Below are 115,343 nucleotides of genomic sequence, written 5' to 3'. Positions count from 1 at the left end.
TCTGGTTATTGGTATCGTCATGGCTGAGGTTTTGCGCGATCTGGGGGCGGATAAAGTCCGTGTAAAATGGCCCAACGACCTCTATTTACTCGACCGTAAACTGGCAGGGATCCTGGTTGAACTGACCGGTAAGACAGGTGATGCCGCGCAAATTGTTATCGGTGCAGGTATTAATATGTCCATGCGCCGGGTTGAGGAAAATGTGGTTAATCAAGGCTGGATTAACCTGCAGGAAGCGGGCATTAACATTGACCGCAATACCCTTGCTGCCCGACTGATACGTGAGTTGCGCGCTGCGTTGGTGCTCTTTGAGCACGAAGGATTAGCACCGTATCTGTCTCGCTGGAAGAAACTGGATAACTTTATCGACCGCCCGGTAAAACTTATTATTGGTGATAAAGAAATATTTGGTATCTCTCGTGGAATAGACACGCAAGGTGCATTATTGCTTGAACAAAATGGCGAGATCAAACCCTGGATGGGTGGAGAAATATCGCTGAGAAGTGCTGAATAATAAAAAGGGGAGCTGAGGCTCCCCTTTTTTATTTATTTACGTAGCCTGACTTGCTCAACGGCATGATTGGCGCTTTTAGTCATAATCAAGCTGGCTCTTTCACGTGTTGGTAAAATGTTTTGCTTTAAATTCAGCCAGTTAATTTCTTTCCATAGCGATGTGGCAGTATTGATAGCCTCATCTTCTGATAATTTTGCATAGTTATGGAAATAAGAGTCCGGGTTGGTAAACGCCCCTTCACGGAATTTCAGAAAGCGGTTGATATACCACGTCTGGAGTAATTCTTCTGGCGCATCAACATAAATAGAAAAGTCGACAAAGTCAGAAACAAATACATGATGTGGATCGTGAGGATAGTCCATCCCGCTTTGTAATACATTTAACCCTTCGAGTATTAATATGTCGGGCTGGGCAACGGTTTTGTCGCCATCAGGGATCACATCATAGATGAGATGGGAATAGACCGGCGCCGTGACGTTAGGTACGCCTGATTTCAGATCGGAAACGAATTTAACCAAGCGATGCATATCATAGGACTGGGGGAAGCCTTTCTTCTTCATTAGTCCACGATCTTTCAATACCTGGTTAGGGTGGAGAAAGCCATCGGTAGTAATCAATTCAACCTTACGATGCTCTGGCCAGCGACTGAGTAAGGCCTGCAAAACACGCGCTGTCGTACTTTTACCGACGGCAACGCTGCCAGCAATACTAATAATATAAGGAATACGCTCGCCATTCGTGCCTAAAAATTGCTCCAGCACTGCCTGACGTCGCAGGTTTGAACTGATGTAAAAGTTTAGCAAACGCGAGAGAGGCAAATAAATCTCGGCAACTTCTTCCAGCGATAAGTCTTCGTTAATGCCTTTAAGACGAGCAATCTCTTCCTCGGTCAGAGTCATCGGCACGGAATCACGAAGCGCAGCCCACTGGTTGCGATCAAACTGTAGGTAAGGCGACGTTAACGCTTGCTCTTTTATACTCATACGCATGGTCTGGCTGTCATTGCTATATCAGGTCTGCGGTAAAAAACGAAATCATCCCCGGTACGCAATGGCACGCACATTTCAGTTAATTTGGACAATGGGCAGGAGGGTAACACCAGATGGAGGGGAATAATAAGAAAAAATCATCCTCTGAAATGCAATGTGACGGGTATTCCAGATGTATAAAGATGTGCTTTCTCTCTATCAACGCGCGCATGCCGGAGCAAAATTCCTCCCTGAGGTGGCACCTGGCGTTGGAAATTTGTCCAATCCAAAGAAGAAATAGATTATTTATCGGTCGCATAGTGCAAAATGTGAGCGATAGAACATTTTATGCAATTTTTTAGTTGCATGAGTGCGCATGTCTCCATAAAATGCGCGCTACTTGATGCCGACTTAGCTCAGTAGGTAGAGCAACTGACTTGTAATCAGTAGGTCACCAGTTCGATTCCGGTAGTCGGCACCATCAAGTCCGGTGGGGTTCCCGAGCGGCCAAAGGGAGCAGACTGTAAATCTGCCGTCACAGACTTCGAAGGTTCGAATCCTTCCCCCACCACCACTTTCTGGCAGCGTTATCGCCGCCTGAGTTGATTAAAAAATTAATCAGCTCGAACAGAAAAGAGAGAAATCTCTTTTTTGTTACAGAAAGAACTGGGTAGCCGAGTTTCAGGATGCGGGCATCGTATAATGGCTATTACCTCAGCCTTCCAAGCTGATGATGCGGGTTCGATTCCCGCTGCCCGCTCCAGACGTGCTGATATGGCTCAGTTGGTAGAGCGCACCCTTGGTAAGGGTGAGGTCCCCAGTTCGACTCTGGGTATCAGCACCACTTCACTTCTCCTTCCCGTTTCTCTCTGTTTACTTTTAAAAGCATTCAACAGCTCAGGTATATTGCCTGGTTGATGTGGTGATATCACCGATTTATCCGTGTCTTAGAGGGACAATCGATGTCTAAAGAAAAATTTGAACGTACTAAACCGCACGTTAACGTCGGTACTATCGGCCACGTTGACCATGGTAAAACAACGCTGACCGCTGCAATCACTACCGTTCTGGCTAAAACCTACGGCGGTGCTGCTCGCGCATTCGATCAGATCGATAACGCGCCGGAAGAAAAAGCACGTGGTATCACCATCAACACTTCTCACGTTGAATATGACACCCCGACTCGCCACTACGCACACGTAGACTGCCCGGGCCACGCCGACTATGTTAAAAACATGATCACCGGTGCTGCGCAGATGGACGGCGCGATCCTGGTTGTTGCTGCGACTGACGGCCCGATGCCGCAGACTCGTGAGCACATCCTGCTGGGTCGTCAGGTAGGCGTTCCGTACATCATCGTGTTCCTGAACAAATGCGACATGGTTGATGACGAAGAGCTGCTGGAACTGGTAGAAATGGAAGTTCGTGAACTTCTGTCTCAGTACGATTTCCCGGGCGACGACACTCCGATCGTTCGTGGTTCTGCTCTGAAAGCGCTGGAAGGCGAAGCAGAGTGGGAAGCGAAAATCATCGAACTGGCTGGCTTCCTGGATTCTTACATCCCAGAACCAGAGCGTGCGATTGACAAGCCGTTCCTGCTGCCTATCGAAGACGTATTCTCCATCTCCGGTCGTGGTACCGTTGTTACCGGTCGTGTAGAGCGCGGTATCATCAAGGTTGGTGAAGAAGTTGAAATCGTTGGTATCAAAGAGACTGCTAAGTCTACCTGTACTGGCGTTGAAATGTTCCGCAAACTGCTGGACGAAGGCCGTGCTGGTGAGAACGTTGGTGTTCTGCTGCGTGGTATCAAACGTGAAGAAATCGAACGTGGTCAGGTACTGGCTAAGCCGGGCTCTATCAAGCCGCACACCAAGTTTGAATCTGAAGTGTACATTCTGTCCAAAGACGAAGGCGGCCGTCATACTCCGTTCTTCAAAGGCTACCGTCCGCAGTTCTACTTCCGTACTACTGACGTGACTGGTACCATCGAACTGCCGGAAGGCGTAGAGATGGTAATGCCGGGCGACAACATCAAAATGGTTGTTACCCTGATCCACCCGATCGCGATGGACGACGGTCTGCGTTTCGCAATCCGTGAAGGCGGCCGTACTGTTGGTGCGGGCGTTGTTGCCAAAGTAATGAGCTAATTGCCGAATAACATTTGACGCAATGCGCAATAAAAGGGCATCATTTGATGCCCTTTTTGCACGCTTTCACACCAGAACCTGGCTCATCAGTGATTTTTTTTGTCATAATCATTGCTGAGACAGGCTCTGAAGAGGGCGTTTAGTCCGAAACGCACCAGAGCATTTCGGTTTGGATCGCCTCGCTTACGCGGGGTGAAAATGTTTGTAGAATACTTCTGACAGGTTGGTTTATGAGTGCGAATACCGAAGCTCAAGGAAGCGGGCGCGGCCTGGAAGCGATGAAGTGGGTTGTTGTCGCTGTATTGCTGCTTGTAGCTATCGTTGGCAACTACCTCTATCGTGACATGATGCTGCCGCTGCGTGCGCTGGCCGTAGTGATTCTGATTGCCGCAGCGGGTGGTGTCGCGCTGTTGACAACAAAAGGTAAAGCGACCGTTGCTTTTGCCCGTGAAGCGAGAACCGAAGTCCGTAAGGTCATTTGGCCAACTCGCCAGGAAACATTGCACACCACATTAATTGTGGCTGCGGTTACCGCAGTAATGTCACTGATCCTGTGGGGACTGGATGGTATTCTGGTTCGCCTGGTATCCTTTATCACTGGCCTGAGGTTCTAAGATGTCTGAAGCCCCTAAAAAGCGCTGGTACGTCGTTCAGGCGTTTTCCGGTTTTGAAGGCCGCGTAGCCACGTCGCTGCGCGAATATATCAAGTTACAAAATATGGAAGAGCTGTTTGGCGAAGTCATGGTGCCGACCGAAGAAGTGGTCGAAATCCGTGGTGGCCAGCGTCGCAAGAGCGAACGTAAATTCTTCCCGGGCTATGTACTGGTCCAGATGGTGATGAATGACGCAAGCTGGCACCTGGTGCGTAGCGTGCCGCGTGTGATGGGCTTTATCGGCGGTACATCTGACCGTCCGGCGCCGATCAGCGACAAAGAAGTTGATGCGATCATGAACCGTCTGCAGCAGGTTGGTGATAAACCGCGTCCGAAAACGATGTTTGAGCCAGGTGAAATGGTTCGCGTTAGTGACGGTCCGTTTGCTGACTTTAACGGCGTGGTTGAAGAAGTGGACTACGAGAAGTCCCGCCTGAAAGTCTCTGTTTCTATCTTTGGTCGTGCGACCCCGGTAGAACTGGACTTTGCCCAGGTAGAAAAAGCCTAAACAGCGATCAAAAAAGCGGCGATTTAATCGTTGCACAAGGCGCGAGATTGGAATACAATTTCGCGCCTTTTGTTTTTATGGACCCTGTCCGTAAAACGAATTTAATCACGGGGAGCCTCCTTGAGGCGCTATAACCCAACTAGAGGAATTTAGAATGGCTAAGAAAGTCCAGGCCTACGTCAAGCTGCAAGTTGCAGCTGGTATGGCTAACCCGAGTCCGCCGGTAGGTCCAGCACTGGGTCAACAAGGCGTGAACATCATGGAATTCTGCAAAGCGTTCAACGCAAAAACTGATTCCATGGAAAAAGGTCTGCCGATCCCGGTTGTTATCACCGTTTACGCTGACCGTTCTTTCACTTTCGTTACCAAAACGCCTCCGGCAGCAGTTCTGCTGAAGAAAGCGGCTGGTATCAAGTCTGGTTCCGGTAAGCCGAACAAAGACAAAGTGGGTAAAATTTCCCGCGCTCAGCTGCAGGAAATCGCGCAGACCAAAGCTGCCGACATGACTGGTTCCGACATTGAAGCGATGACTCGCTCCATTGAAGGTACTGCACGTTCCATGGGCCTGGTAGTGGAGGACTAAGAAATGGCTAAACTGACCAAGCGTATGCGCGTGATCCGTGACAAAGTTGATGCAACTAAACAGTACGACATCAACGAAGCTATTGCTCTGCTGAAAGAGCTGGCCACTGCTAAATTCGTAGAAAGCGTAGACGTTGCCGTTAACCTCGGCATCGATGCTCGTAAATCTGACCAGAACGTACGTGGTGCAACTGTACTGCCGCACGGTACTGGCCGTTCCGTTCGCGTAGCCGTATTTGCCCAGGGCGCAAACGCTGAAGCTGCTAAAGCTGCAGGCGCTGAGCTGGTAGGTATGGAAGATCTGGCTGACCAGATCAAGAAAGGCGAAATGAACTTTGACGTTGTTATTGCTTCCCCGGATGCAATGCGCGTTGTTGGCCAGCTGGGTCAGGTTCTGGGCCCGCGTGGCCTGATGCCAAACCCGAAAGTTGGTACTGTAACCCCTAACGTTGCTGAAGCGGTTAAGAACGCTAAAGCAGGTCAGGTTCGTTACCGTAACGACAAAAACGGCATCATTCACACTACCATCGGTAAAGTGGATTTTGACGCTGACAAACTGAAAGAAAACCTGGAATCTCTGCTGGTTGCGCTGAAAAAAGCGAAACCGACTCAGGCTAAAGGCGTGTACATCAAGAAAGTTAGCATCTCCACCACCATGGGTGCTGGTGTTGCCGTTGATCAGTCCGGTCTGACTGCGACTGTGGCGAACTAATATTCGCCTTTACGTGGGCGGTGATTTTGTCTACAATCTTACCCCCACGTTTCTGTTGAAATAAACAGAACTCTATGCGAGTCATTTGAATTGTAGCAAGGCAGCAATTGAGTGAATCGCCGGGAGTGTAGTTAACTACATGACCGGTGTGAACGAGAGCAGCTAACACAGCTACGGTTCAAAGGGCGAAGTCATAGACAAGATTTGTTCGTTGGAGCCTGGCCTATCCAGGCCTCCGTCGAAGACCGCAGGTGTTTCGTAAGAAACTTAATGCCCTGCGTAGACGGTGACAGAACGCTAAGATTATTTCTGATACTCTGGCTTGTTTCTGCTCACCGTATTTAGACGCTCTCTCCGTTGGTGAGAGTGAAGTGAGTTCCGGAACATGAGTTCCGGCAAACATCCAGGAGCAAAGCTAATGGCTTTAAATCTTCAAGACAAACAAGCGATTGTTGCTGAAGTCAGCGAAGTAGCCAAAGGCGCGCTGTCTGCAGTAGTTGCGGATTCCCGTGGCGTAACTGTAGATAAAATGACTGAACTGCGTAAAGCAGGTCGTGAAGCTGGCGTATACATGCGTGTTGTTCGTAACACCCTGCTGCGCCGCGTCGTTGAAGGTACTCAGTTCGAGTGCCTGAAAGACACGTTTGTTGGTCCGACCCTGATTGCATACTCTATGGAACACCCGGGCGCTGCTGCTCGTCTGTTCAAAGAGTTCGCGAAAGCGAATGCAAAATTTGAGGTCAAAGCCGCAGCCTTTGAAGGTGAATTGATCCCGGCATCGCAAATCGATCGCCTGGCAACTCTGCCGACCTACGAAGAAGCAATTGCACGCCTGATGGCAACCATGAAAGAAGCTTCGGCTGGCAAACTGGTTCGTACTCTGGCTGCTGTACGCGATGCGAAAGAAGCTGCTTAATCGCAGTTATCTTTCTCAAGCATCTGCTTACGTATAAACTTATTCTGATTTTCAGGAACAATTTAAATGTCTATCACTAAAGATCAAATCATTGAAGCAGTATCCGCTATGTCCGTAATGGACGTTGTAGAACTGATCTCTGCAATGGAAGAAAAATTCGGTGTTTCCGCTGCTGCTGCTGTAGCTGTAGCTGCTGGCCCGGCTGAAGCTGCTGAAGAAAAAACTGAATTCGACGTAATTCTGAAAGCTGCTGGCGCTAACAAAGTTGCTGTTATCAAAGCAGTACGTGGCGCAACTGGCCTGGGTCTGAAAGAAGCTAAAGACCTGGTAGAATCTGCTCCGGCTGCCCTGAAAGAAGGCATCAGCAAAGACGACGCAGAAGCACTGAAAAAATCTCTGGAAGAAGCTGGCGCTGAAGTTGAAGTTAAATAAGCCAACTTTTCTGGTTGCAGCCTAAGAAATTAGGCTGATGGCTGGTGACTTTTTAGTCACCAGCCTTTTTGCGCTGTAAGGCGCCAGTAGCATTTCACACTGTTTGACTACTGCTGTGCCTTTCAATGCTTGTTTCTATCGACGTCTTAATATACTGCGACAGAGCATCCGTTCTGTGTAAATCGCAATGAAATGGTTTAAGCGTGATAGCAACAGGCATTGCGGAAAGTATTCGATTTTCCGGTCAACAAAATAGTGTTGCACAAACTGTCCCTTCGTCGGACAGATGGGTCGACTTGTCAGCGAGCTGAGGAACCCTAATGGTTTACTCCTATACCGAGAAAAAACGTATTCGTAAGGATTTTGGTAAACGTCCACAAGTGTTGGACATACCTTATCTCCTTTCTATCCAGCTTGACTCGTTTCAGAAGTTCATCGAGCAAGATCCTGAAGGGCAGTATGGTCTGGAAGCAGCTTTCCGTTCCGTTTTCCCGATTCAGAGCTACAGCGGTAATTCCGAGCTGCAATACGTCAGCTACCGCCTTGGCGAACCGGTGTTTGACGTTCAGGAATGTCAGATCCGTGGCGTGACCTATTCCGCACCGCTGCGCGTAAAACTGCGTCTGGTGATCTACGAGCGCGAAGCGCCGGAAGGCACCGTAAAAGACATTAAAGAACAAGAAGTCTACATGGGCGAAATTCCGCTCATGACTGACAACGGTACCTTTGTAATCAATGGTACTGAGCGTGTTATCGTTTCTCAGCTGCACCGTAGTCCTGGCGTCTTCTTTGACTCCGACAAAGGTAAAACCCACTCTTCGGGTAAAGTGCTGTATAACGCGCGCATCATCCCTTACCGTGGTTCCTGGCTGGACTTCGAATTCGATCCGAAGGACAACCTGTTCGTACGTATTGACCGTCGCCGTAAACTGCCTGCGACCATTATTCTGCGTGCACTGAACTACACCACTGAGCAGATCCTTGACCTGTTCTTTGAAAAAGTTGTTTTCGAAATTCGCGACAACAAGCTGCAGATGGAACTGGTGCCGGAACGCCTGCGTGGTGAAACCGCCTCCTTTGACATTGAAGCTAACGGCAAAGTCTACGTCGAAAAAGGCCGTCGTATCACTGCGCGCCACATTCGCCAACTGGAAAAAGACGATATCAAACATATCGAAGTTCCAGTTGAATACATTGCTGGTAAAGTTGCGGCTAAAGACTACGTTGACGAATCTACTGGCGAGTTGATCTGCGCAGCTAACATGGAGCTGAGCCTGGATCTGCTGGCTAAGCTGAGCCAGTCTGGTCACAAGCGTATCGAAACGCTGTTCACTAACGATCTGGACCACGGTCCGTACATTTCTGAAACTGTACGCGTCGACCCAACCAACGATCGTCTGAGCGCACTGGTAGAAATCTACCGCATGATGCGTCCTGGTGAGCCGCCGACTCGTGAAGCTGCTGAAAGCCTGTTCGAGAACCTGTTCTTCTCCGAAGACCGCTATGACCTGTCTGCGGTCGGTCGTATGAAGTTCAACCGTTCTCTGCTGCGCGACGAAATCGAAGGTTCCGGTATCCTGAGCAAAGACGACATCATCGAAGTGATGAAGAAGCTCATCGATATCCGTAACGGTAAAGGCGAAGTCGATGATATCGACCACCTCGGCAACCGTCGTATCCGTTCCGTAGGCGAAATGGCGGAAAACCAGTTCCGCGTTGGCCTGGTACGTGTTGAGCGTGCGGTGAAAGAGCGTCTGTCTCTGGGCGATCTGGATACCCTGATGCCTCAGGATATGATCAACGCCAAGCCGATTTCTGCAGCAGTGAAAGAGTTCTTTGGTTCCAGCCAGCTGTCTCAGTTTATGGACCAGAACAACCCGCTGTCTGAGATTACGCACAAACGTCGTATCTCTGCACTCGGCCCAGGCGGTCTGACCCGTGAACGCGCAGGCTTCGAAGTTCGAGACGTACACCCGACTCACTACGGTCGCGTATGTCCAATCGAAACGCCTGAAGGTCCGAACATCGGTCTGATCAACTCCCTGTCCGTGTATGCACAGACTAACGAATACGGCTTCCTCGAGACTCCGTACCGTAAAGTGACCGACGGTGTTGTAACTGACGAAATTCATTACCTGTCTGCTATCGAAGAAGGCAACTACGTTATCGCTCAGGCGAACTCCAACCTGGATGACGAAGGCCACTTTGTAGAAGATCTGGTTACCTGCCGTAGCAAAGGCGAATCCAGCTTGTTCAGCCGTGATCAGGTTGACTACATGGACGTATCCACCCAGCAAGTGGTATCCGTCGGTGCGTCCCTGATCCCGTTCCTGGAACACGATGACGCCAACCGTGCATTGATGGGTGCGAACATGCAACGTCAGGCGGTTCCGACTCTGCGCGCTGATAAGCCGCTGGTTGGTACCGGTATGGAACGTGCTGTTGCCGTTGACTCCGGTGTTACTGCAGTTGCTAAACGTGGCGGTACTGTTCAGTACGTGGATGCTTCCCGTATCGTTATCAAAGTTAACGAAGACGAGATGTACCCGGGCGAAGCAGGTATCGACATTTATAACCTGACCAAATACACCCGTTCTAACCAGAACACCTGTATCAACCAGATGCCTTGCGTATCTCTGGGCGAGCCGGTTGAACGTGGTGATGTGCTGGCTGACGGTCCGTCCACCGACCTCGGTGAACTGGCGCTGGGCCAGAACATGCGCGTGGCATTCATGCCATGGAATGGTTACAACTTCGAAGACTCCATCCTCGTATCCGAGCGTGTTGTTCAGGAAGACCGTTTCACTACCATCCACATTCAGGAACTGGCATGTGTGTCCCGTGACACCAAGCTGGGGCCAGAAGAGATCACCGCTGACATCCCGAACGTGGGTGAAGCTGCGCTCTCCAAACTGGATGAATCCGGTATCGTTTATATCGGTGCGGAAGTGACCGGTGGCGACATTCTGGTTGGTAAGGTAACGCCGAAAGGTGAAACCCAACTGACGCCAGAAGAGAAGCTGCTGCGTGCGATCTTCGGTGAGAAAGCGTCTGACGTTAAAGACTCTTCTCTGCGCGTGCCAAACGGTGTTTCCGGTACGATTATCGACGTTCAGGTCTTTACTCGCGATGGCGTAGAAAAAGACAAACGTGCGCTGGAAATCGAAGAGATGCAGCTGAAGCAGGCGAAAAAAGACCTGTCTGAAGAACTGCAGATCCTCGAAGCTGGCCTGTTCAGCCGTATCTACGCTGTGCTGGTTTCCGGTGGTGTTGAAGCTGAGAAGCTCGACAAACTGCCGCGCGACCGCTGGTTAGAACTCGGCCTGACCGACGAAGAAAAACAGAATCAGCTGGAACAACTGGCTGAGCAGTACGACGAACTGAAACACGAATTCGAGAAAAAACTCGAAGCGAAACGCCGTAAAATCACTCAGGGCGACGATCTGGCACCGGGCGTGCTGAAGATTGTTAAGGTTTATCTGGCGGTTAAACGTCGGATCCAGCCTGGTGATAAGATGGCAGGTCGTCACGGTAACAAGGGTGTAATCTCTAAGATCAACCCGATCGAAGATATGCCACACGATGCTAACGGTACGCCGGTAGATATCGTACTGAACCCGCTGGGCGTACCATCGCGTATGAACATCGGTCAGATCCTTGAAACCCACCTGGGTATGGCTGCAAAAGGTATCGGCGATAAGATCAACGCCATGCTGAAACAGCAGCAGGAAGTCGCGAAACTGCGCGAATTCATCCAGCGTGCTTACGATCTGGGTTCAGATGTTCGTCAGAAAGTTGACCTGAATACCTTCAGTGATGAAGAAGTTCTGCGTCTGGCTGAAAACCTGAAAAAAGGTATGCCGATCGCAACGCCGGTATTCGACGGTGCGAAAGAGTCTGAAATCAAGGAACTGTTACAGCTGGGTGGCCTGCCGACTTCCGGTCAGATCACACTGTTCGACGGTCGTACCGGTGAGCAGTTCGAGCGCCAGGTTACCGTTGGCTACATGTACATGCTGAAACTGAACCACCTGGTTGATGACAAGATGCATGCGCGTTCTACCGGTTCTTACAGCCTGGTTACTCAGCAGCCGCTGGGTGGTAAGGCGCAGTTCGGTGGTCAGCGCTTCGGGGAGATGGAAGTGTGGGCGCTGGAAGCATATGGCGCAGCATACACCCTGCAGGAAATGCTCACCGTTAAGTCTGATGACGTGAACGGTCGTACTAAGATGTATAAAAACATCGTGGACGGCAACCATCAGATGGAACCAGGCATGCCGGAATCCTTCAACGTACTGTTGAAAGAGATTCGTTCGCTGGGTATCAACATCGAGCTGGAAGACGAGTAACTCTCGATCAAACAGGTCACTGGTGCTGGCGTAACAGCCAGCGCCAGATTGTGCTAACTCCGACGGGAGCAAATCCGTGAAAGATTTATTAAAGTTTCTGAAAGCGCAGACTAAAACCGAAGAGTTTGATGCGATCAAAATTGCTCTGGCCTCGCCAGACATGATCCGTTCATGGTCTTTCGGTGAAGTTAAGAAGCCGGAAACCATCAACTACCGTACGTTCAAACCTGAACGTGATGGCCTTTTCTGCGCCCGTATCTTTGGGCCGGTAAAAGACTACGAGTGCCTGTGCGGTAAGTACAAGCGCCTGAAACACCGTGGTGTGATCTGTGAGAAGTGCGGCGTTGAAGTGACCCAGACCAAAGTACGCCGTGAGCGTATGGGCCACATCGAGCTGGCGTCTCCGACTGCTCACATCTGGTTCCTGAAATCTCTGCCGTCCCGTATCGGTTTGCTGCTTGATATGCCGCTGCGTGATATCGAACGCGTACTGTACTTCGAATCTTATGTGGTTATCGAAGGCGGTATGACTAATCTGGAACGTCAACAGATCCTGACTGAAGAGCAGTATCTGGACGCGCTGGAAGAGTTCGGTGACGAATTCGACGCGAAGATGGGTGCGGAAGCAATCCAGGCCCTGCTGAAGAGCATGGATCTGGAGCAAGAGTGTGAAACTCTGCGCGAAGAGCTGAACGAAACCAACTCCGAAACCAAGCGTAAGAAGCTGACCAAGCGTATCAAACTGCTGGAAGCCTTCGTACAGTCTGGCAACAAGCCAGAGTGGATGATCCTGACCGTTCTGCCGGTTCTGCCGCCAGATCTGCGTCCGCTGGTTCCGCTGGATGGTGGTCGTTTCGCAACGTCGGATCTGAACGATCTGTATCGTCGCGTTATCAACCGTAACAACCGTCTTAAGCGTCTGCTGGATCTGGCTGCGCCGGACATCATCGTACGCAACGAAAAACGTATGCTGCAGGAAGCGGTTGACGCCCTGCTGGATAACGGTCGTCGCGGTCGTGCGATCACCGGTTCTAACAAACGTCCTCTGAAATCTTTGGCCGACATGATCAAAGGTAAGCAGGGTCGTTTCCGTCAGAACCTGCTCGGTAAGCGTGTTGACTACTCCGGTCGTTCTGTAATCACCGTAGGTCCATACCTGCGTCTGCATCAGTGCGGCCTGCCGAAGAAAATGGCACTGGAACTGTTCAAACCGTTCATCTACGGCAAGCTGGAACTGCGTGGCCTGGCCACCACCATCAAAGCCGCTAAGAAAATGGTTGAGCGTGAAGAAGCTGTCGTTTGGGATATCCTGGACGAAGTTATCCGCGAACACCCGGTACTGCTGAACCGTGCACCAACACTGCACCGTCTGGGTATCCAGGCATTTGAACCGGTACTGATCGAAGGTAAAGCTATCCAGCTTCACCCGCTGGTTTGTGCGGCATATAACGCCGACTTCGATGGTGACCAGATGGCTGTTCACGTACCGCTGACGCTGGAAGCCCAGCTCGAAGCGCGTGCGCTGATGATGTCTACCAACAACATCCTGTCTCCGGCGAACGGCGAACCTATCATCGTTCCGTCTCAGGACGTTGTATTGGGTCTGTACTACATGACCCGTGACTGTGTTAACGCCAAAGGCGAAGGCATGGTGCTGACTGGCCCGAAAGAAGCTGAGCGTATCTATCGCGCAGGTCTGGCCTCTCTGCATGCGCGCGTTAAAGTGCGTATCACTGAATACGAAAAAGATGAAAACGGCGAATTCGTTGCGCACACCAGTCTGAAAGACACGACCGTTGGTCGCGCCATTCTGTGGATGATCGTACCGAAAGGTCTGCCTTTCTCCATCGTTAACCAGGCGCTGGGCAAGAAAGCTATCTCCAAAATGCTGAACACCTGTTACCGCATTCTGGGCCTGAAGCCGACCGTTATCTTCGCTGACCAGACAATGTACACCGGCTTTGCTTATGCAGCGCGTTCAGGTGCATCTGTTGGTATTGATGACATGGTCATCCCAGAGAAGAAACACGAGATCATCTCTGAAGCGGAAGCTGAAGTTGCTGAGATCCAGGAGCAGTTCCAGTCTGGTCTGGTAACCGCGGGCGAACGCTATAACAAAGTTATCGATATCTGGGCTGCGGCGAACGATCGTGTATCCAAAGCGATGATGGATAACCTGCAAACCGAAACCGTTATTAACCGTGACGGCGTAGAAGAGCAGCAGGTTTCCTTCAACAGCATCTACATGATGGCCGACTCCGGTGCGCGTGGTTCTGCAGCACAGATTCGTCAGCTGGCCGGTATGCGTGGTCTGATGGCGAAGCCAGATGGCTCCATCATCGAAACGCCAATCACCGCGAACTTCCGTGAAGGTCTGAACGTACTCCAGTACTTCATCTCTACTCACGGTGCGCGTAAAGGTCTGGCGGATACCGCACTGAAAACAGCGAACTCCGGTTATCTGACTCGTCGTCTGGTCGACGTTGCGCAGGACCTGGTTGTTACTGAAGACGATTGCGGCACTCTGGAAGGCATCACCATGACCCCGGTTATCGAGGGTGGTGATGTTAAAGAGCCGCTGCGCGATCGCGTTCTGGGTCGTGTAACTGCTGAAGACGTTCTGAAGCCGGGTACGGCGGATATTCTGGTTCCACGCAACACGCTGCTGCACGAACAGTGGTGTGACCTGCTGGAAGAGAACTCCGTTGACTCCGTCAAAGTCCGTTCTGTTGTATCTTGTGACACCGACTTTGGTGTATGTGCGCACTGCTACGGTCGTGACCTGGCGCGTGGCCACATCATCAACAAAGGTGAAGCAATCGGCGTTATCGCGGCACAGTCCATCGGTGAACCGGGTACACAGCTGACGATGCGTACGTTCCACATCGGTGGTGCGGCATCTCGTGCGGCAGCTGAATCCAGCATTCAGGTGAAAAACAAAGGTAGCATCCGTCTGAGCAATGCGAAGTCGGTTGTGAACTCCAGCGGTAAACTGGTTATCACCTCACGTAACACCGAACTGAAACTGATCGACGAATTCGGCCGTACCAAAGAAAGCTATAAAGTGCCTTACGGCTCCGTTATGGCGAAAGGTGATGGCGAACAGGTTGCTGGCGGCGAAACCGTAGCAAACTGGGATCCGCACACCATGCCGGTTATCACCGAAGTGAGTGGTTTCGTCCGCTTCACTGACATGATCGACGGCCAGACCATTACTCGTCAGACCGACGAGCTGACCGGTCTGTCTTCCCTGGTGGTTCTGGATTCTGCAGAGCGTACTGCGGGTGGTAAAGACCTGCGTCCGGCACTGAAAATTGTTGATGCTCAGGGCAACGACGTTCTGATCCCAGGCACCGATATGCCTGCTCAGTACTTCCTGCCGGGTAAAGCGATTGTTCAGTTGGAAGATGGCGTACAGATCAGTTCTGGTGACACCCTGGCGCGTGTTCCGCAGGAATCCGGCGGTACCAAGGATATCACCGGTGGTCTGCCGCGCGTTGCTGACCTGTTCGAAGCACGTCGTCCGAAAGAGCCGGCAATCCTGGCTGAAATCAGCGGCATCATTTCCTTCGGTAAAGAAACCAAAGGTAAACGTCGTCTGGTTATCACCCCGGTAGACGGTAGCGAACCGTACGAAGAGATGATTCCGAAATGGCGTCAGCTCAACGTGTTCGAAGGTGAACGTGTAGAACGTGGTGACGTTGTTTCCGACGGTCCGGAAGCGCCGCACGACATCCTGCGTCTGCGTGGTGTGCATGCTGTAACTCGTTACATCGTTAACGAAGTTCAGGACGTATACCGTCTGCAGGGTGTTAAGATTAACGATAAACACATCGAAGTTATCGTTCGTCAGATGCTGCGTAAAGCCACCATCGAAAGCGCTGGTAGCTCCGACTTCCTGGAAGGCGAGCAGGTTGAATACTCCCGCGTCAAGATCGCTAACCGCGAGCTGGAAGCGAACGGCAAAGTGGGTGCAACCTTCTCCCGCGATCTGCTGGGTATCACCAAAGCGTCTCTGGCAACCGAGTCCTTCATCTCTGCAGCATCGTTCCAGGAAACCACGCGTGTCCTGACCGAAGCCGCTGTTGCAGGTAAACGTGATGAACTGCGCGGTCTGAAAGAGAACGTAATCGTGGGTCGTCTGATCCCGGCAGGTACCGGTTACGCGTACCACCAGGATCGTATGCGCCGTCGCGCAGCGGGCGAACTGCCAGCTGCACCGCAGGTGACTGCTGAAGATGCGTCTGCCAGCCTGGCAGAACTGCTGAACGCAGGCCTGGGCGGTTCTGACAACGATTAATCGTTGCCGACCATAATAAAAAACCCGCTTCGGCGGGTTTTTTTATGTCCAGGTTTATTTCTGATGGCGCTTATCAGGTCTACGAGGCTACGAAGCCATCCGGCAGTGTCATTAATTTACCGGCGGTAACCGCCGATAAAGCTCAATCATATCTCCCGCCAAATCCTGAATCACCATCGCGTTCATCAGGTGATCCTGCGAATGGACGGTGATGAGATTAACCGGTAGCTTGCCGGTTCCTTCGTCAATTCCGATCAGCTGGGTCTGGATTTTATGCGCTTGTTTAACGTACTCGCGTGATTCCGTCATCGCTTGTTCTGCACCGGAGAAATCACCTTTACGCGCCAGTTGCAATGCCGTCAGGGCCTGGCTGCGTGCAGCGCCAGCGTTTACCAATAACTCCATGATGATCGTTTCTAACTCTTCCATACCATCACTCCAGTAGTTTCAGCGCCTTGTCCAGTACCGCATCGCCTTTCATCATGCCGTAATCCATCATGTCTATAACGGCGACCTTTTTGCCTAGTGGGTCGGCGATCGCCTGTAGCTTGGCCTGTTCATACTTAACTTGTGGACCGAGCAAAACGATATCCGCTGTAGCGATATTCTCTTCAAACTCGGCCACCGGGACGGCTTTGATAGTGACGTCGACGCCTTTTTTCTGGGCGGCATCTTTCATCCTTTGCACCAGCATGCTGGTGGACATTCCGGCGGCACAGCATAAAACGATGTTTTTCATAAGCAGTCTCGATCAACATGTGTGAGTTGATAATTATCGCGAGCCAGCTATAGCAACAACTGCTTTGCAACGATTGTGTGCAAAGCATCACAAAGAAATCCGCTTTTTCTGAAACCGGTTACAAAAAGAGGCCAAACCCTGCGATCTGGACCGGGACTAGCGGCTTTTTGACTCGCTTATCACATGCTGGAATATATAATTACTGTCAATAAAGACATGTTATAAAAAACAGTATTGACAGCGTTTTTTAAACCCGTATGTTAATACTTAACAGCGGAGAAATTGTAGTTTGCTGTTAACGTAGTAAGTGTTAGTAGAGCTTGATTGGGGTTTGCGATAAAGGCCACGAAGTATTTTTTGTATGGGATAGTCGATGCTGAAAACGCTATTTTTTCACCTCGACAATGCTTTCAGGCCACGTAGTTGATATATCTAATCGCAAAAAATCAGTAAAACGCGACGATGTAACGCCATGATTTAATAGTAATTGTTCGTGATTTCTGCTTTTTGGTTATCACGAGGGAAATAAGGCAACGCATCAAAGAGTATATGTTGCGAGGGGAAGTGTACTTGTTTAGGTCACCAGCCTTGAGTTCTATTATCAAGCGGGTGGAATGTGTTTAACGGTAAATAGAGGAAAGCTTTAGTTAGTATCAAAATCCAATATTATCTGTAGTAAACGTGTACATTTTAAAGTAGTACCATCAGCAGTATTAAATCGTTAAGTTTATTAATGTTAAATTTGAAGTGTGTAGTAACGTAAAGCCCTGACTGCAATAGTCGGGGCTTTTGTTCATTGTAGATCAAGCTGTTATCCAGGATGCTTAGCCGCGTTGGTTCAACATTGCATCACTCAGTGGGTATTAAAAAAATTAATGCTTGCTTAATGATTAGAAGTAGGTCTACTATAGCTGCATCGGTTTGGAACACAGACCTTATGCAAGCAGTTTTAGTAAAGCAGTTCTCAGTTCAAGCGTTATCCTCAGATACTCTTCTTCATGAGCCTCCTCCTAAGTGCCCCATAAGTTTATTTCTGCAAAACAGGCCATCTTCGCTGCATAAGCGGCTCAAAAACATGAAAGGAAGTATCTATGTCTAACAAAATGACTGGTTTAGTAAAATGGTTTAACTCTGATAAAGGCTTCGGCTTTATCACTCCTCAGGACGGTAGCAAGGATGTGTTTGTGCATTTTTCCGCTATCCAGAGTAACGATTTTAAAACGTTAGACGAAGGTCAAAAGGTGGAGTTCTCCGTGGAGAATGGCGCTAAAGGCCCGTCTGCTGTTAACGTTGTCGCGCTGTAAACGCCGATAATTTCACGAAGGCTTACGATAGCGATGAAGGCCAGAGCCCGAGCAGTTAAGCACCAGTGAAGAAAAAACCCGCGAAAGCGGGTTTTTTTGTTTATGCGATAGCGTTGGGCTTAGGGCATCTGTGCCGCGCGTCCCAGATAGCTGTCCCAGTCTTTCCACACGGGCTGTAATCCCTGCGCCATCAGTGCTTCAGCAACGGCTTCCGGGCGACGATCGTCGTGCGGGGAGAACTGTTCCAGTTCGGGGGGGTTATCGGCATAACCACCGGGCTGGGTTTTTGAGAAGGCGCTGACGTTGTTGATTGCCAACGGGATCACATGGTCACGAAACCATGGCGATTCGCGGGTGGAGAGCGACAGCTCAATTTCTGGTGCCAGTAAACGAAACGCGCAAATGGTCTGGACCAACTGTCGCTCATCCATGATCGATGCAGGCTCAACGCCTCCGGTGCATGGGCGCAGGCGAGGGAAGGAGATAGAGTAGCGGCTCTGCCAGTAATGCTGCTGCATCCACAGCAGATGTTCAGCTACCATATAGCAGTCAACCCGCCAGCTGTCGGACAAACCAATCAACGCGCCAAGACCGATTTTGTCGATCCCTGCGCGGCCCAGCCGGTCCGGCGTTTCCAGTCGCCAGAAGAAATCCTGCTTTTTCCCCTTCAGATGGTGGCGGGCGTAAATCGCCTCATGATAGCTCTCCTGATACACCATCACGCCATCCAGCCCCAGCGTCTTCAGCTCCGCATATTCAGCCTCTGACAGCGGCTGTACTTCCATCTGTAAAGAGGCAAACTGTCGGCGAATGACAGGCAAATGGCGACGAAAGTAATCCATCCCCACTTTGGCCTGATGTTCACCGGTGACCAGTAGCAGATGCTCAAAGCCCAGCTCACGGATAGCCGCACACTCACGTTGTATCTCATCTTCGTCCAGCGTTTTGCGTTTGATACGGTTGCTCATCGAAAAACCGCAGTAGGTGCAGTCGTTGGCACAAAGGTTGGAGAGATACAACGGCACGTAAAAGCTCACCGTGTTGCCAAAACGCTGGCGGGTGAGCTTCTGCGCCCGCTGTGCCAGCGGCTCCAGATAGTCGGCGGCGGCAGGCGAGAGCAGCGCCATCAAATCATCGCGGCTAAGCTGCGAAGCGTTGAGGGCGCGTTCCACGTCAGCGGCGGTTTTCCCGTTGATACGCAGGCGGATGTCGTCCCACTCCAGCTGTCGCCAGCGGTCGGTGAAGGTATTCATGCCAGTGCCTCCAGAAATCCCGTCAACGGGCTGGTGGCCTGCGCGAGCGAGCTTTTGCTGCCGGGGACGGCCTGGCGCGCCAGAAGGCCCGCTTCAACCGCCAGACGGAAAGCGGTGGCCATCATCACCGGATCGTCCGCCACGGCAATCGCCGTGTTGACCAACACCGCGTCAGCGCCCATTTCCAGCGCCTGCGTCGCATGGCTGGGCACGCCGATCCCGGCGTCGACCACCACTGGCACAGTGGCCTGTTGGATAATAATCTCCAGCATCGCTTTGGTTTCCAGCCCCTGGTTAGAGCCGATAGGTGCGCCGAGCGGCATCACCGCCGCGCAGCCCACGTCTTCCAGCCGCTTGCACAGTACCGGGTCCGCACCGCAGTAGGGCAGCACCACAAAGCCCTGTTTCACCAGTGCTTCGGCAGCTTTTAGTGTTTCAATCGGATCCGGCAATAGCCAGCGGGCATCTGGGTGGATTTCTAATTTCAGCCAGTTTGTGCCCAACGCTTCACGCGCCAGTTGGGCGGCGAAAATCGCCTCTTCAGCGGTTTTCGCTCCGGAGGTGTTAGGCAGCAGCGTCACGCCCGCGTCGATAAGCGGGGCCAGAATGGCATCGTTATGCTGGCGCAAATCCACGCGCTTCATGGCCAGCGTGACCAGCTGGCTGCCGGAGGCGCGAATCGCCTCGACCATCAGCTGCGATGAGGCAAATTTTCCGGTACCGGTGAACAGATGTGAATCAAACGTTTTGTCGGCAATACGTAACATATCAACCCCCTGCAATAACCTGAAAAAGCAGGATCTGGTCGCCTTCCTGCACGATTTGCTGCTGCCACTGCTCGCGCGGCAGGATCTGCTGATTGAGCGCCAGCGCCGCGCCCGGTTTAAGCTGATTAAGCTCGGTGAGCAGCCCGCTGACGGTTTGTCCCTCGGCGCACTGCATCGGCTCATCATTGAACTGAATCTGCATGTTGCCCTCCACATACCGGGCAGCCATTGGCCCGACGCAGCGCAAGGCTGCGCCACTGGCTGGTTTTACCGTCAAACAGGCGTAACTCGCCGCTGGGCGTCGCAATGCCGCTAAGCAGTTTGATGGCTTCCAGCGCCTGCAAGGTGCCCATCACGCCGACAACCGGGCCGACGATACCGGCGGTACGGCAGTTGCGTTCAGGCTCTACATCATCCGGCCACAGGCAGCGGTAACAACCTTGCTCCCACGGTGGCGTGAGCACCATCAACTGGCCGCCGAAACCGACGGCGCTGGCGGTGATGAGCGGGGTGTTGAGCGACACGCAGGCGGCGTTAATTTCCTGACGCGTGGCCATGTTGTCGGTACAGTCGAGCACCACGTCGGCCCGCGCTACCGCATGCCGGAGCGCATCGCCTTTCAGTCGCTGCTGGAGCGATACCAGTTCGATATCCGGGTTGAGCCGCGTCAGGCGCTGCTGGGCAATCTGCGATTTTGAACGCGCGATATCATCAGTGGTAAACAGGATCTGGCGCTGCAGATTGCTCAAATGAATGTCGTCATCGTCTACCAGCGTCAGTTTGCCGATACCTGCTCCCGCCAGATACAGCGCGGCAGGCGAGCCTAATCCGCCCAGACCGACAATCAGCACATGGCTGTCGAGCAGTTTTTGTTGGCCCTCAATCGCGATATCGCCGAGCAGGATCTGCCGGCTGTAACGCATAAAGTCGCGGTCATTCATCGCCGACTCCCGCTATGTCGAGCAGCTGCGCTGTGGCTGCCTGCCAGTCGGCCGCCTGGGTAATGGCGCTGACCACGGCAATGCTGCCGACGCCGGTTGCCAGCACCGCGGGCGCACGTTCCAGGTTGATGCCGCCAATGGCGACGGTCGGGTAATCGGCCAGTCGTTCAATATGACTTGCCAGCTGCGTCAGCCCCTGCGGGGCGGAAGGCATCTGCTTGGTTTGCGTGGGGAAGACGTGGCCGAGTGCGATATAAGAAGGCTTAGCCGCCAGCGCGACGTCGATCTCCATATCATCGTGAGTGGAGACACCCAGGCGCAGCCCCGCCGCCTGAATCGCCTTCAGATCGGTGGTTTCAAGATCTTCCTGGCCCAGATGCACGCCGTAAGCGTTGTGCTTAATCGCCAGCCGCCAGTAGTCGTTGATAAACAGGCGGGCGTTATAGCGACGCCCCAATTCAATGGCGGTCATGACGTCGGCTTCGACCTCTTCATCACGCTTATCTTTAATGCGCAGTTGGATCGTGCGTACGCCCGCCTGCAGCAGGCGTTCAATCCATTGCACGCTGTCCACCACCGGATAAAGCCCGAGGCGGAACGGCACGGTCGGGAAATCAGGCTGGTACATTATGCCTCCTCTTTTTTGAGGTAGATTTCACCGCCTTTGGCGCGGAAGTTCTCCGACATATCTGCCATTCCCACTTCAATAGTCTGCGCGGCGGCGTAGTTGCGTACTTCCTGGCTGATTTTCATCGAGCAGAACTTCGGCCCGCACATGGAGCAGAAATGGGCGACCTTGCCGGACTCCTGCGGCAGGGTTTCATCGTGATAGGCGCGGGCAGTGAACGGGTCGAGCGCGAGGTTAAACTGGTCTTCCCAGCGGAATTCGAAGCGCGCTTTCGACATCGCGTTGTCGCGGATCTGCGCACCCGGGTGCCCCTTCGCCAGGTCGGCGGCGTGAGCGGCAATCTTGTAGGTAATCAGCCCTTGCTTCACGTCTTCTTTGTTCGGCAGGCCGAGGTGCTCTTTTGGCGTCACGTAGCACAGCATCGCGCAGCCAAACCAGCCGATCATTGCCGCGCCAATGCCGGAGGTGAAGTGGTCATAGCCCGGCGCGATATCTGTTGTCAACGGCCCTAAGGTGTAGAACGGCGCTTCGTGGCAGCTTTCCAGCTCTTCGGTCATGTTGCGTTGGATCATATGCATCGGCACATGTCCTGGGCCTTCAATCATCACCTGCACGTCGTATTCCCAGGCGATTTTGGTCAGCTCGCCCAGCGTATGCAGTTCGGAGAACTGCGCTTCGTCGTTGGCATCCTGAATCGAACCCGGGCGCAGGCCATCACCGAGAGAGAGCGAGACGTCGTAGGCGGCGCAGATTTCACAAATTTCGCGGAAATGTTCAAACAGGAAGTTTTCTTTGTGATGAGAAAGGCACCATTTCGCCATGATCGAACCGCCGCGCGAGACAATTCCGGTCAGGCGTTTAGCGGTCATCGGCACGTAGCGCAGCAGTACGCCGGCATGGATGGTGAAGTAGTCCACGCCCTGTTCGGCCTGTTCCAGCAACGTATCGCGGAACGCTTCCCAGGTGAGATCTTCGGCGATCCCATTGACCTTCTCCAGCGCCTGGTAGATCGGTACGGTGCCGATCGGCACCGGGCTGTTACGCAGGATCCACTCGCGGGTTTCGTGAATATAGCGACCGGTGGAGAGGTCCATCACCGTATCTGCGCCCCAGCGGGTCGACCACACCAGTTTTTCGACCTCTTCTTCGATAGAGGAAGTGACCGCCGAGTTACCGATGTTGGCATTCACCTTCACCAGGAAGTTGCGGCCGATGATCATCGGCTCGGATTCCGGGTGGTTGATGTTGGCTGGAATAATCGCCCGGCCCGCAGCGACTTCATCACGCACGAATTCCGGGGTGATATTTTCCGGCAGACGAGCGCCAAAGTTCATCCCCGGATGCTGGTGGCGCAGTACTTCACTACGAATACGCTCGCGGCCCATGTTTTCACGGATGGCGATAAACTCCATCTCCGGCGTGACGATCCCCTGACGGGCGTAGTGCAACTGGGTCACGCGCTTTCCGGCTTTGGCGCGCTTTGGCGTCAGCAGGCCGCTGAAACGCAGCTCGTCCAGGCCATCGTCGGCCAGGCGCTCTTTGGTGTAAGCGGAGCTGCGGTCGTCTAATTCTTCGCTGTCGTTACGCGCCGCAATCCACGGCTGGCGCAGTTTCGCCAGGCCCTGCTGGACGTTAATCGCCACGTCAGGATCTCCATACGGCCCGGAGGTGTCGTACACCGGCACGGCTTCGTTGTCTTCAAATTGCGGGTTGTCTTTGCTGCCGCCAATCAGCGTCGGGCTAAGCTGGATTTCGCGCATCGGAATGCGGATATCCGGCTGCGAACCGGTAATATAAATGCGTTTTGAGTTAGGGAAGGCGGTCCCTTCCAGGGTATCGATAAAGTGTTGGGCTTGCGCGCGCTGTTCGCGGCGTGATGGTTTAGTAGTGGCAGACATAGCTCATTCCAAAAAAGTAAGGACGTGGCTTGTCAGACGACGGATGAAGCAAGAGAGGCGATCGCCCAGGGGCGATACGGTTGTAGATTGACTCTTGTTCCCTTCGCAGGTCTTAACCTGATCAGGTTCCGCGGATCCCGAATTAACGGTCTCAGCCTTTTCCACTCATGCTGTTGTGGAAAATAAGCACTCCGACAAGAAGTAACCTCTATCTTAGAGGTAATGAATGTAAACTACGCGTTAATGCGACAAATCTCAAGCAGGACGTTTGAGAGTGCCACTCTCGTGCATCGCATCAAATACCAGCATGATCAGCTTATCTTCGAGCACGAACCGGGCTTCCAGCGCCTCGCCGAGATCCGATAAAACCTTTTGAAACTCAAGGAAGTTATCATGATCAATCGCAGTTTCCAGGCTGGAGTCATAGTAGTCCATGATCAGCTGCGTATTGGCTTCCAGCAGCGGCCAAATTTTTGTGGCTTTTAAAAGCTGCCCGTTCCCTTCCAATTTATGGAGAATACGTTCATAAATACTGAAGTGTCCGGTGGAGAGGTAATCGACCAGGCTCTGACAAAAATCATCCAGCGCCTTTTCATTGAGTCGCATGTACGATTCTTTGCCAGGCTTAATGCCAACCAGATTGTAGTAAGCCACGAGCAGGTGCTTACGTACATGTAGCCAGCGATCAACCAGTTTATTACTTCCTCCGACGTGCTCCGTCAGGCTTTCCAGCTGGTTTAGCATGATTGACTCCGCAAGATGGTGTTTAGGAACTGCTCACCCGTAAATGTAAAAATAATGTAAACAACATGCCTGTGAAGCAAAGGTTGCGCAAGAGATATGGATCGTATAATTGAAAAATTAGATAGCGGCTGGTGGATTGTCAGTCATGAGCAAAAGTTATGGTTACCTCATGGCGAGCTACCTTATGGCGACGCAGCCCGTTTTGATCTGATTGGTCAGCGCGCGCTGCCAATAGGCGAGTGGGAAGGGGAAACTGTCTGGCTGGTGCAGCAGCAGCGTCGACACGATATGGGGTCGGTGCGCCAGGTCATTGACCAGGACGTTGGCCTGTTTCAACTGGCCGGACGAGGCGTACAGCTGGCGGAGTTTTACCGCTCGCATAAATTCTGCGGTTACTGCGGCCATCCCATGCACCCGAGTAAAACGGAGTGGGCGATGCTCTGTAGTCACTGCCGCGAACGTTATTACCCGCAAATTGCTCCCTGCATAATCGTCGCTATTCGCCGAGATGATTCCATCCTGCTCGCCCAACATGTTCGCCATCGCAACGGCGTGCATACCGTGCTGGCAGGTTTTGTCGAAGTGGGCGAAACCCTCGAGCAGGCGGTGGCGCGTGAAGTAATGGAGGAGAGCGGCATTAAGGTGAAAAACCTGCGCTATGTCACTTCTCAGCCGTGGCCGTTCCCACAGTCTTTGATGACCGCATTTATGGCGGAGTATGATAGCGGCGAAATCGTCATCGACCCGAAAGAGCTGCTGGAAGCGAACTGGTATCGCTATGACGATTTACCGCTCTTGCCCCCGCCGGGTACTGTCGCGCGTCGATTGATTGAAGATACTGTGGCAATGTGTCGGGCTGAGTACGAGTAAAGAGCGAGTGGTGATACACTGATGGACTGACGCAATAAGGAACTGCAAAAATGACCGAACTGAAGAACGATCGTTATCTGCGTGCGCTGCTGCGCCAGCCCGTTGATGTCACTCCGGTATGGATGATGCGCCAGGCAGGCCGTTATCTACCGGAATACAAAGCTACCCGTGCCGAAGCGGGCGATTTTATGGCGCTGTGCAAAAATGCCGAGCTGGCCTGCGAAGTTACGCTGCAGCCGCTGCGTCGCTATAAACTTGATGCCGCGATCCTCTTCTCCGATATCCTGACGATCCCGGATGCGATGGGACTCGGGCTGTATTTTGAAGCAGGAGAAGGTCCACGCTTCACCTCCCCGATTACCAGCAAGGCTGACGTCGACAAACTGCCGATCCCGGACCCGGAAGATGGGCTTGGATACGTGATGAACGCGGTGCGCACTATCCGCCGTGAACTGAAAGGCGAAGTGCCGCTGATCGGCTTCTCCGGTAGCCCGTGGACGCTGACGACCTACATGGTTGAAGGCGGCAGCAGCAAAGCCTTCACCGTGATTAAAAAGATGATGTATGCCGACTCTAAAGCGCTGCATCTGCTGCTTGATAAGCTGGCGAAGAGCGTCACGCTGTATCTGAACGCGCAGATTAAAGCTGGCGCGCAGTCGGTGATGATTTTCGATACCTGGGGTGGCGTGCTGACCGGTCGCGACTATCAGCAGTTCTCCCTGTACTACATGCACAAAATCGTCGATGGCCTGCTACGCGAGAACGAAGGTCGTCGCGTACCTGTGACCCTGTTTACCAAAGGCGGTGGTCAGTGGCTGGAAGCGATGGCGGAAACCGGTTGTGATGCGTTAGGTCTCGACTGGACCACTGACATTGCCGATGCGCGTCGTCGTGTAGGTCATAAAGTGGCGCTACAGGGCAATATGGATCCGTCCATGCTGTATGCACCGCCAGCCCGCATCGAAGAAGAGGTGGCGACAATTCTGGCCGGATTCGGTCAGGGCGAAGGGCATGTCTTTAACCTGGGTCACGGCATTCATCAGGACGTCCCGCCAGAACATGCGGGTGTCTTTGTGGAGGCGGTACATCGGTTGTCCGAACAGTACCACCGCTAAGGAGTCATTATGGATCTCGCGTCATTACGCGCGCAGCAGCTTGAACTGGCCTCTTCATTGATCCGCGAGGATCGTCTGAAGAACGATCCGCCGGATCTGATCGGCGGGGCGGACGTTGGGTTTGAGCAGGGTGGCGAAGTGACGCGAGCCGCGATGGTCTTACTGAAGTATCCCACGCTTGAACTGGTTGAATACAAGGTGGCGCGTATCGCCACTACCATGCCTTACATTCCCGGTTTTCTCTCCTTTCGTGAAACCCCCGCGCTGATGGCCGCCTGGCAACTGCTCTCGCACAAGCCAGATCTGCTGTTCGTTGACGGGCACGGCATTTCGCACCCGCGCCGTCTGGGCGTGGCCAGCCATTTTGGCCTGCTGGTGGACGTCCCAACGATCGGTGTGGCGAAAAAACGGCTGTGTGGCAAGTTTGAACCGCTCGCTGCTGAACCCGGTGCGCTAGTGCCATTGCTGGATAAAGGCGAACAGCTGGCATGGGTCTGGCGCAGCAAAGCGCGCTGTAACCCGTTGTTTATCTCTACGGGCCACCGCGTGAGTATGGACAGCGCACTGGCGTGGGTACAACGCTGTATGAACGGCTATCGTCTGCCGGAACCAACGCGCTGGGCAGATGCGGTGGCATCCGAACGCCCGGCTTTTACGCGGCTTGCAGCAAAAGCGCCCCATATCGGGTAAACTGCGGCTAATTTCCGTATTTGAGAACTCATCATGTTACAAAATCCGATTCACCTGCGTCTGGAGAAGCTGGAAAGCTGGCAGCACGTCACATTTATGGCCTGTCTGTGCGAACGCATGTACCCGAATTACGCCATGTTCTGCAAGCAAACTGAATTTGGCGATGGACAGATTTACCGCCGAATTCTGGATCTGATTTGGGAAGCGCTGACGGTTAAAGACGCGAAAATCAATTTCGACAGCCAGTTGGAAAAGTTTGAAGAGGCCATTCCTTCTGCAGACGATTACGATCTGTACGGCGTTTATCCGGCGATTGATGCCTGTGTGGCATTAAGCGAACTGATGCATTCACGTCTTAGCGGTGAAACGCTGGAGCATGCAATTGAAGTTAGTAAAGCTTCGATTACGACGGTAGCGATGCTGGAAATGACCCAGGCTGGTCGCGAAATGACCGATGAGGAGCTCAAAGAGAACCCTGCCGTTGAGCAAGAATGGGATATTCAGTGGGAAATTTTCCGACTTTTAGCCGACTGTGAAGAACGCGATATTGAGCTGATAAAAGGGCTGCGTGCAGACCTGCGCGAGGCTGGCGAGAGCAATATTGGTATAAATTTTCAGCAATGACACCACAAAACGTGATTTAACGCCTGATTTGTCGTGCCTGAAGGCTTCCCATCCGCCCCCGGTCTGGTCTACATTTGGGGGGCGAAAAAAAGTGGCTATCGGTGCGTGTATGCAGGAGAGTGCTTTTCTGGCATTTCCGTCGCACTCGATGCTTAGCAAGCGATAAACACATTGTAAGGATAACTTATGAACAAGACTCAACTGATTGATGTAATTGCAGACAAAGCAGAACTGTCTAAAACACAGGCTAAAGCTGCTCTGGAATCCACTCTGGCTGCTATTACTGAGTCTCTGAAAGAAGGCGATGCTGTACAACTGGTTGGTTTCGGTACCTTCAAAGTGAACCACCGTGCTGAGCGCACTGGCCGCAACCCGCAGACCGGTAAAGAAATCAAAATTGCCGCAGCTAACGTACCGGCATTTGTTTCTGGTAAAGCACTGAAAGACGCGGTTAAGTAATTCGCGTGGCAGTGAACAGTTTTAACGAAGGGGCGGTTTCGCCCCTTTTGTCCATCTGGCGTCATACGCTTTGGCTTTCAGGTGTTCTGTTACTGTCTGCCTGCGGTAGCCATTCTGAGCTTCCTCCGTTCACGGCCAGCGGCTATGTTGGCGATCAGGGGGCGGTACGCATTTGGCGTAAAGACTCCGGTGACGATGTTCACTTGCTCTCGGTATTTAGTCCGTGGCGAAAAGGCGAAACCACTACCAGTGAATACCGCTGGCAGGGTGATTCGCTCTCTCTCATAGAACTCAACGTTTTCAGTAAACCGGCTGAACATGTCCGTATACGCTTTGATGACCGGGGCGATCTGAGCTTCATGCAGCGTGAAGTCGACGGGCAAAAGCAGCAGCTTTCCAGCGATCAAATCGCGCTTTACCGCTATCGCGCCGATCAAATTCGCCAGACCAGCGATGCGCTGCGTCAGGGACGGGTGATATTGCGTCAGGGACGTTGGCATGCGGATAACACGGTCACAACCTGTGAAGGTGAAACGCTGAAGCCAGACCTGGAGTCGTGGGCGATAAACCATATCGAGCGCCGCCAGAAACATTCATCCGTAGAGGTGAGTGTGGCATGGCTGGAAGCGCCCGAAGGGTCGCAGCTACTGCTAGTCGCCAATGAAGATTTTTGTCACTGGCAGCCTACAGCCAAAACTTTCTGAAAACCTGAAGACAGGTAGTCAGCAGGCCTGATCCGTATGGCGTCATCAGGCATTAAGTCTTTTACCAGTGACCCATTCCCATATGGCCGCCGCCGCGATGGTTACCGCCACCGCCGCATCCGCCGTAGCCCATTCCCGCGCCACGTGGCACGCCAGCCTGCGCCATTGCGACATCGCGTTTAACACGCTGCTCGTCCAGAGACTGGTTCAACGCTTCCATCTCTTTTGCAACGGCATTAATTTTTGCCGTGTCCGGCGAGCTGGCCGTTAATAGTGCATTGTACTCATAACGTTTGGATGTCAGCTGTTGGCGCAACGCGCTGGTCTGGGAGTAGTAATCATCATAGATTTTCTGTGCGGCAGCCTGCTGCTCAGCGGTCATTGGGGTACTGCCCCGTTGCTGCATTCCATCACCATATCCCCAGTGATTCTGCGCCAGTACCGGGGTGGAGCCCAGTGCGATAAGAGAAAGTGCAATCAGTGCCAGTTTGTTGTTCCGTTTCATCGTTCGTTCTCCTGTTGGTTAGCTTACATTCTCTTTTGCATCTTCCGTGCCAAAGCGGCAATCCCAGTCCTGCGGGCGTTGTACCCGCCGTCTTTGCAGGGAAACGAGTAAAAATGACTCGCCAGAACGCGCCTGCGAGTCATTTTTACCCGGTACTTTCAGCTGTTTGTGTCTGAGGGCAGGGTTATCAGGGGGAAAAAATGGCATGATTTCTGCTGTATACCTGCAACGATGAAAGGAACAAGTGGGGTGAAGGGAGAGCGTATGCGTCTTTATAAGGATACGGTGGCAAAGTGGTTGAGCCGACTCTTGCTGGCGGCAATCCTGATTTTGGTCGGTTGGTTTTCGATTATGACTATTCGGGACTATGGGCGGGAAAGTGGCGCCGCGCGGCAAACGCTACTGGAAAAAGGCAGCGTGCTCATTCGCGCTCTGGAGTCTGGTACGCGTGTAGGCATGGGGATGCGCATGCATCATGCCCAGCAGCAGACGCTCCTGGAGGAAATGGCCGTACAACCAGGCGTGCTATGGTTTGCCGTCGTCGATGAGCATGGTGTCATTATTACTCACAGCAATTCCGCGATGGTCGGGAAAACGCTCTATTCACCGGATGTCCTGCGACAGCTTAGTCCCGGGGAGCAAGAAAGCTGGCGGAATATTGAAATTCCAGCGAGGGATGGTGAAAAAACGCCGGCCCTGGAAATTTATCGCCAGTTTCAGCCGATGTATGGTCCAGGACGCCACGGCATGGCGCGCTGTGCCAGCAATGACGGGCAGCTTATCACCCCAGCGCAAACCATATTTATCGCCTTTGATGCCAGCGATCTCACCGCGACTCAGGCAAGAGAGTGGCGTAACACACTGATAGTCCTCTGTGCGCTGGCGGCTGTGTTGCTGGCCACCGTACTGACGTTCTTCTGGTATCAGCGCTATCAGCGCTCGTACAAAGAACTTCAGGATGCGATGAAGCGTAAAGAAAAACTGTTAGCGCTCGGGCATCTTGCGGCTGGAGTGGCGCATGAAATTCGTAATCCGCTTTCATCGATCAAAGGTCTGGCGAAGTATTTTGCCGAGCGAACCCCGGCAGGAGGCGAGTCGCATGAGCTGGCACAGGTGATGGCGAAAGAGGCGGATCGTTTAAATCGGGTGGTGAGCGAGCTGCTGGAGCTGGTGAAGCCTGCACATCTGACGCTGCAACAGGTGGATCTCAATGAGGTTATCACCCACTCATTACACCTGGTGAGTCAGGATGCGGCAAGCAGGGAAATCCAGCTCCGCTTTTCGGCCAATTCTACGCTGCCCGCTATCCAGGCCGATCCTGACCGACTGACTCAGGTTTTGTTGAATCTGTATCTGAACGCCATTCATGCGATTGGTCGTCAGGGCACGATCACGGTTGAAGCGAATGAAAGCAGCGGCGATCGCGTTAAAATTATGGTTACCGATAGCGGGAAGGGAATTGCAGCGGAACAGCTGGAGGCCATTTTTACGCCTTACTTTACAACCAAAGCTGACGGAACCGGCCTCGGGCTGGCGGTAGTGCAGAACATTATCGAACAGCATGGTGGCACCATTCAGGTGGCAAGCGTTGAGGGCAAAGGTGCGACCTTTACTCTTTGGCTGCCGACCAAAGCGAAACAACAGGATTAACAAGGATGACGCGCGGAAAAATCAATATTCTGGTAGTAGATGACGATATCAGCCACTGCACCATTTTACAGGCGCTGCTGCGCGGCTGGGGTTATGAGGTCGCGCTGGCCTATAGCGGGCGAGCTGCGCTGGAACAGGTGCGCGAACGCGTATTTGATTTAGTGCTGTGTGATGTACGCATGGCGGAGATGGACGGCATCGCAACGCTGAAAGAGATTAAAGCGCTGAATCCGGCAATTCCGGTCTTGATCATGACGGCGTTCTCCAGCGTAGAGACCGCCGTTGAGGCGCTTAAAACCGGGGCGCTGGACTACTTAATCAAGCCGCTGGATTTTGACCGTCTGCAGGAGACGCTGGAAAAGGCGCTGGCGCATACGCGGGAAATGGGCGCTGAACTGCCATCGGCGTCGGCTGCGCAGTTTGGCATGATTGGCAGCAGTCCGGCGATGCAGAAGTTGCTCAATGAAATCGCGATGGTTGCGCCCTCAGATGCGACAGTGCTCATTCACGGAGACTCCGGCACGGGGAAAGAGTTGGTGGCCCGGGCGCTGCATGCCAGCAGCGCCCGTCGCGATAAGCCCCTGGTGACGCTCAACTGCGCGGCGCTTAATGAATCGCTGCTGGAGTCCGAGCTGTTTGGTCACGAGAAAGGGGCGTTTACCGGGGCGGATAAACGCCGGGAAGGGCGCTTTGTGGAAGCCGATGGTGGCACGTTATTTCTTGATGAAATTGGCGATATCTCACCGCTGATGCAGGTGCGTTTGCTGCGGGCTATCCAGGAGCGAGAAGTGCAGCGAGTTGGTAGCAATCAGACCATTGCGGTTGATGTCCGGCTGATAGCCGCTACGCATCGCGATCTAGCAGAGGAAGTCAGCGCCGGGCGCTTTCGTCAGGATCTCTACTATCGTCTGAACGTCGTCACCATTGAAATGCCAGCGCTGTGCCAGCGCCGGGAAGATATTCCGCTGTTAGCCGAACATTTTCTCCAGCGTTTTGCCGCGCGTAACCGTAAAGCGGTGAAAGGCTTTACTCCGCAGGCGATGGATCTGCTGATCCACTACGACTGGCCGGGCAATATTCGTGAGCTGGAAAATGCGATTGAGCGCTCGGTGGTGCTGCTGACGGGGGAATATATTTCCGAACGTGAACTGCCGATGGCGATTGCCGCGACGCCGATAAAAACGGAATTCAGTGGCGAGATCCAACCGCTGGTGGATGTCGAAAAGGAGGTGATTCTGGCGGCGCTTGAAAAAACGGGCGGCAATAAAACGGAAGCCGCCCGTCAGTTAGGCATTACGCGTAAAACGCTGCTGGCGAAAATTTCGCGTTAGCGTTGCTCGCGTTCAATGGCACGCCAGCCGATGTCGTTACGGCTGAAGCTGCCATCCCAGCGGATGTCGGTCATCAGGGCGTAAGCGCGTTTCTGCGCTTCAGCCACGGTGTTGCCCAGCGCGGTGGCGCACAGCACGCGACCACCGTTGGTCAGCACGCGATCGTCTGCAGACAGTTTGGTGCCCGCGTGGAACACTTTACCGTCAGCGACGTCTTCCAGCGGCAGACCGTGGATCTCATCGCCGGTATTGTAATTACCCGGATAACCTCCGGCGGCAATGACCACACCCAGCGAGGCGCGTTCGTCCCACTCGGAGGTTTTCTTATCCAACTTGCCGTCACAGGCGGCGAGGCACAGCTCCACCAGATCGGACTTCATGCGCAGCATGATCGGCTGGGTTTCCGGATCGCCGAAGCGGCAGTTGAACTCGATAACCTTTGGGTTGCCCTGCTTGTCGATCATCAGACCCGCGTACAGGAAACCGGTATAGGTGTTACCTTCCGCCGCCATGCCTTTTACGGTTGGCCAGATGATGCGTTCCATGGTGCGCTGGTGGACTTCGTCAGTCACTACCGGAGCAGGGGAGTAGGCACCCATCCCGCCGGTGTTCGGGCCGGTGTCGCCATTGCCCACGCGCTTGTGGTCCTGGCTGGTGGCCATCGGCAGCACGTGCTCACCGTCGACCATGACAATAAAGCTCGCTTCTTCACCGTCGAGGAACTCTTCAATCACGATGCGGTGGCCCGCGTCGCCAAACGCGTTGCCGGCCAGCATGTCATGAACCGCGGCTTCGGCTTCCTCCAGCGTCATCGCCACGATAACGCCTTTCCCGGCAGCCAGGCCATCGGCTTTGATAACGATCGGCGCGCCTTTCTCGCGCAGGTAAGCCAGCGCAGGTTCGATTTCGGTGAAGTTCTGGTACTCCGCCGTTGGGATCTGGTGGCGCGCGAGGAAATCTTTGGTGAAGGCTTTGGAGCCTTCCAGCTGCGCGGCGCCTTCGGTTGGCCCGAAGATTTTCATACCGGCGGCGCGGAAGGCATCAACCACGCCAATCACCAGCGGCGCTTCCGGGCCAACGATGGTCAGATCGATCTTCTCGTTCTGGGCAAAGGCCAGCAGCGCCGGGATATCGGTTACGCCGATGGCCACGTTTTGCAGCGTGGGTTCCAGCGCGGTGCCCGCATTGCCCGGGGCGACAAATACCGTTTCGACTTTTGGCGACTGCGCCGCTTTCCACGCCAGGGCGTGCTCGCGCCCGCCGTTGCCAATCACTAATACTTTCATCGTCTGCTCCGTAGATTAATGGCGGAAGTGGCGCATGTCGGTAAATACCATCGCAATGCCGTGTTCATTGGCGGCGGCAATCACTTCGTCATCGCGAATAGAACCACCCGGCTGGATCACGCAGGTCACACCGGCGGCAGCAGCGGCATCAATCCCGTCGCGGAACGGGAAGAAAGCGTCAGAAGCCATTGCAGAACCTTTCACTTCCAGGCCTTCGTCGGCCGCTTTGATCCCGGCGATTTTCGCGGAGTACACGCGGCTCATCTGGCCTGCGCCTATGCCAATAGTCATGTTCTCTTTGGCATAAACAATGGCGTTGGATTTCACGAACTTCGCCACTTTCCAGCAGAACAGCGCATCGCGCAGCTCTTGCTCGGTTGGCTGACGTTTGGACACCACGCGCAGCTCACCTTCGGTCACCATACCCAGGTCACGGTCCTGAACCAGCAGACCGCCGTTAACGCGCTTGAAGTCCAGGCCCGGAACGCGCTGCGCCCATTGGCCGCAGACCAGCACCCGGACGTTCTGCTTGGCAGCGGTAATTTTCAGTGCTTCTTCGGTGGCGGATGGGGCGATGATCACTTCCACGAACTGGCGGGAGATGATCGCCTGCGCGGTTTCAGCATCCAGCTCGCGGTTAAAGGCGATGATGCCGCCGAACGCGGAGGTCGGGTCGGTTTTATAGGCGCGGTCGTAAGCGTCAAGAATAGAGGTACTTACTGCTACACCACACGGGTTCGCGTGTTTGACGATCACACAGGCTGGCTCGTTGAATTCTTTTACGCACTCCAGCGCCGCATCGGTATCGGCGATGTTGTTATAGGAAAGTGCTTTGCCCTGTACCTGCTGCGCGGTGGCAACGGAGGCTTCTTTAACATTCTCTTCTATATAGAAGGCAGCCTGCTGGTGGCTGTTCTCGCCATAGCGCATATCCTGCTTCTTAATGAAGTTCAGGTTCAGCGTACGTGGGAAGCGACCGGCGGCTTCTTTGCTTTCACCGTGGTAGGCCGGAACCATGCTGCCGAAGTAGTTGGCGATCATGCTGTCGTAAGCGGCAGTGTGTTCGAAGGCTTTAATCGCGAGATCGAAACGGGTGTCGAGGGTCAGAGAACCGTCGTTGGCATCCATCTCTTTAATAATGGCGTCGTAGTCGCTGCTCTTCACAACGATAGCTACATCTTTATGGTTCTTGGCAGCGGAGCGCACCATGGTCGGGCCGCCAATATCAATGTTCTCTACCGCATCTTCCAGAGAACAGCCTTCGCGGGCGACGGTCTGGGCGAATGGATACAGGTTAACAACCACCATATCGATAGGAGCAATGTGGTGTTGTTCCATAATGGCATCATCCTGGCCGCGACGACCGAGGATGCCGCCGTGGACCTTCGGATGCAGGGTCTTCACGCGTCCATCCATCATTTCCGGGAAGCCGGTGTAATCGGAAACTTCGGTCACTGGCAGACCTTTCTCCGCTAACAGGCGCGCAGTGCCACCTGTAGACAGCAGCTCCACACCACGTGCGGAAAGTGCCTGAGCGAATTCGATGATACCGGCCTTGTCAGAAACACTGAGCAGAGCGCGGCGGACTGGACGACGTTGTTGCATGGTAAATCCCCTGGATTTGACTATTACAGAGAGCGTTAGGTGAATTCTTGGCTAAAAACTCAGCTAACGCCCCTTACGGGGCATCCTTGTTGTGCGGGGACATTGTAACGAAAACGTTTGCGCAGCGCTCGCGAATTTTTAATTTTCGATTTTGACCTCTTCTTTTTCTGTTGAAAGAGGCTGATATAACGAGAGGATCGTAGAAACGATCGTGTGGTTTGTGGATAACTCTGTGCGTAAATAGGTATAAGGCGGGGTTTTGCTGTGGAATGCAGCAGTCAGTCATTTTTCTGCAATTTAAGAGTTGCGGGCCACAGGAAACTCCCTATAATGCGCCTCCATCGACACGGCGGATGTGAATCACTTCACACAAACAGCCGGTTCGGTTGAAGAGAAAAACCTGAAAATGAGGGTTGACTCTGAAAGAGGAAAGCGTAATATACGCCACCTCGCGACAGAGCGCTAAAGCGCGTCGCAACTGCTCTTTAACAATTTATCAGACAATCTGTGTGGGCACTCGAAGATACGGATTCTTAACGTCGCAAGACGAAAAATGAATACCAAGTCTCTGAGTGAACATACGTAATTCATTACGAAGTTTAATTCACGAGCATCAAACTTAAATTGAAGAGTTTGATCATGGCTCAGATTGAACGCTGGCGGCAGGCCTAACACATGCAAGTCGAACGGTAGCACAGAGGAGCTTGCTCCTTGGGTGACGAGTGGCGGACGGGTGAGTAATGTCTGGGAAACTGCCCGATGGAGGGGGATAACTACTGGAAACGGTAGCTAATACCGCATAACGTCGCAAGACCAAAGAGGGGGACCTTCGGGCCTCTTGCCATCGGATGTGCCCAGATGGGATTAGCTAGTAGGTGGGGTAACGGCTCACCTAGGCGACGATCCCTAGCTGGTCTGAGAGGATGACCAGCCACACTGGAACTGAGACACGGTCCAGACTCCTACGGGAGGCAGCAGTGGGGAATATTGCACAATGGGCGCAAGCCTGATGCAGCCATGCCGCGTGTATGAAGAAGGCCTTCGGGTTGTAAAGTACTTTCAGCGAGGAGGAAGGCGTTGTGGTTAATAACCGCAACGATTGACGTTACTCGCAGAAGAAGCACCGGCTAACTCCGTGCCAGCAGCCGCGGTAATACGGAGGGTGCAAGCGTTAATCGGAATTACTGGGCGTAAAGCGCACGCAGGCGGTCTGTCAAGTCGGATGTGAAATCCCCGGGCTCAACCTGGGAACTGCATCCGAAACTGGCAGGCTAGAGTCTTGTAGAGGGGGGTAGAATTCCAGGTGTAGCGGTGAAATGCGTAGAGATCTGGAGGAATACCGGTGGCGAAGGCGGCCCCCTGGACAAAGACTGACGCTCAGGTGCGAAAGCGTGGGGAGCAAACAGGATTAGATACCCTGGTAGTCCACGCCGTAAACGATGTCGACTTGGAGGTTGTGCCCTTGAGGCGTGGCTTCCGGAGCTAACGCGTTAAGTCGACCGCCTGGGGAGTACGGCCGCAAGGTTAAAACTCAAATGAATTGACGGGGGCCCGCACAAGCGGTGGAGCATGTGGTTTAATTCGATGCAACGCGAAGAACCTTACCTACTCTTGACATCCAGAGAACTTAGCAGAGATGCTTTGGTGCCTTCGGGAACTCTGAGACAGGTGCTGCATGGCTGTCGTCAGCTCGTGTTGTGAAATGTTGGGTTAAGTCCCGCAACGAGCGCAACCCTTATCCTTTGTTGCCAGCGATTCGGTCGGGAACTCAAAGGAGACTGCCAGTGATAAACTGGAGGAAGGTGGGGATGACGTCAAGTCATCATGGCCCTTACGAGTAGGGCTACACACGTGCTACAATGGCATATACAAAGAGAAGCGACCTCGCGAGAGCAAGCGGACCTCATAAAGTATGTCGTAGTCCGGATTGGAGTCTGCAACTCGACTCCATGAAGTCGGAATCGCTAGTAATCGTGGATCAGAATGCCACGGTGAATACGTTCCCGGGCCTTGTACACACCGCCCGTCACACCATGGGAGTGGGTTGCAAAAGAAGTAGGTAGCTTAACCTTCGGGAGGGCGCTTACCACTTTGTGATTCATGACTGGGGTGAAGTCGTAACAAGGTAACCGTAGGGGAACCTGCGGTTGGATCACCTCCTTACCTTAAAGAAACGTTCTTTGTAGTGCTCACACAGATTGTCTGATGAATGATGAACTTCTGAATGTACTTTCGAGTGCATTAAGAAGTTTTGCTCTTTAAAAATCTGGATCAAGCTGAAAATTGAAACGACACACTGTTTCATTTCTCCGTAATAAGAAATGAAAAGCGGTGTGTTCGAGTCTCTCAAATTTTTGCAAGTCGATGATGAATCGAAAGAAACATCTTCGGGTTGTGAGGTTAAGCGACTAAGCGTACACGGTGGATGCCCTGGCAGTCAGAGGCGATGAAGGACGTGCTAATCTGCGATAAGCGTCGGTAAGGTGATATGAACCGTTATAACCGGCGATTTCCGAATGGGGAAACCCAGTGTGTTTCGACACACTATCATTGCGTGAATACATAGCGTAATGAAGCGAACCGGGGGAACTGAAACATCTAAGTACCCCGAGGAAAAGAAATCAACCGAGATTCCCCCAGTAGCGGCGAGCGAACGGGGAGCAGCCCAGAGTCTGAATCAGCTTGTGTGTTAGTGGAACGGTCTGGAAAGTCCGACGGTACAGGGTGATAGTCCCGTACACCAAAATGCACAGGTTGTGAACTCGAAGAGTAGGGCGGGACACGTGGTATCCTGTCTGAATATGGGGGGACCATCCTCCAAGGCTAAATACTCCTGACTGACCGATAGTGAACCAGTACCGTGAGGGAAAGGCGAAAAGAACCCCGGCGAGGGGAGTGAAAAAGAACCTGAAACCGTGTACGTACAAGCAGTGGGAGCCTCTTTATGGGGTGACTGCGTACCTTTTGTATAATGGGTCAGCGACTTATATTCTGTAGCAAGGTTAACCGTATAGGGGAGCCGAAGGGAAACCGAGTCTTAACTGGGCGTTAAGTTGCAGGGTATAGACCCGAAACCCGGTGATCTAGCCATGGGCAGGTTGAAGGTTGGGTAACACTAACTGGAGGACCGAACCGACTAATGTTGAAAAATTAGCGGATGACTTGTGGCTGGGGGTGAAAGGCCAATCAAACCGGGAGATAGCTGGTTCTCCCCGAAAGCTATTTAGGTAGCGCCTCGTGAATTCATCTTCGGGGGTAGAGCACTGTTTCGGCTAGGGGGTCATCCCGACTTACCAACCCGATGCAAACTGCGAATACCGAAGAATGTTATCACGGGAGACACACGGCGGGTGCTAACGTCCGTCGTGAAGAGGGAAACAACCCAGACCGCCAGCTAAGGTCCCAAAGTCATGGTTAAGTGGGAAACGATGTGGGAAGGCACAGACAGCCAGGATGTTGGCTTAGAAGCAGCCATCATTTAAAGAAAGCGTAATAGCTCACTGGTCGAGTCGGCCTGCGCGGAAGATGTAACGGGGCTAAACCATGCACCGAAGCTGCGGCAGCGACACTATGTGTTGTTGGGTAGGGGAGCGTTCTGTAAGCCGTTGAAGGTGTGCTGTGAGGCATGCTGGAGGTATCAGAAGTGCGAATGCTGACATAAGTAACGATAATGCGGGTGAAAAACCCGCACGCCGGAAGACCAAGGGTTCCTGTCCAACGTTAATCGGGGCAGGGTGAGTCGACCCCTAAGGCGAGGCCGAAAGGCGTAGTCGATGGGAAACAGGTTAATATTCCTGTACTTGGTGTTACTGCGAAGGGGGGACGGAGAAGGCTATGTTAGCCGGGCGACGGTTGTCCCGGTTTAAGCATGTAGGCGGAGGTTCCAGGTAAATCCGGTACCTTTTTAACGCTGAGGTGTGATGACGAGGCACTACGGTGCTGAAGTAACAAATGCCCTGCTTCCAGGAAAAGCCTCTAAGCATCAGGTAACACGAAATCGTACCCCAAACCGACACAGGTGGTCAGGTAGAGAATACCAAGGCGCTTGAGAGAACTCGGGTGAAGGAACTAGGCAAAATGGTGCCGTAACTTCGGGAGAAGGCACGCTGATATGTAGGTGAAGCGGTTTACCCGTGGAGCTGAAATCAGTCGAAGATACCAGCTGGCTGCAACTGTTTATTAAAAACACAGCACTGTGCAAACACGAAAGTGGACGTATACGGTGTGACGCCTGCCCGGTGCCGGAAGGTTAATTGATGGGGTTATCCGTAAGGAGAAGCTCTTGATCGAAGCCCCGGTAAACGGCGGCCGTAACTATAACGGTCCTAAGGTAGCGAAATTCCTTGTCGGGTAAGTTCCGACCTGCACGAATGGCGTAATGATGGCCAGGCTGTCTCCACCCGAGACTCAGTGAAATTGAACTCGCTGTGAAGATGCAGTGTACCCGCGGCAAGACGGAAAGACCCCGTGAACCTTTACTATAGCTTGACACTGAACACTGGTCCTTGATGTGTAGGATAGGTGGGAGGCTTTGAAGTGTGGACGCCAGTCTGCATGGAGCCATCCTTGAAATACCACCCTTTAATGGCTGGTGTTCTAACGTGGACCCGTGATCCGGGTTGCGGACAGTGTCTGGTGGGTAGTTTGACTGGGGCGGTCTCCTCCTAAAGAGTAACGGAGGAGCACGAAGGTTAGCTAATCCTGGTCGGACATCAGGAGGTTAGTGCAAAGGCATAAGCTAGCTTGACTGCGAGAGTGACGGCTCGAGCAGGTGCGAAAGCAGGTCTTAGTGATCCGGTGGTTCTGAATGGAAGGGCCATCGCTCAACGGATAAAAGGTACTCCGGGGATAACAGGCTGATACCGCCCAAGAGTTCATATCGACGGCGGTGTTTGGCACCTCGATGTCGGCTCATCACATCCTGGGGCTGAAGTAGGTCCCAAGGGTATGGCTGTTCGCCATTTAAAGTGGTACGCGAGCTGGGTTTAGAACGTCGTGAGACAGTTCGGTCCCTATCTGCCGTGGGCGCTGGAGAATTGAGGGGGGCTGCTCCTAGTACGAGAGGACCGGAGTGGACGCATCACTGGTGTTCGGGTTGTCATGCCAATGGCATTGCCCGGTAGCTAAATGCGGAAGAGATAAGTGCTGAAAGCATCTAAGCACGAAACTTGCCCCGAGATGAGTTCTCCCTGAGACTATAAGTCTCCTGAAGGAACGTTAAAGACGATGACGTTGATAGGTCGGGTGTGTAAGTGTAGCGATACATTGAGCTAACCGATACTAATGAACCGTGAGGCTTAACCTTACAACGCCGAAGATGTTTTGGCGAAGAGACGAGATTCAGCTTGATACAGATTACATTAACCGGCGAAAAGCGGGTTAATAACAGAATTTGCCTGGCGGCTGTAGCGCGGTGGTCCCACCTGACCCCATGCCGAACTCAGAAGTGAAACGCCGTAGCGCCGATGGTAGTGTGGGGTCTCCCCATGCGAGAGTAGGGAACTGCCAGGCATCAAATAAAGTGAAGAAGCCCATCCTGACGGATGGGCTTTTTTGCGTGTGTGCGGGGTAAAAAAACGCCGGATGCGGTGTGCGCCAGCAGTTATCCGGATACGGCTACCCGTGTACGAGGTTGAGTAACGGGTACGCTCGTCCGAGATCGTCCACTTCCGTCCGTCCCGTCACAGTAAATCCCATCTTCTTATAGAATCCAACTGCCTGCTCATTCTGTTCATTAACGTTGGTCGTTAGCGTTGAAACCATTGATAAAGCATGTTCAATCAGCAGTTTACCAACGCCACTACCACGCACATCCGGATCGACAAACAACGCATCCATATGCTGATCGGTCAAAAGCATAAAGGCGACAGGCTCATCTTGTTCTGTCACTGCAACCCATAGCGGAGCTTCTGGTAAAAATGAACTTACCAGCTCTTCCAGCTCAATCCGATAATCCGCAGAGAGGAAATGGTGCGTCGCATCGACAGAACGACACCAGATAGATATGAGCTTATCGCCTTCGTCCTTACGCGAACGACGAATGGTAAAGGGCATGGCATTCTCCTTTTATCTTTACTGCACTATTCTACAGCAAGGGCCGTGAAACTTTCTCAACTTGAGGATGCAGGCTCGACATTCGCATGATTCCTGGGTATCTTCAGCTATCTGGATGTCTAAACGTTTAAACGTATGTAGTGAGGTTATCAGGTTATGCCAATTCGCGTGCAGGACGAGCTACCCGCCGTCAATTTCTTGCGTGAGGAAAACGTCTTTGTGATGACGACATCCCGCGCTTCCGGTCAGGAAATTCGACCACTGAAGGTGCTCATCCTCAACCTGATGCCCAAGAAGATTGAAACGGAAAACCAGTTCCTGCGCTTACTGTCTAACTCACCGCTACAGGTAGATGTTCAGCTATTGCGCATCGATGCTCGCGAGTCACGTAACACCCCTACGGAGCATCTGAATAACTTTTACTGTAATTTCGAGGATATCTGCGATCAGAACTTTGACGGACTGATCGTGACCGGCGCGCCGTTGGGTCTGGTCGAATTTAATGACGTGGCTTACTGGCCGCAGATTCAACAAGTGCTTGAATGGGCGAAAGATCACGTTACCTCAACGCTATTTGTTTGTTGGGCGGTGCAGGCCGCGCTGAATATCCTGTACGGAATTCCTAAGCAAACCCGTACGGACAAACTCTCAGGCGTCTATGAGCACCATATTCTGCATCCTCATGCGCTGCTGACGCGTGGATTCGATGATGCGTTCCTGGCTCCGCATTCGCGCTATGCCGATTTTCCTGCTGCGCTTATTCGCGACTACACCGATCTCGAGATTTTTGCTGAAACCGAAGAGGGAGATGCCTACCTGTTTGCCAGCAAAGATAAACGAATTGCCTTTGTGACGGGCCATCCGGAATATGATGCCCATACGCTCGGCAGTGAGTATTTTCGTGACGTCGAAGCGGGCCTAACGCCGGAAGTGCCCTATAACTACTTCCCGAAAGATGACCCGCAAAACAAACCGCGGGCAACCTGGCGTAGCCACGGTAATCTGTTGTTTACCAACTGGCTCAACTATTACGTCTACCAGATCACGCCATATGATCTGCGTCACATGAATCCAACGCTGGATTAATCTTCTGTAGCAGACGATCCTTAAGCGTTTCAGCATATTGAATCAGGCACCTTCGGGTGCCTTTTTTATTTCCGAAACGCACCTCACCGTGTAATTAAATTTTATTTATATTGTTATCAATAGGTTAATTGATAATTAAATTAAAAATGGAAATTGTTTTTGATTTTGAAATTTAAATGAGTAGTCTTAGTTGTGCTGAACGAAAAGCGCACAACGATCCTTCGTTCGCATTGGGGATGTGTTTGGATCAATGACGAGGAACTACGCAATGAATCAACAGGCAACGACAACCGATGAACTGGTCTTCACCAGGCCGCGTGGCGAACAGGAGCAACAAATTCTGACCGCTGAAGCAGTAGAGTTTCTGACTGAACTGGTGACAAGATTTACGCCAAAACGCAATAAACTTCTGGCTGCACGTATCCAGCAGCAGCAGGATATTGATGACGGTAAGTTGCCTGATTTTATTTCGGAAACGGCTTCCATTCGAGAAGGTGACTGGAAAATTCGCGGAATTCCTGATGATTTACTGGATCGCCGCGTAGAGATAACTGGGCCTGTTGAGCGCAAGATGGTTATCAACGCGCTGAACGCGAACGTCAAAGTCTTTATGGCTGATTTTGAAGATTCGCTGGCTCCTGAGTGGAACAAAGTTATCGACGGGCAGATAAACCTGCGCGATGCGGTCAATGGCACCATTAGCTATACCAATGAAGCGGGTAAAATTTACCAGCTCAAACCTAATCCGGCTCTGTTGGTATGCCGCGTTCGTGGTCTGCATCTGCCGGAAAAACACGTCACCTGGCGTGGCGAATCCATCCCGGGCAGCCTGTTCGATTTTGCCCTCTATTTCTTCCACAATTACAAAACGTTGCTGGCAAAAGGCAGCGGCCCTTACTTCTACCTGCCAAAAACGCAGGCCTGGCAAGAAGCAGCATGGTGGAGCGAAGTGTTCAGCTATGCAGAAGATCGCTTTAATCTGCCGCGCGGCACCATCAAAGCGACTCTGCTGATTGAAACGCTGCCGGCCGTCTTCCAGATGGACGAAATTCTGCACGCCCTGCGTGACCATATTGTCGGTCTGAACTGCGGTCGCTGGGACTACATATTCAGCTATATCAAAACGCTGAAGAACCATCCGGATCGCGTGCTGCCGGACCGTCAGGTGGTGACGATGGATAAGCCATTCCTCAGCGCCTATTCGCGTCTGCTGATTAAAACCTGTCATAAACGTGGCGCATTCGCGATGGGCGGCATGGCAGCTTTCATTCCCAGCAAAGATGCGGAACGTAACAACCAGGTTCTGACCAAGGTAAAAGCGGACAAAGCGCTGGAAGCCAATAACGGTCATGACGGCACATGGATTGCTCATCCGGGGCTGGCAGATACCGCTATGGCGGTGTTCAACGACGTACTCGGTGAAAACAAAAATCAGCTGTTCGTGACCCGTGAAGAAGATGCGCCGATTACTGCAGAACAACTGCTGGCGCCTTGTGAAGGTGAGCGTACTGAAGAAGGCATGCGCGCCAACATTCGTGTTGCGGTGCAGTACATCGAAGCGTGGATCTCCGGTAACGGCTGCGTACCGATTTACGGTCTGATGGAAGATGCGGCCACTGCCGAAATCTCCCGTACCTCCATCTGGCAATGGATCCACCACCAGAAGACGCTCAGCAACGGCAAGCCGGTTACCAAACCGCTGTTCCGTCAGATGCTGGCCGAAGAGATGCTAGTGATTCAGGACGAGCTGGGCGAACACCGCTACAGCAGCGGGCGTTTTGACGATGCCGCGCGCCTGATGGAGCAAATCACTACCTCTGATGAATTGATCGATTTCTTGACCCTGCCAGGCTACCGCCTGCTGGCGTAATCCACCACATAACAATATGGAGCATCTGCACATGAAAACCCGTACTCAACAAATCGAAGAATTACAGAAAGAATGGACTCAACCGCGCTGGGAAGGCATCACCCGTCCATATAGCGCGGAGGAAGTGGTGAAATTACGTGGCTCGGTCAACCCGGAATGCACGCTGGCTCAGCTTGGCGCGGCGAAAATGTGGCGTCTGCTGCACGGCGAATCGAAGAAAGGTTATATCAACAGCCTCGGCGCGCTGACTGGCGGTCAGGCGCTGCAGCAGGCGAAAGCCGGTATTGAAGCGGTCTACCTTTCAGGCTGGCAGGTGGCGGCAGATGCCAACCTGGCCTCCAGCATGTACCCGGACCAATCGCTGTATCCGGCGAACTCCGTCCCGGCAGTGGTGGATCGGATCAACAACACATTCCGTCGCGCCGATCAGATCCAATGGTCAACCGGTATTGAGCCGAACGATCCGCGCTATGTGGATTACTTCCTGCCGATCGTCGCCGATGCAGAAGCGGGTTTTGGCGGCGTCCTGAACGCGTTTGAACTGATGAAATCGATGATTGAGGCTGGTGCAGCGGCCGTTCACTTCGAAGATCAGCTCGCATCGGTAAAAAAATGTGGTCATATGGGCGGCAAAGTTCTGGTGCCGACTCAGGAAGCTATCCAGAAACTGGTGGCCGCCCGTCTGGCAGCCGACGTCATGGGTGTTCCGACGCTGGTTATTGCGCGTACTGATGCTGACGCAGCCGATCTGATAACGTCTGACTGCGACCCATACGACAGCGAGTTCATCACCGGCGAACGTACCAGCGAAGGGTTCTACCGTACGCATGCGGGTATTGAGCAGGCGATCAGCCGTGGTCTGGCCTATGCACCTTATGCGGATCTGGTGTGGTGTGAAACCTCCACGCCGGATCTCGAACTGGCGAAGCGCTTTGCCGATGCGATTCACGCGAAATTCCCCGGCAAACTGCTGGCCTACAACTGTTCGCCGTCATTTAACTGGCAGAAAAACCTGGACGACAAAACCATTGCCAGCTTCCAGCAGCAACTGTCGGATATGGGTTACAAATACCAGTTCATTACCCTGGCGGGCATCCACAGCATGTGGTTCAACATGTTCGACCTCGCACACTCCTATGCGCAGGGTGAAGGCATGCGCCACTATGTTGAGAAGGTTCAGCAGCCAGAATTTGCGGCGGCTAAAGACGGTTACACCTTCGTGTCCCATCAGCAGGAAGTGGGTACAGGCTACTTCGACAAAGTCACTACTATCATTCAGGGCGGCGCTTCCTCGGTGACCGCGCTGACCGGCTCGACCGAAGAATCGCAGTTTTGATTAATGCCCGGTGGCGCTGTGCTTACCGGGCCTACGAAGGGATGTAGGCCGGATAAGCGAACGCGCCATCCGGCATGACGTTGTGCCGGATGGGAGAAGTCGATGACGCGTGGCCTGGAATTACTGATTGCTCAGACGATTTTGCAAGGTTTCGACGCCCAGTACGGGCGTTTTCTGGAAGTCACCTCCGGCGCGCAGCAGCGTTTTGAACATGCCGACTGGCATGCGGTTCAGCAGGCGATGAAAAGCCGTATTCACCTTTACGATCATCACGTAGGTCTGGTGGTGGAGCAGTTGCGCTGCATTACAGACGGCAAAAGTACCGACGCGGATTTTTTACTTCGCGTGAAAGAGCATTACACCCGGCTACTGCCGGATTACCCGCGCTTCGAGATTGCGGAGAGCTTTTTTAACTCCGTTTACTGTCGGTTATTTGATCACCGCTCGTTGACTCCCGAGCGGCTGTTTATTTTCAGTTCTCAGCCAGAGCGTCGTTTCCGCACGATCCCACGCCCGTTGGCGAAAGACTTTTTTCCTGATACCGGCTGGGAGTGGCTGCTAACTCGCGTCCTTAGCGATCTTCCCCTACGTCTTCCATGGCAGAATAAACATCGTGATATCCACTACATCATCGAACACCTGACCGAAACCCTGGGAACGGATGTGTTGCCAGGCTGCCATTTACAGGTGGCGAATGAACTGTTTTATCGCAATAAGGCCGCCTGGCTGGTCGGGAAGCTGATTACCCCTTCTGGAACGCTGCCGTTTTTACTGCCAATCCACCGGACAGACGAAGGTGAGTTGTTTGTCGATACCTGCCTGACCACGACGGCGGAGGCGAGCATTGTGTTTGGCTTCGCCCGCTCCTACTTTATGGTGTATGCCCCGCTGCCCGCGGCACTGGTGGAGTGGTTGCGCGAGATCCTGCCCGGTAAAACCACCGCTGAATTGTATATGGCGATTGGCTGTCAGAAGCATGCAAAAACGGAAAGTTATCGGGAGTATCTGCTCTACCTGGCCAACTGTGATGAGCAGTTTATTGAAGCGCCGGGGATTCGCGGTATGGTGATGCTGGTGTTTACCCTGCCGGGCTTTGACCGGGTGTTTAAAATCATTAAAGACAAATTTGCGCCGCAAAAAGAGATGTCTGCCGCCCACGTCCGCGCCTGTTATCAACTGGTCAAAGAGCACGATCGTGTGGGGCGGATGGCTGACACCCAGGAGTTCGAGAATTTTGTGCTGGATAAACGGCAAATCGATCCGGCGCTGATGGCGCTGTTATTGCAGGAAGCCCCGGAAAAAATTACCGATCTTGGCGATCAGATTGTCATTCGCCATCTGTATATCGAACGACGGATGGTGCCGCTGAATATCTGGCTGGAGCAGGTCGAAGGTCAACAACTGCGCGATGCCATTGAAGAGTACGGCAACGCGATTCGTCAGCTGGCCGCCGCCAATATTTTCCCCGGCGATATGCTGTTTAAGAACTTCGGCGTCACCCGTCACGGGCGCGTGGTGTTCTACGATTACGATGAAATCTGCTACATGACGGAGGTTAATTTCCGTCATATCCCGTCGCCACGTTACCCGGAAGATGAGATGAGCGCTGAGCCGTGGTACAGCGTATCGCCTGGAGATGTCTTCCCGGAAGAGTTTCGCCACTGGCTATGTGCCGACCCGCGTATCGGGCCGCTATTTGAAGAGATGCACGCTGAGCTGTTCAGCGCCGACTACTGGCGTGGTCTGCAAACGCGGATTAAAAACGGGCATGTGGAAGATGTTTACGCCTACCGACGCAAACAGCGTTTCAGCGTGCGTTATGAAACCGACCGTAGGCCGGGTAAGGCGTAACCGCCACCCGGCAACCCCATCTTAGCGAAATCCGCCGTACGCCAGCGTCACTTCTTTCGCTGCTTTGATTGCCATTGCGCCAAACTCGGTCACACGGTCATCGGTAATGCGTGAGATTGGCCCGGAAATGGAGATGGCGGCGAACGGCTGACGGTGTTCATCATAAATGCACGACGCCACGCAGCGCAGGCCCAGCGCGTGTTCCTCATCATCAAAGGAATAGCCGCGCTTGCGCGTCTGAGCCAAATCCTCTTTCAGATGCACTGGCGACACCAGCGTGGCGTGGGTATAAGCGTGTAGTCCTTTGCGGTGCAGCAGCCCAGTCACCTGTTCTTCGCTCAGTTGGGATAAAAACGCCTTACCCGCCCCGGAAGCATGCATCGGCAGTTTGCCGCCGATAGGCGCGGACATGCGCATCAGTTGGGTGCACTGCACCTGGTCGATAATAATGGCCTGATGATCGCTTTGATCCAGCACGGCGAGGTTTACCGTCTCACCGGAGTCTTCCATCAGCTTGCGCAGGATCGGATGCACAATCGCCAGCAGATTACGGCTTTGCAAAAAGCTGCTGCCGACGATAAACGCATGTGCACCCACGGCCCAATGCCCTAATTCACCGACCTGACGAACAAATCCCTGCTGCTGCATGGTGGTCAATAATCGGTGAGTCGTGGAGTTTGGCAGGCCGGCCTGCTGCGCCAGCTCGGTCAGCGCCACGCTGCCGTTGGATTCCGCAATCCACTCCAGTAGCTTCAGGCCGCGCGTCAGGGATTGAACCTGCCCGGTTGCGGGCGCAGTAGTAGCGGCGGGTTTTCTACCGCGTTTCGCGGGAACGGGGGCAACCATGGCAGACTCCTTTTCTGTATCGTGGAAATCATTTTCGTTTTATTCAATTATAATGCAAGAATTCCTGTACTGATCGGATGAGTGAAGCTGAACATGTCTCATGTTGGCCGTTGTTCTCTTTTCCGCCTCTCAGGTTTGTGCCAGTATGGCCTGTTGAGTTTTTTTCGGTCTGGTTGAGCGTTGTCGGGAGCGAGTGTGAGCAGCAAAGTAGAACAATTACGTCAGCAGTTAAATGAACGTATTCTGGTGCTGGACGGCGGTATGGGCACCATGATCCAGGGATATCGTCTGAGCGAAGAGGATTTCCGCGGCGAACGCTTTGCCGAATGGCCGTGCGATCTGAAAGGCAACAACGACCTGTTGGTGCTCAGCAAACCGGAGGTGATCGCCGCGATTCACAACGCCTACTTCGAGGCGGGCGCGGACATCATCGAAACCAACACCTTCAACTCCACGACTATTGCCATGGCGGATTACCAGATGGAATCCCTGTCGGCGGAAATCAACTTTGCGGCAGCCAAACTGGCGCGCGTGGCGGCAGACGAATGGACGGCGCGCACGCCGAACAAACCGCGCTACGTCGCGGGCGTGCTTGGCCCAACCAACCGTACGGCGTCTATCTCGCCCGACGTCAACGACCCGGCTTACCGCAATATTACCTTTGATCAGCTGGTGGCCGCCTACCGCGAATCCACCAAAGCGCTGGTGGAAGGCGGCAGTGACCTGATCCTGATTGAAACCGTTTTCGATACCCTCAACGCCAAAGCCGCTATTTTCGCGGTTAAAACTGAATTCGAAGCGCTGGGCGTTGAGCTGCCGATTATGCTCTCCGGCACCATCACCGACGCTTCCGGGCGTACGCTCTCCGGCCAGACCACTGAAGCATTCTACAACTCCCTGCGCCACGCCGATGCGCTGACTTTTGGTCTGAACTGCGCCTTAGGTCCGGACGAGCTGCGCCAGTACGTGCAGGAACTGTCGCGTATTGCCGAATGCTACGTTACCGCACACCCGAACGCCGGGCTGCCGAACGCCTTTGGTGAGTACGATCTCGATGCCGACACCATGGCGGCGCAAATCCGCGAATGGGCCGAGGCGGGCTTCCTGAATATTGTTGGCGGCTGCTGTGGCACCACGCCGGAACACATCGCTGCCATGAGCCGCGCGGTGGACGGACTGCCGCCACGCCGCTTGCCGAAAATCCCGGTTGCCTGCCGTCTGTCTGGCCTTGAGCCGTTGAACATCGGCGACGACAGCCTGTTTGTGAACGTCGGCGAGCGTACCAACGTTACCGGTTCGGCGAAGTTTAAGCGCCTGATCAAAGAAGAGAAATACAGCGAGGCGCTGGACGTCGCCCGCCAGCAGGTAGAAAGCGGCGCGCAGATCATCGATATCAACATGGATGAGGGGATGCTCGACGCCGAAGCGGCGATGGTTCGTTTCCTCAACCTGATTGCCGGTGAACCGGATATCGCCCGCGTGCCGATTATGATCGACTCCTCGAAATGGGAAGTAATCGAAAAAGGGCTGAAGTGCATTCAGGGTAAAGGCATCGTTAACTCCATCTCGATGAAAGAGGGGGTTGAGACCTTTATCCATCACGCGAAGCTGCTGCGTCGCTACGGTGCTGCAGTGGTGGTGATGGCCTTTGACGAGCAGGGCCAGGCCGACACCCGCGCGCGTAAAATTGAGATCTGCCGTCGGGCGTACAAGATTCTTACCGAAGAGGTGGGCTTCCCGCCGGAAGATATTATCTTTGACCCGAACATCTTTGCCGTCGCGACCGGGATTGATGAACACAACAACTACGCGCAGGACTTTATCGGGGCCTGTGAAGACATCAAACGCGAACTGCCGCACGCGCTGATCTCCGGCGGCGTTTCTAACGTTTCATTCTCGTTCCGTGGCAACGACCCAGTACGTGAAGCCATTCACGCAGTATTCCTCTACTACGCCATTCGCAACGGTATGGACATGGGGATCGTCAACGCCGGACAACTGGCAATTTACGACGACCTGCCCGCCGAGCTGCGCGATGCAGTTGAGGACGTGATCCTCAACCGCCGTGACGATGGCACCGAACGACTGCTGGAGCTTGCTGAGAAGTATCGCGGCAGTAAAACCGACGACACGGCGAATGCCCAGATGGCGGAGTGGCGCAGTTGGGATGTGAAAAAGCGCCTCGAATACTCGCTGGTGAAAGGCATAACCGAGTTTATTGAGCTGGATACCGAAGAAGCTCGCCAGCAGGCCGCGCGCCCGATCGAGGTTATTGAAGGACCGCTGATGGACGGCATGAACGTGGTTGGCGACCTGTTCGGCGAGGGCAAAATGTTCCTGCCGCAGGTGGTGAAATCCGCCCGCGTGATGAAGCAGGCGGTGGCGTACCTTGAACCGTACATTGAGGCCAGCAAAGAGAAAGGTTCCAGCAACGGCAAAATGGTCATCGCAACCGTGAAGGGCGATGTGCACGATATTGGTAAAAATATCGTCGGCGTGGTGCTGCAATGTAACAACTACGAAATCGTCGATCTTGGCGTGATGGTGCCCGCGGAGAAAATCCTCAGAACGGCGCGTGAAGTGAATGCCGATCTGATTGGCCTTTCCGGGCTGATTACCCCATCGCTGGACGAAATGGTCAACGTGGCGAAAGAGATGGAGCGTCAGGGCTTCACTATTCCGCTGCTGATTGGCGGCGCGACCACCTCGAAAGCGCACACCGCAGTGAAAATTGAGCAGAACTACAGCGGCCCGACGGTGTACGTGCAGAACGCCTCGCGTACCGTTGGCGTCGTCGCTGCGCTGCTCTCTGACACCCAGCGTGATGACTTTGTCGCCCGTACGCGTAAAGAGTATGAAACCGTGCGTATCCAGCATGCGCGTAAGAAACCGCGTACTCCGCCCGTAACGTTACAGGCTGCCCGCGACAACGATCTGGCCTTTGACTGGGAAAACTACACTCCGCCGGTGGCGCACCGTCTGGGCGTACAGGAAGTGGAAGCCAGCATCGAAACCCTGCGCAACTACATCGACTGGACGCCGTTCTTTATGACCTGGTCGTTGGCCGGGAAATATCCTCGCATCCTCGAAGATGAAGTAGTGGGCGAAGAGGCGAAGCGCCTGTTCAAAGATGCCAACGACATGCTGGATAAACTCAGCGCTGAGAAGACGCTGAATCCGCGTGGCGTGGTGGGTTTATTCCCGGCCAACCGCGTGGGTGACGACATCGAGATTTACCGTGACGAGACGCGTACGCACGTCATCAACGTGAGTCATCACCTGCGCCAGCAGACGGAAAAAGTCGGTTTCGCCAACTACTGCTTGTCTGACTTTGTTGCGCCGAAACTGAGCGGTAAAGCGGATTACATCGGTGCTTTTGCGGTCACTGGTGGTCTGGAAGAAGATGCGCTGGCGGACGCCTTCGAAGCCCAGCATGACGACTACAACAAGATCATGGTGAAAGCGATCGCTGACCGTCTGGCGGAAGCGTTCGCAGAATATCTGCATGAGCGCGTACGTAAAGTCTACTGGGGCTATGCGGCGAACGAGAATCTCAGTAACGAGGAGCTGATCCGCGAAAACTACCAGGGGATTCGCCCGGCTCCGGGCTATCCGGCGTGTCCGGAACACACCGAAAAAGCCACCATTTGGGAACTGCTGGACGTGGAGGCGCATACCGGGATGAAGCTCACCGAATCCTTCGCCATGTGGCCAGGTGCGTCGGTTTCCGGCTGGTATTTCAGTCATCCGGACAGCAAGTACTACGCTGTGGCGCAAATCCAGCGCGATCAGGTTGAAGATTATGCCTTCCGTAAAGGGATGAGCGTGGCAGAAGTGGAGCGCTGGTTAGCGCCGAACCTCGGCTACGACGCCGACTGATTCACAAACTGTCATCTTTCTTTACAACAAACAGGGCGCTCAATGAGTGCCCTGTCTCTTTATTACGTTTAAACCCTTATACTGAAAGAAGGCTTCGGCCTCAGGAACATATAACGATAAGGAGTACCTGATTCCGTGTTAACTCTGTTACACCTGCTTTCTGCCGTCGCGATGCTGGTTTGGGGGACGCATATTGTGCGTACCGGTGTGATGCGCGTCTTCGGCGCCCGCTTGCGTACCGTGCTCAGCCGTAGCGTTGAAAAGAAGCCGCTCGCCTTTTGTGCGGGTATCGGCGTGACGGCGCTGGTGCAAAGCAGCAACGCCACCACCATGCTGGTGACCTCGTTTGTTGCACAAGATCTCGTGGCGCTTACCCCTGCGCTGGTGATTGTGCTCGGTGCCGACGTGGGGACCGCGCTGATGGCGCGTATCCTGACCTTCGATCTCTCCTGGCTGTCGCCACTGCTGATTTTTATCGGCGTGATCTTCTTTCTCGGTCGTAAGCAGTCCCGCGTGGGGCAACTGGGGCGGGTTGGTATTGGTCTGGGGCTGATTTTACTGGCGCTGGAGCTGATTGTGCAGGCAGTAACGCCAATCACTCAGGCTAATGGCGTACAGGTTATTTTCGCCTCGCTCACCGGCGATATCATGCTCGATGCGCTGATCGGTGCCATGTTTGCGATTATCAGTTACTCCAGCCTGGCGGCGGTGCTGCTGACGGCAACGCTGACCGCGGCGGGCATTATCTCGTTCCCGGTAGCGCTGTGTCTGGTGATTGGCGCCAACCTCGGCTCTGGTCTGTTGGCGATGCTCAACAACAGTGCTGCGAATGCTGCTGCCCGTCGTGTGGCGCTCGGCAGTCTGCTGTTTAAGCTGGTGGGCAGCCTGATTATTCTGCCGTTTGTTCATCCGTTGGCCAATCTGATGGATGAACTGCCGCTGCCGAAATCTGAACTGGTTATCTACTTCCACGTCTTCTACAACCTGGTGCGCTGCGTGGCGATGGTGCCGTTCGCCGAACCGATGGCGCGTTTTTGTAAGCGCATCATCCGCGATGAGCCGGAGCTGGATGCACATCTGAAGCCCAAACATCTGGACGTCAGTGCGCTGGATACGCCGACGCTTGCTCTCGCTAATGCCGCCCGCGAAGCGCTGCGTATTGGCGATGCGATGGAGCAGATGATGGACGGGTTGAAGAAGGTGATGCACGGCGAGCCGCGCGAAGAGAAAGAGTTGCGCAGGATGGCGGATGACATCAACGTGCTGTACACGGCGATTAAGCTCTATCTGGCGCGGATGCCAAAGGATGAACTGGCGGAAGAGGAATCACGCCGTTGGGCGGAGATTATCGAAATGTCGCTCAACCTTGAGCAGGCTTCCGATATTGTCGAACGTATGGGCAGTGAGATAGCCGATAAGTCGCTGGCCGCCCGTCGGGCATTCTCGGTAGAAGGGCTGAAAGAGCTGGATGCGCTCTACGATCTGCTGCTCAGCAATCTGCAACTGGCGATGTCGGTATTCTTCTCAGGCGATGTGACCAGCGCCCGCCGTCTGCGCCGCAGCAAGCACCGTTTTCGTATTCTCAACCGTCGTTATTCGCATGCGCACGTCGACCGTCTGCATCAGCAGAACGTGCAAAGCATCGAGACCAGCTCCTTGCACCTGGCACTGTTGGGCGATATGCAGCGTCTGAACTCGCTGTTTTGCTCCGTGGCCTACAGCGTGCTGGAACAGCCGGATGAAGACGATGAGCGGGATGATTATTGAGTGAGGTGAAGCGGTAGGCCGGATAAGGCATTTATGCCGCCATCCGGCATCAGACAACAAATCAACTAAAAGCAGTGGCCTGCTTCAACAGCAACCGCCTCTTCACCCGCTTTAAAGATATACGTGGTGTTCGGGCCGCCGAGCACGGACTTACCGTTACTCACCTTGATCCAGTTACCTTCCGGCAAGCCAATCACCGTCAGCTCCGGTGCCACAACCAGCAGTTCGCGAATACGCTGCTCACGCGTTTCGCCTTTGTGGCCTTCCGGCAGCGCGTTGGTGAAATGTGGGTTAATCTGCAGCGGGAACAGACCCAGCGCATCAAAGCCTTTGGGATCGACAATCGGCATGTCGTTGGTGGTGCGGATGGTCTGGCAGGCAAGGTTGGAACCCGCGCTCCAGCCGATGTACAGCGCACCGCGTTTGACGACATCCACGATCGGCGCCAGCAACCCGCGCTCACGACTCTCTTTCAGCAACTGGAAGGTATTCCCGCCGCCGACAATCACCAGCTCGGCGTTTTCAATGGCTGCAATTGGATCGGCAACGGTATGAATACCGGTAACGTTAACGCCCATTGGCGCAAAGATGGCTGCCGTTTTCGCCGTGTACTCATCCCAGGTTTGCGTCACGCCGGCGAACGGAATAAACACCGCCGTACGGCGACCATTCAGTTGCTCAGCAATCAGCGGCAGCGCATGTTCCATCCAGCCTTTGCCCGGCAGCGTCGAGTTACTCAATAAAAGCAGTTCCATCATTTCTCCATGTAATCAGAAAATTACAAACCGCGGTCATGCTACCACTATCAGTCTAACGCCTCACTGATATGGCTCACGATGTTGGAAGTGAGAGATAGAAGCTGGGACTATTTTCTAAGTGTCAATCCAATACCGAGCGCCTTCATCACTGCCAGCGCCTCACAGTAATGCGTAGTTTTTCAGTATGCTGCAGTTGATACGAGAAACGGTAACAAGGGGGATGGTCGGCTTTGTGCCAGGAGTGATAATGGCCCTGATTAATTTCTGTTAATAAAGGAGTATGTCGGTCCATATACTCTCCATAATTTGCTAAATATAAATCAACAATCCTCTGTCAGAATTACTGGGCTGAATGGAGGGGTTATGAATAAAGTAAATTACCACATTAAATATATTGAGTATTTACTCAGGAAGTGCAGGACAATTTTTACTAAAGATATTTCATTTCATGCGAAAAGGCTTAATAAACATTCGGGGAACTACCCTGACCTACTTAATCCATTAACGCTTAATGAGAAGATTTGTCATCGTCTCATATTCGAACACAATCCATTTTTTACAACATTGGCTGATAAACTTGCTGTCAGAGAATATGTGAGTAGAAGTACAAGTTTAGTTAAGCTTGTTCCATTGATTGGCGTTTATTGTCGAGTTGAAGATATTGACTTTGATAAACTACCCTCAAAATTTGTTTTGAAATGCAATCATGATAGTGGTAGTGCTGTCATCTGTACAGAAAAAGAAGACTTTGAATCCGCGAAGGCTATAAACAAATTAAAACTATCACTTAAAAAGAATATGTATTATATAACCAGAGAATGGCAGTACAAAAACATATCACCTGTGATTCTCTGTGAAATGTATCTGGATCTGTTTTCCAATCGAAACAGGAATGTCACTCCTGAAATGTTAAGGATACACTGTTTTCACGGTGTGCCATGTTTTATTGAGGCTGATTTTACTGACAGCAATGGGCACGGATTCATTAATGTCTATGACAGAGCATGGAATTTGCAACCCTTTCAGATGGAGTATCCAAATACTCCAACCCCAGTAGATGAACCCGAATCATTTCATAAATCCGTTATTGCTGCCCAAGAGCTAGCAAAAGAAATAGACTACTGTCGTGTTGATCTTATGCTAAAAGGAGAAGATGTCTATTTCAGCGAAATAACGTTAAGTCCCAAAAGAGGCAAACTTAAAATCACCCCAGAAATTTGGGACGCTAAACTCGGCAGTATGTGGGACCTGTCTCTTGCTAAAACAGGCTCATTTGAGCCTGTTTATTAATGTCCTGAAGCAGGCCATGACAGTTTGAAAAGCGAGCCATTTTCTTGTGTTACGCTGTAGTTAACGTCTCCGCCGTGGGCACGCATAATGGCTTTTACTACCGACAACCCCAAACCACAACCCTTGGGGTTAATATTTTTAGCATATTCTCCTCGCTGAAAAGGCTGGAATAAGGACTTCTGGAGTTCTTCAGGAATTCCAGGTCCTTTGTCTTGAATGAGGATAAAATTATCATTCCCCACAATACCATTCTTCACTAAAAGTGTTTGAGATGTGGAATATTTTAAGGCATTGTCAAAAAGAACGGTTAGGCACTGAATAATACGTAATGGATCGCAGATGCAATGCTGACAACTAAGCTCAGTAACTATGTTGAAGCCATTCGTTTCGAAATCAGGCAAAAAAGTATCAAGCGCACTGGAGATCGTTGCCGCAAGATCGACTTCGCTGAGCATCAAGGAATATTCGGCCCCTCCTGAGGAGCTCACAACTCGAAGATCCTCGATTAGGTTAGTCAGACCTTCAGTTTGTTTAAGGAGATTTCTAAAGAGCGGCGGTTCTGGTTCAAATACGCCATCAACCAGCCCCTGAAGCCTGCCCCGCAAAATAGTAACAGGAGTTCGGAGTTCATGAGCGATGGCAGCATTCCATAAATTCCGCTGAACATCCAGCGTCTGTAACTTTTCCGCCATTTCATTAAAATCATTGACGAGTTTATTCATTTCCCCCAACTGAGAACCGCTGCTAATCGCTCTTGCGCTAAGGTTTCCTTGAGAGATTTGTTTAAGGCTGTATGCCACATCATTCAGGGGATTTAATATTCTTGCAGATAGTTTTACGGTAAAAAATAGCGAAACAACCAGACTGGTCAATGAAGCGATCAAGATCCACATCCAGTCAAGAAAGGTCATATCATCTTCATTTCCAGCGCTTATCCCTCCCGGGAGGTAGTCAATCAAAAAACTATAAAATAAGTAGGAGCCCAGGACGGCAATTGCAATAATAACGAATGTTAAAGACAGCATATATGTCAATATCTGGCGGCTCAGAATTGTTTCTTTGCTCATTTTTTGTCGCCCAAGCGGTAACCTATTCCTCTGATACTTTCAGGAACACCTTTAAGTCCGGCATGTTCAAGCTTTTTCCGGAGTTTGCTCATATGACTGTCTACAGTGCGATCGAGCGAATCTCCCTCAGGCAAACACGTATCGAGTAACTCTTCACGTGAACATACTTTCCTTGGATTTCTGGCTAAATAGGTTAGAAGCTTAAATTCAGTGGTAGTTAATACCGGCGTGGAAACGCCACCCTGTACCGCGATCTCAACGTAAAATTCATCGGGATAAATTGTAAGAAAAGGCGTTCTTAAGGGCCGCGAGTGTGTAGCCTCTGCAACAGATCTGGTTCTGCGAAGTACGGCTTCAACTCTGGCTACAACCTCAGAGGGATTAAAGGGTTTTATCACATAGTCATCAGCCCCGAGCCGCAAGCCCATCAGTTTATCAACGTCTTGATCCAGTGCTGTAACCATGATGACCGGTACGTTCGTTTCCTTTCTTAACGTTGTCAGAACATTCCAGCCATCGTACACGGGCAGGTTGATGTCCAACAGTAGGAGATCAGGCTTGTTTAGACGGGTAAGGTTGATTGCCTGCTCACCATCTTCGGCTCTTAAGGTTTTCATGCCAGCCTTATTTAAATAGCCTTTCAGTATGGCGGCGATGTCATCATCGTCTTCTGCTACGATAATCAGATTGTTGTTTTTCATATTTTCTTCCACAGCACTGATGACAGCATGCCTTTTACCCTAAAATACCCTTTTATCGTCATGCTTAAAGATTTTTACTCAATTATAAATGCTAATTATCAGATTGGTTTACTTTGACATATGTTTTTTGGAAAAGTTCATCGAAAATTTTCAGCCAACTTAACCATGTACGTTCTCCATATTCACTACACATTTCATAAATAATTAATCAACATCGCCAGACGATAATCTACAACAAGGGTGTGGGTTACATACAATATGTACTGCGGTGTAAGGAACGCTATGGTGCTGAATAAATTTTTTGTTCGAGGTGAGAATCTGATGGCCTCACTTTTATTTTTCATGGTTTCATGCGGGTTATTATATTCTTGGCTTTATCTTGTGCGTGCCATTAATGAAAAAGTAGAATCTACTTTACCTTCATCCTTACTGATTCGTGTTTTAATAATCATTGCTGTATTATCATTCTTTTTCCAGAAAAAAACCTGGGGTTTTAAAAGATATCATTGCAATAACACTTGGTCTGATTTTGCTATTTATACATACCATCACTGTATTACATCTGCTTTTGAATATTTTTCCGGATATTTATGATTTTGTTTTTTATTATGAATGTTTTTTATTGATTTTCTTCTGCGGACTACCGGTGTGTTTATGTATAAGAATGATTTAATCTTACGCATTTTCAGCATGATGTACAACATCAGGAGTGAGTACACATATCCTCCATAAAGCATCCATTCACGATTGACATCATGACGTTACACTTAGTGCATGTCTTTTATGACGGCTCTATTATGCCGCCTCGTTTCTCTTAACTGAAGTAATAAACTAGCGGCAGAATATTTCTACACTTCAATGCGTAATACACATTTATCATGATTTATAAAGGCACCAACAAACCTACGGCCCCCGGGGTTGCTATCTCGCTTAAAAGACTCGCCTGGCGGCACAGAAAGAAATTGTGCATTACTTTCATGCTGGTTATTGCTGAAAATGTTGCATTCCTGCTCTATCCCGTTCTTGCGGGCATGGCGATAAATGCCATTCTGGCAGGTCAGGCGTCACGTGCGGCCCTTTATGGCCTTATGGTTCTGTTCATGTGGTGCATGGGAGCCGCCAGACGTAGTGTAGATACACGAACGTTTGCACATATCTACGCAAATCTTGCTGTGACAGTAGTATTAGCCCAGCGAAAATATTCACTTAATCACTCGACTATTGCTGCGAGAGTAACGCTATCACGAGAATTCGTTGATTTCTTCGAGTTGCACCTGCCTGTATTGATCACCTCGATCATTTCCCTTTTCGGGGCCGCAATAATGCTGTTATGGATTGAATTCTGGACAGGAATAACTTGTTTGATCATCGTGGCAATACTGATGTGCTTCGTCTCCAACTATGCCCATAAAAATGAGGCGTTATATCAACGTCTTAACAATCGCCTCGAAAAAGAGGTCGATTATGTTAATAAGGCATCATTTGGAGCTCTGAAAAGACACTATGACACACTTGCTCACCTGCGTGTGGCTTTATCCGACAGAGAAGCATGGGGATATTTATCCATAGGTATTCTGGTTTCTGTTCTCTTTTCCATGACCATTATCAGGATGAGCCAGGAATCTGGAATTAATGCCGGACATATTTATTCCGTCATGACGTATATGTGGATGTTTTCAACCAGCCTGGATGACGCCCCACATCTCCTGGAAAAATTTTCCCAGCTCAGGGATATCGGTAAACGGGTCTCAACAGACGATGAGCCCTCTTTATCAGGTAATACATGTTGATTTTTGACCATTCGTACGTTGACTGGAAGTACATCTGATGCCGCATTTTTTTATTGAGCGCCCCATTTTTGCATGGGTTATTGCCTTGTTTATTGTTCTGACCGGAATATTGTCTATTCCTCATTTACCGGTGGCGCAATACCCAGCCGTTGCGCCACCGGGTATTATCATTTCAGTCAGTTACCCTGGTGCGAGTCCGGACGTAATGAACACGTCCGTCGTGTCTCTGATCGAGCGTGAAATTGCGAGTGTTGACAATTTACTCTATTTTGAATCTTCCAGTGACACGACGGGGATGGCGTCAATTACCGTAACCTTCAAACCTGGAACCGACATCAAACTCGCCCAGATGGATCTGCAAAACCAAATTAAGATTGTGGAATCTCGCTTGCCGCAGTCGGTAAGACAAAATGGGATAAATGTTGAGGCAGCTAATTCCGGTTTTTTAATGATGGTGGGATTAAAATCTCAACACGGCGAATATCAGGAAGCTGACTTAAGCGATTATTTTGCCAGGAATGTTACTGATGAACTACGGCGCGTACCCGGCGTAGGTAAAGTCCAGCTTTTTGGCGGAGAAAAGGCACTCCGCATATGGCTGGACCCGATGAAATTACACAGCTATGGGCTCTCTGTTACGGATGTATTAAGCGCCATCAGTCAACAAAACGTGATTGTTTCACCGGGCAGAACCGGAGATGAACCTGCGATTGGCGGGCAAGGTGTGACTTATCCGATATCGGTAAAAGGACAACTCTCTTCGGTTGAAGAATTTCGTAATATCACGATTAAATCACAGGTCTCCGCCGCCCGGCTGACGCTGGCAGACGTCGCCCGCGTGGAATCAGGGTTACAAAGTTACGCATTTGGAATCCGTGAAAATGGCGTCCCCGCAACGGCGGCAGCTATTCAGCTTTCTCCCGGCGCAAATGCGATTAGTACCGCGTCGGGTATCCGTGCGCGGTTAACCGAACTGTCGGGTGTACTTCCTGAGGGAATGACATTCACCGTGCCTTTCGATACGGCTCCGTTCGTAAAACTATCGATATTGAAGGTGGTTGAGACATTTGTTGAAGCCATGGTACTGGTCTTTTTCGTTATGCTGCTTTTCCTTCACAAGATACGCTGCACGCTTATTCCTGCGATTGTGGCACCTGTGGCGCTGCTCGGCACTTTTACTGTCATGCTATTAAGCGGTTATTCCATCAATATTTTGACCATGTTTGGAATGGTGCTGGCCATCGGGATTATTGTTGACGATGCGATTGTTGTGGTAGAGAACGTCGAACGACTGATGGAAGACAAAGAAATGTCTCCGCAGGAAGCGACACGAGAAGCGATGCGTGAAATTACGCCGGCCATTATTGGCATTACGCTGGTACTCACTGCGGTATTTATCCCTATGGCCTTTGCTAGCGGATCCGTGGGTATTATTTATCAACAATTCAGCATTTCGATGGCGATATCCATTTTACTATCGGCATTCCTGGCGCTGACGTTAACCCCTGCGCTTTGTGCAACCCTACTCAAGCCGCATGATAAACATCGGGGTAAAAGCAGCGCATTTTCAGGGTGGTTTAACGCTCACTTTCATCGTCTGACTTCGTTTTACGCCACTGGTCTGGGCTTTTTTCTGAAGCGTACCGGCCGTATGATGATGATCTACGCTGCATTATGTTTGGCATTGTTTGCCGGTCTATCTTCCTTACCTTCATCATTTTTACCCGATGAAGATCAGGGCTATTTTATGTCCTCAATCCAGCTTCCCTCTGATGCCACGATGCAGCGGACGCTTAAGGTCGTCGATACATTTGAAGAGGAGATCGCCCACCGGCAGGCGGTAGAAAGTAACATTATGATTCTGGGATTCGGTTTTTCTGGCTCAGGCCAGAACTCGGCCATGGCATTCACTACCCTCAAGGACTGGAAGCAACGCAAAGGCACCACGGCGCAAGAGGAAGCCGACTATATTCAGGCCCAAATGGCAAATGTGCCGGACGCCGTAACGATGAGCCTGCTGCCTCCGGCCATTTCTGATATGGGAACATCATCCGGTTTCACTTACTATTTGCAGGACAGAGGCGGGAAAGGCTATCAGGCACTCAAGCAGGCGGCCGATAAGCTTATTGTGCAGGCAAATAGTAATTCTCATCTTTCCGATGTCTATATTGATGGGCTTGGTGAGGGAACAAGTCTTGCCCTGCATATCGACAGGGAAAAAGCGGAGGCCATGGGGGTGTCGTTTGATGAGATAAATCAAACAATTTCCGTTGCAGCAGGCTCCAATTATGTTAATGACTATACCAATAATGGCCGGGTTCAGCAGGTTATCGTCCAGGCGGATGCGCCCTACCGGATGCAACCCGAACAACTTTTGGCTTTGTCTGTCAAAAATCGGTTGGGACAGATGCTTCCGTTATCCACTTTTGTGACGCTTTCGTGGAATGTTGCACCACAGCAACTGATACGTTATCAGGGATATCCTGCCATACGCATAACCGGGAGTGCCGCACAGGGAAAATCGACGGGTACCGCAATGGCGGCAATGGACAAGCTGGCTAAGCACTTACCGCCAGGGTTCGCCGGTGAGTGGGCGGGAAGTTCGTTACAGGAAAAGGAGTCCGCATCACAGCTTCCAGGTCTTATTGTGCTCTCGGTACTGGTGGTATTCATGGTGCTGGCTGCTCTTTACGAAAGTTGGTCCGTTCCCTTCGCAGTCATGCTCGTTGTTCCTTTGGGACTGCTCGGCGCCGTGCTGGCCGTATCCGTTGCGAATATGACGAATGACGTCTTTTTCAAAGTGGGCCTGATAACCTTGATTGGACTTTCCGCCAAGAATGCGATTCTGATTATCGAGTTCGCAAGACAATTAATTAAAGAAGGAAAGAGCCTTATTGATGCAACATTGACGGCAGCAAAACAACGCTTACGGCCAATACTTATGACGTCTCTGGCTTTCACATTAGGCGTTGTTCCGCTGATGCTCGCCAGTGGAGCCAGCGACAGCACGCAACATGCGATTGGTACTGGTGTATTCGGCGGGATGATTAGCGGAACGTTACTGGCAATTTTCTTCGTTCCGGTATTTTTTGTGGTGATTACCCGAATTACTGAAATGCGAAAAGACAGCAAGGATAATAGCCGGAACGGCTAATAACAATTATACGCCCAGCCAGCAACAAGCATACTTAACGCTTGGCTGGCTGGTATTTAATAGTTAAGGACACTATGAACGTCATTTTCACCCAAAGATTAATTATTCGGCCTTTTAAGGAAAAAGATGCAGCTGCACTTTTTGATTATCTTTCTACGCCACGTGTCCCCTGCTTTAATGAAGAAAAACTGCATTCGATAGCCGAGGCGGAGGCAGAAGTGACTAAGCGGGCCAGTGAACCAGGACAGTTTGCCGTTTGTTTAAAAGAAACTGATGAGTTGATCGGCCATCTTTTTGCAGACAATAGCAACGAGCCAGACAGCAATACCTGGTCAGTGGGCTGGCATTTTAATCAAAGTTATGAACGTCAGGGATATGCGAGCGAGTCAGTCGCTGCACTGTTTGATTATTTATTTAAAGTAAAAGATGCCCGACGTTTGTATGCCTGGGTAGAGGTTTTCAATCTGGCCTCTCAAAAACTCTGTGAACGTTTGCATATGCGAAATGAAGGGTGTTTTAAAGAGTTTGTCTCTTTTGAAAACGAGGATGGTAAGGCAAGGTATGACGACACATACATCTACGCGTTACTCCATAAAGAATGGACAAAATAAAGGACGAAGAAACTAATCTGGAAAGCGTCTCGCAGACGTCTTCTTTGGGTGTGAGTTCAACGGGTCGATGCAACGCTATCCTTAATCAAGGGGGACGTTGCCATGAAACGAAGAACTCGGATTTACTACACGCCAGAGCAGAAGGCGATTATCTGGGACAGATATAAGCAAGGTGATTCCCTGCATGATATCGCCAGAATGTTCGACAGATATCATTCTTCTATTATGCCCACTATCCACCAGACTGGTGGATACCGTCCTCCTGTGAGAAAGCGGCACCGATTAGCGCTTACGCTTGATGAAAGAGAGGAGATATCCAGAGGATTGGTAGCAAAACTCAGTATCAGGGACATCGCTGCCAAATTATCAAGAGCGCCCTCAACGATTAGCCGCGAGGTCAGGAGGCACGGAGGTGCCAGGCAATACCGTGCAGCAAAAGCCGATACTTCTGCGTGGGAAAATGCTCTGAGACCAAAACCTTGCAAGCTAATTGAAAGCCCCACATTGTGTAAAATCATTGCAGAGAAGATGCATCAGGACTGGTCGCCGGAGCAGATCGCCGGTTGGCTGAAACGCTGTTATCCGGATAATCAGGAAATGCATGTGTCACACGAAACGATTTATAAAACGCTTTTTATACAAACCCGGGGCGCATTAAAAAAAGAGCTGCAACAATGCCTCAGAAGCGGAAGAGCGGTTCGTAGATCCCGAACGTCATCACTTAAAGGGAAAGGATTAGGGAAAATCCCGAATGCGCTATCTATCAGCGAAAGGCCACCGGAAGCCGCAGACAGAGCCATACCTGGTCACTGGGAAGGTGATCTGATCCAGGGCTCGAAAAACTCCTATATCGTCACCCTTGTAGAACGCCATTCCCGCTTTGTTATGTTGGCCAAAATCAGGGACAATAAGACCATAACGGTTATATCTGCACTCATCAGACAAGCCCGGGAATTACCTGTTGAGCTTTATAAAACATTAACCTGGGATCGGGGCGCTGAAATGACCAGCCACACCCGGTTTACTGTAGCAACAGACATCCAGATTTACTTCTGTGATCCTCAATCTCCCTGGCAACGTGGCTCAAATGAAAATACGAACAGATTGCTCAGACAATATTTTCCAAAGGGAACTGACTTATCGGTTCACAGTCAGCAGAGACTAAACAGCGTTGCGAGACAGCTCAACGAAAGACCGAGAAAAACGCTAGACTATGAATCACCCGCAGAACGGTTCAATAAGTGTGTTGCGTCCATCAGTTGAACTCACAGGGCGTGACAGACCTTTATAACCACCTTAGTGTGACATGATGATTTTCTGATTAATGGTTATTAGAGCGCCCATCCCCGGCGCTCAGTTCTGCTCCTTTATCCCGCCCGCGCAAATTCTGCGGCTTCGGCAATCAGCGCGTCATCCGGGCGCATGCCGGTGTACATGGCGAATTGCTCTACGGCCTGTAAGGCAATCACCTCTGCACCGCTGATGGTCTTTTTACCCAACTGCTGTGCCAGCTTAATCACCGGTGTTTCCGGCGGTAGGGCGACGACGTCAAACACTACGCTGGCGGCAGCGACCATCGCTTCGCTGTAGGCCAGTTCATGACTCTCTTTGCCGCCAGCCATGCCGACGGGCGTCACGTTGACCAGAATATCGCAGGCAATCCCTTCCGACTGGGGCTGCCACTGGAAACCGTACTGTTTTGCCAGCGCCGGGCCGCTCTCGCGATTGCGTGCGGCGACGATCACATCGTGAAAACCGGCATCGCGAAACGCGGCGATAACCGCTTTACCCATTCCACCGCTGCCGCGAATCATCACGCGTGCGCTGCTATTGAGCTGGTGGCTGGCAATCAGGCTTTTTACCGCAATGTAGTCGGTGTTAAATCCTGTCAGCGTACCGTTGTCATTGACGATGGTGTTGACGGAATCAATCACTTTTGCGGAAGGGTCGATGGCATCCAGAAACGGCATACAGCTTTCTTTGAACGGCATAGAGACCGCACAGCCGCGAATTCCGAGTGCGCGAACACCTTTCACTGCGGCCTCAATATCCTGCGTGGTAAAGGCTTTGTAGATAAAATTTAAACCTAATTTTTCATACAGATAGTTGTGAAAGCGAGTGCCAAAGTTGCCAGGGCGACCGGCAAGCGACATGCACAACTGGGTGTCGCGGTTAATCATGTTAAATTTCCTCGGCGTGAGACAATATGTACTGTTCGGCTTCCTGCGACCAGACCCCCTGATGACGCTCCAGGATATCGCGCAAGGCTGGATCATCAATCTGGGTGAGCGCGGTTAATGGTAAGGCTTTGCCGGTGTAAACCAGTTTTTTCCCGCCGCCGACTGTTGGCAGTTCCAGCGTGGTTTCACCTGCCGCATTCAGCCCCAGAATGTGCGTCACCACTTTTGCGGCCTGAACCTTCTTCTCTTCGATAAGTTTAACCGCCGCGCGCATGTCGTCGGTATTGCCGCCAGACGTCCCAACATAATGGGTGAAGGCGTAGTGTACGTCGTAGAAGTTAATCGGCGCGCTAAACTGCTTATCCTGCGGACCAGCAAAGAAGTTCATGCAACCATCGGCAGCCAGCAGGGAAGAGGCCAGCGTAACCAGCTGTTCGTTGGGCACAAACACAAAGATGTCATCAAACCCGTGCCCGCCGCTCAGCGCCATCAAGGTGTCATAACTCGCATCCTGGGCGTGGAGATAATGGATCAACGTTTGTGGTTCTGATGGATAGTGCTTGCGGGCGTAGCTCAACTTGTCGTTATTGGTGTCGGTTACCACCAGCAGCGCCGGGTTAACCGGGCCATGCAGTGCATAGTCGATCGCCAGTAGTCCCATCGGACCGGTGCCGCCGAGTATCAGTGTATGTCCCTGCGGACGAATGCCCATCTTATGGTTATAAGAGCCTTCCTGCAGGTGATAGTTGGCGTTGAATGCGCCAATCACGCAGGATAGCGGCTCAACCAGCGAACCTTCAAAATAGGTTTCACCTTCGTAGGCCAACAGGCAGTCCTGCTCCATGACTTCATCAGGAATGATGACGTGCGTGGCTTCACCGCCCACCCACGGGAAGGAGTAGCCGGGACAGTCCGGGCGATCCGGCAGTTGCAGGTTAGCCTGAATGACATAGCGCTGGCCGGGCTGAAACTTATGCTGCCATTTTTTGCCTACGGCAATAATGTCGCCGCAAAACTCATGACCGATGATGATCGGGTTGGTGGCCACATCGTCCGGTACCTTTTTGTGGTTCTCGCCCTGGTTAGCCTCTTTCCAGGAAGAAAGGCACAGGCTGTCGGTTACGACTGAGGCCAGAATTTCGTCATCCCGCATTTCAGGAAGGTCGAAAGTTTCCAGGCGCAGATCGCGTTTACCATAAAGACGTAAAGCTGTTGTTGTTTGCATTGTTACCACCTCTTCCTCTTTCGAGGACTATTTGTTGAAGTTGCCCCGGCATTGCCGGAGCGAAAAATCAGGACAGGAAGCCCAGTGCGTTACCGATAATTCCCAGCGCAAACAGGGCGAAGATTAGCCATACCGGATTAATTTTCTTGTTGAGCAGACGCACCATCAGCAGCGTCAGACCCAACGCCAGCAGGCCGGGGCAGAGTTGGTCGAGAATGTTCTGCACGGTCATGGTGACGGTGGCGCCGTCTGCGCCAGGCGTTTGCGATACCACCAGCGGCACGTTGATGCTGGTCCATTTGGTGACCAATACTCCCATCACAAACAGGCCGAGAATCGATGCGCCTTCGGTCAGTTTCTGCAGCAGGTTGCCGCCCATGTCGCTGACGATGTTGACCCCTTTACGAAAGCCAAGCTGTAAGCCGTACCACTTCATTGCCAGACGTACTGCATTGAAAATAAAGAAGAACAATAGCGGGCCGAGAATGTTACCGGATAGCGCCAGCGATGCGCCGAGCGCGGCGGTAATCGGGCGCAGCGTTCCCCATACCAGCGGATCGCCGACGCCTGCCAGCGGACCCATCAGGCCGACTTTGATGCCGTTGATTGCGCCATCGTCAATTTCCGCACCGTTGGCGCGTGCTTCCTCCATTGCGGCGGTGACGCCAATCACTGGGCCGCAAACGGCAGGGGTGGTATTGAAGAACACCAGGTGGCGTTTGAGTGCGGCAACCTGATCCTCTTTTAGTGGATACAAGCGCTTGATGGCGGGGATCATGTCGTAGCAAAAGCCCAGCCCATGAATGCGTTCGAAGTTGAATGACGCCTGTTGCAGGTTGGAGCGAACAAACATGCTAAACAGGTCGGATTTGGTCAGTTTTTTCTGTTCCATGATGGGCTCCGTTAGTCTTCAAGCTGATCAAGAGCTTGAGAAGAGGGGGCTTGCGCCTGCGGTTCAGTCTTACGCCACTGTGGGTTCAACTGGATGTAGACCAGCGCGATAATCACGCCAACCCCACCGAAAGCCAGCAGGCTCAAATCGAGATAACCCCCAGCGATAAACCCGAGGAAGAAGAAGGGCATCAGGTACTTCACACCCATCATGCGCAGCACCATGGCGTAGCCGACCACCACGATAAAGCCACCGGCAATCTGCAATCCGCGGGTGACGAATTCCGGAATGGCGTTGAGCATATTGCTGACCATATCGGCGCTGACAAACAGCGAGACGATTAATGCGGGAATGGCAACGCGCAGCGCCTGTACACCGAGAGCGGAAACGTGCAGCATGTCGATGGTACGAAAACGGGCGTCTTCGGCGGCTTTATCCGCCGCGTGCTGGAACACCACGGTAATGGTACGGGCGAATACCGTCAGTACCTGGCCTGCCGCCGCCACCGGCAGGGCGATGGCGATACCGGTAGCAATGCTTTGCTGACCGACGATAACCAGAATGGCAGAGATAATACTGGCGAGCGCCGAATCGGGAGACTGCGCTGCGCCGACGTTCATCCAGCCAAGAGCGATTAACTCCAGCGTGCCGCCGAGCATAATCCCGGTTTTTAAATCACCGAGGATCAGGCCGATAACGGTACAAGCAATTAGCGGACGGTGGGTCTGGAACTCATCCAGCACGCTGCCCATTCCGGCAATACAGGAAAATAGGAATATGGCGATAATTTGTAGGGTACTTATTTCCATAATATGTCACCTTGTGAATGTGATCATCCCTGCCTGTTAAAGCATAAGTACACAGGCATTTTTATTTATTCAGCGAACGATTGTTCTTCTATTTTTTCGAGAATATTAATAGATGGATCGGATGCGACGACGCGTAAATCCAGCGCGACACCCAGTTTATCTAACTCACGAAACGCATGAATATCGTCGTTATCTAAAGAAACGGCTTTGGTTAATTGTTTTTTACCTGGTCGCCAGGCCATGCCGCCAATATTTAATGTGGTGATTTTTACCCCTTGTTTTACCATTGCTAATGCATCCTGCGGGCGGGTAAATAGATAAAAAACGGTTTCGTTCTGGTATTGCGGATTATGGTAAACTGCGACCGCCTTTTCGATATTAACAACGTTCACTTTCATTCCCGGCGGGGCGGCCTGACGTAATAATGTACGACGTACTTCATCGTTATAAACGTCGTCATTACAGATAATAATCCGTTGGGCATTCGCCACCTTCGACCAGACGGTGGTGACCTGACCGTGGATCAGGCGGTCATCAATACGAGCAAGGGTAATGTTCATCAGAAATCCTCTTCGGCCGTTTCCAGATGTTTCCAGACGACACAGGTTTGTTGAGCAATGGTCGTCAGGTGTTCGCACAGTTCATCCACATTCATACTGCTTTGGTTGTCTACCAGCTCCAGCGCCAACGGCAGTGATAACCCGCTAATGACCCGTATCGCCGGATTGTGCAACGCCAGCGTCGCGGCAGCATTCCAGGGACTGCCACACTGCAAATCGACGGCAATCAGCCATTCATCGCCAGTGTGAATACTTACTAACTTTTTCAGCTTTTCCACGATGTCGCTGGCGTTCTCTCCGGGGACAAATGCCACGGCTTCAACGTTGGCATCACCGTAGACCATCTGTACCGATTCCAGCATGGCGCAGGCCAGTTTGCCGTGAGCACAGAAGATTGCATTGACCATAAAACCTCCTTAGCCGCGGGTTTTTCCGCCCGCAATGTTAGTGGTTACTCCGGTTATGTAACTGGCGCGCTCAGACAAAAGATAACAAACAAAATCAGCGACTTCGCTTAAGCGCCCTGAGCGACCAATTGGGATCGCGTTCTTGGTGTAGCCCTCGCGCAGCTGTTCGACGGTAATGTTGCGAGTCCAGGCCAGCGCTTCTTCATACTCGGGGGTCCGCAGTCCGGTTTTTTCCAGAATGCCAGGTGCAATGCCCACCACACGAATGCCGTGTTTGCCCAACTCTTTCGACCAGGAACGGGTAAAGCTATTCAATGCGGCTTTGGTGGCGGCATAGCAACTTTGGCCCTCTGAACCTTCCAGCCCGCTTTCTGAAGAGACATTCACAATCACGCCGTTACGCTGTTTTACCATTTGGCGTGCCGCTGCTTGCGACATTAAGAACACACCTTTTTGGTTGATATTCACCATTTTTTCAAAAGCGGCTTCGTTGAGTTCATATTGCCCGGCGGGTGCTTTTTCATCGACCAGCAGCCGCGGAAAATTAACGCCTGCGTTATTCACCAAACCATCGATACGCCCATAGCGGTGGATAATTTCGGTAACGGTATGATTAACTTCTTTGGCGCTGGAAATATCTGTCGGCCAGAAATGATATCCATTGTGGCCTTCATATTTACCGTCACCACCGTGAATATCCGCCATTTGCACATTAGCGCCCTGCGCTAATAACTCTTCAACAATCGCCAGCCCAATTCCGGATGCACCACCGGTAACAATAATGACTTTGCCCTGCAAGTTTAACCACGTTTGCATAATTAACTCCCGATTTCAGATAAGGGGATCCCACATAAAATTAATTATGGCAGGACCAATTAGAATTTATTTACTTCAACAATAATTCAGCGGTATGGCTGTTGGTGACTAAACAGTTAATATAATTCCCACGTAATGCGCCTAATATCCCACTGTATTTTTCTTCACCCATTGCAATGCCAATGGAGTAACGCGTCTGTTTTAATTTATTGGTTTCGATGGAGAGCGTCTTTTCACTCATATTGGTTTCTACGGTTGCACCGTTGATATCGTAAAAGCGCGAGCAAATGTCTCCGGCGACCTGGCGAGCATGCAGGTCATCACTCTCTTCACTGCCGTAAAAAGCGTGCCAGTTGGCGCCATCACGTATTGCCGGAGATCCAATCCCAACCAGCGCGATGTCCAGATTATCCCAATAAGCGGAAATCGATTTAAAATGTCGTGACTGCATGATCCCGTTACGGATCAGCGGGTTTTCCAGCAGTGCCGGGAAATCTGCCAGGTGTGATTCCCCTTTAAGCTTTGCCGCAGCGCCGTAGGTCAACGTATTGACGTGGTAACGGCTTTCAAGCTTGCCGGACGGTCCGCCGATAATCGGCACGCAGATCAGCTGGCGCGACTGGCTGGCTGGGGATAACCCTTCCACCAGTCCCCGCACCGCGCGGCCCCATGAGAACCCGATAATGTCCCCAGGTTCCAGTAAGCGTTCCAGCAACTGTGCGCCGTGCACACCCATCATTGTGAGTTGTTCGTCTTCCTGTTCACTGTCGCAGGAGACCACCACCGCTTCTTTCAGGCCAAATTTCTGTTTTAGCTGCTGTTCCAGCCACAGATTTTCGTTGTAGTCGTAATTAATGGCGATGGTGACGATACCCTGCTCGCGTCCACGTTTTAGCAAACGGCTGATCGTGGTGCGGTAAATACCCAGCTCGCGGGCGATTTGCGCTTGTGTCATATCCTGTTCGTAATACAGCTGCGCTATCTTTACGATCAGGCGGATATCATCGCTGTTTTCCGTCGCCATTTTTGGACTCCTGCACATTTGTGCAAATCACGAAATTGTCTTCTTGATCTGATATAACCCCAATTGTTCTCCATCTCAAAGCTATTTTCACTTATTTCAGTGCCCTGTAATGACCGATTGTGTTGCACATTTGATGTGGTGATGGCGTGCTGTCGGCACATATGTGCTTGTCTCTCTAATGTATTGATTCTGCTTGTTTTCACCCAACAAAATTGCAGGGATGGATCGCTGACACTTTTGTGTCAAAAGGTGTGACGGATCACAAATAGCGCGTGGGCAGTCGAACACGATTATTTTTTATCGTCCGCAAGGTAGGGTATATTTCGCTTTTAATACACAAAAGCATTCAAGTTGTATCAAGGCGGCAAGGGAACGAATTCCTGGGAGCATAGATAACTATGTGACCAGGGTAAGTGAGGGCAGCCAACGCAGAGACGGCTTGAAGGATGAAGTGTATACAGGAGAAATTATGCTGCCCGACTCATCCATCCGATTAAATAAATACATCAGTGAAAGCGGAATCTGCTCGCGTCGCGAGGCGGATCGCTTTATCGAACAAGGGAATGTCTTCCTGAATGGTAAACGCGCCACCATTGGCGATCAGGTAAAGCCTGGCGACGTCGTAAAAGTGAATGGTCGGTTGATTGAGCCGCGTGAAGCGGAAGATCTGGTTTTTATCGCGCTGAACAAGCCGGTAGGAATTGTCAGCACCACCGAAGACAGCGAACGCGACAACATTGTTGATTTCGTGAATCACAGCAAGCGCGTGTTCCCCATTGGCCGTCTGGATAAAGATTCCCAGGGGCTAATCTTTCTGACCAACCACGGCGACCTGGTGAATAAAATCCTGCGTGCCGGTAACGATCACGAAAAAGAGTATCTGGTGACGGTAGATAAGCCGGTCACTGATGACTTTATCCGTGGTATGGGGGCTGGTGTGCCAATCCTCGGTACCGTCACCAAGAAATGTAAGGTGAAGAAAGAAGCGCCGTTTGTGTTTCGCATCACGCTGATTCAGGGGCTGAACCGTCAGATCCGTCGTATGTGCGAACACTTTGGCTATGAAGTTACCAAGCTTGAGCGCACACGCATCATGAACGTGAGTTTGTCCGGCTTGCCATTGGGTGAATGGCGTGACCTGACGGATGACGAACTGATCGATCTGTTCAAGCTGATTGAGAATTCATCATCAGAAGCTAAACCGAAGGCGAAAGCGAAGCCAAAAGCCGCCACTGCAGGCATCAAGCGCCCGGTAGTGAAAATCGAAAAATCGGCGGAGAAAGAGAAATCGCGCCCGGCGGCAAACGGCAAGCGTTTTATCTCACCGGGGCGTAAGAAGAAAGGACGTTAACGTCTGCCGCGCGTTGGCGTATTCGCCGACCAGGAGAATGACGCCTCTGAATCCGGTTTATAAGCCTGCTTTTTCTTCAATTGGCGGGCTTTTTTAGCTTCTGCTTCGCGCAAGGCCATCAGTTTATCGATGTACTCTTTCTTGATGCTGTTTGTTTCAGCGTTGGTCAGCAGGCGACCATGTGCAATGCGCGCGCGGTCAAGCAGCGTTTTCAGTTCACGCTGTTCGCGCTCGGTCATCTCTTTTTGGGTAATGCGGGGGAGTGCCATACGGGTGCCCTCTGTTAGCCGATATCCTCAGTGTACGGTAATTCGTGCAGAATAAAACTAATCCTGAAAGAGCCTCGCAAAATATAGCTTGTTGAAGTGACGGAATTTCTATTCTGATTTAGCGTAATGACAGGAAAACGTGTGGGTTACACATTTTATTGTTTGTATAAAATTTTATACAAGGATGTGTTATGCTTTCAATAAGGCGGGCCTTAAAGGCCATTGTCTGGATTGGCAGTTCATTTGATGATTTACGAAGCTTTCCTGAAGATATACGTAAAACCGCTGGTTTTCAGTTACATCGTTTACAGGCGGGATTAGAAGCTGCTGACTGGAAGCCGATGCCAGAGATAGGTCGCGGTGTTGAGGAGGTAAGGCTCAGGTATGAATCTGGCGCATACCGAATCATCTACATTGCTCGCTATGCTAACGCGGTCTATGTACTGCATTGCTTCAATAAAAAGACAAAACGTACTTCTGAGCACGATAAACACATTGCTAAAGTTAGATATCGAACGGCTTTGCAAGAAGACAGGAATCAGAAATGAACAATACCGTTGATAATAAGGTTCGCCATGTAACCTCTCCGGATGTCAATATTTTTGCCGAACTGGGGTTTGCAGAAGCGGAAGCGAAGAGCTTAAAGCATGATGCTGAATGCGAGGTCGAACAACTCATTCTCCTGAAGCAGCAGTTGATGCAAGAAATTTCCGGATGGATTCATGAAAACCATCTGAAACAAGCGGAAGCTGCTGTGAAACTGAATATTTCCCGGCCCCGTGTTTCAGATGTTGTTAATCAGAAAACCAACAAATTTACCCTTGATGCGCTGGTCATGATGCTGGTGAAGTTAGGAAAACCAGTAACAGTTCAGATTGGGTAATATTAGATCTAGATATTGTTTCATTGTATCTGATCGCTGCGAGCGCTTTCCCAGCTTAGCCCGAAACGAGCGAGATATTTGCGCAGGCGGTCTGCATCGTTAGGATTGGCTTTTTTCTGCCGTGAGACGGCAAACAGTTCGCGTCCGGCTTCCGACAGCGACGCGCAGCGGCGGCACACTTCCAGTACCGTTTCTAACTGGCGGCGATCGAACAGGTCAATGTCCATATTCAGTTCAGGCTGCGGAGTTGCTATCTGCCAACTCTCCTTTAGCAGCGCAATCTCTTCTTCGACAAGGGATAAGGTGATGCGACCTTGTTCGGCAAGCGTCGCCATGCGCGCGATGGATGAACTGAGTTCGCGAAAGTTGCCGCGCCATTGCGCCTGTGGGGAGCAGGCAAATGCCAGATAGGAAGCGCGGGCTTCTTTATCGAAACGGATTTGCGTCTGTTTGCTGTTGGAGAAACGTTGCAGCTCATACTCGACGTTCGGCGCGATATCTTCCCGCCGCTGCGCCAGACCGGGCAGGGCGAAGCACCACATGTTGATACGCGCGTAGAGATCCTCGCGAAAACGGCCTTCAGCGACCCATTGCCGCATGTCGCGATGGGTGCCGGCAATCAGTTGAAAATCGCTGCGTACTTCTTTGTCTGACCCAAACGGGAAAAAGGTTTTTTCTTCAATTGCTTTGAGTAGCATGGCCTGCTCGTCCAGCCCTAATTCGGCTATCTCATCGAGAAACAGCACGCCGCCATCGGCCTCTCGCAGTAATCCGCTACGCGCCGTGAGCGCACCGGTAAACGCCCCTTTCACATGACCGAACAGCGTGGACATTGCATTATCGCCGCGCAAGGTCGCGCAGTTAACCGCCACCAGTTTTCCCGCCACCAGATGCCGCGACTGGCGTAGCTGAAAAATACGTTTCGCCAGGAAGGATTTACCCGCGCCGGTAGGGCCGGTGAGCAGGATCGGGTCGGTCGAACGCAGAGCGACCCGCTCAATGCGATCGATCAGTTTATTGAAGGTGGCGTTGTGCGTATCAATCCCGGCTTTCAGAAAAGAGACCGACTGCTGCTGTTCGCGCTGAAAACGACTGGTGAGCGTGGCGTAGCGGCTTAAATCGAGATCGATAACCGAGCAGATGCCAGCGGCGATGGCCTCATCTGATGAACCGCGTGGCGCGGGGCCGGTTTGCAGCAGGCTGGCGGGCAGGTAGCGGGCTTCCGTCAGCAAAAACCAGCAGATTTGTGCCACGTGAGTGCCGGTGGTGATGTGCACCAGATACTCTTCGTTTTCCGTATCAAATTCATAATGCGTGGCAAAGTCGAGAAACGCGGCGTAGACCTCTTCAAAGTCCCACGGATCGTTAATGGTGACGGCATGCGGGCGAACATGGGTGTGCGGCGAAAACAGCGCGACGTCTTCAATCAACCTTTGCGCCATGCTCTCATCGCGTGGTTGGTGGAGGAGTTCCAGCCTGTCGACAGGGAAATCGGGTTGTTGGCATAGCCCAACCGTGGGTCGCCACTTCTTAAACCGATTGGCCCGCTTGCCGCGCTTATCGAGCACCGTTCCCAGTACGCCAATCACTACCCGTCGCTTCTTCATGGTTTATCCGAAAAGATAAATAAGAGAATAAAAGATAAAAAAATTAATCCATTGAGACAACCACCATTATTGGTGTTAATAATTAAAATCATAAAAATCAATTAATTAAAAATTAAATATGCCTGTTTTAATTCCTGGCACGCTTCTGGCAATAACACTTGCGTCAATCACGCTGAAAGCGCAGGGGGTTAAACCCCGCCGGCACGTCAGGAACGGCACAGGCTGTTTTCCGGGAGTGTTCCGTCAGCCGTTGACACACAGTGGGTTCGATTCCCAATTTCATCCCCGAATGAAAACTGGTTGTTAATCATAGAAATAAAGCGGAGTGATGCGCAGTTAGCACGCTCCAGAACAGGCTGCCGGTAATGATGCCGTGTGACAGGCAAAAAGGAATTCCCCTGTCGCTTCGCCCCTGCACCCGCGCCTGACTCACAATAAGGAATAAAAAATGATGAAAAAAATCACTATTCGTAAAGTCCAGCTTGGCCTGTTATCCCGACAGGGTGATTACTATCAGGTACTGGATGCAGGTGAACACCGTTTGCCATGGTTTAACACTCCGGACGTTCTGGTAATCAATACCGATGGCAGCGAAATTCCGGAAGCGCTCGCGGAGTATTTACGTCGCTTCCAGCCTACATGGGTGGAGCAGTACTGTGTGGTGGCTGATTTAACCGATACTGAAGCAGGTGCGCTGTATGTGAACGGCGTCTTGCAGGAAATTTTGCCACCGGCATCGCGCCGTCTGTACTGGCAGTCCGATGAAGCGCTGAAGCTGGTACGGATGGATACACGTCAGGTTTTGGTTCCTGTTGACGTGATGAACGCGGTGTTACAGCCCCGTCGCAGCGGTGCGGTGAAAGGTCGCGAAGCTATCTTAACGGTGCAGGTCCCAGCGTGGCACGTCGGTGTACTGAAAATTGATGGTGAAACTCAGGCGCTGTTGCTGCCGGGGTTAACAGCATACTGGAAGGTAAACCATCTGATTGAAGCGGAAGTGGTGGATACCCGTTTGCAGGTGCTGGAGGTTGGCGGCCAGGAGATACTGACCAAAGATAAGGTCAACCTGCGTTTAAACCTGGCGGCGAACTGGCGTTATAGCGATGTGTTGCTGGCATTTGGTCAACTGACTAAACCGCTGGATCACCTTTACCGTGAATTGCAGTTTGCGCTGCGTGAAGCGGTGGGAACGCGCACGCTGGACGAATTGCTGGAAGATAAGCAGGTGATCGATGAAGTGGTGAGCGCGCAGGTGAAAGCCCGTATGACGCCGTTTGGTATTGAGGTGGCTTCACTGGGGGTGAAGGATATTGTCCTGCCCGGCGATATGAAGGCTATTTTATCGCAACTGGTTGAAGCGGAAAAATCCGCCCAGGCCAACGTGATCCGACGTCGTGAAGAGACTGCCGCCACGCGATCGCTGTTAAATACGGCAAAAGTGATGGAAAACAACCCGGTAGCGCTGCGCTTAAAAGAACTGGAAACCCTCGAAAGAGTTGCTGAGCGTATCGATAAAATCTCGGTGTTCGGGGGCCTGGATCAGGTGCTGCACGGCCTTGTGAACATAAAAGGATAAGAATAATGAGCGACAACACAGTGGACAGCGCAATGCGTGAAAGGGTATTGCGCCAGCTAAAAGAGGTTGAGCAGCGTTATGGCGTCAGGGTGCTGTATGCCTGTGAATCCGGCAGCCGTGGCTGGGGATTTGCCTCGCCGGACAGCGACTACGACGTGCGATTTCTCTATGTTCATCCCCCTGAATGGTATCTGCGGGTCGAAGCGCCACGCGATGTTATCGAGCTGCCGATAGATGATGAGCTGGACGTGTGCGGCTGGGAATGGCGCAAGGCGCTGGGGTTACTCAAAGGCGCAAACCCGACGCTTATCGAGTGGCTGGATTCGCCAGTTGTCTATCAGCAGGATGAAGTGGCCGTTTCGGCGCTGAAAGCGTTGGTGCCCAAATGGTTTTCTCCGCTACGTGCCCGCTGGCACTACTACTCGATGGCGCGGAAAAACTTCCGTGGCTATCTGCAAGGTGACGACGTGCGATTGAAGAAGTACTTCTACGTCATTCGGCCGCTGCTGGCGGTACGTTGGGTGGAAGCGGGCAAGGGCGTGCCACCAATGCGTTTTGCCGAGCTGCTGGCGGGGAGTGAACTGGATGCGCCATTGCGTCAGGAAATCGACGAATTGCTGGCGCGCAAACAGCGGTCAGGTGAGGCTGAGTATGGTCCGCGTCGTCCATTGTTACATGCGTTTATCCGCGCCGAACTGGAGAGAGGAGAAATCCCGCCAACCTTACCAGACAGCCGGGAAGGGGATGTGAGGGAATTGGACAGGCTGCTATATGGCACGGTGATGCGGTGAAAATGCCCGATGGCCTAAGAGCCATCGGGCGTTGACGTCTACTTATTCAAACAAGTTATGGTGTAGCTTCTGTACAACCTGCTCGGCTTCAGTACCGGGTACCAGGAAGCACAGGTTATGGCTGGACGCGCCGTAGCAAATCATTCGAATGTTGAATGGCTCCAGTACGCCGAAAACCTCTTTACCCACGCCACAGGCTTTGGACAGGTCATTGCCAATCAACGCCACCAGCGCCAGGCCTTCTTCCACTTCAACCCGACACAGGGCAGACAGTTCCATCAGCAGAGACTGTGTTAACAGTGTATCGCCGGTGGACGTTGAACCAGTGGTATCCAGCGTCAGCGCCACGCTGACTTCGGATGTGGTAATTAAATCGACCGAGATATTGTGGCGTGCCAGGATGCCGAACACTTCCGCCAAAAAGCCGCGAGAGTGCAGCATATTCAGGCTATGCAGTGTCAGCAGCGTCTGCTTACGGCGTAATGCCAGCGCCCGGAACAGCGGTGGATTCGCGGTTTTATTACATACCAGCGTACCGCCTGCTTTTGGATCCTTACTGGAGCCCACAAATACCGGAATATCGCTACGTACGGCTGGCAACAGGGTTGCCGGGTGCAGAACTTTCGCGCCAAAGGTCGCCATTTCCGCGGCCTCTTCAAAGGCAATTTCATCAATACGCTGCGCAGCCGGAACCACGCGCGGATCGGTCGTGTAAATGCCGGGAACGTCGGTCCAGATATCAACGCGCGTTGCGTGTAGGGCTTCTGCCAGTAAGGCGGCGGTATAATCGCTGCCGCCGCGTCCCAGCGTGGTGGTGCGGCCCTTGCCTTCACTGCCGATAAAGCCCTGAGTAATCACCAGACCTTCGCTCAGACGCGGGGCCAACTGGAACGTTGCCAGTTCAGCCAGCGCCGTGACGTCGGGTTCTGCACGACCAAAACGATCGTTGGTGCGCATCACTTTACGCACGTCAAACCACTGCGCTTGCACGTTGCGTTCACGCAGGATCTCGACGAACAGCAGGGTAGACATCAGTTCACCGTGGCTGACCAGTTCGTCGGTCAGCGCGGTTGAGGTCGCCAGTGACGCCGCTTCTGCCAGTGTGGTGATGTTTTCCAGCAGACGTTCGATCTCTTCACGGATCACGTTTGGATAACGCAGGCGTTCCAGAATATTGAACTGAATTTGACGAATGGCATCGAGTTTTTCGAAGCGCGCGGTTGGCTCCAGCCCTTCAGCCAGTGCGACCAGCAGGTTGGTGATTCCCGCAGAAGCGGAAAGTACCACCACACGGACGTTAGCATCAGAAAGCACTACATCAGCGCTGCGATTCATGGCATCAAAATCCGCCACGCTGGTACCACCAAACTTGGAGACAACTACATCAGTCATAACTACCTCGTGTCAGGGAATGAATAGAGCGACCATGGCACATAAGGCAGAACGAAAACCGGTGCAGGCGCAAATGCAAATACCGTATTTATAAATAAAATGTGTAGCTTGCACTGTCAACGCTGGGATTATGCGGATTTTTCATGCTGCAACTGCGTTGAGTAACGGTACTAATAACAACGCTGATAACCGCTATACTTTTTAGCCACGTTTGGCGGATGCCCTGGCAATGGCATTAAAACAATCACACTTTTCTGTGACTGGCGTTACAATCGATCTCAGTCACAATTCTCAAAATCAGAAGAGTATTGCTAATGAAAAACATCAATCCAACGCAGACCTCAGCCTGGCAGGCACTACAAAAACACTTTGAAGAAATGAAAGACGTTACTATCGCGGATCTTTTCGCGAAAGATAGCGATCGTTTCACTAAGTTTTCCGCGACGTTTGACGATCTGATGCTGGTGGATTTCTCCAAAAACCGCATCACTGAAGAGACGCTGGCTAAACTGCAAGATCTGGCGAAAGAAACCGATTTGGCGGGTGCCATCAAGTCCATGTTCTCCGGTGAGAAAATCAACCGTACTGAAGACCGTGCCGTGCTGCACGTGGCGCTGCGTAACCGTAGCAATACGCCGATCATCGTTGACGGCAAAGATGTGATGCCGGAAGTGAATGCGGTACTGGAGAAGATGAAATCTTTCTCTGAAGCGATCATCTCCGGAAGCTGGAAAGGCTATACCGGCAAAGCCATCACTGATGTAGTAAACATCGGTATCGGCGGTTCTGACCTTGGCCCGTTCATGGTGACCGAAGCGCTGCGTCCGTATAAAAATCACCTGAACATGCACTTTGTGTCGAACGTCGATGGTACGCACATCGCCGAAGTGCTGAAAAAAGTGAACCCGGAAACCACGCTGTTCCTGGTCGCTTCCAAAACCTTTACCACCCAGGAAACCATGACCAACGCCCACAGCGCGCGCGACTGGTTCCTGGCGACCGCTGGCGACAACAAGCACGTAGCCAAACACTTCGCAGCGCTTTCCACTAACGGTAAAGCGGTTGGCGAGTTTGGTATTGATACTGCCAATATGTTCGAGTTCTGGGACTGGGTTGGCGGTCGTTACTCCCTGTGGTCTGCAATCGGTCTGTCCATCATCCTGTCCGTAGGCTTCGACAACTTTGTTGAGCTGCTCTCCGGCGCGCATGCGATGGACAAACACTTCTCCACCACCCCGGCTGAGAAAAACCTGCCGGTGCTGCTGGCGCTGATCGGTATCTGGTACAACAACTTCTTCGGTGCCGAAACCGAAGCGATTCTGCCGTATGACCAGTATATGCACCGTTTCGCGGCCTACTTCCAGCAGGGCAACATGGAATCCAACGGTAAATACGTTGACCGTAACGGCAATGCGGTGGATTACCAGACTGGCCCAATCATCTGGGGTGAGCCGGGTACTAACGGCCAGCATGCGTTCTACCAACTGATCCACCAGGGTACCAAAATGGTGCCGTGCGATTTCATCGCGCCGGCAATCACCCACAACCCGCTGTCGGATCACCATCCGAAACTGCTGTCTAACTTCTTCGCGCAAACCGAAGCGCTGGCTTTTGGTAAATCTCGTGAAGTGGTTGAGCAGGAATATCGCGACCAGGGTAAAGATCCGGCTACGCTTGAGCACGTTGTGCCGTTCAAAGTGTTCGAAGGTAACCGTCCAACAAACTCCATCCTGCTGCGCGAAATCACGCCGTTCAGCCTGGGTGCGCTGATTGCGCTGTACGAACACAAAATCTTCACTCAGGGCGCGATCCTGAACATCTTCACCTTTGACCAGTGGGGCGTTGAGCTGGGCAAACAGCTGGCGAACCGCATTCTGCCAGAGCTGAACGATGATAAAACTGTTTCTTCCCATGATGTTTCTACTAATGGGTTGATTAACCGTTACAAAGCCTGGCGCGCCTGATGGCGCTGCGCTTATCCGGCCTACAGGCACATATCCTGTAGGCCGGATAAGGCGTTTCGCCGCCATCCGACATTAATGAAATAAAAAAGCCGATATTAATATCGGCTTTTTATAAGATTACTCCAGGATATCTACGTTTTTACTTCACCCTTTAATTGAGCTTAATCCTAAAATAATTTATTCAACGTTACCCTGTTTCTGATATTTTCAGATTTACCGGATATTGTGTTTTTACTATTGTATTTTAACTATTTGAATTAATTTGTTTTTTATTATTTGCTGTTAATCATTTTTTCTCTCGTTATCTAATTGTCCTAAATTCCCTCTCGACCTAATTTGCATACTTCGCTTGTGTATACTCGATCTCGCCCGAAATTCTTTTGGGTAAATCTCCATTCATACAATGAAGGGAATTTGTGATGAAAAAAGTTCTGTATGGCCTTTGGGCTATATCTGCGCTTGCGGCGACCTCTGTCTATGCCGCCCCCGTTCAGGTGGGTGAGGCTGCAGGGTCGGCTGCTGCGTCGGTTTCGGCAGGAAGTTCCTCCGCAACCAGCGTGAGCACCGTAAGTTCTGCGGTGGGGGTTGCCCTGGCGGCGACCGGCGGCGGCGATGGTTCTAATACCGGAACCACAACTACCACAACCACCAGTACCCAGTAATAAAGGTACGTTTAATTCTAACCACACTTCGGTGTGGTTATTTTGGAATTGCCAAAAGTCTGTGGGATTTGTAGGCCGGGTAAGCGTCGCGCCACCCGGCAATAATGCGGAGAAACGTCGTGAAGCGACCAGCGATCATAATGGTTTGCCTGCTGCTGCAGGCGTGCTCAGCCACTACCGAAGGGCTGGGTCATTCGCTGTGGGATAGCGTGTTTGGTACTCCCGGCGTACAGATGACGGACGATGAAATTCAAAACATGCCTTACGCCAGCCAGTACATGCAGCTCAACGGCGGTCCCCAACTGTTTGTGGTACTCGCATTTGCAGAAAACGGACAGCAGAAATGGGTGACTCAGGATCGGGCTATTCTCGTCACGCAGCATGGGCGCATTGTGAAAACGCACCTTGGCGGGGACAACCTAATCGAGGTGAATAATCTGGCGGCAGACCCGCTCATCAAGCCAAATCAGATAGTCGACGGCGCAACGTGGACCCGCACGATGGGCTGGACTGAACATCAGCAGGTACGCTATGCCACCGCGCGCTCGGTTTTCACATGGGATGGCGCAGACACCATCAAAGTCGGCAGCGATAACACGTCGGTACGGATCCTTGATGAAGGGGTCACCACCGATCAAACGCGCTGGCATAACCGCTACTGGATCGACAGTGAAGGGCAGATTCGCCAGTCGGAACAGTATCTTGGCGCAGGTTTCTTCCCGGTGAAAACCACGCTGATTAAGGCGGCAAAACCATGATGAAACAAATGATTACTGCGCTGACATTCAGCCTGTGCGCGGCATCTGTTTTTGCTGCGGGCAGCGTAAAAGTGATTACGACAGGTAGCACAGAAGCAAAAACGCTGACCGGGGCTGAACATCTGCTCGACCTGGTTGGACAGCCGCGGTTGAGCAATAGCTGGTGGCCAGGTGCGGTTATCAGCGAAGAGCGGGCAACAACTGAGGCACAACGTCAGCAGCAGGCATTACTGGCTCGTCTGGCGGCGTTGAGTGCTGAAGCAAGCGGTGATGATGCTGGCGCCATCAACGCATTACGCCAGCAAATTCAGGCGCTGAAGGTGACCGGTAGACAGACGATTAATCTCGACCCGGATGTAGTACGTACCAGTGAGCCAGGCAACCCGCCGTTGCAGGGCAATTACACACTGTGGGTCGGACCGCAGCCCACGGATATCACGCTGTTTGGCCTGCTAAGCCACCCGGGTAAACAGCCTTTTATACCCGGACGTGATGTTGCCAGCTATCTCGATGGGCAGCATCGGCTCAGCGGCGCGGATCGTAGCTACGCCTGGGTTGTCTATCCCAACGGACGCACACAAAAAGTACCGGTCGCCTACTGGAACAAACGTCACATTGAGCCGATGCCCGGCAGCATCATTTTTGTCGGGCTGTCGGACTCTGTCTGGAGCAGCACCCCGGATGAAATCAATGCCGACATTCTTCGCACCCTGACCCAGCGGATACCCGAATAGTGAGAAAAACTTATCTGCTCAGCCTGTTGGCGCTGGGTATCAGTGCGGCCTGTCACGGTGAAACGTATCCTGCGCCGATTGGTCCTTCCCAGTCCGATTTTGGCGGCGTGGGGCTGCTGCAAACCCCAACCGCACGCATGGCGCGTGAGGGCGAAATGAGCCTTAACTACCGCGATAACGATCAGTACCGCTATTACTCTGCGTCGGTGCAGCTCTTCCCGTGGCTGGAAACCACGCTGCGCTATACCGATGTGCGTACCAAACAATACAGTAGCGTGGAGTCGTTTTCTGGCGATCAGACTTACAAGGATAAAGCTTTTGATCTCAAACTACGTCTGTGGGAAGAGAGCTACTGGATGCCGCAGGTGGCGGTAGGTGCGCGCGATATTGGCGGAACGGGCCTGTTCGATGCGGAGTATATTGTGGCGAACAAAGCCTGGGGACCGTTTGATTTCTCACTCGGTCTTGGCTGGGGATACCTCGGGACCAGCGGCAACGTCAGCAATCCGTTTTGCTCATACAGCGATAAATTCTGTCATCGCGATAACAGTTACAAGCAGGCGGGTTCCATTGACGGCAGCCAGATGTTCCACGGCCCGGCGTCGCTGTTTGGTGGCGTGGAATATCAGACACCCTGGCAGCCGCTGCGTCTGAAACTGGAGTATGAGGGTAATAATTACCAGCAGGATTTTGCGGGCAAGCTGGATCAGAAGAGCAAGTTTAACGTCGGCGCTATTTATCGCGTCACCGATTGGGCCGACGTTAACCTCAGCTATGAGCGCGGCAACACCTTTATGTTTGGGTTCACGCTGCGGACTAACTTCAACGATTTGCGACCAAACTATAACGATAACGCCCGTCCGAAGTATCAGCCGCAGCCGCAGGATGCGATCCTGCAACATTCGGTAGTGGCGAATCAGCTAACGCTGCTGAAATACAATGCCGGGCTGGCGGATCCTAAAATCCAGGTGCAGGGCGATACGCTGTATGTAACAGGCGAACAGGTGAAATACCGTGATTCGCGCGAGGGGATCGAGCGTGCCAACCGGATCGTGATGAACGATCTTCCTGACGGGATCCGCACGATCCGTATTACGGAAAATCGCCTTAACTTACCGCAGGTGACGACCGAAACAGAGGTTTCCAGCCTCAAGCGCCATCTGGAAGGCGAGCCCTTGGGCCATGAGACTCAACTGGCGCAAAAACGCGTGGAGCCCATGGTGCCGAAAACGACCGAGCAGGGCTGGTATATTGATAAGTCGCGCTTCGATTTCCATATCGATCCGGTGCTAAACCAGTCGGTGGGTGGCCCGGAAAATTTCTATATGTATCAGTTGGGCGTGATGGGTACGGCGGATTGGTGGGTGACCGATCATCTGCTGACCACCGGGAGTTTGTTCGCCAACCTCGCCAATAACTATGACAAGTTTAACTACACCAACCCGCCGCAGGATTCGCATTTGCCGCGTGTGCGTACCCATGTACGTGACTACGTGCAAAACGATGTTTACGTGAATAACCTGCAGGCCAACTACTTCCAGTCACTCGGCAACGGCTTTTACGGACAGGTGTACGGCGGCTATCTGGAGACCATGTACGGCGGCGCGGGGGCAGAAGTGCTGTATCGTCCGCTGGACAGCAACTGGGCGTTTGGTGTTGATGCCAACTACGTGAAACAGCGTGACTGGCGTAGCGCGCAGGACATGATGAAATTCACCGACTACAGCGTGAAGACCGGGCATTTGACCGCGTACTGGAATCCTTCTTTCGCCCAGGATGTGCTGGTGAAAGCCAGCGTGGGTCAGTATCTGGCCGGGGATAAGGGCGGAACGTTGGAGATCGCCAAACGCTTCGACAGCGGTGTCGTGGTGGGTGGTTATGCGACTATCACTAACGCCTCGCCGGATGAGTATGGCGAGGGTGATTTTACTAAAGGGGTGTACGTTTCCGTGCCGCTGGATCTGTTCTCGTCTGGCCCGACCCGCAGCCGTGCGGCGATTGGCTGGACGCCGTTAACACGTGATGGCGGTCAGCAGCTTGGGCGTAAGTTTGGTCTGTACGATATGACCAGCGATCGCAGCGTGAATTTTCGGTAATCGAGCCGTTTGCCAGCCGGATGGCGCTACGCTTATCCGGCCTACAAAGAGCCTGTATTGCAGGCCGGATAAGGTATTTACGCCGTCATCAGGGAAGTTACAGGCGACGCAATAATTTTGCCGGGTTTCCCGCGTACACGCCTTTCTCGGTGATTGATTTGGTCACTACGCTTCCTGCGCCGATGACCGCGCCATCGCAGACAGTGACCGCCAGAATGGTCGCCCCGCTGCCGATCGAAACATCGTCGCCAATCGTAATTCTTCCCCAACTGTTGCGGTCGGCGTTGGGTTTTCCTTCGCGGAACATATCGTTGGCGAACATCACGCCATGACCGATAAAACAGCGGGCGCCGAGGGTGACATATTCGCAGATGAAGGTGTGCGACTGAATTTTGCTGTCTGCGCCAATCTGCGTGTTGCCCTGGATTTCAACGAATGGTCCGACAAAAACGTTGTCACCCAATATGCAATCGTAGAGATTGGCGGGTTCATAAATCACCACATTCTCACCGCAGGTAACGTTGCGGACAGCAGATTGTCGAGTATTCACCATATTCATTCTCTTAAAGCTGTTTTTCCATGACGTACAAGACGCTGGTTTGAGAGTCGGTAGTGAAAGCGATTTCTTTCACAAATATCATACCTTGCTGCTCATAAAACTGCCGTGCACGGGGATTTTCAGCCAGTACGTCAAGCCAGAGCCGTTGCTCATTTTGCGCTTTGGCCTGGCGGACAACCTCGGAAAATAGCTGCTCGCCATACTGCTTACCGGTTTCTCCTGGCATCAGGTAGATCTTATGGAGTAGCGTTCCTGGTTGGCCTTCGGGTTCAATGGATTGCCGCAAGCTATATTTCGCAAAGCCAACGGGCGTGTCGGCAAAAGCGATAAGCCAGAAGGTTTCCATACTTGCCAAACTCCGGGCGATCGTGGGCAAGGAATACTCCTGTTCAAGATAAGCATCCAGTTCGAGCGGATTTTTCCATAGATGCGCAAAATGATGTCGATAGCTGGTATATCCCATCGAGCTTAACAGAGCGGCATCATCAGCGGTTGCCATTTGAACTTTAAACATTTCGTATTCCGTTCAGGATATTAGAGGCAGGAGCATTGTTGCATTATTATTGAGCTGCACAAAACATAAACAAAAAATGTAGATCTCTGTCACATTTTTGCGTTATACAGGAACCTCGCCACTGAGTAAGAGGTGCTGTTATGACGTCGCTATCTCGTCCGCGCGTGGAGTTTATCTCCACTATTTTACAGACCGTGTTGAATCTGGGACTGCTGAGTCTGGGCCTGATCCTGGTTGTATTCCTCGGGAAAGAAACGCTGCATCTGGCGGACGTGCTGTTCGCGCCGGAACAAACCAGCAAGTATGAGCTGGTGGAAGGGCTGGTGGTTTACTTCCTCTACTTTGAATTTATCGCGTTGATTGTGAAGTACTTTCAGTCAGGGTTTCACTTTCCGTTGCGCTACTTTGTCTATATCGGGATCACCGCGATTGTGCGGTTGATCATTGTCGATCATAAAGCGCCGATGGATGTGCTGATCTATTCTGCAGCGATCCTGCTGCTGGTGATCACCCTGTGGCTGTGTAATTCCAAACGGCTGAAGCGAGAGTAAAAGACAACACGCCGCAATCGGGCTGCGGCGTGTTGCAGGTCAGGATTACTGCGCAGAGGCAGGCTGGGTTTTCTCTGCGGCGGGTTCCCACAGTTCTTCAAGTTCTTCCAGCGTTTTGCCTTTGGTTTCCGGCACAAACTTCCACATAAACAGCGCGGCCAGAATGCCCATGCAACCGTAAATCCAGTAGGAGAAACCGTTGTGGAAATGGGAAACCAGCCACGAATTTTTGTCCATCATCGGGAAGGTCCAGGAGACGAAGTAGTTCGCCAGCCATTGAGCGGCAACGGCGATGGCGAGCGCTTTGCCACGAATCGCGTTCGGGAAGATTTCAGCCAGCAGCACCCAACAAACTGGTCCCCAGGACATGGCGAATGCGGCGACGTAAAACAGCATCGACAGCAGAGCAACCAGCCCGGAAGCCTGGGTATAAAACGCGGTACCGAGACTGAACATACCGATGGCCATGCCCAGAGCGCCAATAATCTGCAGCGGTTTGCGACCAAATTTATCCACCGTCATGATAGCCAGCACGGTGAAGCTCAGGTTGATCACGCCAACAATAATGGTCTGTAACAAGGCCACGTCGGTGCTGGCTCCCAGCGTTTTAAACACCTCCGGGGCGTAGTAGAGCACGACGTTAATACCGACGAATTGCTGGAAGATAGACAGCATTACGCCGATGACGATAACGCCTGCGCCAAACATCAACAGGCGACCACCGGTTTTACGACCATGTTCCAGAGAGTGATTGATCTCCTGCATGGCCTGGGTGGCGAGGGTACTGCCCATAATTTTGCGCAGAATACCTTCCGCTTGTTCGTGTCTGCCACGCGCCATCAGCCAGCGCGGGCTTTCTGGTACGGTGTACAGCAGCAGTAAAAACAGCAGAGCGGGAATACTTTCGGACGCAAACATATAGCGCCAGCCATCGGTATTCAGCCAGTTCGCATCACCCGAACGGGCGATAAAATAGTTAACGCAATACACTAACAGTTGACCAAAAATAATGGCGAATTGGTTAAATGACACCAGTTTCCCACGAATGTGTGCGGGTGCCAGTTCAGCAATATACATTGGTGAGAGCATTGAAGCTAAACCTACCCCAATACCCCCAATGATACGATAAATTACAAATTCGGGAACGTATCCGGCTAAATAAACGGGTACGGCGTTATCTGGATTAATAGTTGTAAAGCCTAGTTCCGGCCAGGCGGAACCAATACCAGAAATAAAGAACAGCAGCGCCGCGATTTTCAGCGAGTCCCGGCGGCCAAATCGGTTACTGCAATAGCCTCCCAACGCACCGCCGATGATGCAGCCAATCAACGCACTGGCGACGCAAAAGCCCAACAGCGAGTTGGCGGCAGATTCACTTAAGTGTTGTGGGGCGACAAATACGGTATTTAAGGACTCTACCGTTCCGGATATGACTGCAGTGTCGTAGCCGAATAATAGCCCTCCTAATGTTGCCACTAATGTAATCGAAAAAATATAACTGGAATTATATTGAGTGTTCATTCAGACCTGCCTTAGAGGATACAGCTCTTTTGATCAGTGCCGTGATGTTGAATTTAACAGGCAGGGAAGACAATTATCATTTTTTACATTGCAATTACGTTTTGTCTTTTCTGTGATCTTAATTCTGTTTAATTTTATTGCGCTCGGGTGAAAAATAGAATTGCAGTGACGGGGAGCACGAAAGGAAATAATCGTAAGTGTAATACAAAATAACATAAAAAAAGGGCGCTCCGTAGAGCGCCGAATAACAGTCACAGGTTGGGATAACATAAGTTGAGGGTTGCAGTGGCATTGCCCGTTGCCGGGCAGTTACTTCGGTAAAACTTAACCTTTCACACCACCTGCCGTCAGTCCGTTGACCAGCCAGCGCTGCGCCAGCAAGAACACCAGAGTGATCGGAATGGCTGAAAGTACAGCTGCGGCGGCAAAGTCGCCCCACAAATAGTTCTGTGGATTGAGGTACTGCTGCATACCTACCGCGAGGGTATAGCTGTTCACATCACGCAGCAGCAGTGACGCGACCGGTACTTCGGTAATAGCGGCAATGAAAGACAAAATAAACACGACCGCCAGAATCGGAACGGAAAGTGGTAGCAGCACCAGGCGGAATGCCTGCCAAGGCGTTGCGCCATCCAGCGCGGCGGCTTCTTCCAGCGAACCATCGATGGTTTCGAAATAGCCCTTAATCGTCCATACATGCAGCGCAATACCGCCAAGATAGGCGAAGATCACGCCGCCGTGCGTGTTCAGGCCGATAAACGGGATGTACTGGCCCAGGCGGTCAAACAAAGCATACAACGCGACCAGAGACAGCACCGCCGGGAACATCTGGAAAATCAGCATCCCTTTCAGCAGGGTTGCTTTGCCCGGGAAACGCATACGGGCAAAGGCGTAAGCACAGGTGGTGGAAAGCGTCACGATACCGATCGCGGTAATGCTGGCTACTTTCACAGAGTTCCACAGCCACAGCAGTACCGGGAACGGCGGCGGCGTCACACGGCCATCCGCGTGTTCAACGCTAAAGCCCAGTGCCAGTTTCCAGTGTTCCCAGGAGATGTTTTCCGGGATCAAACTGCCGGTGGCAAAGTTACCTTCGCGCAGCGAGATAGCGATAACCATCAGCAACGGGAACATGATCGCCGCGATGAAAATCAGCAGCAGCAGGTGCGTTGTTAAGAGACGCAGTTTCTGAGATTTGGGTTGTACCATAGCCATGTTCGTTGTCTCCCTTAATCAAACTTCATACGTGTGGCTTTCAGGTTCACAATCGCCAGCGCACCCACCAGCAGGAAGATCAGCGTGGCAATCGCCGCCGCCAGACCGAAGTCCTGACCACCGCCGCCTTCAAAGGCGATACGGTAGGTGTAGCTCACGAGCAGGTCGGTATAACCGGCTGGCGTGGTGGTGCCGAGTCGGTCCGGGCCACCGTTGGTCAACAGCTGAATCAGCACGAAGTTGTTAAAGTTAAAGGCGAAGCTGGCGATCATCAGCGGTGTCAGCGGCTTAATCAGCAGCGGTAGCGTTATCTTAAAGAAGTTCTGGAACGGACCTGCACCATCCATCGCCGAGGCTTCATACAGATCGTCAGGAATCGCTTTCAGCAGACCCATGCACAGGATCATCATGTATGGATAACCGAGCCAGGTGTTGACGATAATAATCATCGAACGCGCGGTGGTTGGGTCGCTGAACCAGGCCGGTTTGATGCCAAACAGTGCGCTCAGCATCATGTTGATTTCACCAAAGCTCTGGTTGAATAAGCCCTTAAAAATCAGAATCGAGATAAACGACGGTACGGCATACGGAAGAATCAACAGGACACGGTAAATCGCTTTGCCTTTGAGAGACTCCCACTGTACGAGACAGGCCAGCACCATCCCCACAGCAACGGTGAGGATCACGGTCAGAACGGAGAAGACCACCGTCCAGACAAAGATGGCGAAGAACGGTTTCTGGATGCCTTCGTCGGTAAACACGCGAGTGAAGTTATCCCAGCCGATGGCAACGGTATAGCCTGGACTGAGTTTTTCGCTACCCCAGCTACCGTCAGCGTTAATTGCCTGATAATAACCAATATCGTTATTGGCGCGGTATTTTACGCCGCTCTGGCTGTTGGTGAGCGTACCGTCATCAGCGAGCGTATAAAGTGGCTGCGTGCCGGAAAACTGGCGCAACGAGCTCATAATCACTTTGCTTTCATCCGGCAGGATTGCGGTCAGTTGGTTCAGCGCCTGGCGATTCTGCGTGATGATGCGCAGCGTCCCACGCTCGCCCGCTGGCAAAGCATCCGTTTCTTTCAGTTGCAGTTTCTGTTCGCCGCCAAATTTGAAGGCGTCGGAAACATAATTCTTGCCGGTTTCACCGTCGGTGAGAGCCAATTGCCACTCATCACCCGCCGGATACAGGCCAAAGTTGTAGGTTTTCCCAGCCTGATACGAACGATCCATCAGGACTTCCTGAGCACGTTCAAAGGTCAGTTGGTTAGTACTGCTGTAGTTGGTAAAGGCAATGGCGATCGTACAAATCAGCGGAAACAGGACAAACAGCCCCATACCGGCAACGCCCGGGTAAACATAGCGCCAGGCATAGGCTTTACGGTTAGCGAAAATATACAGGCCAGCAGAGCTTAAAATCAGCGTCATGATGGCAAACAGGTACTCCCCCTGAGCGTACATCAAAACAACAAGGTAACCGACCAGCAGCCCAAGCAGACCCATCACTGACCATTTCAGCGTGTCGCTTTGCCACCAGTGTTTCTTTTTAATGACATCCATGGGGTTCAATCCTCAACAACAATGAAAACCTGTTGGTCAGCGTGCCTGATGGCGCTGCGCTTATCAGGCCTACGGTGTGTTGTAGGCCGGATAAGGCATTTATGCCGCCATCCGGCACGTGTGCTACAGCATTACTTGGTGATACGACCTTGTGCATCTTTCAGCGCTGCATCGACGGTCTGGCGACCGCTGGCGGCGTTGATGACTGCGGTACGAACGGCATACCAGAATGCAGACATCTGCGGGATGTTCGGCATGATTTCGCCTTTCTGGGCGTTATCCATGGTGGCGGCGATGCGTGGGTCTTTTGCTAACTGATCCTGGAAGGATTTCAGCGCAACGGCGCCCAGCGGCTTGTCCTTGTTCACTTCATCCAGACCCTGATCGGTCAGCAGGTAGTTTTCGAGGAACTCTTTCGCCAGTTCTTTGTTCGGGCTGGCGGCGTTGATACCGGCGCTCAGAACGCCAACAAATGGTTTAGACGCTTTGCCTTTGAAGGTTGGCAGCAGCGTGACGCCGTAGTTGATTTTGCTCTTGTCGATATTGGACCACGCCCACGGACCGTTGATGGTCATCGCGGTATCGCCCTTGTTAAAGGCCGCTTCGGCGATGGAGTAATCGGTATCCGCGTTCATGTGTTTGTTCTTGATCAGGTCAACCAGGAAGGTCAGACCCGCTTTCGCGCCGGCGTTATCCACGCCCACGTCTTTCACATCGTACTTGCCGTTTTCAAACTTGAATGCGTAACCGCCGTCGGCGGCAATCAGCGGCCAGGTGAAGTACGGCTCTTGCAGGTTGAACATCAGCGCGGATTTACCTTTCGCCTTCAGTTCTTTATCCAGTGCAGGAATTTCTTCCCAGGTTTTCGGTGGGTTTGGCACGAGGTCTTTGTTGTAAATCAGCGATAGCGCTTCAACCGCGATCGGGTAGGCAATCAGTTTGCCGTTATAGCGTACGGCATCCCAGGTGAACGGATAGAGTTTGTCCTGGAACGCTTTGTCAGGCGTGATTTCAGCCAGCAGGCCAGACTGAGCGTAACCGCCAAAACGGTCATGAGCCCAGAAGATGATGTCCGGGCCGTCGCCGGTCGCGGCAACCTGCGGGAATTTCTCTTCCAGTTTGTCCGGGTGCTCAATAGTGACTTTGATCCCGGTGTCTTTCTCGAATTTTTTGCCCACTTCAGCGAGGCCGTTATAGCCTTTGTCGCCGTTAATCCAGATAACCAGCTTACCTTCTTCAATCTTGGCGAGAGCCGAGGCGGAAAACATCATCGTCGTTAATGCAGACAATGCGAGGATGCGTGCGCCAGTTTTGATTTTCATAGTTCCCATCCTGTTTGGTGATTTTGCAGAGGTGGTTTAACGGTTACTAGTTTCTTTATACGACAACCTCTTTCCATCCTCCTTACCCCTACGCCCCACCCGCTCTTTATGTGATCTGTGTTACATAAATGTGAGTATTGCGTACTGGCGCACATAAAAACCCACCGATTTTTGCAGGCTGCATCACGAAATTCCTCTGAGGCGGGTGGCCCGGGTCTCAGACGCTGCTCTCTCATCCTCCCGCCTCCTCCCCCATAAAAAAGCCGGGGGGTGGAGGATTCACGCAGTCAAGTGATCGCGCATAGTCAGCCCATCATGAATGTTGCTGTCGATGACAGGTTGTAACGAAGGGAGAAGGGCATGGCGAGCGTACAGCTGCGAAATGTAACAAAAGCCTGGGGTGACGTGGTGGTATCGAAAGATATCAATCTCGACATTCACGAAGGGGAATTCGTGGTGTTTGTCGGACCGTCAGGCTGCGGTAAGTCGACCTTGCTGCGTATGATCGCCGGGCTTGAAACCATCACCAGTGGTGACTTGTTTATCGGGGAGACCCGGATGAACGACATTCCGCCCGCCGAACGCGGTGTGGGCATGGTCTTTCAGTCCTACGCGTTATACCCCCATTTATCTGTCGCGGAAAACATGTCATTCGGCCTCAAACTGGCCGGGGCGAAAAAAGAAGTGATGAACCAGCGTGTGAACCAGGTTGCGGAAGTTCTGCAACTGGCACACCTGCTGGAGCGTAAACCAAAAGCGCTTTCCGGCGGACAACGTCAGCGTGTGGCGATTGGCCGTACGCTGGTCGCCGAACCGCGAGTATTCCTGCTGGACGAACCGCTGTCAAACCTCGACGCCGCGCTGCGCGTGCAGATGCGTATTGAAATCTCCCGCCTGCATAAACGTCTTGGTCGCACGATGATTTACGTCACCCACGATCAGGTCGAAGCGATGACCCTGGCTGACAAAATTGTGGTGCTGGATGCCGGTCGCGTAGCGCAGGTCGGTAAACCGCTGGAGCTATACCACTACCCGGCTGACCGCTTTGTTGCCGGGTTTATTGGCTCGCCGAAGATGAACTTCCTGCCGGTGAAAGTCACCGGGACGGCCATCGATCAGGTGCAGGTTGAACTGCCTAACCGCCAGCAAATATGGCTCCCGGTAGACAGCCATGCGGTGCAGGTTGGCGCCAACATGTCTTTAGGTATCCGCCCGGAACATCTGCTGCCCAGCGATATCGCCGATGTCACCCTCGAAGGTGAAGTGCAGGTGGTCGAGCAGCTTGGTCACGAAACACAAATTCATATCCAGATCCCCGCCATCCGTCAAAACCTGGTTTACCGCCAGAACGACGTGGTGTTGGTAGAAGAGGGTGCCACATTCGCTATCGGCCTGCCGCCAGAGCGTTGCCATCTGTTCCGTGAGGATGGCAGTGCATGTCGTCGGTTGCATCAAGAGCCGGGTGTTTAAGGTATCCCATTAAAAAAAAGCGCAAAACCGTCAAGGTGAAGCGTTTAAAGAAAAGCAATGATCTCAGGAGATAGAACGATGATTACTCTGCGCAAACTCCCTCTGGCGGTTGCTGTGGCGGCAGGCATTATGTCTGTTCAGGCAATGGCTGTGGATTTCCATGGCTATGCACGTTCCGGCATTGGCTGGACGGGTAGCGGCGGTGAACAACAGTGTTTCCAGGCAACCGGCGCCCAAAGTAAATACCGTCTTGGTAACGAATGTGAAACCTATGCGGAAATTAAACTAGGTCAGGAAGTGTGGAAAGAGGGCGATAAGAGCTTCTACTTCGACACTAACGTTGCCTATTCCGTCGCACAGCAGAATGACTGGGAAGGGACTGACCCGGCCTTCCGTGAAGCCAACGTACAGGGTAAAAACCTGATTGAATGGCTGCCAGGCTCCACTATCTGGGCAGGTAAGCGCTTCTATCAGCGTCATGATGTTCACATGATCGACTTCTACTACTGGGATATTTCAGGTCCTGGTGCTGGTATTGAAAACATAGATCTGGGCTTCGGTAAACTGTCTCTGGCCGCGAGCCGTTCACAGGAAGCGGGTGGTTCATATGCTTTCAGCAGCCAGAATATCTATGATCGTACCAAAGACACCGCCAACGACGTATTTGACGTTCGTTTAGCACAGTTGGCAACTAACCCGGATGGGATGTTGGAATTGGGCGTTGACTATGGCCGTGCGAATACCACCGATGATTACCACCTGGCAGACGGCGCATCTAAAGATGGTTGGATGTTCACCGCTGAACATACCCAGAGCATGCTGAAGGGCTACAACAAGTTTGTTGTTCAGTACGCGACAGATTCTATGACCACTCAGGGTAAAGGTCTGAACCAAGGGTCTTACGGTTCATCCTCCTTCACCGTTACTAACCCAGACGGTAGTAAAACGAATTACGCCAATAACGTTATTAATAACAACGGTAGCCTGTTCCGCGTACTTGACCACGGTGCAATCTCCCTGGGCGACAAATGGGATCTGATGTACGTCGGTATGTACCAGAACCTCGATATGGATAACGACCTGGGGACCGAATGGTACACCGTCGGTATTCGTCCGATGTACAAATGGACACCGATCATGAGCACCCTGCTGGAAGTCGGTTACGACAACGTCAAATCTCAGCAAACTGGCGATCGCAACAGCCAGTACAAAATCACCCTGGCGCAACAGTGGCAGGCTGGCGACAGCATCTGGTCCCGCCCGGCAATTCGTGTCTTTGCAACCTATGCCAAATGGGATGAAGAGTGGGGCTACGTTAAAAATGGTAACGACGTAACCAAATACGCCGCTGCAACCAACTCTGGTATCAGCACAACCAGCCGTGGCGACAGCGATGAGTGGTCCTTCGGTGCCCAGATGGAAATCTGGTGGTAATTCAGCACTAACCTGACGTAAAGACCGAAAGAGGGGCGCCAGCCCCTCTTGATTACGGTTTAGCGCGCTATTGCCTGGCCACCGCTGAACCCATGCTATCTGAGGTGATAACAATGAAAATGAAGAAAAGTCTCGTTGCCCTTTGTTTATCTGCAGGGTTATTTGCCAGCGCGCCTGGCATCAGCCTGGCCGATGTAAATATTGTTCCGCAGAACACCACCGCGGCTCCAGCTATTCCCACTGCTGCGCTACAACAGTTAACCTGGACGCCGGTTGATCAATCCAAAACCCAGTCGACACAGCTAGCGACAGCGGGTCAGCGTCTTGATGTTGCTGGTATTACTGGCCCAGTCGCTGCGTACAGCGTACCCGCGAATATTGGTGAGTTAACCCTGACGCTGGCCAGTGAAGTCAACAAACAAACCAGCGTATTTGCGCCAAACGTCTTAATTCTTGATCAGAACATGACGCCATCTGCGTTCTTCCCCAGCAGCTATTTCACCTACCAGGAACCCGGCGTGATGAGTGCCGATCGTCTGGAAGGCGTAATGCGTCTGACGCCAGCGCTGGGTCAGCAAAAACTCTATGTTCTGGTCTTTACCACGGATAAAGATCTTCAGCAGACCACCACGCTGCTTGACCCGGCAAAAGCCTATGCCAAGGGCGTAGGTAACGCGATTCCGGATATTCCAGACCCGATTGCCCGTCATACCACCGACGGTCTGCTGAAGCTGAAAGTCAAAACCAGCTCCTCTTCCAGTGTTCTGGTTGGGCCGCTGTTTGGTTCATCCGGCCCTGGCCCTGTCACGGTTGGCAATACCGCCGCGCCTGCGGTGGCCTACGCGGCCCCGGCAGCAGCAGTTGCTACTCCAGCGCCACAACCGGTGAAGAAAAGTGAGCCGATGCTAAATGACACGGAAAGTTATTTTAACCAGGGCATTAAGGATGCTGTGGCGAAAGGCGATGTCGATAAAGCGCTGAAGCTGCTTGATGAAGCTGAACGTCTGGGATCCAAATCTGCCCGATCCACCTTTATCAGCAGTGTAAAAGGCAAGGGGTAAACGTCTCCCCGCAGTGCTGATTTTGCAACAACTGGTGCGTCTCCTGGCGCACCTTTTTTTATCTGTAATGATTCGGCATGTGTATGTAATTTGATAAATTCCACTCTGAAATGGAAAGTAATCTAAACGTTTTCTGAATTTAAGCTGCTTTTTATACAACGTACTTTTCCCTGCATTGTTCGGGACGTATGGTTCTCTGCAAACGTATGAATACGTCACGGAGTAACTCATGTCACAGCAGGGACTGCGCTTTACGCTCGACGTGGACGGGTTAGTGGCGATGAGCACCGCCGTCGTCAGCTTCACCCTCAGCCAGAATCTCTCCACCCCCTTTTTGCTCTGCGTTGATATCGCCAGCGGCCTGCCTGACCTCACCGCCACAGATTTTCTCGAGAAAAACGCCACCCTCACTGTCTGGCAGGGGGCTGTTGCACTGCGTTATCTTCACGGCATCATCACCGGCGTGGAGCTTAGGGAGAACAACGACTGGCAGATGAATTACCAGCTGACTGTTTCGCCCCCGCTCTGGCGGGCAGGGCTGCGGCAGAACTTCCGCATCTTTCAGCAGCAGGATATCCAGACTGTTTCCGCCACCCTGCTTGCTGAAAACGACGTCACTGACTGGGTGCCTTCCTTTTATGAGCCCCATCCCGCCCGCGAATTCTGCGTGCAGTACGGCGAAACTGACCTCAATTTTCTGAGCCGCCTGTGGGCCGAAGAGGGTATTTTCTTCTTTGACTGGTTCCTCCCGACCGGTCCCGACCAGAAACTGGTGCTCTGCGATGACGTCGCCGGGGTCTCCACATTCGGCGAAATGCCCTTTAACCCGAACACCCGGGAAGCCACCACCGCATGCATCAGCGCGTTCCGCTACCGGGCGCAGATTCGCCCTTCCTCAGTTGAAAACCAGGATTACACCTTTAAAGTCCCCGGATGGCCCGGTTACTTCAGCCACCACGCCAAAAACCTCAACGGCCAGCGCACACAGTATGAAATCTTTGATTATCCGGGACGCTTCAAAGACGTACAGCATGGTCAGGACTTTGCCCGCTACCAGGCGGAGGGCCACCGGCAGGATGCTGAAACGGCAGCCTGCGTGAGCAACTCCCCGAAACTGTGGCCCGGCAAACGTTTTACCCTGACCGGTCACCCGTCAGAAACGCTGAACCGCGAATGGCAGGTCACCGGCTCTGTACTGGAAGGAAGGCAGCCACAGGCGCAGCACGGCAGCTCCGGCGAAGGCACCACACTCAGTAACCACCTGGACGTCATCCCGGCCGACCGGACATGGCGTGCCTCCCCGCGGCCCAAACCCGCCGTGGACGGCCCGCAGAGCGCCATTGTCACCGGTCCTGCCGGCGAGGAAATCTTCTGCGACGAGCATGGCCGGGTGCGGATACGTTTCCACTGGGACCGCTACTGCCCGGGGAACGAAGACAGCTCCTGCTGGGTGCGGGTGTCGCAGGCGTGGGCCGGTGCCGGATTTGGCAACCTCGCCATTCCGCGCGTGGGTCAGGAAGTGATAGTGGACTTCCTCAACGGCGACCCGGACCAGCCCATTATTATGGGCCGCACCTACCACCAGGACAACCGCTCGCCGGGCAGCCTGCCGGGCACGAAAACGCAGATGACCATCCGCTCGAAGACCTACAAAGGCGGCGGATTTAACGAACTGAAATTCGATGACGCCACGGGCAATGAGCAGGTCTATATCCATGCGCAGAAGAACATGGATACGGAGGTACTGAACAACCGAACCACTGATGTGAAGGTGGACCATACGGAGACCATCGGCAATAACCAGAGCATCACTGTGGGACTCGGGCAGACCATCACGGTGGGTAAAGAAAACGCATCCGGACACGACCGGACAGTCACGGTCGCGCATGACCAGCGCAACACGACGGGGAATGACCGTCAGGTGGCGGTGGGTCATGATGACACGGTGACGATAAAGAACGACCGGAAGACAGAAGTGATGCACGACCGGCGTGAGCAGGTGGGGAATGACGAGACGCTGGTTGTGGGCAATGACCGGAAGATGTCGGTGAAGGGAAAACAGGAGCAGACCACCACCGGCGACCATGTCAGCCTGGTGAAAGGGATGAAGAGCCTGGAGGTGAAGGGAGACCTGGCGCAGAAGATAAGCGGCGCGCTGGGGCTCAAGGTACAGGACGATATTGTGCTGGAAAGCAGCAGCCGGATAAGCCTGAAGGTGGGCGGTTCGTTTGTGGTCATCCACCCGGGCGGCGTGGACATTATGGGGCCGAAAATTAATCTCAACAGCGGGGGGAGTCCGGGAACACCAGTAGGGACGTTACAACCGAGTGTACTGGCGGCGTTAGGTGATGATGAGTCAGGAAGACATATTGCTTATTTTCCTGATGGTACAAAAGAAGAAATAACAGATCAGGGCGAACCAGAACAATACGGACAGACAGCACGCAAGGTGGTTAATAGTAAATCAGAGTTCGCCATAAACGGGAAAGAAAAAAATTATACATCGGAAGTCATACTTATAACATCAACTATAATAGAAAAGCATTCAACATATGAAATCGGTGGAGATCATTCTGCTGTGTATTTTAACATCAAAAATGATTCTTTGGGGCCGTATCTTTTTGATCCTAATGGAAGTTATAATCCATATAAGAAACTAGAAAATGGACATGGACAACGTGGATCAGGTTTTTTATTTAGTGGTGAATTTGCAAATTTGAATGATTTCATTGCTTATCAGGAAAATCCTGAGGGCGAATCGAAAGATAAACTTGAAAGTGAATGGTTTCCATATAAAGTTAAAATGGTATCTTTACCTGTTACGGATGAAGAGATAGTGGTGCTAAAAAACGCCGCTATTGCTTTAGATGATGGTGATGAGGAGCCCGGAGCATTTAGTTGTGCTGAATGGTCTTCAAAATTGCTACAACATATAGAGCCTGATATGGATACGTATACGCTACCAAATTCGTTATGGGCAGCTGTGGTTGAGATAAGAAAGCGTAGACTGGAAGAAAAGGATACTGCCAGATGAAAATGTTTAAAACGGCTTTCATTTTTTTAGTGCTTTTTATTTTTATGGTTATTCATTTTCATTTTTTGTATAAAGCTGTAGAAAAACATCAGGTTCATGATTTTTATTTTTTTATTTATTTTGTTATATATTTTTATCTTCAATTTTCTTATTGGTAGTATTTGACATTTTCTATACAATGAAACCTGTATGGACTTTGTTTATCGGTTGTATCTGTGGATGGTTTGTGTCATTTTGTTCGTTGCTCATCACTGATATAATATTAGGGGAGGGGGTAATCATCCGATGGCGCGTACTTTTCATGATGTCATGGGTGATGTTAATTGGATGGTGTTATTTCCCATTTTTTATTTTTCTTATGAAACACTTTAATTTGATGAAAAGGAAAGGTAATTATTGAATGAAATTGAGAAAATATTATTGAGTATATCCGACGGACACAACATCCAGGCAGAGAAAGAGCATGAAAAGTTTATTTTTATACATAAATAGAATTTTCTCAGATAAAAGATCCGTGATCTTGCTCTGCTGTCAGACGTTCATATGATCGATGGAGAATCCCCATGCCCACAGCAGCCCGACTTAACGACAAAGGCACCCAGCACGATGGTTATCACGAAACCGTTATTACTGCGGGTTCTCCAACGGTTTCTGTCGACGGACTACCTGCAGCCCGTATGGGTGACCCACTGACACCCCACGATAAACCCAAACATCCGCCTCACCCACGTAAGATAGCCAGTGGTTCAGGCACTGTGTTTATTGACGGCCTCCCTGCCGCCAGAACCGGTGACGCCATTGACTGCGGCGGCGTGGTTATCGGCAGCGGTACAGTCAACATCGGTTGATATACGCTGATATAAAAGGGAAAAAGTTATATCACTAAAATGGACAGCGCTTAACACTGGAAGTGGAGGGGGCATGGTGATTGACACTGCCGTTGTCGGTTTATAGCGGTCAAGTAATACTGGTCACTGGTTAGCTAAATTTTTTGCAAATCAGAACCTGCGATGTGCCGGCAGAGTCGAGCACAACAGAAAATTACTCTGTTTTTAACTAGAGGGCAGGGTTCCCCGTAATTTTTAGCTTTCTATGCTGATTGTTACACTTATGTTGCTCTGCCGATCACTTAATTGTGTTTGCTCACCCCGTAATGCCTTTTCTGCGATACAATGCCTTTAGGTTATAAATCGGAGAGTAAGGCATGCCACACCCTGCGTTAACGCAACTGCGTGCGCTGCGTTATTTTGATGCGATCCCGGCGCTGGCCCCGCAACTGCTCGACTGGTTGTTACTGGAAGATTCCATGACCAAACGTTTTGAGCAGCAGGGCAAAGAAGTCACCGTCACGTTGATTCGCGAAGCGTTCGTTGGGCAAAATGAGGTGGCTGAAGAACTGACGCTGCTGCCTAAAGAGTCCCGCTATTGGTTACGCGAAATCCTGTTATGCGCGGATGGTGAACCCTGGCTTGCCGGGCGTACCGTGGTGCCTGAATCTACCCTGTGTGGCCCTGAACTGGCTTTACAAAACCTGGGGAAAACCCCGCTCGGACGCTACCTGTTTACGTCATCGACATTGACCCGAGATTTTATTGAGATTGGCCGCGATGCAGCGCTGTGGGGGCGTCGTTCCCGCCTGCGGCTGAGCGGTAAGCCGTTGATGCTTACCGAGCTTTTTCTGCCTGCATCGCCGTTGTACTGAGAGGAAGATAAAGATGGAGTGGAGTCTGACGCAGAATAAGCTGCTGGCGTTTCACCGCTTGATGCGTACGGATAAGCCGATCGGCGCCTTACTGCTGCTCTGGCCAACGCTATGGGCATTGTGGGTGGCGACCCCAGGCATGCCGCAACTGTGGATCCTGGCGGTATTTGTCGCCGGCGTTTGGTTAATGCGCGCCGCTGGATGCGTGGTGAATGATTATGCCGACAGGAAATTTGACGGCCACGTTAAACGCACCGCGAATCGACCGCTGCCGAGCGGGGCTGTCACCGAGAAAGAAGCCCGAACGCTGTTCGTCGTATTGGTGTTGCTGGCCTTCCTGCTGGTTTTGACGCTCAACACGATGACCATTTTATTGTCCGTTGCGGCGCTAGCGCTGGCGTGGGTCTATCCCTTCATGAAACGCTACACGCATCTGCCGCAGGTGGTGCTGGGCGCGGCGTTTGGCTGGTCTATACCGATGGCGTTTGCCGCCGTGAGCGAGTCTGTACCACTGAGCTGCTGGCTGATGTTCCTCGCCAACATTCTCTGGGCGGTGGCCTATGACACACAGTATGCGATGGTTGACCGGGATGATGACCTGAAGATTGGCATTAAATCGACCGCGATCCTGTTCGGCCAGAACGACAAACTCATTATTGGTATTCTGCAGGTCGGTGTACTGGTGCTGATGGCGCTGGTTGGGTGGCTGAACGGGCTGGGACCGGGCTATTACTGGTCTCTGCTGGTGGCGGGTGCGCTGTTTGTGTATCAGCAGAAGCTGATCGTTAATCGTGAGCGTGATGCCTGTTTTAAAGCGTTTATGAACAATAACTATGTAGGCCTGGTACTGTTCTTAGGACTGGCGATGAGCTACTGGCACTTTTGAGTTTGGCTTAGCCTGCAAAATAAAAACCGGTCATTTCGACCGGTTTTTTTAATGCTTACTCGCCCTGTGTGGCGCTCTCGATGGTCAGACGGACATCCGACGTCACCAGTTCGGCCAGCATCTGATAGATCTTCATCGTCTCTTCCGGCTCGGCATCCCCGGTATCGCTGATGAATCCCTCGTCACGCAGTGTCAGCACCAGAGAGCTGAACACCGCTTTATCGAAGAATTCCGGCGCGTTAATGCCGTGCAGCACTGAGAGGCGTTGTGCCACGGTGCGGCTCTCTTTCTCCAGCGTGCCACGGTTGATCGATGGGTTGGCGCTCAGTAGCCAGAAGGTGATGGCGTAGCGTTGCAACGTCTCGCGAGCACCCGCAGCCAACAGCTGCAGCGTACGGGAGCGGGCAGGATTAATATGCAGCTCGCCATCCTGTAGAGTAATCAGCCCCTGGCGCTGCATTTCGCTGGCCAGTTCGTCAATCACCCCGGCAAGCTCATCGCGCTCCCAGCGCAGGAACAACTCGGCTTTCAGCATCGGGTACAACGCATCAATATGCTGCTGTAGCGCGACGCGTGAAATACGACGATGCTGAGTCACAATGGCTGCCATCAACGAAGGCAGAACCAGCATATGCGCAATGTTATTGCGGTAGTACGTCATCAAGACCGCCTGCTCGCGCGGCAGAATAATGATGTCACCGATGGTGTCTTTCTCGACCTCAAACTTGTTCATCTGCAAGGCGTGGTCGATCAGTTCACTGGCACTTTGCGCAGGAACGGTTGAGTCCGCCGCGTACGGCACGTTGCGCAGCAGGCTCAAGTAGCAGTCGAGCTGCTCGGTTAACTGTTCACGGGTCAGAGAGCGCTGGCGGGAAGCCAACAGCGCGGTACAACACAGGTTCATGGCGTTGGCCGCGCCAGCGTTGTTAATGCGCACCATCAGATCGGCGGCAATGTTATTCACCGTCGGCGTCAGCCAGGCCGGACGGATAGACTCGATAGGGTCAATAGATTCACGCCATTCTGGCACATGCTGGTTGAGGTAAGTCATCAATGGCATTGGTTCACCAAAGTTGACGTAGCCCTGACCCAGGTTACGCAGCTTGCTTAAGCCACGCAGCATTTGTGGCAGGCTTTCTTTCTCTTTCGTCGCGCCACGCAGCTCTTTTGCGTAGGTGCCCACTTCCATTACGTGCTCGTAGCCGATGTAGATCGGTACGAGAGTAATAGGACGCGTACCGCCGCGCAGCATCGCCTGAATAGTCATCGACAGGGTGCCGGTTTTAGGGTCGAGCAAACGACCAGTACGTGAACGTCCACCCTCGACAAAGTACTCAACCGAGTAGCCGCGGCTGAACAACTCGCCCAGGTATTCACGGAATACGGTGGAGTAGAGCTTGTTGCCCTTGAAGGTACGACGAATAAAGAATGCGCCCAGACGACGGAAAATCGGACCCGCTGGCCAGAAATTCAGGTTGATACCGGCTGCGATGTGCGGCGGAACCAGACCCTGGTGGTACAGAACGTACGACAGCAGCATATAGTCCATATGGCTGCGGTGGCACGGAACGTACACGATTTCATGCCCATCGTGCGCCAACTGGCGTACACGCTCCGCATTATGAACGTTAATCCCCTGATACAGACGGTTCCAGGTAAAGCCCAGGATACGGTCCGTCAAACGGATCATTTCGTAGGAGAAGTTGGCGGCAATCTCTTCCATCAGCGCAATGGCATTTTGCTGCGCTTTTTCGTGGGAGATTTTTTTACTGCGCGCTTCATCTTCTACCGCGCGAGCGATCGCTTTTGAAGCTAACAGTTTATTAAACAGATCCTGGCGGGCAGGGAGGCGCGGGCCGACAGCGGCCAGACGCTGGCGAGCAAAGTGCATACGCGCCACGCGTGCCAGCTTCTGGGCAATGATCTTATCCGTACCGTGTTCATCCGCCATACGACGCAGGGAGACCGACGGGGAGAAGCGGACAAAACTGTCGCGACCCAGCCAGGAAACCGCAAAGAATTTCTGTACGCCGTTTAGCATACGTAACGGCGGATTAACTTCACCTTTTTCACGCCCTGGCGCACGGCCAAACATCACCGAAACCGGCACCATCTGCACATCCAGGTCTGGATTGCTGCGATGTAAGTCGAGATAGTTATGGAACAGCTTGATGGACTCTTCTTTTGGCGTGTAATAGGTGAACACACGCGGGCCGCCGTGAATAAACACGTAGCGCGGCAGTAAAGTCCCGTCTATCTCCAGCGGTTCCAGGGGATCGGGGAGATCGTGCACCAGACATTGGGCACGCAGCGTCAGCAAGTCTGCTTTTGAATTGTACGGTAGGACGTACATAATGGGACGAGACGTATCGAGTCCCAATTCCGGGGCAGGTTCTGCCGGAATAGACTTGCTTTTTACCAGGACGCTTAATGGTAAATTCAGTAATTTGTAGTAAATTCGTGGCCAGCCGGACATAAACGATGTAAAGCCTCTGGTTAATAATGCAAATGCGCTGCAAGGATATCAGAAAGTTTAGTGAATTTCTGTGGTATCCCGTCATACTTCGCGCTGCTTTGCCACACCCTGAAACAAACGGGGTAACGTTACAATGACATTGACGCTAATAATGTAAAAAGGTTCTTTTTGATGGCCAATAATACCACTGGATTCACCCGAATTATCAAAGCTGCAGGCTATTCCTGGAAAGGTTTTCGCGCCGCATGGATCAATGAGGCGGCATTCCGCCAGGAAAGCGTTGCCGTACTGCTGGGCGTAGCTATCGCCTGCTGGCTGGACGTCGATGCGATTACTCGCGTGCTGTTGATTGGTTCCGTGATGCTGGTGATGATCGTTGAAATCCTCAACAGTGCGATTGAGGCGGTAGTTGATCGTATAGGCTCTGAGTATCACGAACTTTCCGGCCGGGCGAAAGATATGGGGTCGGCGGCGGTATTGTTGTCTATTTTTGTCGCTCTGATTACCTGGGGCATCCTGTTGTGGTCGCATTTGCGATAAGGATTCCACATCTTCATAAATCTCCTGCTTTTTGTGCAGTTTGCGGTTCCAAAATCACCTTTAGCTGTATATACTCACAGCATAACTGTATATACACCCAGGGGGCGGAATGAAAGCGTTAACGGCCAGGCAGCAAGAGGTGTTTGATCTCATTAGAGATCACATCAGCCAGACAGGTATGCCACCGACGCGTGCGGAGATCGCGCAGCGTTTGGGGTTCCGTTCCCCAAATGCCGCTGAAGAACATCTGAAAGCGCTGGCGCGTAAAGGTGTGCTGGAAATTGTCTCCGGCGCATCGCGCGGTATTAGACTGCTGCAGGAAGAAGAAGAGGGATTACCGCTTGTCGGTCGTGTGGCGGCAGGCGAGCCACTTCTGGCGCAGCAGCACATCGAAGGCCACTACCAGGTCGATCCCTCATTGTTCAAACCGAACGCCGATTTTCTGCTGCGCGTTAGCGGTATGTCTATGAAAGATATCGGTATTATGGACGGCGATTTGCTGGCGGTGCATAAAACTCAGGACGTGCGTAACGGACAGGTTGTTGTTGCCCGTATTGATGACGAAGTTACGGTTAAGCGCCTGAAAAAGCAGGGCAACAAGGTTGAACTTCTGCCAGAAAATAGCGAATTTAAACCTATCGTTGTCGACCTGCGTGAGCAAAGCTTCACCATTGAAGGGCTGGCGGTAGGTGTCATTCGTAACGGTGAATGGCTCTGATTTTCTGTTGAATCTCTGTAGGCCGGATAAGACGATTACGTTGCCATCCGGCAATGTGCCCGGTAGCGCTACGCTTGCCGGGCCTGCATCACATTGCCCAGTTCGTCTAACTTCTTCTCAGGCCCTCCTGTATGCCTTTCTTTACCTCTTCTGATAAAGCACTCTGGCACCTCGCCTTACCGATGATCTTCTCCAATATCACCGTTCCCCTGCTGGGACTGGTGGACACCGCGGTGATTGGTCATCTGGATAGTCCGGTCTATCTTGGCGGTGTTGCGGTTGGTGCTACGGCAACCAGTTTTCTCTTTATGCTGCTGCTTTTTCTGCGCATGAGCACCACGGGTCTTACTGCCCAGGCATTTGGTGCGAAAAATCCACAGGCGCTGGCGCGCGCACTGTTGCAGCCGCTAATGCTGGCGCTGGGCGCGGGGTTGCTTATCGCACTGTTTCGTACGCCGATTATCGATGTAGCGCTGCATATTGTCGGGGGAAGTGAAGCGGTACTGGAACAAGCCCGGCGTTTCCTTGAAATCCGCTGGCTCAGCGCACCCGCCTCGCTGGCTAATCTGGTGCTGCTCGGCTGGCTGCTTGGCGTTCAGTATGCGCGTGCGCCGGTTATCCTGTTGATTGTTGGCAATATTCTTAACATTGTGCTCGATTTATGGCTGGTGATGGGCCTGCATATGAACGTGCAAGGTGCGGCACTGGCGACGGTGATTGCTGAATATGCCACCTTACTGATCGGCCTGATGATGGTGCGCAAAGTCCTGCATATGCGCGGAATTTCGCTGGCAATGCTGAAGCAGGCGTGGCGTGGCAACTTCCGTCGTTTGCTGGCGCTTAACCGTGACATCATGTTGCGCTCGCTGCTGCTGCAGCTCTGTTTTGGCGCTATCACGGTGCTGGGTGCACGTCTGGGAGGCGATATTATTGCGGTTAATGCCGTTCTGATGACCCTGCTAACCTTTACCGCCTACGCGCTGGATGGATTTGCCTATGCCGTGGAAGCGCATTCGGGCCAGGCCTATGGGGCGCGAGATGGTAGCCAGTTACTGGACGTCTGGCGGGCGGCCTGTCGGCAGTCCGGTATTGTGGCTATTCTGTTTTCGCTGGTTTATGCCCTGTTTGGCGAGCAGATTGTTGCGCTACTGACCTCGCTGCCGCAAATCCAACTACTGGCCGATCGCTATCTCTTCTGGCAGGTGGTGTTACCGCTGGTGGGTGTCTGGTGTTATCTGCTCGACGGAATGTTTATTGGCGCGACGCGGGCTGCAGAAATGCGCAACAGTATGGCCGTTGCCGCAGTGGGATTCGCCTTAACGCTCCTGACGTTGCCGTGGCTGGGAAATCATGGTTTGTGGCTGGCGTTAACCGTTTTCCTCGCGTTGCGCGGGCTGTCGCTGGCCTTTATCTGGCGGCGTCACTGGCGTAATGGAACCTGGTTTGCCTAATCTGGATGGTTAAAAATTCCGAATAGTAAATAAAACCCAGAATCACTGACTACACTTATTCTCACGTCCAGCAAAAACAGCATGTGTCTGGACATGGCACTCTCGCTATTCACAACCTAACGATGAGGACTTGATGATGAATAAAGACGAAGTCGGCGGCAACTGGAAGCAGTTTAAAGGTAAAGTGAAAGAGCAATGGGGCAAACTGACCGATGATGATATGACGGTCATTGAAGGTAAACGTGACCAACTGGTCGGTAAAGTCCAGGAGCGTTACGGTTACGCGAAGGATCAGGCGGAGAAAGAAGTTAACGATTGGGAAAAACGTAATGATTACCGCTGGTAATTAACCCCTCCCTCCTGAGAGTACAAGGATGTACGCTCTCCTGCTTACCTAGCGCCCCACTTTCTTCTTTACCTGAATCGTATGGTCATGCTGGCACTCGCCAGGATGGCGGCATGACTCAACTTCTACACAGGCCGGACACAGCCCGTGTGCTTCAATAACATTATGTCGCAGAGCAAAGCCCATTTTGGCCGCCAGCGTATGCATGATGTCTTCCACACCTTCTGCGCACTCTTCTTTTACCACACCACAGCGGTCACAAATGAACATCGCGGAACTGTGGGTTGGCTGATCGAACAGATGGCAAAGGACATAGCTGTTGGTGGATTCCACCTTATGCACAAACCCTTGTTCCAGCAGAAAATCGAGCGCACGATACACGGTTGGCGGCTTGGCCTGCGGCTCAGTTTCCCGCAACAGGTCGAGCAGGTCATAGGCGCTGATAGCCCCTTCCTGCAGGCTCATCAGGCGCAACACTTCGAGACGCTGTGGCGTAAGCCGCACGTTGCGTTGCGCACACAGTTTTTCAGCTTGAGCCAATAACTCTTGCGTAGTGGTTTTGTCCATTTGGCGCCTCGATTTGCGTGGAAGGTTAATCCCTTACTTTAACATGTTCTGCTTAAAACGCCGAGATCCACCGCGGTGTGCTATACCTGACGCATCGCAATACTGGAAAATAACCATGAAAAGACCCGATTGTATTCGCCACTGGCGTGAGGTTGAGGGGGCTGATGACTCCACTTATCCCGACAGCGATGAGCTATTTGCTATTGGCGCGCCGCTTGCCCGCAAATTGGGGTTAGGACGACTCGGCATTCATCATGAACGCCTGCCGCCGGGTCGGCGCACGTCGTACCCGCACGCTGAAAGCGATGAGGAAGAGTTTATCTATGTGCTGGAAGGTTATCCTGAGGCCTGGATTAACGGGTATTTATGGAAGCTAGAGCCGGGCGACAGCGTCGGTTTCCCGGCAGGTACAGGCGTGTGCCATACCTTTATCAATAACACCAGTGAAGAGGTGCGTCTGTTAGTCGTGGGTGAGGCGAACAAAAAATATAACCGCATTTATTATCCGCTTAACCCGGTCTATGCCGCTACACGTGAGGATCGCTGGGTCGACCATCCGCCGCAGTTTTTCGGATCACATGACGGAAAACCGGGGCGTAAATAGCGTTTGTTGAGGGGCAGGGGGAGTGAGCCGCGAGGATGTGGCTCACTATCGTAACGGTCTATGCTATAGTAGCGCCCCTTTTTTAACCGGATGCTTGAATATTCGCCATGCTGCCTGAATCTCAGTCTACCGCTTTTCCCGCTCATCGTTTTTCTATCGCGCCGATGCTCGACTGGACGGACAGACACTGCCGCTACTTTTTGCGCTTACTGTCCAGCCAGACGTTGCTCTATACGGAGATGGTAACCACCGGCGCGATCATTCATGGTAAAGGCGATTATCTGGCGTATAGCGAAGAAGAGCATCCGGTCGCATTGCAACTGGGCGGGAGCGATCCTGCGGCGCTGGCGCAGTGCGCAAAGCTCGCTGAACAGCGGGGTTATGACGAAATCAATCTCAACGTGGGTTGTCCTTCCGACCGCGTGCAGAATGGCATGTTTGGCGCCTGCCTGATGGGGAATGCGCAACTGGTCGCCGATTGTGTCAAAGCAATGCGCGACGTGGTGTCGATTCCGGTAACGGTGAAAACGCGTATCGGCATTGATGATCAGGACAGCTACGAATTCCTGTGCGATTTCATCAACACGGTATCTGGCAACGGCGAATGTGAGATGTTTATTATTCACGCCCGCAAGGCCTGGCTATCCGGGTTAAGCCCGAAAGAAAACCGCGAGATCCCACCGCTGGATTATGACCGTGTTTATCAGCTAAAGCGTGATTTCCCGCATCTGACGATGTCGATCAACGGCGGCATTAAATCGCTGGAAGAAGCAAAAATTCATCTGCAACATATGGATGGCGTGATGGTGGGGCGTGAAGCTTACCAAAACCCAGGTATTCTGGCGTCCGTTGACCGTGAGATTTTTGCTGCTGCCACCGAAGATGCCGATCCAGTTGCCGTGGTGCGCGCCATGTACCCGTACATTGAGCGTGAACTGAGTAAGGGGACCTATTTGGGACATGTGACGCGCCATATGTTGGGGCTGTTTCAGGGGATCCCTGGGGCTCGTCAGTGGCGTCGCTATCTGAGCGAAAATGCGCATAAAGCCGGGGCAGATATTAACGTACTGGAGCATGCGCTGAAGCTGGTCGCTGACAAGCGTTAAGTTTTCGCCAAAAGTTAGTTAATTTCACCACGCCCTGCGCTTTGTCGCGGGGCGTTTTCTTTATAAATCAATACATTATTTTTGGCATGTTTCTTGTAAAGCAATGGAGAGAATTTCATTTCGGGAGAGAGCCATGCTGGAACTACTTTTTGTGATTGGATTTTTTATCATGCTGATGGTCACCGGCGTATCTTTGCTGGGCGTTCTGGCTGCATTGGTCGTAGCCACCGCAGTGATGTTTCTGGGCGGACTATTTGCCTTGATGATTAAACTGTTGCCCTGGCTGCTACTGGCTGTTGCCGTGGTGTGGGTTATCAAGGCGATAAAAGCGCCAAAAGTCCCACAGTATCAGCGCAATAACCGTCGATTTTACTAAGGTATTGAGTGGTGCGTCACAACCTGCAACATTGCCTTTAGAACCAAATAGGAATTGATTATCAAATCTGTCACTATTGCCAGGTTAACGAATTCATCGAGCTGTACCCTACATACAGCCGAACTAAAAAAAGAAAGGGCTTCCCACGGGAAGCCCTAATTCTTTACTTCCCCGTCATAATTCAAACCGCAGGTGTGTTGGCTGCTTTCATTCACCCCAGTCACTTACTCCAGTAAGCTCCTGGGGATTCATTCAATTGCCGCCTTCCTGCAATTTGAATTATTTAGGGGAAGTCGAAGCATTATGGGATTAGCAAACTCGATCCCTGCGTTGCCCGGCTTTCCAGTACTTCATGAGCACGCTGTGCATCGCGCAGTGCGAACGTCTGACCAGGCGCGACATCCACTTTGATTACTCCGCTGGCAATTAGCGAGAATAGCTCATTGCTGGCTTCGGTTAATTCGCGGTGATTGGTGATATACCCCTGGAGTGAAGGACGGGTCACGTACAGCGAACCTTTCTGGTTCAGAATACCTAAGTTCACGCCAGTCACCGGCCCGGAAGCATTACCAAAGCTGACCATTAGTCCCCGGCGCTGTAAACAATCCAGCGAGGCTTCCCAGGTATCTTTCCCCACCGAGTCATACACCACCCGTACTTTTTTTCCGCCGGTTATCTCTTTCACTCGCTCAACTATGCTTTCTTCACGATAGTTAATGACCTGCCATGCGCCGGCCTGCAGCGCAATTTGCGCTTTTTGCGCACTGCCGACGGTACCAATCAGCTTCGCGCCCAATGCTTTTGCCCACTGGCAGGCAATCATCCCGACGCCGCCCGCAGCCGCATGGAACAAAAACGGCTCATCAGGCTGAATTTCATAGGTTTTACGCAGCAGATAGAAAACGGTTAACCCTTTCAGGAATGAGGCTGCGGCTTGTTCAAATGAGATAGCGTTGGGTAGGATGGCGGCTTTATCGGCCGGAACGTTATGCACTGAGCTGTAGGCACCAAGGGCAGACTGGGCGTACACCACGCGATCGCCAGCTTTTATGTGTGTCACTTTGCTGCCGACTTTGCTGACTACGCCGGCAGCTTCGGTACCCAGGCCGCTGGGCAGAGATGGCGGCGGATAAAGACCACTGCGGATGTAGGTGTCGATATAGTTGATCCCAATAGCTTTGTTCTCGACCTGGATTTCGTTTTCCGCCGGGTCTACGGGTGTAAACTCCACCGCCTTGAGTACATCAGGGCCACCATGCTTGTGAAATTCAATACGTGTTGCCATGCTTCCTCCAAAAGAAATGTGGTAATCTTTCGACCCAATCATTATCTCGGTAACTCCATTCACTATGGCAGGAAATAAACCCTTCAACAAACAACAGACTGATGCTCGTGAGCGCGATCCCCAGGTCGCCGGGCTGAAAGTACCGCCGCACTCGATTGAAGCGGAACAGTCGGTGTTGGGCGGTTTAATGCTGGATAACGAACGCTGGGACGATGTCGCCGAGCGTGTGGTGGCGGAAGATTTTTATACCCGGCCGCACCGGCATATCTTTACGGAAATGCATCGCCTGCAGGAGATGGGGAAACCCATCGATCTGATCACGCTGGCAGAGTCGCTGGAGGTTCAGGGACAACTGGACAGCGTTGGCGGTTTTGCTTACCTGGCTGAGTTATCTAAAAATACGCCAAGTGCGGCGAATATTAGCGCTTATGCGGATATCGTCCGCGAACGTGCCGTTGTTCGTGACATGATTTCGGTTGCGAACGAAATCGCGGAAGCCGGGTTTGATCCGCAAGGCCGTTCCAGTGAAGATCTGTTGGACCTTGCTGAATCCCGTGTCTTTAAAATCGCGGAAAGCCGCGCAAATAAAGACGAAGGGCCGAAAAATATTACTGATGTGCTCGACGCCACCGTCGCGCGTATCGAGCAACTGTTCCAGCAGCCGCACGACGGCGTCACCGGGGTGAACACCGGTTATGACGACCTCAATAAAAAGACGGCGGGTTTGCAGCCGTCAGACTTAATTATCGTCGCCGCGCGTCCGTCGATGGGTAAAACAACATTTGCGATGAACCTCGTCGAAAATGCGGCGATGTTGCAGGATAAGCCGGTTCTTATCTTTAGTCTTGAAATGCCCTCGGAACAGATCATGATGCGTTCCCTGGCCTCGCTCTCACGCGTAGACCAAACCAAAATCCGTACCGGTCAACTGGATGATGAAGACTGGGCACGAATTTCCGGAACAATGGGTATTTTGCTGGAGAAACGAAACATCTATATTGATGACTCCTCCGGCCTGACGCCAACGGAAGTGCGCTCGCGTGCCCGTCGTATCGCCCGTGAACATGGTGGTATCGGCCTGATCATGATCGACTACCTGCAGCTGATGCGCGTGCCGTCACTCTCCGACAACCGTACGCTGGAAATTGCAGAAATCTCCCGCTCGCTGAAAGCGTTAGCGAAAGAATTGCATGTGCCGGTGGTGGCGCTGTCGCAGCTTAACCGCTCTCTGGAACAACGCGCCGACAAGCGTCCGGTTAACTCGGATCTGCGTGAATCCGGCTCCATCGAACAGGATGCCGACTTAATCATGTTTATCTATCGTGATGAGGTTTATCACGAAAACAGTGACTTAAAAGGCATCGCCGAAATTATTATTGGTAAGCAGCGTAACGGTCCGATCGGTACGGTGCGCCTGACGTTTAACGGACAGTGGTCCCGCTTCGACAACTATGCCGGTCCTCAATATGATGATGAGTAATTTCTAAGGAATACAAATGCAAGCGGCAACTGTAGTCATTAACCGCCGCGCTCTGCGACACAACCTGCAACGTCTGCGTGAACTGGCCCCTGCCAGTAAACTGGTTGCGGTCGTGAAAGCGAACGCCTACGGCCATGGTCTGTTAGAGACCGCGCGAACGCTCCCCGATGCGGACGCTTTTGGTGTCGCTCGTCTTGAAGAAGCCCTGCGGTTGCGAGCGGGAGGGATCACGCAGCCCATCCTGCTGCTGGAGGGATTTTTTGATGCCTCCGATCTGCCGACTATTTCCGCGCAGCGTCTGCATACAGCCGTCCATAACCAGGAGCAACTCGAAGCCCTGGAAGCAGCTAATCTGGTTGAACCCGTTACCGTCTGGATGAAGCTCGACACCGGTATGCACCGCCTGGGCGTACGCCCTGAGCAGGCCGAGGCGTTTTATCAGCGCCTAACGCAATGTGAAAATGTGCGCCAGCCGGTCAATATCGTCAGCCATTTTGCGCGCGCAGACGAACCTGAATGCGGCGCGACCGAAAAACAGCTCGATATCTTCAACAGCTTTTGCGAGGGCAAACCTGGGCAGCGTTCGATTGCCGCATCGGGCGGTATTCTGCTGTGGCCACAGTCTCACTTCGACTGGGCGCGTCCGGGACTGATTCTGTATGGTGTGTCGCCACTGGAAAACCACTCTATCGGCGCCGATTTTGGCTGTCAGCCGGTGATGTCGCTGACCTCCAGCCTGATTGCGGTGCGTGAGCACAAAGCGGGCGAACCGGTTGGTTATGGTGGTACCTGGTTGAGCGAGCGCGACACGCGTCTGGGTGTGGTGGCAATGGGCTATGGTGATGGTTATCCGCGCGCGGCGCCGTCTGGGACGCCGGTACTGGTCAATGGCCGTGAAGTGCCGATCGTCGGTCGCGTTGCGATGGATATGATCTGCGTCGATTTAGGTCCCGAAGCGCAGGATAAAGCCGGCGATTCGGTGATTCTGTGGGGTGAGGGACTGCCCGTTGAACGCATTGCTGAAATGACGAAAGTAAGTGCTTACGAACTTATTACGCGCCTGACCTCAAGGGTGGCGATGAAGTATATCGATTAGCAGAATGATGTGCTGGACAGGCGGTTACGCCGCCTTCCGGCAATATTACCCTCAACATCCTCTCGATCTTCTCCCGCTTCCGGTTTATTGTGTTCTTAACCCTTGCCTGTAAACCTGGAGAACCACACGTGTTTCAAAAAGTTGACGCCTACGCCGGCGACCCGATTTTATCGCTCATGGAGCGCTTCAAAGAAGATTCACGTAGCGACAAAGTGAACCTCAGCATCGGCCTGTATTACAACGAAGACGGAATTATTCCTCAGCTTAAAGCGGTGGCGGAAGCGGAAGCTCGACTTAATGCCAAACCGCATGGTGCTTCGCTGTATCTGCCGATGGAAGGTCTGAACACGTATCGTCATACTATTGCGCCGCTGCTGTTTGGCGCAGATCATCCGGTTCTCCAGCAGCAGCGCGTCGCAACTATTCAGACGCTGGGCGGCTCCGGTGCGTTAAAGGTTGGCGCAGACTTCCTGAAACGCTATTTCCCTGATTCTGGCGTATGGGTCAGCGATCCGACCTGGGAAAACCATATCGCGATTTTTGAGGGGGCTGGATTCGAAGTAAGCACTTACCCATGGTATGACGACACGACTAACGGCGTTCGTTTCAACGACCTGCTGGCAACGCTGAATACCTTACCGGCGCGCAGCATCGTGCTGCTGCATCCGTGCTGCCATAACCCGACGGGCGCGGATTTAACTCCTGCGCAGTGGGATAGCGTTATTGAGATCCTGAAAGCACGCGATTTGATTCCGTTCCTGGACATTGCTTACCAGGGCTTCGGTGGTGGTATAGAAGACGACGCCTATGCGATTCGCGCCATTGCCAGCGCCGGATTGCCCGCTCTGGTCAGTAACTCATTCTCGAAGATTTTCTCCTTGTACGGCGAGCGTGTCGGCGGACTGTCTGTAGTATGTGAAGATGCTGATACCGCCAGCCGCGTTCTGGGGCAGCTAAAAGCGACGGTGCGTCGTAACTACTCCAGCCCGCCAAACTTTGGTGCGCAGGTAGTTGCCGCGGTACTGGGTGATGACGCGCTGAAAGCCAGTTGGCTGGCAGAAGTCGAAGAGATGCGTACCCGCATTCTGGCGATGCGTCAGGAGCTGGTTAACGTATTGAATGCAGAGATCCCGGGCCGTAACTTTGACTACCTGTTGCAACAGCGCGGTATGTTCAGCTATACCGGGCTTAGCGCAGCCCAGGTTGATCGCCTGCGCGAT

96 protein-coding genes, 4 tRNA genes, 3 rRNA genes, 3 pseudogenes and 1 riboswitch (2 of these 107 only partly in view) are annotated in these 115,343 nt (G+C 52.3%); of the genes and pseudogenes, 66 read left to right on the top strand and 40 right to left on the bottom strand.

What is annotated here, in order from left to right:
* Nucleotides 1-514, top strand: the 3' portion of a protein-coding gene (birA, locus tag GUC46_RS22665; protein ID WP_054527941.1) for a bifunctional biotin--[acetyl-CoA-carboxylase] ligase/biotin operon repressor BirA. The gene continues 449 nt to the left of window position 1, outside the view; only the last 514 of its 963 coding nucleotides appear in the window; the start codon falls outside the window, past its left edge; the stop codon is at nt 512-514.
* A 32-nt stretch (nt 515-546) separates the two neighbouring features.
* On the opposite strand, the gene coaA is transcribed toward birA, so the two are convergent.
* Nucleotides 547-1,497, bottom strand: a complete 951-nt coding sequence (coaA, locus tag GUC46_RS22660) for a type I pantothenate kinase (protein WP_003031107.1) — start codon at nt 1,495-1,497, stop codon at nt 547-549.
* A gap of 290 nt (nt 1,498-1,787) precedes the next feature.
* Nucleotides 1,788-1,868 (bottom strand): annotated as a pseudogene (locus GUC46_RS24165) (hypothetical protein); the annotation flags it as partial.
* Between the two features lie 19 nt (nt 1,869-1,887).
* Here GUC46_RS24165 and GUC46_RS22655 point away from each other — a divergent pair.
* The 13 genes from GUC46_RS22655 to rpoC all read left to right on the top strand — a co-directional run bounded on the left by GUC46_RS22655 (nt 1,888) and on the right by rpoC (nt 16,081).
* Nucleotides 1,888-1,963: transfer RNA gene (locus GUC46_RS22655), tRNA-Thr, on the top strand.
* Nucleotides 1,964-1,971: 8 nt separating this feature from the next.
* Nucleotides 1,972-2,056, top strand: a tRNA-Tyr gene (locus GUC46_RS22650).
* 114 nt (nt 2,057-2,170) lie between these two features.
* Nucleotides 2,171-2,245: transfer RNA gene (locus tag GUC46_RS22645), tRNA-Gly, on the top strand.
* Between the two features lie 5 nt (nt 2,246-2,250).
* Nucleotides 2,251-2,326: transfer RNA gene (locus GUC46_RS22640), tRNA-Thr, on the top strand.
* Nucleotides 2,327-2,444: 118 nt separating this feature from the next.
* Nucleotides 2,445-3,629, top strand: a complete 1,185-nt coding sequence (tuf, locus tag GUC46_RS22635) for an elongation factor Tu (protein ID WP_003031109.1) — start codon at nt 2,445-2,447, stop codon at nt 3,627-3,629.
* A gap of 230 nt (nt 3,630-3,859) precedes the next feature.
* Entirely contained in the window at nt 3,860-4,243 is a 384-nt protein-coding gene (secE, locus tag GUC46_RS22630) for a preprotein translocase subunit SecE (protein WP_003033128.1), read from the top strand.
* 1 nt (nt 4,244) lies between these two features.
* Nucleotides 4,245-4,790 carry a transcription termination/antitermination protein NusG gene (nusG, locus tag GUC46_RS22625; RefSeq protein ID WP_003033125.1) on the top strand — a complete coding sequence of 182 codons (546 nt, stop codon included), beginning with the start codon at nt 4,245-4,247 and terminating at the stop codon, nt 4,788-4,790.
* Between the two features lie 154 nt (nt 4,791-4,944).
* A complete protein-coding gene (rplK, locus tag GUC46_RS22620) occupies nt 4,945-5,373 on the top strand; it encodes a 50S ribosomal protein L11 (protein ID WP_003033122.1) in 429 nt (142 codons plus the stop codon).
* A gap of 3 nt (nt 5,374-5,376) precedes the next feature.
* Nucleotides 5,377-6,084 (top strand): 50S ribosomal protein L1, encoded by a 708-nt coding sequence (rplA, locus tag GUC46_RS22615; protein WP_003033119.1) that lies wholly within the window; start codon nt 5,377-5,379, stop codon nt 6,082-6,084.
* A 418-nt stretch (nt 6,085-6,502) separates the two neighbouring features.
* The gene (gene rplJ, locus GUC46_RS22610; RefSeq protein WP_001207203.1) at nt 6,503-7,000 is read left to right on the top strand and encodes a 50S ribosomal protein L10; all 498 of its coding nucleotides are present in this window, start codon (nt 6,503-6,505) and stop codon (nt 6,998-7,000) included.
* 66 nt (nt 7,001-7,066) lie between these two features.
* Nucleotides 7,067-7,432 (top strand): 50S ribosomal protein L7/L12, encoded by a 366-nt coding sequence (gene rplL / locus GUC46_RS22605; RefSeq protein WP_003033114.1) that lies wholly within the window; start codon nt 7,067-7,069, stop codon nt 7,430-7,432.
* A gap of 320 nt (nt 7,433-7,752) precedes the next feature.
* Nucleotides 7,753-11,781, top strand: coding sequence for a DNA-directed RNA polymerase subunit beta (gene rpoB / locus GUC46_RS22600; protein ID WP_003033111.1), 4,029 nt, complete (start codon nt 7,753-7,755; stop codon nt 11,779-11,781).
* A 76-nt stretch (nt 11,782-11,857) separates the two neighbouring features.
* Nucleotides 11,858-16,081: a DNA-directed RNA polymerase subunit beta' gene (rpoC, locus tag GUC46_RS22595; protein ID WP_003033107.1), complete on the top strand. Its 4,224-nt coding sequence runs from the start codon at nt 11,858-11,860 to the stop codon at nt 16,079-16,081.
* A 111-nt stretch (nt 16,082-16,192) separates the two neighbouring features.
* Here the strand turns inward: rpoC and GUC46_RS22590 are convergent, their stop codons facing one another.
* Nucleotides 16,193-16,510, bottom strand: a complete 318-nt coding sequence (locus GUC46_RS22590) for a PTS lactose/cellobiose transporter subunit IIA (protein ID WP_003033104.1) — start codon at nt 16,508-16,510, stop codon at nt 16,193-16,195.
* A gap of 4 nt (nt 16,511-16,514) precedes the next feature.
* On the bottom strand, nt 16,515-16,820 hold the full coding sequence (locus GUC46_RS22585; protein WP_003033102.1) for a PTS sugar transporter subunit IIB: 306 nt from the start codon (nt 16,818-16,820) through the stop codon (nt 16,515-16,517).
* Between the two features lie 1,091 nt (nt 16,821-17,911).
* On the opposite strand from GUC46_RS22585, the gene cspG reads away from it, so the two are divergent.
* Nucleotides 17,912-18,124, top strand: coding sequence for a cold shock protein CspG (gene cspG, locus GUC46_RS22580; protein WP_003033098.1), 213 nt, complete (start codon nt 17,912-17,914; stop codon nt 18,122-18,124).
* Between the two features lie 119 nt (nt 18,125-18,243).
* Here the strand turns inward: cspG and thiH are convergent, their stop codons facing one another.
* The 7 genes from thiH to GUC46_RS22545 all read right to left on the bottom strand — a co-directional run bounded on the left by thiH (nt 18,244) and on the right by GUC46_RS22545 (nt 24,355).
* Complete coding sequence (thiH, locus tag GUC46_RS22575; RefSeq protein ID WP_130715338.1) at nt 18,244-19,377, bottom strand: 2-iminoacetate synthase ThiH; 1,134 nt, start codon at nt 19,375-19,377, stop codon at nt 18,244-18,246.
* Nucleotides 19,374-20,144, bottom strand: a complete 771-nt coding sequence (thiG, locus tag GUC46_RS22570; protein WP_057102429.1) for a thiazole synthase — start codon at nt 20,142-20,144, stop codon at nt 19,374-19,376. Before thiG ends, thiH begins: the two co-directional genes overlap by 4 nt.
* Nucleotide 20,145: 1 nt before the next feature.
* Nucleotides 20,146-20,346, bottom strand: coding sequence for a sulfur carrier protein ThiS (gene thiS / locus GUC46_RS22565; RefSeq protein WP_003033088.1), 201 nt, complete (start codon nt 20,344-20,346; stop codon nt 20,146-20,148).
* On the bottom strand, nt 20,327-21,085 hold the full coding sequence (locus tag GUC46_RS22560) for a HesA/MoeB/ThiF family protein (protein ID WP_057102430.1): 759 nt from the start codon (nt 21,083-21,085) through the stop codon (nt 20,327-20,329). Before GUC46_RS22560 ends, thiS begins: the two co-directional genes overlap by 20 nt.
* Nucleotides 21,078-21,713 carry a thiamine phosphate synthase gene (thiE, locus tag GUC46_RS22555; protein WP_057102431.1) on the bottom strand — a complete coding sequence of 212 codons (636 nt, stop codon included), beginning with the start codon at nt 21,711-21,713 and terminating at the stop codon, nt 21,078-21,080. Before thiE ends, GUC46_RS22560 begins: the two co-directional genes overlap by 8 nt.
* Nucleotides 21,713-23,611, bottom strand: coding sequence for a phosphomethylpyrimidine synthase ThiC (gene thiC / locus GUC46_RS22550; RefSeq protein WP_057102432.1), 1,899 nt, complete (start codon nt 23,609-23,611; stop codon nt 21,713-21,715). Before thiC ends, thiE begins: the two co-directional genes overlap by 1 nt.
* 81 nt (nt 23,612-23,692) lie before the next feature.
* Nucleotides 23,693-23,815: riboswitch (TPP riboswitch) on the bottom strand.
* Nucleotides 23,816-23,866: 51 nt separating this feature from the next.
* Nucleotides 23,867-24,355, bottom strand: a complete 489-nt coding sequence (locus GUC46_RS22545; protein WP_003033077.1) for an Rsd/AlgQ family anti-sigma factor — start codon at nt 24,353-24,355, stop codon at nt 23,867-23,869.
* 96 nt (nt 24,356-24,451) lie between these two features.
* Between GUC46_RS22545 and nudC the strand changes: the two genes are divergently transcribed.
* The 6 genes from nudC to GUC46_RS22515 all read left to right on the top strand — a co-directional run bounded on the left by nudC (nt 24,452) and on the right by GUC46_RS22515 (nt 28,817).
* Nucleotides 24,452-25,225, top strand: a complete 774-nt coding sequence (gene nudC, locus GUC46_RS22540; protein ID WP_003033074.1) for an NAD(+) diphosphatase — start codon at nt 24,452-24,454, stop codon at nt 25,223-25,225.
* 50 nt (nt 25,226-25,275) lie between these two features.
* Nucleotides 25,276-26,340 carry a uroporphyrinogen decarboxylase gene (hemE, locus tag GUC46_RS22535; protein WP_160180742.1) on the top strand — a complete coding sequence of 355 codons (1,065 nt, stop codon included), beginning with the start codon at nt 25,276-25,278 and terminating at the stop codon, nt 26,338-26,340.
* A gap of 9 nt (nt 26,341-26,349) precedes the next feature.
* Nucleotides 26,350-27,030 (top strand): deoxyribonuclease V, encoded by a 681-nt coding sequence (gene nfi, locus GUC46_RS22530; RefSeq protein ID WP_003033072.1) that lies wholly within the window; start codon nt 26,350-26,352, stop codon nt 27,028-27,030.
* 33 nt (nt 27,031-27,063) lie between these two features.
* Nucleotides 27,064-27,654 carry a YjaG family protein gene (locus tag GUC46_RS22525; protein WP_003842015.1) on the top strand — a complete coding sequence of 197 codons (591 nt, stop codon included), beginning with the start codon at nt 27,064-27,066 and terminating at the stop codon, nt 27,652-27,654.
* Between the two features lie 186 nt (nt 27,655-27,840).
* On the top strand, nt 27,841-28,113 hold the full coding sequence (gene hupA / locus GUC46_RS22520) for a nucleoid-associated protein HU-alpha (protein WP_001044509.1): 273 nt from the start codon (nt 27,841-27,843) through the stop codon (nt 28,111-28,113).
* Between the two features lie 11 nt (nt 28,114-28,124).
* Nucleotides 28,125-28,817 carry a DUF1481 domain-containing protein gene (locus tag GUC46_RS22515; RefSeq protein WP_160180818.1) on the top strand — a complete coding sequence of 231 codons (693 nt, stop codon included), beginning with the start codon at nt 28,125-28,127 and terminating at the stop codon, nt 28,815-28,817.
* 61 nt (nt 28,818-28,878) lie between these two features.
* Here GUC46_RS22515 and zraP read toward each other — a convergent pair whose 3' ends face one another.
* The gene (gene zraP / locus GUC46_RS22510; RefSeq protein ID WP_003842009.1) at nt 28,879-29,322 is read right to left on the bottom strand and encodes a zinc resistance sensor/chaperone ZraP; all 444 of its coding nucleotides are present in this window, start codon (nt 29,320-29,322) and stop codon (nt 28,879-28,881) included.
* A gap of 18 nt (nt 29,323-29,340) precedes the next feature.
* Nucleotides 29,341-29,529, bottom strand: a complete 189-nt coding sequence (locus GUC46_RS22505) for a hypothetical protein (protein WP_044715274.1) — start codon at nt 29,527-29,529, stop codon at nt 29,341-29,343.
* A gap of 57 nt (nt 29,530-29,586) precedes the next feature.
* Between GUC46_RS22505 and zraS the strand changes: the two genes are divergently transcribed.
* Together zraS and zraR are read left to right on the top strand one after the other, a co-directional pair.
* The gene (zraS, locus tag GUC46_RS22500; RefSeq protein ID WP_160180740.1) at nt 29,587-30,972 is read left to right on the top strand and encodes a two-component system sensor histidine kinase ZraS; all 1,386 of its coding nucleotides are present in this window, start codon (nt 29,587-29,589) and stop codon (nt 30,970-30,972) included.
* Between the two features lie 5 nt (nt 30,973-30,977).
* Nucleotides 30,978-32,303 carry a sigma-54-dependent response regulator transcription factor ZraR gene (gene zraR / locus GUC46_RS22495; protein WP_032937287.1) on the top strand — a complete coding sequence of 442 codons (1,326 nt, stop codon included), beginning with the start codon at nt 30,978-30,980 and terminating at the stop codon, nt 32,301-32,303.
* Here the strand turns inward: zraR and purD are convergent.
* A complete protein-coding gene (gene purD, locus GUC46_RS22490; RefSeq protein ID WP_160180738.1) occupies nt 32,300-33,589 on the bottom strand; it encodes a phosphoribosylamine--glycine ligase in 1,290 nt (429 codons plus the stop codon). The genes zraR and purD overlap by 4 nt on opposite strands.
* 15 nt (nt 33,590-33,604) lie before the next feature.
* Nucleotides 33,605-35,194: a bifunctional phosphoribosylaminoimidazolecarboxamide formyltransferase/IMP cyclohydrolase gene (gene purH, locus GUC46_RS22485; protein WP_048234177.1), complete on the bottom strand. Its 1,590-nt coding sequence runs from the start codon at nt 35,192-35,194 to the stop codon at nt 33,605-33,607.
* A 621-nt stretch (nt 35,195-35,815) separates the two neighbouring features.
* On the opposite strand from purH, the gene GUC46_RS22480 reads away from it, so the two are divergent.
* The 3 genes from GUC46_RS22480 to rrf all read left to right on the top strand — a co-directional run bounded on the left by GUC46_RS22480 (nt 35,816) and on the right by rrf (nt 40,705).
* Nucleotides 35,816-37,357: ribosomal RNA gene (locus GUC46_RS22480) — 16S ribosomal RNA — on the top strand.
* A gap of 235 nt (nt 37,358-37,592) precedes the next feature.
* Nucleotides 37,593-40,499, top strand: a 23S ribosomal RNA gene (locus GUC46_RS22475).
* A 90-nt stretch (nt 40,500-40,589) separates the two neighbouring features.
* Nucleotides 40,590-40,705 (top strand): 5S ribosomal RNA (rrf, locus tag GUC46_RS22470).
* The 16S, 23S and 5S rRNA genes sit together here, the layout of an rRNA operon.
* A 105-nt stretch (nt 40,706-40,810) precedes the next feature.
* Here the strand turns inward: rrf and GUC46_RS22465 are convergent.
* Complete coding sequence (locus tag GUC46_RS22465; RefSeq protein ID WP_003841433.1) at nt 40,811-41,248, bottom strand: acetyltransferase; 438 nt, start codon at nt 41,246-41,248, stop codon at nt 40,811-40,813.
* A 156-nt stretch (nt 41,249-41,404) separates the two neighbouring features.
* Between GUC46_RS22465 and metA the strand changes: the two genes are divergently transcribed.
* The 4 genes from metA to aceK all read left to right on the top strand — a co-directional run bounded on the left by metA (nt 41,405) and on the right by aceK (nt 47,391).
* The gene (gene metA / locus GUC46_RS22460; protein ID WP_003841431.1) at nt 41,405-42,334 is read left to right on the top strand and encodes a homoserine O-succinyltransferase; all 930 of its coding nucleotides are present in this window, start codon (nt 41,405-41,407) and stop codon (nt 42,332-42,334) included.
* 268 nt (nt 42,335-42,602) lie between these two features.
* On the top strand, nt 42,603-44,204 hold the full coding sequence (gene aceB / locus GUC46_RS22455; RefSeq protein ID WP_003844674.1) for a malate synthase A: 1,602 nt from the start codon (nt 42,603-42,605) through the stop codon (nt 44,202-44,204).
* Between the two features lie 31 nt (nt 44,205-44,235).
* On the top strand, nt 44,236-45,540 hold the full coding sequence (aceA, locus tag GUC46_RS22450) for an isocitrate lyase (protein ID WP_003031609.1): 1,305 nt from the start codon (nt 44,236-44,238) through the stop codon (nt 45,538-45,540).
* A gap of 102 nt (nt 45,541-45,642) precedes the next feature.
* Entirely contained in the window at nt 45,643-47,391 is a 1,749-nt protein-coding gene (aceK, locus tag GUC46_RS22445; protein WP_130715372.1) for a bifunctional isocitrate dehydrogenase kinase/phosphatase, read from the top strand.
* Between the two features lie 21 nt (nt 47,392-47,412).
* Here the strand turns inward: aceK and iclR are convergent, their stop codons facing one another.
* On the bottom strand, nt 47,413-48,237 hold the full coding sequence (gene iclR, locus GUC46_RS22440; RefSeq protein ID WP_003031613.1) for a glyoxylate bypass operon transcriptional repressor IclR: 825 nt from the start codon (nt 48,235-48,237) through the stop codon (nt 47,413-47,415).
* Between the two features lie 195 nt (nt 48,238-48,432).
* Here iclR and metH point away from each other — a divergent pair, with 195 nt between their 5' ends.
* Both metH and GUC46_RS22430 read left to right on the top strand, forming a co-directional pair.
* Entirely contained in the window at nt 48,433-52,116 is a 3,684-nt protein-coding gene (metH, locus tag GUC46_RS22435) for a methionine synthase (protein ID WP_130715371.1), read from the top strand.
* A 135-nt stretch (nt 52,117-52,251) separates the two neighbouring features.
* Nucleotides 52,252-53,883, top strand: a complete 1,632-nt coding sequence (locus GUC46_RS22430) for a Na/Pi cotransporter family protein (RefSeq protein ID WP_121572160.1) — start codon at nt 52,252-52,254, stop codon at nt 53,881-53,883.
* 65 nt (nt 53,884-53,948) lie between these two features.
* On the opposite strand, the gene pepE is transcribed toward GUC46_RS22430, so the two are convergent.
* Nucleotides 53,949-54,638 carry a dipeptidase PepE gene (gene pepE / locus GUC46_RS22425; RefSeq protein ID WP_003841421.1) on the bottom strand — a complete coding sequence of 230 codons (690 nt, stop codon included), beginning with the start codon at nt 54,636-54,638 and terminating at the stop codon, nt 53,949-53,951.
* A 366-nt stretch (nt 54,639-55,004) separates the two neighbouring features.
* Between pepE and GUC46_RS22420 the strand changes: the two genes are divergently transcribed.
* Nucleotides 55,005-55,931 (top strand): ATP-grasp fold amidoligase family protein, encoded by a 927-nt coding sequence (locus GUC46_RS22420; protein WP_048234172.1) that lies wholly within the window; start codon nt 55,005-55,007, stop codon nt 55,929-55,931.
* On the opposite strand, the gene GUC46_RS22415 is transcribed toward GUC46_RS22420, so the two are convergent.
* Nucleotides 55,928-56,998: an ATP-binding protein gene (locus tag GUC46_RS22415; protein ID WP_071684973.1), complete on the bottom strand. Its 1,071-nt coding sequence runs from the start codon at nt 56,996-56,998 to the stop codon at nt 55,928-55,930. The genes GUC46_RS22420 and GUC46_RS22415 overlap by 4 nt on opposite strands.
* Entirely contained in the window at nt 56,995-57,699 is a 705-nt protein-coding gene (locus tag GUC46_RS22410) for a response regulator (protein WP_121572162.1), read from the bottom strand. The genes GUC46_RS22415 and GUC46_RS22410 overlap by 4 nt, the downstream gene beginning before the upstream one ends.
* 282 nt (nt 57,700-57,981) lie before the next feature.
* Between GUC46_RS22410 and GUC46_RS22405 the strand changes: the two are divergent.
* The 5 genes and pseudogenes from GUC46_RS22405 to GUC46_RS22385 all read left to right on the top strand — a co-directional run bounded on the left by GUC46_RS22405 (nt 57,982) and on the right by GUC46_RS22385 (nt 64,517).
* A pseudogene (locus GUC46_RS22405) lies at nt 57,982-58,372 on the top strand (transporter).
* 205 nt (nt 58,373-58,577) lie between these two features.
* Nucleotides 58,578-59,489 (top strand): ABC transporter six-transmembrane domain-containing protein, encoded by a 912-nt coding sequence (locus tag GUC46_RS22400; RefSeq protein ID WP_048234168.1) that lies wholly within the window; start codon nt 58,578-58,580, stop codon nt 59,487-59,489.
* Between the two features lie 37 nt (nt 59,490-59,526).
* Nucleotides 59,527-62,643, top strand: coding sequence for a multidrug efflux RND transporter permease subunit KexD (gene kexD, locus GUC46_RS22395; protein WP_048234166.1), 3,117 nt, complete (start codon nt 59,527-59,529; stop codon nt 62,641-62,643).
* A gap of 74 nt (nt 62,644-62,717) precedes the next feature.
* Nucleotides 62,718-63,254, top strand: a complete 537-nt coding sequence (locus GUC46_RS22390; protein ID WP_048234165.1) for a GNAT family N-acetyltransferase — start codon at nt 62,718-62,720, stop codon at nt 63,252-63,254.
* A 102-nt stretch (nt 63,255-63,356) separates the two neighbouring features.
* Nucleotides 63,357-64,517 (top strand): IS30 family transposase, encoded by a 1,161-nt coding sequence (locus GUC46_RS22385; protein WP_049015173.1) that lies wholly within the window; start codon nt 63,357-63,359, stop codon nt 64,515-64,517.
* A gap of 104 nt (nt 64,518-64,621) precedes the next feature.
* Here the strand turns inward: GUC46_RS22385 and GUC46_RS22380 are convergent, their stop codons facing one another.
* The 8 genes from GUC46_RS22380 to GUC46_RS22345 form a co-directional block, all read right to left on the bottom strand.
* Entirely contained in the window at nt 64,622-65,434 is an 813-nt protein-coding gene (locus tag GUC46_RS22380; RefSeq protein WP_121572163.1) for a shikimate 5-dehydrogenase, read from the bottom strand.
* Nucleotide 65,435: 1 nt separating this feature from the next.
* Nucleotides 65,436-66,659, bottom strand: a complete 1,224-nt coding sequence (gene sorE, locus GUC46_RS22375; protein WP_003841404.1) for an L-sorbose 1-phosphate reductase — start codon at nt 66,657-66,659, stop codon at nt 65,436-65,438.
* 67 nt (nt 66,660-66,726) lie between these two features.
* Nucleotides 66,727-67,551, bottom strand: coding sequence for a PTS system mannose/fructose/sorbose family transporter subunit IID (locus GUC46_RS22370; RefSeq protein WP_048216971.1), 825 nt, complete (start codon nt 67,549-67,551; stop codon nt 66,727-66,729).
* 11 nt (nt 67,552-67,562) lie between these two features.
* The gene (locus tag GUC46_RS22365) at nt 67,563-68,360 is read right to left on the bottom strand and encodes a PTS mannose/fructose/sorbose transporter subunit IIC (RefSeq protein WP_044715019.1); all 798 of its coding nucleotides are present in this window, start codon (nt 68,358-68,360) and stop codon (nt 67,563-67,565) included.
* A gap of 65 nt (nt 68,361-68,425) precedes the next feature.
* Nucleotides 68,426-68,920 carry a mannose/fructose/sorbose PTS transporter subunit IIB gene (locus tag GUC46_RS22360; RefSeq protein ID WP_003844693.1) on the bottom strand — a complete coding sequence of 165 codons (495 nt, stop codon included), beginning with the start codon at nt 68,918-68,920 and terminating at the stop codon, nt 68,426-68,428.
* The gene (locus GUC46_RS22355; RefSeq protein ID WP_003844694.1) at nt 68,920-69,327 is read right to left on the bottom strand and encodes a mannose/fructose/sorbose PTS transporter subunit IIA; all 408 of its coding nucleotides are present in this window, start codon (nt 69,325-69,327) and stop codon (nt 68,920-68,922) included. Before GUC46_RS22355 ends, GUC46_RS22360 begins: the two co-directional genes overlap by 1 nt.
* Before the next feature lie 9 nt (nt 69,328-69,336).
* Nucleotides 69,337-70,143 carry an SDR family oxidoreductase gene (locus GUC46_RS22350; RefSeq protein WP_003031649.1) on the bottom strand — a complete coding sequence of 269 codons (807 nt, stop codon included), beginning with the start codon at nt 70,141-70,143 and terminating at the stop codon, nt 69,337-69,339.
* 70 nt (nt 70,144-70,213) lie between these two features.
* Nucleotides 70,214-71,167, bottom strand: coding sequence for a sugar-binding transcriptional regulator (locus GUC46_RS22345; protein ID WP_003844696.1), 954 nt, complete (start codon nt 71,165-71,167; stop codon nt 70,214-70,216).
* Between the two features lie 469 nt (nt 71,168-71,636).
* Here GUC46_RS22345 and rluF point away from each other — a divergent pair, with 469 nt between their 5' ends.
* On the top strand, nt 71,637-72,518 hold the full coding sequence (gene rluF / locus GUC46_RS22340) for a 23S rRNA pseudouridine(2604) synthase RluF (RefSeq protein WP_060854510.1): 882 nt from the start codon (nt 71,637-71,639) through the stop codon (nt 72,516-72,518).
* Here rluF and GUC46_RS22335 read toward each other — a convergent pair.
* Nucleotides 72,515-72,787 carry a DUF3811 domain-containing protein gene (locus GUC46_RS22335; RefSeq protein WP_003031655.1) on the bottom strand — a complete coding sequence of 91 codons (273 nt, stop codon included), beginning with the start codon at nt 72,785-72,787 and terminating at the stop codon, nt 72,515-72,517. The two genes, rluF and GUC46_RS22335, sit on opposite strands and share 4 nt — an antisense overlap.
* Before the next feature lie 191 nt (nt 72,788-72,978).
* Here GUC46_RS22335 and GUC46_RS22330 point away from each other — a divergent pair, with 191 nt between their 5' ends.
* Nucleotides 72,979-73,335: a type II toxin-antitoxin system RelE/ParE family toxin gene (locus GUC46_RS22330; RefSeq protein ID WP_044715013.1), complete on the top strand. Its 357-nt coding sequence runs from the start codon at nt 72,979-72,981 to the stop codon at nt 73,333-73,335.
* On the top strand, nt 73,332-73,670 hold the full coding sequence (locus GUC46_RS22325) for a helix-turn-helix domain-containing protein (protein WP_003841397.1): 339 nt from the start codon (nt 73,332-73,334) through the stop codon (nt 73,668-73,670). The genes GUC46_RS22330 and GUC46_RS22325 overlap by 4 nt, the downstream gene beginning before the upstream one ends.
* Before the next feature lie 20 nt (nt 73,671-73,690).
* Here the strand turns inward: GUC46_RS22325 and rtcR are convergent, their stop codons facing one another.
* A complete protein-coding gene (gene rtcR / locus GUC46_RS22320; protein ID WP_160180735.1) occupies nt 73,691-75,277 on the bottom strand; it encodes an RNA repair transcriptional activator RtcR in 1,587 nt (528 codons plus the stop codon).
* 448 nt (nt 75,278-75,725) lie between these two features.
* Here rtcR and GUC46_RS22315 point away from each other — a divergent pair, with 448 nt between their 5' ends.
* Nucleotides 75,726-76,853 (top strand): slipin family protein, encoded by a 1,128-nt coding sequence (locus tag GUC46_RS22315; protein ID WP_160180733.1) that lies wholly within the window; start codon nt 75,726-75,728, stop codon nt 76,851-76,853.
* 5 nt (nt 76,854-76,858) lie between these two features.
* Entirely contained in the window at nt 76,859-77,644 is a 786-nt protein-coding gene (locus GUC46_RS22310; protein WP_160180731.1) for a nucleotidyltransferase domain-containing protein, read from the top strand.
* A 42-nt stretch (nt 77,645-77,686) separates the two neighbouring features.
* Here the strand turns inward: GUC46_RS22310 and lysC are convergent, their stop codons facing one another.
* Entirely contained in the window at nt 77,687-79,036 is a 1,350-nt protein-coding gene (gene lysC, locus GUC46_RS22305; RefSeq protein WP_130715366.1) for a lysine-sensitive aspartokinase 3, read from the bottom strand.
* Between the two features lie 314 nt (nt 79,037-79,350).
* Here lysC and pgi point away from each other — a divergent pair, with 314 nt between their 5' ends.
* The 5 genes from pgi (at nt 79,351) to GUC46_RS22280 (ending at nt 85,250) form a co-directional block, all read left to right on the top strand.
* The gene (gene pgi, locus GUC46_RS22300; protein ID WP_003031668.1) at nt 79,351-81,000 is read left to right on the top strand and encodes a glucose-6-phosphate isomerase; all 1,650 of its coding nucleotides are present in this window, start codon (nt 79,351-79,353) and stop codon (nt 80,998-81,000) included.
* Between the two features lie 419 nt (nt 81,001-81,419).
* Nucleotides 81,420-81,662, top strand: a complete 243-nt coding sequence (gene yjbE, locus GUC46_RS22295; protein ID WP_003826562.1) for an exopolysaccharide production protein YjbE — start codon at nt 81,420-81,422, stop codon at nt 81,660-81,662.
* 119 nt (nt 81,663-81,781) lie between these two features.
* A complete protein-coding gene (locus GUC46_RS22290; RefSeq protein ID WP_106902786.1) occupies nt 81,782-82,420 on the top strand; it encodes a YjbF family lipoprotein in 639 nt (212 codons plus the stop codon).
* A complete protein-coding gene (locus tag GUC46_RS22285) occupies nt 82,417-83,154 on the top strand; it encodes a capsule biosynthesis GfcC D2 domain-containing protein (protein WP_016149395.1) in 738 nt (245 codons plus the stop codon). Before GUC46_RS22290 ends, GUC46_RS22285 begins: the two co-directional genes overlap by 4 nt.
* Nucleotides 83,154-85,250, top strand: coding sequence for a YjbH domain-containing protein (locus GUC46_RS22280; protein ID WP_044702285.1), 2,097 nt, complete (start codon nt 83,154-83,156; stop codon nt 85,248-85,250). The genes GUC46_RS22285 and GUC46_RS22280 overlap by 1 nt, the downstream gene beginning before the upstream one ends.
* Before the next feature lie 97 nt (nt 85,251-85,347).
* Here GUC46_RS22280 and GUC46_RS22275 read toward each other — a convergent pair whose 3' ends face one another.
* Together GUC46_RS22275 and GUC46_RS22270 are read right to left on the bottom strand one after the other, a co-directional pair.
* Nucleotides 85,348-85,803: an acyltransferase gene (locus tag GUC46_RS22275; RefSeq protein ID WP_130715365.1), complete on the bottom strand. Its 456-nt coding sequence runs from the start codon at nt 85,801-85,803 to the stop codon at nt 85,348-85,350.
* Nucleotides 85,804-85,813: 10 nt separating this feature from the next.
* Complete coding sequence (locus GUC46_RS22270; RefSeq protein ID WP_130715364.1) at nt 85,814-86,323, bottom strand: GNAT family N-acetyltransferase; 510 nt, start codon at nt 86,321-86,323, stop codon at nt 85,814-85,816.
* Between the two features lie 140 nt (nt 86,324-86,463).
* On the opposite strand from GUC46_RS22270, the gene psiE reads away from it, so the two are divergent.
* Nucleotides 86,464-86,874 (top strand): phosphate-starvation-inducible protein PsiE, encoded by a 411-nt coding sequence (gene psiE, locus GUC46_RS22265; protein WP_003031674.1) that lies wholly within the window; start codon nt 86,464-86,466, stop codon nt 86,872-86,874.
* Between the two features lie 45 nt (nt 86,875-86,919).
* Here the strand turns inward: psiE and xylE are convergent, their stop codons facing one another.
* The 4 genes from xylE to malE all read right to left on the bottom strand — a co-directional run bounded on the left by xylE (nt 86,920) and on the right by malE (nt 92,491).
* On the bottom strand, nt 86,920-88,395 hold the full coding sequence (gene xylE, locus GUC46_RS22260; protein WP_130715363.1) for a D-xylose transporter XylE: 1,476 nt from the start codon (nt 88,393-88,395) through the stop codon (nt 86,920-86,922).
* Between the two features lie 324 nt (nt 88,396-88,719).
* Entirely contained in the window at nt 88,720-89,610 is an 891-nt protein-coding gene (malG, locus tag GUC46_RS22255) for a maltose ABC transporter permease MalG (protein WP_003031677.1), read from the bottom strand.
* Between the two features lie 14 nt (nt 89,611-89,624).
* A complete protein-coding gene (malF, locus tag GUC46_RS22250) occupies nt 89,625-91,169 on the bottom strand; it encodes a maltose ABC transporter permease MalF (RefSeq protein ID WP_046671359.1) in 1,545 nt (514 codons plus the stop codon).
* A 131-nt stretch (nt 91,170-91,300) separates the two neighbouring features.
* Nucleotides 91,301-92,491: a maltose/maltodextrin ABC transporter substrate-binding protein MalE gene (malE, locus tag GUC46_RS22245; RefSeq protein WP_003031680.1), complete on the bottom strand. Its 1,191-nt coding sequence runs from the start codon at nt 92,489-92,491 to the stop codon at nt 91,301-91,303.
* 360 nt (nt 92,492-92,851) lie between these two features.
* Between malE and malK the strand changes: the two genes are divergently transcribed.
* The 7 genes and pseudogenes from malK (at nt 92,852) to ubiA (ending at nt 102,078) form a co-directional block, all read left to right on the top strand.
* A complete protein-coding gene (gene malK / locus GUC46_RS22240; RefSeq protein ID WP_003031682.1) occupies nt 92,852-93,961 on the top strand; it encodes a maltose/maltodextrin ABC transporter ATP-binding protein MalK in 1,110 nt (369 codons plus the stop codon).
* Between the two features lie 78 nt (nt 93,962-94,039).
* Entirely contained in the window at nt 94,040-95,395 is a 1,356-nt protein-coding gene (locus GUC46_RS22235; protein WP_003031683.1) for a maltoporin, read from the top strand.
* Between the two features lie 113 nt (nt 95,396-95,508).
* A complete protein-coding gene (malM, locus tag GUC46_RS22230; RefSeq protein ID WP_121540619.1) occupies nt 95,509-96,456 on the top strand; it encodes a maltose operon protein MalM in 948 nt (315 codons plus the stop codon).
* A 229-nt stretch (nt 96,457-96,685) separates the two neighbouring features.
* Nucleotides 96,686-98,935 (top strand): annotated as a pseudogene (locus tag GUC46_RS22225) (type VI secretion system Vgr family protein); the annotation flags it as partial.
* A 1,118-nt stretch (nt 98,936-100,053) separates the two neighbouring features.
* Nucleotides 100,054-100,338 carry a type VI secretion system PAAR protein gene (locus GUC46_RS22220; RefSeq protein ID WP_044715431.1) on the top strand — a complete coding sequence of 95 codons (285 nt, stop codon included), beginning with the start codon at nt 100,054-100,056 and terminating at the stop codon, nt 100,336-100,338.
* Between the two features lie 356 nt (nt 100,339-100,694).
* Nucleotides 100,695-101,192 (top strand): chorismate lyase, encoded by a 498-nt coding sequence (gene ubiC, locus GUC46_RS22215; protein ID WP_057102444.1) that lies wholly within the window; start codon nt 100,695-100,697, stop codon nt 101,190-101,192.
* Between the two features lie 13 nt (nt 101,193-101,205).
* Complete coding sequence (ubiA, locus tag GUC46_RS22210; protein WP_016149402.1) at nt 101,206-102,078, top strand: 4-hydroxybenzoate octaprenyltransferase; 873 nt, start codon at nt 101,206-101,208, stop codon at nt 102,076-102,078.
* 55 nt (nt 102,079-102,133) lie between these two features.
* Here the strand turns inward: ubiA and plsB are convergent, their stop codons facing one another.
* The gene (gene plsB, locus GUC46_RS22205; protein WP_003841366.1) at nt 102,134-104,554 is read right to left on the bottom strand and encodes a glycerol-3-phosphate 1-O-acyltransferase PlsB; all 2,421 of its coding nucleotides are present in this window, start codon (nt 104,552-104,554) and stop codon (nt 102,134-102,136) included.
* A 171-nt stretch (nt 104,555-104,725) separates the two neighbouring features.
* Between plsB and GUC46_RS22200 the strand changes: the two genes are divergently transcribed.
* From GUC46_RS22200 to GUC46_RS22185, 4 genes are all read left to right on the top strand, one after another.
* The gene (locus GUC46_RS22200) at nt 104,726-105,094 is read left to right on the top strand and encodes a diacylglycerol kinase (protein WP_003826594.1); all 369 of its coding nucleotides are present in this window, start codon (nt 104,726-104,728) and stop codon (nt 105,092-105,094) included.
* A 109-nt stretch (nt 105,095-105,203) separates the two neighbouring features.
* Nucleotides 105,204-105,812, top strand: coding sequence for a transcriptional repressor LexA (gene lexA, locus GUC46_RS22195; RefSeq protein ID WP_003031703.1), 609 nt, complete (start codon nt 105,204-105,206; stop codon nt 105,810-105,812).
* A gap of 131 nt (nt 105,813-105,943) precedes the next feature.
* Nucleotides 105,944-107,263, top strand: coding sequence for an MATE family efflux transporter DinF (dinF, locus tag GUC46_RS22190; RefSeq protein WP_071685128.1), 1,320 nt, complete (start codon nt 105,944-105,946; stop codon nt 107,261-107,263).
* 136 nt (nt 107,264-107,399) lie between these two features.
* Entirely contained in the window at nt 107,400-107,609 is a 210-nt protein-coding gene (locus tag GUC46_RS22185; RefSeq protein ID WP_003031706.1) for a CsbD family protein, read from the top strand.
* 48 nt (nt 107,610-107,657) lie between these two features.
* Here the strand turns inward: GUC46_RS22185 and zur are convergent, their stop codons facing one another.
* Complete coding sequence (zur, locus tag GUC46_RS22180; protein WP_003031709.1) at nt 107,658-108,176, bottom strand: zinc uptake transcriptional repressor Zur; 519 nt, start codon at nt 108,174-108,176, stop codon at nt 107,658-107,660.
* Nucleotides 108,177-108,291: 115 nt separating this feature from the next.
* Between zur and GUC46_RS22175 the strand changes: the two genes are divergently transcribed.
* The 3 genes from GUC46_RS22175 (at nt 108,292) to pspG (ending at nt 110,262) form a co-directional block, all read left to right on the top strand.
* Nucleotides 108,292-108,780 carry a cupin domain-containing protein gene (locus GUC46_RS22175; RefSeq protein ID WP_003031710.1) on the top strand — a complete coding sequence of 163 codons (489 nt, stop codon included), beginning with the start codon at nt 108,292-108,294 and terminating at the stop codon, nt 108,778-108,780.
* A 107-nt stretch (nt 108,781-108,887) separates the two neighbouring features.
* Nucleotides 108,888-109,886 carry a tRNA dihydrouridine(20/20a) synthase DusA gene (dusA, locus tag GUC46_RS22170; protein WP_003841361.1) on the top strand — a complete coding sequence of 333 codons (999 nt, stop codon included), beginning with the start codon at nt 108,888-108,890 and terminating at the stop codon, nt 109,884-109,886.
* A gap of 133 nt (nt 109,887-110,019) precedes the next feature.
* The gene (gene pspG, locus GUC46_RS22165) at nt 110,020-110,262 is read left to right on the top strand and encodes an envelope stress response protein PspG (protein ID WP_003031713.1); all 243 of its coding nucleotides are present in this window, start codon (nt 110,020-110,022) and stop codon (nt 110,260-110,262) included.
* 301 nt (nt 110,263-110,563) lie between these two features.
* Here the strand turns inward: pspG and GUC46_RS22160 are convergent, their stop codons facing one another.
* Nucleotides 110,564-111,547, bottom strand: coding sequence for a quinone oxidoreductase (locus tag GUC46_RS22160; protein ID WP_049003575.1), 984 nt, complete (start codon nt 111,545-111,547; stop codon nt 110,564-110,566).
* Nucleotides 111,548-111,611: 64 nt separating this feature from the next.
* Here GUC46_RS22160 and dnaB point away from each other — a divergent pair, with 64 nt between their 5' ends.
* The 3 genes from dnaB to tyrB all read left to right on the top strand — a co-directional run.
* A complete protein-coding gene (gene dnaB, locus GUC46_RS22155; protein WP_003826610.1) occupies nt 111,612-113,027 on the top strand; it encodes a replicative DNA helicase in 1,416 nt (471 codons plus the stop codon).
* Nucleotides 113,028-113,043: 16 nt separating this feature from the next.
* Nucleotides 113,044-114,123 (top strand): alanine racemase, encoded by a 1,080-nt coding sequence (alr, locus tag GUC46_RS22150; protein ID WP_003844721.1) that lies wholly within the window; start codon nt 113,044-113,046, stop codon nt 114,121-114,123.
* Between the two features lie 128 nt (nt 114,124-114,251).
* Nucleotides 114,252-115,343: the 5' portion of an aromatic amino acid transaminase gene (gene tyrB, locus GUC46_RS22145; protein WP_032938184.1), read on the top strand. 102 nt of this gene lie beyond the right edge of the window; only the first 1,092 of its 1,194 coding nucleotides appear in the window; its start codon is at nt 114,252-114,254; the stop codon falls past the right edge of the window.

Origin of the sequence: Citrobacter sp. LUTT5 (genome assembly GCF_009905315.1) — a bacterium.
Lineage (GTDB): Bacteria > Pseudomonadota > Gammaproteobacteria > Enterobacterales > Enterobacteriaceae > Citrobacter > Citrobacter freundii.
The sequence above is the reverse complement of the archived record's forward strand: the minus strand, read 5'-3'. Positions and strand labels throughout refer to the sequence as shown.

Excerpts from the sequence above, each read along its gene's own strand:
- rplK (WP_003033122.1), top strand. The coding sequence starts at position 4,945 with ATGGCTAAGAAAGTCCAGGCCTACGTCAAGCTGCAAGTTGCAGCTGGT.
- zraP (WP_003842009.1), bottom strand. The coding sequence starts at position 29,322 with ATGAAACGGAACAACAAACTGGCACTGATTGCACTTTCTCTTATCGCA.
- GUC46_RS22410 (WP_121572162.1), bottom strand. The coding sequence starts at position 57,699 with ATGAAAAACAACAATCTGATTATCGTAGCAGAAGACGATGATGACATC.
- GUC46_RS22330 (WP_044715013.1), top strand. The coding sequence starts at position 72,979 with ATGCTTTCAATAAGGCGGGCCTTAAAGGCCATTGTCTGGATTGGCAGT.
- GUC46_RS22220 (WP_044715431.1), top strand. The coding sequence starts at position 100,054 with ATGCCCACAGCAGCCCGACTTAACGACAAAGGCACCCAGCACGATGGT.
- purH (WP_048234177.1), bottom strand. The coding sequence starts at position 35,194 with ATGCAACAACGTCGTCCAGTCCGCCGCGCTCTGCTCAGTGTTTCTGAC.
- rtcR (WP_160180735.1), bottom strand. The coding sequence starts at position 75,277 with ATGAAGAAGCGACGGGTAGTGATTGGCGTACTGGGAACGGTGCTCGAT.
- thiG (WP_057102429.1), bottom strand. The coding sequence starts at position 20,144 with ATGTTACGTATTGCCGACAAAACGTTTGATTCACATCTGTTCACCGGT.
- GUC46_RS22270 (WP_130715364.1), bottom strand. The coding sequence starts at position 86,323 with ATGTTTAAAGTTCAAATGGCAACCGCTGATGATGCCGCTCTGTTAAGC.
- GUC46_RS22585 (WP_003033102.1), bottom strand. The coding sequence starts at position 16,820 with ATGAAAAACATCGTTTTATGCTGTGCCGCCGGAATGTCCACCAGCATG.
- plsB (WP_003841366.1), bottom strand. The coding sequence starts at position 104,554 with ATGTCCGGCTGGCCACGAATTTACTACAAATTACTGAATTTACCATTA.
- GUC46_RS22160 (WP_049003575.1), bottom strand. The coding sequence starts at position 111,547 with ATGGCAACACGTATTGAATTTCACAAGCATGGTGGCCCTGATGTACTC.
- GUC46_RS22285 (WP_016149395.1), top strand. The coding sequence starts at position 82,417 with ATGATGAAACAAATGATTACTGCGCTGACATTCAGCCTGTGCGCGGCA.
- aceB (WP_003844674.1), top strand. The coding sequence starts at position 42,603 with ATGAATCAACAGGCAACGACAACCGATGAACTGGTCTTCACCAGGCCG.
- pgi (WP_003031668.1), top strand. The coding sequence starts at position 79,351 with ATGAAAAACATCAATCCAACGCAGACCTCAGCCTGGCAGGCACTACAA.
- tuf (WP_003031109.1), top strand. The coding sequence starts at position 2,445 with ATGTCTAAAGAAAAATTTGAACGTACTAAACCGCACGTTAACGTCGGT.
- malE (WP_003031680.1), bottom strand. The coding sequence starts at position 92,491 with ATGAAAATCAAAACTGGCGCACGCATCCTCGCATTGTCTGCATTAACG.
- GUC46_RS22380 (WP_121572163.1), bottom strand. The coding sequence starts at position 65,434 with ATGATTAACCGCGACACCCAGTTGTGCATGTCGCTTGCCGGTCGCCCT.
- nfi (WP_003033072.1), top strand. The coding sequence starts at position 26,350 with ATGGATCTCGCGTCATTACGCGCGCAGCAGCTTGAACTGGCCTCTTCA.
- aceA (WP_003031609.1), top strand. The coding sequence starts at position 44,236 with ATGAAAACCCGTACTCAACAAATCGAAGAATTACAGAAAGAATGGACT.
- rplJ (WP_001207203.1), top strand. The coding sequence starts at position 6,503 with ATGGCTTTAAATCTTCAAGACAAACAAGCGATTGTTGCTGAAGTCAGC.
- GUC46_RS22350 (WP_003031649.1), bottom strand. The coding sequence starts at position 70,143 with ATGCAAACGTGGTTAAACTTGCAGGGCAAAGTCATTATTGTTACCGGT.
- GUC46_RS22315 (WP_160180733.1), top strand. The coding sequence starts at position 75,726 with ATGATGAAAAAAATCACTATTCGTAAAGTCCAGCTTGGCCTGTTATCC.
- GUC46_RS22505 (WP_044715274.1), bottom strand. The coding sequence starts at position 29,529 with ATGCCATTTTTTCCCCCTGATAACCCTGCCCTCAGACACAAACAGCTG.
- GUC46_RS22560 (WP_057102430.1), bottom strand. The coding sequence starts at position 21,085 with ATGAATGACCGCGACTTTATGCGTTACAGCCGGCAGATCCTGCTCGGC.
- psiE (WP_003031674.1), top strand. The coding sequence starts at position 86,464 with ATGACGTCGCTATCTCGTCCGCGCGTGGAGTTTATCTCCACTATTTTA.
- yjbE (WP_003826562.1), top strand. The coding sequence starts at position 81,420 with ATGAAAAAAGTTCTGTATGGCCTTTGGGCTATATCTGCGCTTGCGGCG.
- GUC46_RS22310 (WP_160180731.1), top strand. The coding sequence starts at position 76,859 with ATGAGCGACAACACAGTGGACAGCGCAATGCGTGAAAGGGTATTGCGC.
- GUC46_RS22370 (WP_048216971.1), bottom strand. The coding sequence starts at position 67,551 with ATGGAACAGAAAAAACTGACCAAATCCGACCTGTTTAGCATGTTTGTT.
- GUC46_RS22525 (WP_003842015.1), top strand. The coding sequence starts at position 27,064 with ATGTTACAAAATCCGATTCACCTGCGTCTGGAGAAGCTGGAAAGCTGG.
- malG (WP_003031677.1), bottom strand. The coding sequence starts at position 89,610 with ATGGCTATGGTACAACCCAAATCTCAGAAACTGCGTCTCTTAACAACG.
- dusA (WP_003841361.1), top strand. The coding sequence starts at position 108,888 with ATGCTGCCTGAATCTCAGTCTACCGCTTTTCCCGCTCATCGTTTTTCT.
- thiH (WP_130715338.1), bottom strand. The coding sequence starts at position 19,377 with ATGAATACCTTCACCGACCGCTGGCGACAGCTGGAGTGGGACGACATC.
- ubiC (WP_057102444.1), top strand. The coding sequence starts at position 100,695 with ATGCCACACCCTGCGTTAACGCAACTGCGTGCGCTGCGTTATTTTGAT.
- metA (WP_003841431.1), top strand. The coding sequence starts at position 41,405 with ATGCCAATTCGCGTGCAGGACGAGCTACCCGCCGTCAATTTCTTGCGT.
- malM (WP_121540619.1), top strand. The coding sequence starts at position 95,509 with ATGAAAATGAAGAAAAGTCTCGTTGCCCTTTGTTTATCTGCAGGGTTA.
- GUC46_RS22355 (WP_003844694.1), bottom strand. The coding sequence starts at position 69,327 with ATGGTCAATGCAATCTTCTGTGCTCACGGCAAACTGGCCTGCGCCATG.
- rplA (WP_003033119.1), top strand. The coding sequence starts at position 5,377 with ATGGCTAAACTGACCAAGCGTATGCGCGTGATCCGTGACAAAGTTGAT.
- coaA (WP_003031107.1), bottom strand. The coding sequence starts at position 1,497 with ATGAGTATAAAAGAGCAAGCGTTAACGTCGCCTTACCTACAGTTTGAT.
- secE (WP_003033128.1), top strand. The coding sequence starts at position 3,860 with ATGAGTGCGAATACCGAAGCTCAAGGAAGCGGGCGCGGCCTGGAAGCG.
- GUC46_RS22185 (WP_003031706.1), top strand. The coding sequence starts at position 107,400 with ATGAATAAAGACGAAGTCGGCGGCAACTGGAAGCAGTTTAAAGGTAAA.
- GUC46_RS22175 (WP_003031710.1), top strand. The coding sequence starts at position 108,292 with ATGAAAAGACCCGATTGTATTCGCCACTGGCGTGAGGTTGAGGGGGCT.
- hupA (WP_001044509.1), top strand. The coding sequence starts at position 27,841 with ATGAACAAGACTCAACTGATTGATGTAATTGCAGACAAAGCAGAACTG.
- dinF (WP_071685128.1), top strand. The coding sequence starts at position 105,944 with ATGCCTTTCTTTACCTCTTCTGATAAAGCACTCTGGCACCTCGCCTTA.
- GUC46_RS22545 (WP_003033077.1), bottom strand. The coding sequence starts at position 24,355 with ATGCTAAACCAGCTGGAAAGCCTGACGGAGCACGTCGGAGGAAGTAAT.
- GUC46_RS22420 (WP_048234172.1), top strand. The coding sequence starts at position 55,005 with ATGAATAAAGTAAATTACCACATTAAATATATTGAGTATTTACTCAGG.
- GUC46_RS22385 (WP_049015173.1), top strand. The coding sequence starts at position 63,357 with ATGAAACGAAGAACTCGGATTTACTACACGCCAGAGCAGAAGGCGATT.
- nudC (WP_003033074.1), top strand. The coding sequence starts at position 24,452 with ATGGATCGTATAATTGAAAAATTAGATAGCGGCTGGTGGATTGTCAGT.
- malK (WP_003031682.1), top strand. The coding sequence starts at position 92,852 with ATGGCGAGCGTACAGCTGCGAAATGTAACAAAAGCCTGGGGTGACGTG.
- GUC46_RS22325 (WP_003841397.1), top strand. The coding sequence starts at position 73,332 with ATGAACAATACCGTTGATAATAAGGTTCGCCATGTAACCTCTCCGGAT.
- zraS (WP_160180740.1), top strand. The coding sequence starts at position 29,587 with ATGCGTCTTTATAAGGATACGGTGGCAAAGTGGTTGAGCCGACTCTTG.
- cspG (WP_003033098.1), top strand. The coding sequence starts at position 17,912 with ATGTCTAACAAAATGACTGGTTTAGTAAAATGGTTTAACTCTGATAAA.
- zur (WP_003031709.1), bottom strand. The coding sequence starts at position 108,176 with ATGGACAAAACCACTACGCAAGAGTTATTGGCTCAAGCTGAAAAACTG.
- dnaB (WP_003826610.1), top strand. The coding sequence starts at position 111,612 with ATGGCAGGAAATAAACCCTTCAACAAACAACAGACTGATGCTCGTGAG.
- thiC (WP_057102432.1), bottom strand. The coding sequence starts at position 23,611 with ATGTCTGCCACTACTAAACCATCACGCCGCGAACAGCGCGCGCAAGCC.
- GUC46_RS22360 (WP_003844693.1), bottom strand. The coding sequence starts at position 68,920 with ATGAACATTACCCTTGCTCGTATTGATGACCGCCTGATCCACGGTCAG.
- GUC46_RS22365 (WP_044715019.1), bottom strand. The coding sequence starts at position 68,360 with ATGGAAATAAGTACCCTACAAATTATCGCCATATTCCTATTTTCCTGT.
- GUC46_RS22390 (WP_048234165.1), top strand. The coding sequence starts at position 62,718 with ATGAACGTCATTTTCACCCAAAGATTAATTATTCGGCCTTTTAAGGAA.
- pspG (WP_003031713.1), top strand. The coding sequence starts at position 110,020 with ATGCTGGAACTACTTTTTGTGATTGGATTTTTTATCATGCTGATGGTC.
- GUC46_RS22275 (WP_130715365.1), bottom strand. The coding sequence starts at position 85,803 with ATGGTGAATACTCGACAATCTGCTGTCCGCAACGTTACCTGCGGTGAG.
- lexA (WP_003031703.1), top strand. The coding sequence starts at position 105,204 with ATGAAAGCGTTAACGGCCAGGCAGCAAGAGGTGTTTGATCTCATTAGA.
- GUC46_RS22200 (WP_003826594.1), top strand. The coding sequence starts at position 104,726 with ATGGCCAATAATACCACTGGATTCACCCGAATTATCAAAGCTGCAGGC.
- kexD (WP_048234166.1), top strand. The coding sequence starts at position 59,527 with ATGCCGCATTTTTTTATTGAGCGCCCCATTTTTGCATGGGTTATTGCC.
- zraR (WP_032937287.1), top strand. The coding sequence starts at position 30,978 with ATGACGCGCGGAAAAATCAATATTCTGGTAGTAGATGACGATATCAGC.
- rplL (WP_003033114.1), top strand. The coding sequence starts at position 7,067 with ATGTCTATCACTAAAGATCAAATCATTGAAGCAGTATCCGCTATGTCC.
- rpoB (WP_003033111.1), top strand. The coding sequence starts at position 7,753 with ATGGTTTACTCCTATACCGAGAAAAAACGTATTCGTAAGGATTTTGGT.
- ubiA (WP_016149402.1), top strand. The coding sequence starts at position 101,206 with ATGGAGTGGAGTCTGACGCAGAATAAGCTGCTGGCGTTTCACCGCTTG.
- malF (WP_046671359.1), bottom strand. The coding sequence starts at position 91,169 with ATGGATGTCATTAAAAAGAAACACTGGTGGCAAAGCGACACGCTGAAA.
- lysC (WP_130715366.1), bottom strand. The coding sequence starts at position 79,036 with ATGACTGATGTAGTTGTCTCCAAGTTTGGTGGTACCAGCGTGGCGGAT.
- aceK (WP_130715372.1), top strand. The coding sequence starts at position 45,643 with ATGACGCGTGGCCTGGAATTACTGATTGCTCAGACGATTTTGCAAGGT.
- rluF (WP_060854510.1), top strand. The coding sequence starts at position 71,637 with ATGCTGCCCGACTCATCCATCCGATTAAATAAATACATCAGTGAAAGC.
- GUC46_RS22415 (WP_071684973.1), bottom strand. The coding sequence starts at position 56,998 with ATGAGCAAAGAAACAATTCTGAGCCGCCAGATATTGACATATATGCTG.
- nusG (WP_003033125.1), top strand. The coding sequence starts at position 4,245 with ATGTCTGAAGCCCCTAAAAAGCGCTGGTACGTCGTTCAGGCGTTTTCC.
- GUC46_RS22465 (WP_003841433.1), bottom strand. The coding sequence starts at position 41,248 with ATGCCCTTTACCATTCGTCGTTCGCGTAAGGACGAAGGCGATAAGCTC.
- sorE (WP_003841404.1), bottom strand. The coding sequence starts at position 66,659 with ATGCAAACAACAACAGCTTTACGTCTTTATGGTAAACGCGATCTGCGC.
- GUC46_RS22400 (WP_048234168.1), top strand. The coding sequence starts at position 58,578 with ATGATTTATAAAGGCACCAACAAACCTACGGCCCCCGGGGTTGCTATC.
- thiS (WP_003033088.1), bottom strand. The coding sequence starts at position 20,346 with ATGCAGATTCAGTTCAATGATGAGCCGATGCAGTGCGCCGAGGGACAA.
- alr (WP_003844721.1), top strand. The coding sequence starts at position 113,044 with ATGCAAGCGGCAACTGTAGTCATTAACCGCCGCGCTCTGCGACACAAC.
- GUC46_RS22590 (WP_003033104.1), bottom strand. The coding sequence starts at position 16,510 with ATGGAAGAGTTAGAAACGATCATCATGGAGTTATTGGTAAACGCTGGC.
- pepE (WP_003841421.1), bottom strand. The coding sequence starts at position 54,638 with ATGGAACTGCTTTTATTGAGTAACTCGACGCTGCCGGGCAAAGGCTGG.
- GUC46_RS22235 (WP_003031683.1), top strand. The coding sequence starts at position 94,040 with ATGATTACTCTGCGCAAACTCCCTCTGGCGGTTGCTGTGGCGGCAGGC.
- hemE (WP_160180742.1), top strand. The coding sequence starts at position 25,276 with ATGACCGAACTGAAGAACGATCGTTATCTGCGTGCGCTGCTGCGCCAG.
- purD (WP_160180738.1), bottom strand. The coding sequence starts at position 33,589 with ATGAAAGTATTAGTGATTGGCAACGGCGGGCGCGAGCACGCCCTGGCG.
- xylE (WP_130715363.1), bottom strand. The coding sequence starts at position 88,395 with ATGAACACTCAATATAATTCCAGTTATATTTTTTCGATTACATTAGTG.
- GUC46_RS22335 (WP_003031655.1), bottom strand. The coding sequence starts at position 72,787 with ATGGCACTCCCCCGCATTACCCAAAAAGAGATGACCGAGCGCGAACAG.
- iclR (WP_003031613.1), bottom strand. The coding sequence starts at position 48,237 with ATGGTTGCCCCCGTTCCCGCGAAACGCGGTAGAAAACCCGCCGCTACT.
- GUC46_RS22345 (WP_003844696.1), bottom strand. The coding sequence starts at position 71,167 with ATGGCGACGGAAAACAGCGATGATATCCGCCTGATCGTAAAGATAGCG.
- thiE (WP_057102431.1), bottom strand. The coding sequence starts at position 21,713 with ATGTACCAGCCTGATTTCCCGACCGTGCCGTTCCGCCTCGGGCTTTAT.